This window comes from Sphingomonas sp. jy18 (genome assembly GCF_056931895.1).
Genome location: NZ_JBXPBT010000002.1, coordinates 447048 through 562390 on the forward strand (window position 1 = coordinate 447048; position 115343 = coordinate 562390).

Genomic DNA, 115343 nt, shown 5'->3' on the forward strand with positions numbered 1-115343 from the left:
ACTCACCTGAATTTGGGATCGAGCCGGGCCGAAGCCGGAAGGGTGGCAGCCCCGGGCCTTGGCCCGGGGCACGCCCGTCATGCCTCTGTCGCGGCCGAACCCTCGTCGTCCGTGCTGCCATCGTCCGCACCATCATCGCCGATCTTTGCGGCACTGACGACATGCTCGTCATCGGCAACATTGAACAGCCGCACGCCTGCCGTGCCTCGACCGATAACCCGCAGCGTGTCGAGGCCGAGCCGGATCAGCTTGGCCTGATCGGTGACCAGCATCAGCTGATCGGATTGAACAGCGGGGAAGCTCGCTACCACGGGGCCGTTGCGACCGATATTGTCGATGTTGGTGATGCCCTGGCCGCCACGCCCGGTGCGCCGATACTCATAGGCGGAGCTCAACTTGCCATAGCCATTGGCGCAGACCGTCAGGATGAACTGTTCACGCGCCGCGAGATCGGCGATGCGCTCGGCGGGCAGCGTCGGCTCGCCATCGCGTTCGCCTTTCCACGGCGCGTGGCGCAGATAGGCCTCGCGTTCCTCTGCAGTCGCGCCGCTGCGATGCAGGATCGACAGCGAGATCACGGCATCGCCCGGCTTGAGTGTCATGCCGCGCACGCCGGTCGAGTTCCTGCTCTGGAATTCGCGAACATCTTCGCTGGGGAAACGAATCGCCTTGCCGTCGCGGCTCGCCAGCAGCACATCGTCGCCTTCGGAGAGCAGGGCCACGCCGATCAATGCGTCATCGGCGTCTTCGCCTTCGAATTTCATGGCGATCTTGCCGGCGGTGGGGACGTTGGTGAAGGCGTCCATGCTGTTGCGACGCACCGATCCCTTTGCGGTGGCGAACATCACGTGGAGGGCACCCCACTCGGCCTCGTCCTCGGGCAGCGGCAGCACGGTCGAGATGGTCTCGCCATCGGCCAGCGGCAGCAGATTGATCATCGGGCGGCCGCGGGTGGCGGGGCCGCCTTCGGGCAGACGCCATACCTTGAGGCGATAGACGCGGCCGAGGGTGGAGAAAAACAGTACCGGGGTATGGGTCGAGGTGACGAAGAGGTTGGTGACGACATCCTCGTCCTTGGTCGCCATGCCGGCGCGGCCCTTGCCGCCACGACGCTGCGCACGGAAGGTGTCGAGGGGCGTGCGCTTGATGTAACCATCGAGCGTGACGGTGACGACCATCTCTTCGCGCTCGATCAGATCCTCATCGTCGATGCCATCGGCGGCGGCGACAACCTCGCTGCGGCGCGGGCTGGGATAAGCCGCCTTCACCGCCTCCAGCTCCTCGCGCATCAGCGCGTAGAGCACCGCGCGGTCGCCGAGGATGGCGAGCAGCTCTTCGATCACGGTGGCGAGCTTCCTGAGCTCGTCGCCGATCTCGTCCCGGCCGAGCGCGGTCAGACGATGCAGCCGCAAGTCGAGGATGGCGCGGACCTGCGCGTCGGACAAGTGATAGCCTTCGCCCGGTTCGCTGCTTTCGACAGCCTCAACCAGCGCGATGTAGGGCGCGATTTCCGCCACCGGCCATTCGCGGGCGAGCAGGGCGGCGCGCGCCTCGGCGGCATTGGCACTGCCGCGGATGATGCGCACCACCTCGTCGAGATTGGTCACCGCAACCACCAGGCCGAGCAAGATGTGCGCGCGGTCACGTGCCTTGGCCAGCTCGAACTTGGTACGGCGGGTGATCACCTGCTCGCGGAAGGCGATGAAGCTGGTGATGATGTCCCTGAGGCCGAGAATCTCCGGCCGGCCGCTGCGGATGGCAAGCATGTTGGCCGGGAAGCTCGACTGGGCCGGGGTGTAGCGCCACAGCTGGTTGAGCACGACTTCGGGGCTGGCATCGCGCTTCAGATCAATGACGATGCGCACGCCTTCGCGATTCGATTCATCGCGGATGTCGCTGATGCCTTCGATCCGCTTGTCCTTGGCGGCTTCGGCGATCTTTTCGACCAGCCCGGCCTTGCCGACCTGAAAGGGAATGGCGGTCAGCACGATCGATTGCCGGTCGCCGCGGCCGGTCTCGATCTTGTGCCGGCTGCGCATCATGATCGAGCCGCGGCCGGTGTGATAGGCCGCGCGCGCGCCGCCCTGACCGAGGATGAGCGGCCCGGTGGGAAAATCGGGGGCAGGGACGATCTCGATCAGCTCGTCGGTGGTGATCGCCGGATTGTCGATGGTAGCGATGCAGGCGTCGATCACCTCGCCCAGATTGTGCGGCGGAATGTTGGTCGCCATACCGACCGCGATACCGCCAGCGCCATTGACCAAAATGTTTGGGAAGCGGGCCGGAAGCACGGTCGGCTCTTCTTCCGAGCCGTCATAGTTGGGCTGGAAATCGACCGTGTCCTTGTCGATGTCGTCGAGCAGGTAGTTGGCGACCTTGGCCAGCCGCGCCTCGGTGTAACGCATTGCCGCCGGAGCGTCGGGGTCCATCGACCCGAAATTGCCTTGACCGTCGATCAGCGGAACGCTCATCGCCCAGTCCTGGGTCATGCGCGCCATGGCATCGTAAATCGAGCTGTCGCCATGGGGGTGATATTTACCCATGACGTCACCGACCAGACGCGCCGACTTGCGGTAGGGGCGGCCGGCGACGTAGCCGCCTTCCTGCGCGGCATAGAGGATACGGCGGTGCACGGGCTTCAGCCCGTCGCGCACATCCGGCAGCGCGCGCGAAACGATAACGGACATCGCATAGTCGAGGTAACTCGACTTCATTTCATCGACGATGTTGATGGGGGCGATGTGCGACGGCGGGGTCGCCGACGGGTCTTGGGGCGACTCGTTTTCGGTGGTCAATTTTCTGCTTTCGTTGGCCTAAGCGTCTTGGGGTTACGACCTAGCGCCGCTGTAACAAAAATGCCAGCAAAAGCAGGTCTGTCAGGCAGCGATTTCCTGCCCCTGCCAGTCGAAAATGCGCCCGCTCTCGGCAGGCGTGAGCCGATCGAGCACCGCCAGCAGCGCGGCGGCGGATTCGTCTGGACTGAGCAGCGGTTTTGTCCTGCCCGATCGCGCAAATGGCGCGCTCAGCGCCGTTGCCACCGTGCCGGGGTGGAGCGCCACCAGCACGCCCAACTTGTGGCTGCGCGCCCATTCGATGGCTGCAGTACGGACGATCTGGTGCAATGCGGCCTTGCTCGCGCGATAGCCGTACCAGCCCCCCAGCCGGTTGTCGGAGATACTGCCGACACGCGCCCCCAGTGCGGCCACCCGCACATGGCGGTCACGGGGCAGGCGGGGAAGAATTTGTGCCAGCAGCAGCGCCGGGCCGATGCTGTTGATGGCGAACTGTTGGGCGAGCCAGTCACTGTCGAGCTCCCGCAGCGCCTTTTCAGGCCCGCGCTGACCGTCATGCAGCAGGCCGGTGGCGATGATCGCGTTGGTCACCGGCGGGCCTGACAAGGCCGCCTCGGCGGCTGTGGCAATGCTTGCGGGACTGGTGAGATCGCAGGCAATCGGGCCGTGGCGGGCCAGCCGATGGACGGTCCCATAGCCCTGCGCGGTCAATCGGTCTGCCAAAGCAGCCCCGATGCCGCCGCTGGCGCCGACGACGAGCGCCGCTTCTCCCGAACGATCCTGCACGATGGCCATGCCCGCCGATGTCGGCGAGCGCAGTGGTGAAGGCAAGCCCCCCATGCTATCGCTGGCTTCATGACGCTGATTGCACTGGCTGCGGCCCAGACGCTGGCCGACGATGTCGATGCGTGGGGGATGCCGCGCCTGAGGGCATTGCTGCCGATGGCAGGGATGACCGTGATCGAGCAGCAGGCCGAGTCCGCGCGCCGGGCCGGGGCAGAGCGGTTGCTGCTGCTTGTCGACGGTGTGCCTTCTGCGCTCGCCGAGGTCTGCGACCGCATCCGGGCACGCGGCCTGCCGGTCGAGCTTGTCCGGGACGGCAGCGACGTGGTGCGGACGGCGGGGGAAGCCAGCCGGTTGCTGCTGGTGGGAGACGCCATCATCGCATCGGCCACGGCATGGCGCTCCATCGCGGCAGCACGGTCACCGATATTGCTGGTAACAGATGACAGCAGCAGCACCCAAGCGCTTGAACGCATTGACGCGGATACCCGGTGGGCAGGGCTGGCGTTGCTCGACAATCGCAGCCTTGGCGAACTCGCCAACTGCCCGAGCGACTGGGATCCGCAGCTGTTCATGTTCCGCGCCGCCGTGCAATCCGGGGTCGACCGGCTCGACTGGGACGAGAGCCAGTTCGTCAGCGGGGACATGGCGGTTGCCACCAGCGGCAGCGCGATCGCGGCGCTTGAGCAGCGCGCGATGGCGCAAGCCGATGTCCGCGAGCCGGGGCTCGGCCGCCGCTGGTTGATGGGGCCCTTGGTCCGTCTGTGCGCGGCGCCGCTGCTGGCGCGACAGGGGAGCGGCAAGGCGGCGCGGCTCGTCAGCCTGACATCGGCGTTCGGCGCCGGCGGACTGGTGATGGCAGGCCAGTTGCTGCCCGGTGTCGCGCTCGGCTCGGCGGCCATGCTGGCCCATGTTGCCGGAGATTTTATCGCGCGATTCCGTCCGGAGGCCGGCCTGTGGAAGTGGCTCGCCGGGTTTGGACTTGCCGTCCAGATCGTCGTGCTGGTCCTCGCGGAGCGCGGCTCGAGCTGGGGCAGCCTGCAGCAAGTGCTGGGGGACGGCGGGTTCACGCTGGCTATCCTGGCCATGGTGACGGAAGGCCAGCGGCTTCGTCGGGCGCGTCCGCTGCTCGATCTTGCCGCCATCTGGCCGCTGTTTATGCTGTGCGCTGCGCTGCTCGGCGCATCGCTCGCCGTTCCCGTGATTGTCCTCCCCGCCATGGCACTGTTCTGGCACGGCATCTGGCAGGACCGCCGGGCGGACACCGGCAACGCGGTTTAGCTGCCATTAACATCGTTCAGCTACCACGGCGGCAATGACACTGATTGTGCCTTGCCGCCTGACCGGGCCGGTGCACCGCCTCGTCCGTTGCTGGAGTGACGGGCGATGATCGCGGCTGTGCGCGCACGCGTCTCCGGCGAAGGGCTTCTGCTGTCGGCCGATGCCGAACTGTTGTCGCTGCAGGAATCGGCGGGTGGTCGGTTGGGCGGACCGCTGCTGCTGCCGGCGCTGGCGCGGCTTGCCGTACTCGCGCACCGGCTCGCGACCCCGATCGAGCGGCCGGTCGTGATGGGTGACGATCAGCGCGAGATCCGGGCGCATGGCCGGTTCCTGCCCGAAGGATCGACCGTGCGGATCGAACTGGTCGAATGGGATGTCACCGCCGCCCCGCGTAGTGTCGATCCGGACAGCGAGTCGCCACCGCAGCCGCTGCCGCGCCGTGTCGTGCCGCCGGGCGTCATCCGCTGGGCCTGCGACGTGCGGTTGCGGCTGGTGCAGGTGGATGCCGATTCGGCCTGGCAGCTTGGCGATGCCGACTGGCTCGGCCAGCCGATGTCGCGGCTGTTCCATCTGACCCCGGACAGCGACGGACAGTTTCCGATTCTGGGTGCGCTCGCGGCGCACGAGCGGGTCGCGGGGCAGGGCGCCCGGCTCGCGCATGGCGTCGCCGAGGGCACGATTCTGGCGCTGGCCGCCGAGCCGCTGATCGACGGCGAGCAATTCACCGGATTTTTCGGACGCGCCGAGCCGATCGGCTTCGGCCATCTTCCCGATGATGTCGCCATCGCTTCAGGGCGGACGGCGGATGAGGAGGGTATGGTGCTGGGGTCGGCCGACATGCGCAGCTTTGCCTTGCGCATCGACGGTGCGATGCGGCGGCCGCTCGGCCGTATCATCGCCAATGCCGAAACCATCGCAGGCCAGTTGCAGGGCCCGATTCGCGCCGACTATGCGCGTTACGCCTCGGACATCGCGCTGGCCGGACGGCATCTGCTCGATCTGGTCGACGATCTTGCCGACCTGCAGGCGGTCGACCGGGCCAATTTCTCTGTCGCGGCAGAAGCTGTCGATCTCGCCGACGTCGCGCGCCGCGCCGCCGGTCTGCTGGCGATGAAAGCCCAGGAACGCGACATGCGCATCGACGCGCCGCGGCTCGATGAGCAGGCACCGGCGACGGGCGAGTTCCGCCGCGTGCTGCAGATCCTGCTCAACCTGATCGGCAATGCCATTCGCTACGGCCCGGAAGGTGGCCATATCTGGGTGCGGGTCGAGGACGAGGATGGCGAATGGGTCAGCGTGACCGTTGCCGACCAGGGGCCCGGAATTTCATTGGAAGACCAGCTGCGGCTGTTCGGAAAGTTCGAGCGACTCGGGCGCACCGATGGCGGTGGCAGCGGCCTTGGCCTCTACATCTCGCAGAAGCTGGCGCTGGCGATGGGCGGCGACATACTCGTCGACAGCGCGCCGGGGCAGGGCGCTCGCTTCACCCTGCGGATGCCCCGACGCGGCTGACCCGATAAAGCAGAAGTCGGCGTTCAGCGATCGCCGACGCCGCGCCCCACTGGCCCGCGCCATTGCGCCATCTCCACCTCGTCGCGGACGCGGTAGAGCAGGCCACCGGCGCGGCTGCGGAACAGCGTTTCCATTTCGGACCGCGTGAAGGGACGCGAGCCGAGGCGCCCGAACACGGCGATCTGCCCGCCGGTCTCATCGACTGCGCGGTCACGATCGAGGCCCTTGGCCATGGCAATCGCAGGCGTCGGTGTACTGGCAAAGGCGATCAGCTCGGGCCTTGGCGCCGGGCTGAAGCCGTAGAAGTTGGGCTGGCTCGCCGGGCTGGTGAGCTGCAGCACCTTCATGCCGTTGCGGCCATCGGCGACATAAGCAAACAGGCTGGCGTTGGTCGACGCGACCGTGACGTCGCGCGCATCACTGAGCGCTCCGTTTGCGGTGTAGCGCATATATTCGCGCGGTGCCCGCGGGCGGGTGACATTGACGATGACGAGGCCCTGATCGCGTGCCGCAATGTAGAGATAGGTACGTGCGATATAGAGCCGCTCGGCCGAAGGCAGGGCGATCGTGCCCTCCGGGACCGCTACCGGCGCCGCCATGGTGGTGACGTCGAACAGCTTCACGCCTTCGCTGTCCGTCACCCACAGATAGCGGAACTGGATGGCACTGGCCTTGGCACCGGTCAGCGGCAGCACGGCACTGAGGCGGGGCTCGAGCGGATTGTCGAGGTCGACAACGACCAGCCCGCGATCTGCCGCGATATAGGCGAAATGGCCAGCGAGCGTGACGTGACGGGCTCCGGCCAGCACATTGTCCGGGTTCCAGGTCACGGCGCGATCGATATCGTTGTTGCGCAGCTCGCCATCGGCAAAGGTGTTGACGTTGACGAGGATCAGACCTTCCTCGCTGTCGGTCACCACCGCATAATTGTAGATCGGATGGAACGGCTGTTCCTGATTGATCTCGCGCATCACCTCGGTGTTGCGGGCGGGATTGATCGGCTGGTTGGTGGGCAGCGCCATGCAGGTGGCGTTGCGGCTGCGCACGCGCATGTCGTGGCCGAGCGGCGAGAAGGGCGCGGTGATGATCCGCTCCGAATAGCCTTTGTTCCCGATCTGGGCGATGTCATAGACGGCAAACCCGCCGCGTCCTTCCGCCACGAACATATATTCGCCGCGGTTCTGCAGGCAGCCGACCGCCCCGCGCGTGCCCTGCACGACATTGGCGAATTCTTCCTGCCCGCGTGCTTCGCCCGACAGATCGCCGTCGATGGCGGGGCCACGGCGCCAGTTGATCAGCTCGCGGCCGTTGCGCTCGACATGCAGGCGATAGAAGTCGGGATAGGCATAGCGGTGCAGGTAGCTGCCGATCACTGCCTGCGGTTCTTCCCATTCGGTGACACGGGTCGCCTGGAAGCCGCCTTCGAGGCCCGACCAGTTGTTGAGCCCCATGAAGTTCACATAGTTGGTACCGAGCAGCAGCAGCTGCGACATGATCGCGTTATTGTCTTCCTCGGCCGACAGGTGGCAGTCGGTGCAGGTCTTGGTCTCATTGGTGCGGACCGTGTGGGGGAAGTGTGGCGCGAAGGCCTGGCTGGAGAAGCCGATGGCACTGACCGGCGGCTGCTGCACGTAGATGCGTTCGCGGTTGATGTTGGTCGAAGACAGGATCAGCGCCGAGGATGAGCGCACTGGCGCGATGATGTTGCCCTTAGTGGTCTGGTGGCGGCCGAGCTGGAACATGTCATCGCGTGCCACCTGCGGATTGTACGTGGCAAAGTTGCGGGTCGTCTCCCCGTCGAAATGATGTTCCTGCGTCATCCAGTTGGCCTCGATGGGCAGGTGGCAGCCGCCGCAGCTCGTCGTCCAGCTGAGGTGGCAGGTGAAGCAGGTCATGGTGTCGTCACCATGCGCGCGGTCTTCGGGCGCGACGCCTTCGCCCCATGGCAGATTGCCGTCCTCATCGACCCGGCCCATCAGCTTGGCGCGGGCGGCGCGCGGGTTGAAGTGGATGTTGCCGCGCTGGACGCTGTCGCGCACCAGGCTGACTTCCCATTCCAGGTTGGGGTCGGAGATGGCGCGCTGGATAAGCACGCGCTGGCCGCCCCGCTCGACCCATTCGAAGCGGCGCTTGCCGTCCGGGTTGCGCAACAGCGCGAGATTGGTGCCGGTGGGCGGCGCGGCCGGGCCCGAGGTCAGCAGCGTCGGATAGGCGTCCGCCGTGCCATGGCAATCCTTGCAGCCGATTTCGATGGCGTTGGCGACTTCACCATAAATGAAGCCATTGCCGTGGCTGTCCTGCGCAAAATGGCAGTCGGCGCATTGCAGTCCGCGTTCGGCGTGAATGTCCATCATGTGGACGGTCCGGCCGGGGTTGGTGCCAGGCTGGACGAACTCGGGCTCGCCCTCACGCCGCCAGCGCTCGGGATCGTCGGGCGACACGATGTTGTCGGTCTCGGTGCCATAGGTTGCCATTCGGCCCTCGGCATCCAGCAGATTGCCTTCGCGGTCCCGCTTGAGGATGGCGCGGAAATTCCAGCCATGGCCGTGATAGTCGGCAAACTGCGTGTCGCGCAGCTGGCCGTTGAGGCTGTAGACGTCACGCAAGAATTCGACATCGCCCCACAGGCCGCGCGCCGCGGCCGCTTCAGGATTGCGATCGTTGATCGCGCGCACCTGCGATGCGGTCGGATAATGCTGGCTGCGGTAGATGCGCTGATAATCCTCGTCGCTCATCCCGGCGGGCCGTGGGGCGGTGTTCTCCGGCCCGGGCCACATGGCGGGCGCATCGGATTCATAGTCCCACATCGTGTAGCCGAGATAGCTGTTCAGGAAGATGTTGGGCTGGTGCATGTGGCAGTTCATGCACTGGGCGGTGGGAATGGCACGGGTGAAGGCGTGGCGGATGGGGTGGCCGCGCTCGCGCTCGGCCGGGGCACCCGCCGGGATCAAGGCGCCATGGTCCGAATCCGACGGCGCATGCGCCTGAACATCGGCAAGCGAGGGCGGCGCGGGGTAGCGGCTGGCGGCGTCATGCCCGTCGCCATGATCCTCGTCGTGCCCGCCCGGGCGATGCATCAGCCGGTTGATGGTGGGGTCGACGGTCTGAGTCTGGCCGTCCCGTCCGAAGGGCGCATAGACGCTCGAATGGCGCGGCTCACGGTCGTTGGCATAGATGACGTGGCAACCAGAGCAGCCTGAGGAGCGGTAATCGCCCGGCTGGTCGTTGGTGCCCATGAACCACATGAACGGGTCATTGAGCCGCGTCTTGTGGATGTTGAGCACCGGAATGGCGACGCGCAGACCGGTGCCGGGACCGCGGTTCGACTGGCGGATGTCCGGGCGGCCGGGCTCGTCGAGCCGCTGGATCTGGCCGGTCGAATTGGGCAGGCCGATTTCCGGGAACACCGGATTGATGACGCGGCCGCCGCGTTCGAACACCCGGAACACATCGCCCGGAGGAATCACGGTCCACGCCGGCAGCGGATACATGCGCGACAGAGCACCGCGTGCCTGTTCCTCGGGCGTCAATATCTCGTCGGCAGACATCGTTATGTCGGCGCAAGCGCGTGCCCAATCCTCGCGCGGCAGGATGCTCGACGGGCTGACGATACAAGCCGGCTCGCCCTCACGCGTGTAGGATTCGCCCATGATATAGTTTTTGAACGGAACGATGCCATTGTTGTAGGCAGCCCCGCCCCACAGCATCGCGCCGGTCGCCATGATCGAACGTTCGGCATTCTCGATGATGTTGAGGTGGCAGGCCCCGCAGGCTTCGCGCGCGACGCGATAGTCGGCGGGGTTGACGAAGCGGATGAACTCGGGCGCTTCCCGGTTGAGCAGCGTGTAACTGCGGCTGGGGTTGGCGGAAGATGGCCAGTTCCAGCTGCGCGGGTAGCGCGGCAGCACGTGCGCCCGCTCCATTGCCGCCATATTGTCGGTATGGCCGTAGCCGAGTGCGGGATTGCCGCGCACGGTCGCGTTGCCGCCGTGGCAATCGACGCAGCCGAGCTGCACCGCCGGACTGGCATGCATCGACGGTTCGTCGGTGCGGACGTGGCAGGAGAAGCAGCCTTCCGACTTTTCCATCACCGTGACCCGTTGCGCCTCGAACGTGTCGCCTGGCTGGACGCGGGGAGCGGCGGGGGCGGTGACATAGCGGCGCAGCACCGGCGTCTCGCCTTCCGCCGCGTTGACCGACGGGGCGGTCAGCGCCAGCGCACCCAGCAACGCCGCAACGGCGATGGTCATCACTCCGTTGCGCGGGGTGAGAAGGAGGCGGCACTGGGCGTACAATCGGCGCATGATGTCTACCGGCTCAGAAGGTGAAGGTCGCGTTGGCGAGGATGGAATAATAGGCGTCGTAGCGGGGCGAGTTGGTGAACAGCGCATCGAAGCCGTCGCCCGGGATCAGCGCGGCGGCGGACAGGCGGAAGACGATGTTCTGGTTGGTGTTCGGGCGATAGATTCCTGACAGCGACAGATCGTAGCCGATGTCGCGGCTGATGCTGCCCTGGTTGCGCAGCACCTCGATCACGCTGGTGTTTTCGAACCACAGGTGGTTGAGGTTCACGGTCAGTCGCGTTTCCGGCGTAAGGTCGAAATCGCCGCCCAGCCCGAGCAGCATGGTGCCGGGGTTGGTGAAGTTCGACTGGCCTTCTTCCTTCGACGAACGCAGCGAATTGAGGATGCCGTTGCGGCCGTTGACGCTGACCGCGCGTCCGCCGCCGGCGAACGGGATGACCTGACGGATCCAGTAGCTGGTGTCGGCACCGGCAAATTGGGGATTCTCGAAGATGGCATCGAAGCCGCTTTCGACATCGTCGTAGGGATCGCCGTCACCGGTGGCGTAGAGCCCGGACAGGCGGAAACGCATCCAGTTGTAATCGTAGCTCGCCTCGAAGGCGGCGAAATATCCCTCGATCCGTGCGACACGATCGGTGATCGGATTGAACCGGTCTTCACCGAATGCGCCATAGAGCGATGCGGTCAGGTTGATGCGGCCGATGCGCCCGTCGGCATTATAGCCGACATAGAAGACATCATATTCGCGCGTGCGCAGCGTGCCGAACAGGGCAGGGCGGACGGGAAAACCGTTGTCGTCGATGGCAATCTCTTCCGCCTCGCGGTTGAGGTTATAGGCCACGGTGACCTGGCTGGTCAGGCCGACGAAGGGGAAGTCCTGACGATAGAGGTTGCCGAAGAACACCCAGTCGCGGCGCGGGGTGGTGGTGATATCGTTCAGCCCAGAGTTGGTGTCCTTTTCCAGCCGCCAGATCGCTGCGACATTGTACTGGAACCGGTTGTTGTCACGGCTGCCGAACAGGCGGATGCCGAGCTGGTTGTCATTGAACAGGAAGCCGCGGAAATCGAGCTGGAACGGCTGGATGCCGAAGCGCAGCGAGTGGAAATCATAGCGGCTGCTGTCATTGCCGAGATGCTTGTCGACGAACAGCTCCTGCACGCCCAGAAAGCTGTCGAGCCGGTGACTGGGCCGAGACGGCTCGACGAACAGCACGCGCCGCTCGGGCACGTCGACATAGTTGATGTTGTATGCCAGCGCGACGCGATACTCGACATCCGGCGGCTTGAACGCGGTCATGCCCTTGGTCAGTGCAGCGCCGACGATGAAGGTCTGGCTGAGGACGAGGCTGGCCGACCGGCCGAACACATTGTTACTGTCCGGCCGCTCGGTGGTCTGCACGCCGACGGGAATGGGGAAGGTGCGCGGCTCCACCACCGTGTCGGATATGGCGTTAAGCGTCAGGAACCAGTCATGCCCGTTGATCGGCAGCCAGTCGGGCAGATCGTAAAGCGGGATCGGGCGATCGCCCTTCAGCAGATTCTGGTGATAGGGGTCGGTTTGCGGCCGGCAGACGTCGCGCACAGCCGTGAACACCGTCTGCACCGGGCAGAGGTTGGTGATCAGCCGCCAGCGGTCCGGCAGCGGCAGCGAGTCCGTCGGGAAGGCAGATGGTGGCAGGGCGCGGATGGCGCCCGGATTGTCCTGCGTCACCGCTTCGGGCAAGCCCGGCTGGTAGCCGGGGCGACGGCGGCCTTCCAATATCTCCTCGAGCAGGCTCGGGTCGATGCGCACGCGCCAGTCGGCGGGCGGTGGCGGCGGTGCGGGCGGCGGATTTTCCTCCGGCTCGTGCGCGCTGTCTTCCGCGTCGAGCGCCGCTGCGTCCGCCGTCGCGGTTTCGGCGCTGTCGACATCCATGACCGCCGGGTCCGACGACAAAGCGGTGGTGGCGAGCAGTGGAGCAATGAATGAGAGGGCGAGGCTCATCGCTCAGAGACCCTGACAGACATTCTGGGCATCCGTATCGAGGAACGGATTGAAGGGACAGTTGACGTAGCGCAGTCGGACCTGACGGCCGTCCGGCAAGCCCACCACAATGCGATCGGCCCGCTTCTCGAGCGGCGCATTGCCCACGCTGCCACCGAGCCGGGCGCTGGCATTGGCGAGGCCGAGGAAACTGATCATGTCGTCCTGATCGATGCCGTCGCCGGAAATGCCAATGCCGCCGACCAGTGTATTCCCACGATAGATGGGTACCGAACCGGGGAAGATCTGAATGCCGTTGGCGAGCCGGTTGAGATTGACCCCTGTCGACGGAATACGTGTGCACCCGCGTTTCACATCATTCGGCGTGATGTTGAACACGAAAAACAGGTGATCTTCGATGTCCTTGAAGGTCATCGCGGTCTGGATACCTGTCGAGAAGGGATTGAACCCGAATATGTCGCGTGACAGCGGCCCTGCCACCGGCGAAATCTCGCCATCGGGGAAGAATGGCCGATGCAGGTTGCCATTGGCACGATCGGTGAAGGCGTGGGTGCCAGTCAGTGCCGAAGGGTCGTTCAGGAAGTTGCGCAACGCCGGGACGTAGGCCCGTACCGCAGGACTGGGATCCGAGAGGAGATCGCTTGCCGCTACCGAGTTTGAGAAGAACATCGCTGTCCGCGCTTTCTGCAGCGAAACATCGATGCCGAACATTGGCGCGTCGGGCGCACGGACAATGCCCAAAACGTTGCCCAGTGTGTCGACGACGCTGATGGTTACCTGCGCCTGGCTCGACAACGGGCGGCGAATCTGACCGCGCGCACGGGCCATCACGGTGAAGGCTTCCTCGAGAATGGTTCTTGTTTCTGCGGCGGTGAGCGGAGTCGAAATCGCGCCACCATCAAGCCCGCCGCGAATCGGATAGCGATTGACGCCAGCACCGTTGCTCAGCACCATGGCGTCTGTCCGGCCAAATTCAGCGGCCGTTGCCAGCCGAAGCCCAGACGCCTCTGTGCCATACGCCGTGCCGGCCTGGATGACTGGTGAAGGAAAGCCGAAATAGCCACGCACCGGGATAAGCTGCCCACCCGGTCCGTTGATCGAGGCAAAGCTTGGCGAAGATGCTGCCGCGAGAAGTTCGTAGCGAGCATCCGAATAGCGCAAGGTCGTCCCATCGACAGGGATCCGATCGGCGCGAATCTCTTCCGGCGCTTCAAATCCGCGCGTGCCGGCCAGCGCGACATACTCCTCCTGATCGGTGTCGATATCGGTGACGTCGGGATCGAATCCGTAAATCCCATCGGACATCACGCCGATGCCGCCGACCAACACGCCGTTCTTGTAGAGCGGCAGGCCGCCGGGATCTGCCGATAGTCCGAGCGGCGAGCGCTTGGGCCCGATCAGCGGACCGGTGCCGATATTGCCCTCGACGAAGCGCGCGGAAAGGTCCGAGCATGGCAGTTGGCTAAACTGCACCCCGAACAGCGGACCGGATTCAAGCCCCGCCGCTACCGGTGCGGGTGGAAAATGAGGCTGGACGATCATGCTGGCCGTGCGGCTCGAAAAGGCATTGCCGTTGGATGACAGATAGGCCCCGGTTATCGCCTTTGCGATTGCACCAGCCGTGGTCGGTACAGTTTGGTTCTGTGCGTCGCGACTGTCGCCATTTGGCGCCGCAGGGATCAGCGCGGTCGGGGGCGAATTGGTCATGCGGAAGACCGCGAGGACATTGCCCGGGCGGTCGACCACAGCGATCACGGCGCGCTGGCCGCGTGCCTGCGCCTCGCCCACGGCCTGGGCGATGACGCGCTCGACATCGGCAACGGTCAGCGCTTCGGCAGCGGGCAGGGAATAGCGCGCGCCGGTGGGAGCAGGGGTGGGACTGGTGCCGCCCCCGGCAGGGCCGGCCGCAGGCGACGTACCGCCGCCGCCGCAGCTGGCCGTCGTCAGCGCGATGATGGCGAGCCATCCGGTGTGGTTGCGCAATCTCGCCCGCATCAGCGCAATGCTCCGATGCCGCGCACGGCGCTGGCCAACGCTGCCTGGAAATCGCGCGGGCGATAGGCGTTGGGATCGCGCACCGCCGCATAGGCGCGGTTGATGTCCTCGCGAATGGCGGCTGCCGACCCGACGGTTGCCTGACCCGACGAAACCATGGCGCTGAGGAGCGTATCGACGCCCATCACCGCCTGCACCGACCCTTCGTAATCGGTGAAGCGATCGCGGATCGCCTGGCTGGCGATTTCCTGCGCGAGCCGTCCTGCGCTGGCCTCGCCAAGCGCGCCGCGTTCGAAAGCCGCGGCCATTTCCGCGACGACGGCATTGAGCTCACGCGCCGCCGCCACCGCGCGCGGGCGGCTGCTGGCCATGCCGGCATGAAACGCCTGCACCCGCTCATCGAACCGCCGCGCCATGCCCGGATCGGCGATGCGAGCGGCTGCCGCCAGCATGATCATATTCTCGTCATTATAGGGCGGCATGCCTTCGGGGAGCGGCGTGCGACCAGGATTGTTGACCCCGGTGCGCACCGGCTCCGCCTGATCGTAAATGCGGCGGTGGCAGCTGTGGCAGTCGTAGAAGTAGAATTCCGGGAAGACGCCTTCGGTGCCACGATCGTCGCGCTGGAATAGTGCCAGCGACCGCTGCAGGGCCATGGCCTGGCCGACCGCCCACAGTTTCACATGGTCGGTGCGGCCCTTGCGCTCGGCATAGTCGGCGTCTTCATTGTGATGCGCCTGCAAGGTAGAGAACAGGTCGAGCTCGAACGAGATGCGCGGGTGACCGGCGGCCATGATGCGGTGGGTGACGAACTGGCCGTTGCGCTCCGAGCCGAAATGGCAATCGAGGCAGACTGCGGCGCGCACGCTGCTGTCTTCGAGTGGGCGCAGGCCGCGGCGCACATTGTCCGCATGCTGCGCGCGGCCATCGAGCAGGCCGGCATAGTGCGAGCTGATCCAGCCCTGCGCCGAGCCGTGGCAGCTTTCGCAATTGACGCCGTCGCTGGTCTGGTATCGGAACGCACCGCCGCCGGCCACCGCGACGCTCGAGTGGCAGCCGAGGCACATCGGCGCGCTGCTGGCGTCAGCGATGCCGAGATTGCGCGCGATGAACTGGCTGCGGCTGTTCGAGAGGACGGCAAATGCCCGGCTGTGCGCACCGCCTTGGGTGGAGGGCTCCTGCCACTTGGAAATTTCATCCTGCCGCACGACAGGGCCGTCTCCGGCCATGCGGCCGTGGCAGGTAGACCCGGCGCAAGAAGCGACACCCAGATGCACACCCTCCGCTGCAATCGCGTTGGATCGCGCTTCGGGGGCGGCAATCAGCACGGCGAGCAACAGGGCAAAGCCGGCACCGGTCAGCCCCAGCCATCGCCCGCCGCGCGGGGCAATCTGCCACTTCCGGTTGAACAGCCCTACAGTCATGTTCGTCAGCCCCCCAGCCGCCTCGCGGCCACTCTCTGCCGTCAAACCACGCCGAACGCCAGCATCGCGTCGGCGACTTTCTTGAAGCCCGCGATGTTGGCGCCTTTGACATAATCGACATGATCGTCCCTGATCCGCCCATAGGTCAGGCAGCGGTCATGAATGCCTTCCATGATGTCGAGCAGCATCTGCTGCAGCTCGGCTTCCTTCCACGAGCGCCGCTCGCTGTTCTGGCTCATTTCCAGACCAGAGACGGCAACGCCACCAGCGTTGGCAGCCTTGCCCGGCGCGTAGAGGATGCGGGCGTGCTTGAAGACATGCACCCCTTCCAGATCGGTCGGCATGTTGGCGCCTTCGCTCACCGCGATGCACCCGTTCTTCACCAGCGCGCGTGCATCGTCGCCGAGCAGTTCGTTCTGGGTAGCGCAGGGCAGGGCGACATCGCATGGCACGCCCCACGGCGTCTTGCCGGCGTGGAAGGTAGCGGCGGGATATTCCTGCACATAATCCTCGATCCGGCCGCGCCGGTGGGTCTTGTGCATCTTCACCCAGTTGATCTTGCCGAGGTCGATGCCGTCGGGATCGTGGATGAAGCCCCCCGAATCCGACAGGGTCAGCACCTTGCCGCCGAGCTGCGTCACCTTTTCCGCCGCATGGGTGGCCACATTGCCCGAGCCGGAGATGACCGCCGTCTTCCCGGTCAGGTCCTGCCCCTTGGTGCGCAGCATCGCTGCGAGGAAATAGACCGCGCCATAGCCGGTTGCCTCCGGGCGGATCAGCGAGCCGCCATATTCGAGGCCCTTCCCGGTCAGCACCCCGTTCCATGTGTTGGTCAGCCGCTTGTACTGGCCGAACATGTAGCCGACCTCGCGGGCGCCGACGCCGATGTCGCCGGCGGGAACGTCGGTGTCCGGTCCGATGTGGCGATAGAGCTCGTTCATGAAGCTCTGGCAGAAGCGCATGATCTCGCGCGTCGACTTGCCCTTGGGATTGAAATTGGCCCCGCCCTTGCCGCCGCCCATCGGCAGGCCGGTCAGACTGTTCTTGAAGGTCTGCTCGAACGCCAGAAACTTGAGGATCGATTCGGTGACGCTCGGGTGAAAACGGATGCCGCCCTTATAGGGGCCGATGGCATTGTTGTTCTGCACCCGCCAGCCGCGCTGGACGCGGATGTTGCCGGCATCGTCCTCCCAGCAGACGCGGAAGCTGACGACGCGGTCCGGCTCAGCGATTCGCCGCAGGATCTGTTCGCGATGATAATCTTCCTTGTCGGCGATGAAGTCGTAAATGTCTTCCGCGACCTCCTGCACCGCCTGGATGAACTCGGTCTGCCCCGGATTGCGCCGGGCGACTCCGTTCATGAACGTCGGCAGGTCTACGTGATCACTTATCGCCATGCGCCATATCCCCCACATCGGTTCTGGCGCGACCCGTGCTGGACGCTCTTTACGGCGTCCTCCACAGCCCTTGGCTACTAGATTTGGCTGTGCGATTAAACCCCTAAAGCGCCATGGGCGTGACAGATGTCGAGACAGCCGTGGCTACCGGCAACTTGGTCAGCGTGGTGCGGACCGGGTAACGGCCCGGGTAGCTGCAACAGGAGGGGATTGAACGATGAGCGCAACCAGCACGGACGATGCCGTGACCGGCGGGGCGGGCAACCGCAGCGGCTGGATCGTGCTCGGCGTGGCCGGCGCGGTCCTCGCCGGTGCGCTGATCTACACGGCGGTACGCAGCGACGATGGTGACGCCGGCCCTGCGGCAGCCGCCACGTCGGGCGCAGCCCCTGCGACAGCCGGGGCGAGCGAGCTGGAAGCGCGTGTTGCCGCCAATCCGGACGATGTCGATGCGTGGGTTCAGCTCGGCCAGTTGCGCTTCGATTCGAGCGATTTCGCCGGTGCGACAACCGCCTACCGCCGCGCCACCGAGCTGGCGCCGACCGTCGCCGGCTATTGGTCGGCATTGGGTGAGGCGCTGGTGATGGCCGCGCCCCGTACCGGGCCGGCGATGCCCGACGAATCGCTGACGGCGTTCCAGCGGGCGCTCGAGCTGGATAGCGACGATCCACGATCCCGCTATTTTCTGGCGGTCAAGAAGGACATCGACGGAAATCATGAAGGCGCCATCGCCGACTGGCTGGCGCTGCTGGCCGATACGCCGCAGGGCGCGCCGTGGGAGGCGGACCTGCGCCGGACCATCGAACAGGTCGGCGCGCGTGAGAGCATCGCGGTCGCCAGCCGCATCGCCGCTGTCCGCCAGCCGCAAGTCGCCCCTGACCAGTTACCGGTGGCGGCGCAGGCGATCCCCGGGCCGAACCGCCAGCAGATGCAGGATGCGGCGCAACTACCCAAGGGCCAGCAGGACATGATGATCCAGGGCATGGTCGACGGGCTGGAAGAAAAGCTGCGCGCCGACCCGGGCCAGGTCGACCGCTGGATCATGCTGATGCGCAGCCGGATGACGTTGGGTGAAAGCCAGAAGGCAGCGCAGGCGCTGCAAGCTGCCATTCGCGCCAACCCGGCACAGGAAGCCCGCCTGCGCGGCCAGGCACGGCTGCTGGGCGTGCCCGGCGCCTAAGGCGCGGCAAAGCAGACTTGGCCCTTGCCATTCGTGCGCCGACTGACTAGGTGCGCTCCACCCCGCAGCGCGCAGTTCGCGACGCTGTCCGGCGGGCGCGTAGCTCAGCGGTAGAGCACACCCTTCACACGGGTGGGGTCACAGGTTCAATCCCTGTCGCGCCCACCATCCTCTGTACGGGATGGTCCGACACAGCCCAACGTCGAAGCTGAATGATTGGCACAGCGCGGATCGCTCGCGGCCCACCCCTGCTGCGCCTGTCGCAGCCGGGTGGGCGGGGGCAACCAAGCGCCCAACCTGATGGAACGCTCAGTCTCCGCTGTCCGGGGTCCACAGATCGTCGTTGGGCGAACCGGTCACCGGATCGTCGATCAACGGCTCGTTGGGCAGGGGCTCGACATCCTTGATCTCAATCACCGTCGTTACCGACAGCGAATCTTCGCCCTCCGTCTGCTCGCTTTCCTCGTCCTCGTCATCGACGAGCGGGTTGTCCTGCGTCGGCGGGATCAGGTCGATCTCGAATGTGAAGCAGTTGGATGCCGAGGCGATCAGGCAGCCATTGAGCGTCGAGCCGGCGTCGATCCCGGGCACCTGCTGGCTTTCCCCTGTCAGGGCGACACCGTTGATCGTCACGCGTCCGAATGCATCGAGCCCGGTCAGCACCGTCACGCCATCGTCGATCACGCCATTGAGAACGAGACGCGTCGATCCACCGCTGGTGGGCGACTGGCTGCCTGGCGTGGTGATGCTGACCCCGCCCGCGCCGGCCGTGAAGCCTCGGCGGTCGTCGAAGTCGCTGCCGTCGCCGCTGTTCTGGACATAGATGCCATTGCTGGCCGTGAACGCGATCGCGTTGGCGGAAAGGGCGCCATCGTCGTTCAGCACGCCGTCGTTCTGGGACAGGCGTTCGTCGATGGCCGCGCTATCGGTCAATGCCGCGATAGCCGTGATGGCGTCTGCGGTTGCGACAACGATATCGTCGGCGTTGAGCGACAGCGTTCCGCCAAGCCCGCTCGGACCATTGAGCCGGATCGCTCCCTGACCCAGGATGACTTGGATGGCATCGTCTGCGACGATGGCAAAGCGGTTGTCCTGCGACATGTTGTTGAGCGTGGCCGTGCCGACGACGCGGACAAAGCCGGGGCTTTCGATCAGCAAGGTGCCGTTGGCGCCCAGATTGCCGGTGGAACCGCCGCCACCCGTCAAGGTGAACGTGTCGATCACGACATTGGGCTGCCCCGAGGGTGCAATCACCGCGGTAGCACCAGGAGCCGCCGCGACGAAGCCTTCGCGGTTGCTGCTGTTCGATCCGCGCAGGGTGATGTTGCCTGCGAACAGGCGCTGCATTTCTGCGGCGGACAGGCTGTAGCCGCTGCTGTTGTCCGCGCCGCCGATGAAGGTCTGCCGCCCGTTGTTGCCATTGGTGAGCGTCAGGCTGGAGGTCGTCCCGGCAGTTCCTATGCGGCCGTTGCTTCCGATGACGATGTCGCCGGAGACGATCTGCACGGTCGATCCCGTGGCCACGCCATTGATGGTGGCGGCATTGCGAATGGACGCGGTGAGCGCCCCGGTCGCCGTGACCGCCCCGTTGAGCGTTGCGGTGGTATCGGATTGCAGCGCGATGCTGCCGGCTTGCGCCGTACCGATCACCAAGGCGCCATTGCTGCTGCGTGCGCTCATTGCGCCGCTCGCCCGTGCATCGCTGAGGGTAAGCGTGCCGGCCGTGCCCTGCACGGTCAGATTGCCTGCGGTTGCCTCGGCCAAGGTGAACAATGTGGTCCCCGTGGCGACGACATCGGCGCTGCGGCCGCTGACGATCGCCGATCCGGCGCGCACGTCGCTGATGGTGATTGCGCCATTGACGGCGCGCACTTCCAGATTGGCAGGTGCCCTGATGGTGCCGATCGAGACGCCGTCGCGGCCCGTCAGCCGGATGGCGCTGTCGCTGGCCGTTGCAGTAACGCTGGAGCCATCGATCGTCCCGCCGGCATCGACCAGGATTTCGCTGCCCTCGGCGGTCAGCGAGCCGAACCGGGCATTGCCCGTGACATCGATGTCGATCGAGCCGACGGCAAAGGCAGAGCTGGTGTTGCCGATGAGGTTGGCGGCATCGATGACGATGTCCTCGGCCGACGATAGCTCACCCAGCGTCAGATCCCCGCCGGCGTCGATAATGATATCGCTGCCGGTCAGGACGATAGAGTCGCTGATGTTGACACCAGCCAAGCCATTTTTCACCGGTGGCGCGAGGTCGCATCGCGGCGACTGATTGCAGCCGCTGCCTTCAGCGCCATTGGTCCGCGCAAAGTCGATGGCGACATCGCCGGTAGCGCGCACGAAAATGGTTCCAGCCGACTCCAGATCTCCATAATCGACGCTCGCCGCATCGATCAGGATAGTGCCGAACTGAGATTCGGCGCTGTCACCGCTGATTTCCCCGGACAATGCGGTCAGCCGGATATCGTCTTGCGCGCCGAGGGCACCGATGGCGATATCGCCATTGCCCGAGCTGAAGAAGGCATTGTTGCCGGCATTGGCGACATCGACGGCAATGTCGCTGCCGCCAAAGACGGCGAGCGTGCCAAGCTGGCTTTCCAGCGTTCCGCCGGTCACGCTGCCGCTGCTGTCGATGAAGGTCGAGCCGAAGGTGGTGCTGCTGTCGAACCGCAGCGATCCGCCAGTCGTGATCGTTGCCGTGCCGGCCTCAATCGAGCCGAAGTCGGCATCGCCGCTGGTACGGATGCTGACATTGCCCAGCGCGAGCATCGCACTGGCAGGCGCCTCGCTACCCCCGCCGCTCTGCGTCAGGCTGGCCGCGTCTATCGCGATGTCGCCCGCGGAATCGAGCGCGCCGAGGTGGATCGCACCGCCCGACACAAGCAGGATATTGGCGGCAGGCGCGGTGCTGTTCTGGCCGCTGCCGATACCGGTCGTGGTCAGGCTGACAACGCTGATGTCGCCGCCCGCTGTCACGCTCGCCGGCCCGCCGGTGGTGACCGTCCCGATGCTGCTGTCGAGCCCGCTGTCGACGACGAGATCCTCGGCGATGGCGCCCGATCCGATGCTCGCCGACTGGCCGGCATCGAGCGTTGCGCCGCCGCGGCTGCTGGTCAGCGAGCCGAGGTCGATATCGCCGAGCGCAAGGAAAGTCGCACCGTTGTCCGCGCTGACCTCGTCGATGGCGATATTGCCTTCGGCGCTGCTCGCCGAGAGGAAACCGCCGGTGGAGATGCTGCCGCCGAGGATATCCTCGCCGGTACCGATATTGACTCCGTCGGCAGCGTCGATGCTGTCGAACGTGAAGGTCCCGTCGATCGAGCCCGAGACGAAGCCCGCCTCGATCGTACCGAGATCGGCGTTGCCGAACACCAGCAGCGAAGCATCGTCGACGGCGACGATGCTGCTATTCGCGGCGGACACCGACCCTGCGACGATGTCGACGAGGCCCCCGGCGGTAATGCTCGTGAAACTGGCGTCGCCGTCGATATCGAGCAGCACATCTTCGTCGGCCGCGATGATGCCCGAGGTCGGGATGCCGCTGGAAGGAACGGCGGCGGTCAGGCTGCTCGCGTCGATCTGGACCGAGCCCGCCGCATCGAGCGTGCCTAGCAGCACGTCGCCGCCGGCACTCAGGGTGATGGCAGCGTTGATCGGCGCGCTCGACTGGCCAGCACCGATACCGGTCGTGGTCAGGCTGACAACGCGGATGTCGCGCCCGGCGGTAACGCTCGCCGGACCGCCGGTGGTGACCGTTCCGATGCTGCTATCGAGCCCGCTCTCGACGGTGAGGGCACCGGCGATCGAGCCGGAGTCGATGCTGGCCGACTGGCCAGCGTCGAGGCTCGCACTACCGTTGCTGCTGGTGAGCGAGCCGAGATCGATGTCGCCGAGCGCCAGCAAGCTCGCGCCGCTGTCCGCGCTGACCTCGTCGATGGCGATATTGCCTTCGGCGCTGTTGGCCGTGACGAAGCCGCCGGTGGCGATGCTGCCGCCGCGGATATCCTGCCCTGCGCCGATATTCACGCCATCCGACGCGTCGATGCTGTTGAAGGTGAATGTGTCGTCGACCGAGGCAGAAACGAAGCCGGCCTCGATCGCGCCCAGATCGGCGTTGCCAAACACCAGCAGCGATGCGTCGCCGCCGGCGACGATGGCGCTGCTGGCGGCGGACACCGACCCCGCAACCACATCGACGAGACCACCAGCAGAGATGCGGGTGAAACTGGCGTTGCCGCCGATATCGAGCAGCACATCCTCGCCGGCTTCGATGATGCCGGAGGTTGGGATGCCGCTGGTGGCTGCTGCGGCGGTCAGGCTGTTTGCGTCGATCTGCACTGATCCGATGGAATCGAGCGTTCCCAGCAGCACATCGCCGCCGGCGGTTATGCGGATCGCCGCACTGGTCGGCGCGCTCGACTGGCTGCTGGTCTGGCCGGTGGTGGTCAGACTGGTGACGCGGACATTCGAGCCCGCATCGAGCGTCGCATCGCCGAAGGCCGTCGCCGTGCCGATGACGATATCCGCATCGCTGCCGATGACGAACTGGCCACCTGAATTCGCCAACTGGATATCGACAGTGCCGGTGGCATCGACAAATACACCGCCGAATCCGGTGGTCACCGAACTCAGGGTGACGCCACCGCCCGTCGCATTGATCGTGCTGTCGAAGCGCGAAGCAACGCTGCCTAGCGCAATCGTGCCGCCGCTGGTGGAGACCGTCACGCCGCCATTGTCGCTGACCAGCGCAGAGCCCGCTACGTCCGCGCCTGCCTGCAGGCTGGCGCCGAGATCGGCGCTGGCTTCAGTGAAGGTGATGGCGCTGCCTGCGGTGATCGACAGGCTGCCCGCGTCGAGCGAGCCGAACAGCGCCGTGTTATCGACCTGGATCAACACATCGCCGGCTGCGACGATCGAGCTCGTCGCGCCGCCCAGGCCGGCGGCGTTTATGGTGATATCTTCCGCCGAGGTCAGGCTGCCCAACGACACGTCGCCGACCGCGTCGATGACGATGTTGGCACTGCTGGTCGAGGATTGCGTACCGATGTCGGTGGTCGTCGCCGAGACGATGCTGACAGCGCCGTCGCTGGTCAGCAGCGTGTCATAGCCGCTGATGCTGGTCCCGAGTGTGATGCCACCAGCACCGGCGGTCAGCGCAAAAACATCGCCCACATCCGCGTTGTCGATGGCGATGCTGTCGCCGGCAGACAGGCGGGCGTCGCCGTCGATGGTGGTTACCGATCCACCGGTTATCGACCCCGCCGTGGCGGTCATCTGGGTGTCAGTGGCGCTGCTTGTCGAAACAAAGCTGATCGATCCGTCGGTCGAGACGATCGAGATCGAGCGTCCGTCGGCCGTGCCGAAGTCGATGTCGCCCGATGTGCCGATGCTGATCGAATCCGCGGCGACGATGCTGCTTTGGGTCTCGGCGCTCTCCGAACCGGGCTTGGCCTGTGCCAGGCTGGCGCCGGTGATGAACACGATGCCCGCGCTGTCGAGCGACCCCAGCGTCACCGACCCTCGGGCGTTGAGCAGGATGGCCGGGCCACGCCCCGGATCGCGCGTGTCGACCAGCGCATTGGTGGTGACAATGCTGCCCACCGAAATGTTGGCCAGCGAGTTGATTTCGGTCGATGCGCCACTGGTGACCGAGCCGATCACGGCATTGCCGTTCTGCGCCAGCACCTTGAGGGCGGTGCCGATGTTGGCCGTCCCCAGTGCCACGCCGTTGCCGGTCAGGTCGGCATAGCCGTTGGTGGTTGTCAGATCGGCGACCCGTACGGCGCCGCCGGCTGAGACGACCGCATTTTCGCCGGCCGTCAGGCTGGCGATATCGATGCTGCCGTCTGCGGCCACATCGACGGTCAGCGTCGCATCCGCCCCGTCGCCGAAGATGCTGCCGCCGGCTTCGAGGAAGATATTCTCGGAAGCGTCGAGCAGGCCGAAGTCGATGGAGGAGGAGGCTAGCAGGTCGATGCTGCCTGCGGTCGAGCGCAGCAGCGTCCCCTGCGCCAGCGCAATCCGGTTGCCGCTTAGGAAAATGCTGTCCGCAGACAGGGTCGCGGCAGTGCCTTCGCGATTCTGATGGGTCACGACAATGTCGTCGGCAACCGCAAGATCGAACGCGCCAGCGACATTCAGCCCGCCGGTGTCGAACGCGTCGAGCTGGAAGCCGCCGAGCAGGTTGAGGTCGGCACTTTGACCGATGGTGACTGCCCCGTCACGGCTACGGATGTAGAAGCCGCTGCCGCACAGCGCGACATTGCCGCACGACGAATAGCCATTGTCCCCATTGAAGATGTTGAGCGTGCCGATGGCGATGCCCGGCCCGCTGCTGTCATCGATGAACTCGACGCGGCCGGCGATGTCGCCGCCGACATCGATGGAGAGATCGGCGAGATCGACCAGACCGGCGAGTGTATCGCCCTGATTGGCCTCAAGCCGCACCGTTCCGCCGATGGTGAGCCCGCTGAAGCCGAAACTGCCGTTGCCACCGAAGAAGGTCGTTACGCCGGTGGTCGGATTGGTGGTCGATGTCACCACGCCATTGCCGCCAAAGCCGCCGTCGCCGCGCACGCCGGTCGACTGGAGGAATAGCGGGCTGCCATCTGCGGTGGTCAGCGTGGCGCCCTCGGCGCGCAGGAGGATGGTCCCGCCCTGGCCATTGCCGCCGTTGCCACCATCACCGCCGAACGTTGGCGTCGTGGCCGCACCGAAATCATTGTTGCTGCCGTCGCCGCCGAAGCCGCCATAGCCGCCGTTGTTGAAGACAAAGCCTTCGCCGCCGTTGATCGACAGCTCGACATCGCCGCCCGACGCCAGCACTTCGATCGTGCCGCCCAAGCCGTCACCGCCGTCGCCTCCGCGGAAGCCGCGCTCGACCGGGTCGTAGCCATCGAATTGCGATCCGTCGCGTCCGTCCCGCCCCGCGCCGCCTTCGCCGGCCGAGATCAGCGTGCTGGCGTCAGTGAGTTGCAATGTGGTGCCGCCCGCCGCCGTCAGCCGCGCGACGCCGCCGAACCCGTCGCCGCCGTCGCCGCCAATGCCATGCTCGGCACGGCCGCCGTCTCCGCCGAACCCGCTGGCGTCGATTTCCGCCGTGAGGGTGATGGAAAGGGCGTTGTCGACGACCAGCTCGGCGAGGCCGCCAGTGGCATCGCCGCCGCGGTAGCCGCGCAGGATGGTGCCGCCCTCGCCGCCCGAGGCAAAGGCATAGACGAACAGCGACGCGTTGCCGGTGGTGTCGCCAATGGTGACACGGGCCGTGCCGCCCTGTGCCGAGCCGCCGACCGGATCGGCATCACTCGGGCTGGTGATGGGGTTTATCACGCTCGAGTTGAAGGCAAGGATCCGCCCGGCGTCGCCGCCACGACCGTCTGCATCAGCAAACAGCGAGAGCGCGTTGAGGCTGCCGCCCGCGAGATCGACCGTGACTGTGCCGCCGACGCCGCTGCCACCCGAGCCAGGCGAATAGCCGTCAGAACCGGTGAAGGCCACGAAGTCACCACCATTTCCGCCATCACCGTCGGCCGTGAAGGACAGGAAATCCGAATTGATGGTCGCTTCGCCGTCGATCAGTACATCGATGCTGCCGCCGGTGCCGATGCCACCATCTCCGCTGAAGCTCAGCCCGTCGAACGTGCCACCTTCTCCGCCATTGGGGGGCGGTGTGGAGCCGGTGACGCCGTGACCGCCGACGCCCGAAGCGCTGACCGTAAAGGCACTGCTGTCGAGGCTGCCGCCGGTCAGCGAAACCGTGGCCGTCCCGCCGAAGCCGTTGCCGGAACGCGGACGTGCATCGCTGTTGTTAAGGTCGAGCGGGCTGGTGCCGCCGACACCGGTGACGTCCGTGTTGATCGAATCGACTGTGGCCGTGCCGCCGGTCATGCGGAAATCGAGCGTGCCACCGCGGCCGGTGCCGCCATTGGTGGCGAAGCCCGACGCCGAGCCGAACATGTTGCTGCCGGTTACGGTGCCGCCCTCTATCAGGATATTGAGCGTGCCGCCGGTCGCGTCTCCGGGATTGCCGCTCACCGACTGGCCACCTTTGCCGGGCAGGCCGCCACCGTCGAGCGCGTCCTGCGCGCTCGAACGATTGTCGGCGAAGCTGGCATCGGCTGCGAGGCGTAACTGGCCGAAGCTCAGCGCCGAGGCTTCGTCGCCGGTGATCGTCAGATTGATGGTGCCGCCGATGGCCTCCGGAGCGGCGCTGTCGAAATCGAAGCCGGACTGGCCGCCGGCATCGATGCTGGAGAAGCCGAGCAGTGACAGGCTGCCGCCATCGGCCAATATATCGATGGTGCCACCAATGCCCTGTCCGGCGGCAAAGCCATCCCCGCCGGATCCAGTCGAGCTGATCGAGCTACTGCTGCGCGCGAGCAGGGTGCCGCCAGACTGTGCGGTCAGTTGCGCGAGGCCACCTTGGCCGACACCGCCCTGAGTGGTCGAGCCAGCCGCGCGACCGCTTGCCGAAATTTCCAGAAATGCCGTGGTGACCGTGCCGCCGCCACTTGCCGTAACGGCAGCGAGCCCGCCCGTCGCATTGCCGCTCTGGCCCGAGGTGGAGCCCCTGAAGCCGGCATCGGCAAGCACGCTGAGGAAATTGTCGACGGTCAGTTGCGCCGTGTCGCTGACCAGCAGGCTGGCATTGCCGCCGGTCACGTCACCGCTGGGGCCGCCGCGGAACAGGCTGCTGAACCCGAGCGCCTCGAGCGTAAGATTGCCGAAGGACGCGGTGCCGCCGGTTTGCGTGACGATGGTGCTCCCCGCCGTGCCGCTGCCGCTCGTCCCCGCCGACGTGCCGCTGCCGCCCCCGGTCGCATTGGCGCGCGCTGTCAGGCCACCGGCTGTGATGGTGCCACCGGTCTGGGTCAGACGTACCTCGCCCCCGGTGGCGTTGCCGCCGCGCAGGCCGGTGGTCTGGCTGTTGAACGGGTTGGAATCGCCGCCAAAACCGTTCGCATCGGCCTCGACGCTCGACGCGGTGATCGCGCCCGCCGTCGTGAGGGTAACGAGGCCGCCACGGCCATTGCCGCCGATGTTTGTGCTGGGCGCGAAGCTCTGGAACGTGGTCGGCGTGCCGCCACCGAGCCCGCTGGCGGACAAGCGCAAGGTGCCTGTGTTGAGCACGGCCGAAGAGCCCAGTTGCAGATCTGCCGAGCCGCCTTGGCCGGCGCCCGAGACATTGTCGCCGACACCACCGTTGCCGTCCCCGCGAACGTTGACGCTTACTGCAGAAGACAGGGTTGTCGCGCCGCTGAGACTGAGCTGGCTGGTTCCGCCGGTACCGCTGCCGCCATTCGCCAGCGTACCGACGCCATTGCCGCCGACGGCGCTGGCGCTGATGCCAAGGCTGTCGATCTCAGCCGCGCTAGCCGTGCCGGACATGGAGAAGCGCGCTGTGCCTCCGGTCGCGTTCCCGGCCTGCGCTGGCAGTGGCGGGTTGGCGCTGTTCGATGCCGTGCCGCCGCGCGCCATGGCGGCGACGGTCAGCGAACCGACCACCACATCGCTGGTCGAGGTGTTTGACACCGAAAAGCTGGCCGTGCCGCCGAACGCGTCGCCGCCGTCGTTGGTTGGAAGGAAGGTGAAGGTAACCTGGTCGAAGCCCGAGCCGCCGCCGTTTCCCGAGGCGCTGACGCGCGCGAAGCCTGCGGAAAGGTCTGCCCGGTCGACGCTGACCGAGGCTGTGCCGCCCCGTCCGTCGCCCGACGTGGTCGATCCCCCCGCGCCGAAACCGTCGGCGGTGACGGTGAGGCCCTGCTGCGTGGTGAGCGCACCGCCGCTCTGCAGCACGACCTGCGCAGTGCCGCCGATGCCGTCGCCGCCATTGGGGACCAGCGCTGCATTCTGCTGCGGACCGAGCGTCGGGCCGCTGCCGCGACCGTCCGCCGCGACGGTGACGCCCCCATTGGCTGTCAGCGACCCGCCGTTGGAAATGCTGAGTGCGGCTGTACCGCCCTGGCCGTCCTCGCCATTGAGGCTCCCGCCAATCGCAGCCGCAGCGTTGGCGAGGATGCTGACGCTGCCTGCCGTGAGCGTGCCGCTGTTGATCGACAGGCGGCTGGTGCCGCCGATGGCCTGCGCGCTTTCGCTCGCTGCATTGCCGCGGGCGCTGCTGTCCAGCAGCAGGGAGCCGCCGACCGAAATGGTGCCGCCGCCGGCGGTGGAGGAGGTCGGGGGCAGGGCATTGTCGATGGTCAGTGCGACGCTGCCGCCCTGACCGGGGCGAGCCGAGAGCAGTTGCAGATCGCCGCCGACGATGATCCGCTGGCCCTGGCCGACCGAGAGGTTGACGCCGTCTTGGGCAGACAGGAAGGCGTTGCCGTCGAACAGCAACTGGCCGGTCGGGTTGGTGGCACCGCAATTGGGCTGGCAGGAGGCATCGGGCCGACCGGTGATGGTCCCGGTCGCGGTTGCCGTGACATCGTTGGCAAAGCGGCTGTCGGTAATCGAGATGTTTCCCGGTCCGGTGGCGCCCGCCGCGCGGCCGGCGGCAACACCGCCCTGGATGTTGTTGCCAGCCGACAGCACGATGCCGCCATTGGCGTTGACCGTGGCGCTGGTCGGCGTTTCGAAGCCGACCACGCCGGACAGCAGCATGGTGATGGCCTGGTTCTTGGGCACCGCAACCAGATAGGCGCGGCTTTCGAAGGTGCCCGATGCGTCGGCCGGGCCGGCCGTGGTGCCGGTATGGATGATGCCATGCGGATCGTTGGTGCCGACCGTGACGTTGATGTCGAACAGGCCGTTGTTGATGCGGATATCCGCCTGTTCGGCGGCAACCAGCGCGACGGAGCCATCGGCGCGCACCGTGCCGGACTGCACCACGCGCGGCGCGACCACGGCGATATAGGCGCTCCCGGTCGTGCCGTTGACGGCATTGATGCGCGCGCCCGGAGCGATCTCGACCGGGCCGAGTGCGCCGGCGATGGCAGGATCGCGGAAGCGGATTTCACCGTTCGAGCCGAACAGGCCGCCGGTGGTATCGATATCGCGGCTGCTGAGCACCAGGCTGCCGACATTGATGACGCTTGTTCCGCCGACCAGAATCCCGCCGGGCGAATAGAACCAGACGCTGCCGCCCTGGCTGGGGATGCCCGTGGCGCTGTTGATTTGCGAATCGACGATGCCGTTGAGCGCGATCATCCGGGCGATCGGTACATCGTTGCCGTCGAGCGGGATGATCCGGTTGAGCACGGTGAAATCTGCATCGCCGACGAACAGCGCGCGCAGCCCTTCGGGCAGGAAATCGATGGTGCCGGTGCCGGTGCGATCGTTGGGCGTCCAGTTGATGACCGCCTGCGGTGCGCGCACGGTGATGGTGTCCTGGGTCGCTGTCTGCACCACCGTTGCGCTGCCGGGCACCACGACCGTCGGCGTCCCCTGAAACGCCTGGCCACTCGGCACTGTGGTCTGCGCCACGGCACCCTGCGGCGCCAGCAGCAGCGCGCCGATGGCCATGCCCATCGCGCCGCTGGCCATCAGGCGATGGCGGACAGTGGCGCGCGATCTGGAGGCTTTGGCGGCGATCATCGGCGTTCCAGTCATGGTCAATCTCTTGGCTTAGCGGCCGAGGCCGAACTGCATCGTCAGGGAAACGAGGAAGCGGATCGGGCTGCGATCCGTTTCGAAGGTCGTGCGACGCAGCGGCTGGGCTGCAGTGAGGTCGAGGCGCAGGAAGTCGCCATAGGCAACGCGCACGCCGCCCCCGACCGAGTAGATTTCTTCGGGATCGATCCCGGCAAAGGCGGTGTCTTCGTTCCAGACCAGAGCCGCATCGAAGAAGGCAAAGGGTTGCAGCGCCAGCTCGCGATTGTTGGCGGGCACGAGCGAGCCGAGCCGCAGCTCCACGCCGGTGCCGACGCCGCTGTCCCCGGAAGCGATACCCGGATCATAGCCGCGGCCAACGGTGAAGTTGCCGACCGAATATTCCTCGAACGCCAGCAGCGCGTCGGGCGAATATTGCGCGCGCGGCAGCAGAGCGATTGTGAATGCAGGGACGGGCCGCCAGGTCAGTTCCGCCTCGGCGCGCACTACGGTTCCTGCGGGATCGCCTTCCGCACGGCTGGTCGGCGTGCGACCGGGGCCGAAGCAGGCGGTCGGGGTCTTGGCGCAATTGGGGCTGGCACCAAGCCCGGCGATGCCCTGTCGCGCTTCGAGCGCCAGCCGCACCGACCAGCGTGGCTCGGCAGGGCTGTAGTCGGTGTTGCCGCCGAAGGCATCCGGATCGATCCAGCTGCTTTCCAGCCGGGCGAACAGGACGCGCAGCCGGTCCCGGTTGAGCGGGATGCCGGACGTGTCGATATCCTGATCGACCCAGTCGAGTCCGCCGCTGAGCCACGCACTGCGCGCCTGGCGCAGCGCCAGCGGGTAGCGGGCGTACGTCGACCAGACCAGCGTTTCCGACTTGATGTCGAGATTGCCGGGCAGGGTGGGGCGCGTCCAGGCGTAGGTGGCGCTGGTGCCTAGCGTCAGCCCGTCTCCGCCGATGCGGAATTCGTGCGTGCCCTGCACGACCTTCTGCTCGTCGAAATCGGGCGTGGCGTAGAAGCCCAGCGTGGTCTCGTCACCGAGGCCGGTGAGGCCGTTGACGCGGACCCGGGCGATGCCACCCCACCGCCCGACCGACTGGCTGCCATAATTCTGCGCGTTGAAATCGATGAACACCGGTGTGCGCTCGACCGTCACTTCTCCGATCACTTCGCCCGGCGCGCCGGCGGGGCGCAGGGTCATCCGTGCGGAGAGGCCGGGGATCGAGCTGGCCAGCAGCAGATAGCGTTCGGCCTCGAAGCTGTTGAACAGTGGCTGTTCCTGCATCTGCTGCAGGTATCGGGCGAGCTGTGCCTCGCTCGCGCCGGCATCGCCACGCACCTGGAAGCCGACGAGGCGGGCCGCGAGGATGTCCAGCCTGACTTCGCCATTCTCGATGGTCTGCACCGGCACGCGCACCGCCGCGAGATAGCCGGCGCGGCGAAGCAGCGTCGCGGCACGATCGCGGATTTCGCAGATTTCGCTGACGCTGATTTCCTGGCCGACCCGTCCGCGCCACGATTCTTCGAGCAGGGCGGGGTCGATCGGACCGGCGTTGGCAAAGCTGACCGTGCGCAGCGTGAAGCGGACGTCGGCAAATTCGGGGCTGGCAAGCGGGCAGGGCGAGCGCTCGATGCCATCCTCCCCGTCGATGCGGGTCTGGATATTGGGCGCAACCGGCTGCAGCCCGCGCCGCAGGATTTCCTCACGGGTCGGTGCCGTTGTCTGGGCGGCAGCGGGGCTGGACAGCAGGATCAGCGATCCGGCGGCAGCGGCCAGGCCCAGATGGATCAGACGATGTGTGTTGCGGTTCATGACCGACTGTTATCCCCTCTTTACTGCTGCCGGCGTGCCGGAAGTCACAGTCCCCTGTACGTCGTGCCCTGAGGCGTCTCTGCCGCTGCGGTCCTGTCTGCCGGCGCAGCCGCGCCGGCCGCCATGTCGCGGTCAAGCAGGTGGCGCTCGCCGTCGCCGATGATGGCAAAACCAGCCCAGTAATAAGGGTGTGACGTCTGGGCATCGTCCATCAGCTGGTCCTGCGCGCTGCCCAGCGCTTCGGCCAGGCTGGCACCGCTCAGGCTGCTGAACAGGCCGTTGATCAGCCGTCCGGTGGCGTTGTAGTCGTCTGGCACCGGCCAGTGGCTGGCGAGCACCGAGCGCCCGCCTGCGCCGATGAAGGCGCGCACCAGGCCGTCGAGCGACGATCCGCCGCCGGTGGTGACGCCAGCGGCGCGCGTTGCCGCCACGCTGGCCTGACCGGCGGTGTCGCAGGCGGACAAGATCACCAGATCGGCATCGATGCGCAGATCGAATATCTCGTCGAAACTGAGCAGCCCGTCCGAGTCACCGTTGTCGAACGAGGTCAGCAGCGCCGGTCGGGTCGGGCAACCCGGACGGGGCGGGGTGACGAGGCCGTGCGTCGCAAAGTGCAGGATGCGGTAGTTGCCGAGGTCGCCGCGCTCGCGGATCTGCTTGTCGGTGAAGGCCGTGCCGGTGACGACATCGCCGGTCGATTCACCCAGCAGGCTGCGCGCGGCGATCAGTTCGGTCGCAGCGATCGGCCGGTTCCATTCGGAAAGCCTCCAGGCGCAGCCATCGGCGGCATCGGGCGAGGCGGCGCGAACCGCGGCGACACTGGTGACATCGCTGACCGGCGTGTTGTTGCCGAGCCCCAGATAGCGCCGGTTGGCGCGCGAGGCGGGGGCCTGGCGGGTGTTGCGGAACGCGAGCGGGGAGACCGAGGTGCTCACCCGGCTGGTGCGGCCCAGCCACTGCACGCCGCGCATGTCGAACGGATCGGCACCGGGCTGTGCCGCGCGCGCGGTATAGGCGGCCGCGCTGGCGGCATCGGGGATCAGCACGTTGAGCGGCAGGCGCAGCATCGCGCCGTCGGGCTCGAAGATGATGTGCCGCGCGGTCCTGAGTTCCGCTGCGGCGGGCGCGAAAAGGTTGGTGAACAGCGCGTTCGAGGCTTGGGCATCGAACGGATAGGTGTTGTACGCGCCGCCTTCAAAGACCGAGATGGTACTGCGCAGGTGATCGACGGCCGCATCGAGCCCGGCCCGGTCGAGCGTCGGCTGCCACACCCACGCGCCATTGCGCTTGACCATCATTGCATAGAGGGTGTCGCCGATGACCATCAGCTTGAGATAGGCTTCGCTGTCGCCGAGCACCGATTGCAGGTCGGCCAGCGCGATACTGTCCTGCGACACCGCGCGATATTGCGGGAAATCGGCAAGGCGCGCGATTGTCGCGGTCTGCAGCGCCGACAGCGCGTCGATCCGTTCGAGCAGCGCGGCGCGCTGCGGTGCCGCTTCCTCGCCGGTCAGCCCGGCGAGCGCGATGCGGGTGCGCTCGATTTCCCGCGCCAGCGTGTTGGCCTGGCGGAAGGCGCCGGCGGCCTCGTTATTGCCGCTGGACAGTTCGCGAGCGAGCACCGCCTGGGTATCGGCGACGCCGGGGCGGACAAGTAGCTGCGATGCGGTAAAGAATTCGGCGGCAGCGGCAGGATCGCTCGTCTGGCGTTCGGCCAGCAGATGGAAATAGGGAGCCATCTGGTTGAACAGCCCGGTCAGCTGCCGGCGCTGTGCGGTCAGGCCCGACACCACCTGCCGGTAGGTGTCAAGCGCCTCCGCTTCGCGCCCGTGCCGGCTGGCGAAGGCGGCGTAGCGCGCGCGTGCCGAGGCGAGCGCCATGGTCTCCGGATATTGCGTCTCGACCAGCGTCACCGCATCGCGCAGCAACTGGTCCGCACTGGTGAGGTTGCCGGCGGCTTCATCGACCATCGCCAGCTCGGCCATGGTCTGGGCGCGCAGGCGGATGATGCTGGTCACCCGGCCCTCGCGCACCGATAGCGACTTGATCAGCGCGGTTTCGAGCGCCGAGCGTGCCCCGGTCAGATCGCCACCCAAGCGGCGTACGGTTCCGGTCAACTGGTCGGCCTGGGCATCGAGCAGCACGGCGCGTTCCGACGGGGTCAGCCGCTGCTCGTCAGCGATCTGCGCGATCGAGCCAGCGCCGCTGTTGAGGCCGCTGGCGATCGATGGCGAGATGACGATGGTGCCGTTGCTGACGATCTCCGACAGCGGCGGCGCTTCGACCGGGGTCGCCAGATACACCAGCGCGCCTTCTAGATCGCGGCGGTTGAGCGCGTTCATCGCGCGGAAATTGCGCCGCAGCCGCGTCTGCACGATATCGGTGGTGCGGGTTTCCTCGACCTCGGCGAACAGCCGCTCGGCCTCGGCGAAGTCGCCCAAGTTGGAAAGCTGCAGCGCGCGGTTGAGGGTGAACTCGCTGGGCTCGATGCCATAGCTGCCGGTGGCATCGCCGCGCCGCTCGAGCGCCTCGAAATAGACGGCGGCATTGGCATAATCGCCGCTGTTGTTCTGCCGGTAGCCTTCCGCCAGCGCGCGGTCGGGCGGCAGGGTCGCGACCTGCACGCGCGCGAGGGCCTGCGCATCGCCGACAGAGGTGGTGGCGACGCGGATCGTGCCCTGCGCTGCACGCCCCTGCATGACGCTGGCGAGCGCGAGGTTCAGCGCATCGTCATAGGCAGCGATGCCCTCGGCGATATAGGTGGTGCCATCGGCCGTGCGGATGTGACGGCGGCCAGCCACACCGGGGAAGAGATCGGCACATTCTGCGACGCCCTGCACCGGCGCTGTGCAGGCGGGCGCGCCCGGCCGAGCCGCAACACGGCTCGCTGCTTCGGCACCACGCAGCGCATAGACGCGGCCGACGGCCTGGGCGGCATCGCGGCAGACGATCGTCCAGCCGCGATCGAACATGTCGGCGAACAGGGGATCGCGCAGGTCTGCCTGCACCTGGCAGACCGCGCCGTCGCCCGACCCGATCGAGAAGCTGTCCGCCACGCGCGTATCGGTCGGCGCCATGGCGGAGCGGGCGGCGAGACCCTGCGCGCTGAGCGGGCTGGCGAGTGCCGCGACCATGGCCGCCCCGGTGAGGTAGGTGGAAAGCTGTCGCGCCATAGCGGTGCGGGGCGTTGCAGCCGTCAGCGGCCCATCCGAATTGCGTGTTTCGACGCTGGAATCGTTCACTTCGCCGTCTCCTTGGCACCCTGTGGGTGGCCCGGCCATGCCGGGGTAGAGAGGCGACCCGCCGTTGCTTATTATTGCTTTCGACTGTCTTAGCCCCGGCGCTCGGGAATGGAAAGCCCCGAACTGTGCCAATCGCACCATCGGGGGACGGCGGGCGCCGCCAAGCTGAAGGCTTGCCGACAGCCACATTCATGCGCCATTAAATGGGGGGAGCGTAACTGCAGCACACCACAAAGCGGTTCAATCGGGAGCCCGGGGTAAAGGAATAGTTCGGGCCGACAATGACCGTAGCCGCACGCACATCGCAGAAGGGCCGTCTTGCCCCGTTGCTGGTCGCGGCGGCGATCGCGCTGTCTCTTGCGGGAACCGCGGTCGACGCCGACGCCCAGATTCGCGAGCGCCTGCCGCGGGTGGAGCGGCCCGACGTCCGTCCGCTGCCCAACCAGACCCGGCCCTTGCCCGAGATCGTCGCGCAGGTACAGGCGACCCCGCCCTACAACGGCATGGACTATATCGGCCTCGCCGGCTTTGAATCGCGATCGCTGGTCTATGTGCTGCGCTTCCTCGACGGACGGCAGGTGGTGGTGGTGCATGTCGATGCGCGTAGCGGCCGCATCCTCAGCCGGACGCCCTGACGGCGCAGCAGACAAGGTGGGGGCACTTGCCGCGCTGCGTCAGCGCTGCCAAGACACAACGATATCGTGGAGGACAAAGACATGCGTATCCTGATCGTCGAGGATGAGCCGACGCTGGGTCGCCAGCTGAAATCGACCCTTGAGGCGGCGGGCTATGCGATCGACCTCGCCACCGATGGCGAGGAAGGCCATTATCTGGGCTCGAACGAGGCCTATGACGCAGTCATTCTCGATCTCGGCCTGCCCGAAGTCGACGGCCTTACCGTGCTCGACCGCTGGCGGCGCGAGAAGCGCAACTTCCCGGTGCTGGTGCTGACCGCGCGGGATAGCTGGTCGGACAAGGTCGCCGGTCTCGATGCCGGCGCGGACGATTATCTGGCCAAGCCCTTCCAGACCGAGGAACTGATCGCTCGGCTGCGCGCGTTGATTCGCCGGTCGAGCGGCAATGCCTCTAGCGAGCTCACCGCCGGCGATGTCCGGCTCGACACGCGCTCGGGCAAGGTCACGCTGGCTGGAGACCCGATCAAGCTGACGGCGCAGGAATACAAGCTGCTGTCCTATCTGCTGCACCACAAAGGCAAGGTGGTCAGCCGCACCGAACTGATCGAGCATATCTACGATCAGGACTTCGATCGCGATTCGAATACCATCGAGGTGTTCGTGACCCGCATCCGCAAGAAACTGGGCGCCGACATCATCACCACTATCCGCGGCCTCGGCTACCAGCTCGACGAACCCGTCGGCTGAGCGGGCAGCGGGTGCGGCGGGCATGAACGCGCCGGAGACGGCCCCTGCCGAGGCTGTGAAACGGCCGCGCTCGCGGGTTACCGGGTCGCTCGGTCGCCGCATGATCGGCATTGCGGCGGCGTGGATTCTGCTGCTGCTGGTCGGTGGCGGCGTCGCGCTGGATCGCGTGCTGTCGCAGGCCATCACCCAGAGCTTCGACGACAGTCTGGAATATCAGCTGGTGGCGCTGATCCGCTCGGCACAGATCGACCCGCAAGGCACGGTCGAGCTGGTCGAGGAGCTGAGCGAGCAACGGTTTCTGGAGCCGTACAGCGGGCTATACTGGCAGATATCCGGGACCGGGGCCGAACCCTCCGCCTCGCGCTCACTGTGGGATCGCACGCTCGATACCGGGCCGCCGCACAGCGACGAGGATGTCGATTTTCGCGACAGCATGCAGTTCGAGAATGAGCCGCTGCGCATCGTCGAGCGCGATGTGCTGCTGCCTGGCTCTCCCGTCATCTGGCGGTTCCAGGTGGCGCAGGCGCGTGGCCCGCTGGATCAGCAGCTGGACGTCGTGCGGCGGACGCTGGTACGCAGCTTTGCCCTGCTGGCCCTGGGATTGATCGTGCTCGCCGCCTTGCAGACCATCTACGGCTTGTGGCCGCTGCGCCGCATTCGCAGCGGCATCGCCGCGCTGCGCGAGGGGGACCGGACCCTGCTCGACACGCCGATGCCGCTCGAAGTGCGGCCGATGGTCGACGAGCTGCGCGAGCTGATCGACCATAATGAGAGGCAGGCCGAAGAAGCACGGCGGCACGCCGGCAACCTCGCCCACGCGCTCAAGACCCCGTTGACCGTCATCACCAACGCCGCCGGTGAGTCTGCCGACGACCTCCCAGAACTGGTCCGGCGCGAGGCCGCGACCATGCGGCGGCAGGTCGATCACCATCTCGCCCGCGCCCGCGCGGTAGGGCGGCGCGGGCAGACGCAGTTGCGCGCCGACGGCTGGCAGAGCATCGAGGCGGTGCAGCGTGCGGTCGAGCGGCTCTACCCGTCGGTGCGGTTCGATGCCGATGGCCCGCGCCCGGCGATGGTTCGCATCGAACGGCAGGATCTTGATGAAATCCTCGGTAATCTCATGGAAAATGCCGCCAAATATGGTGGCGGCAGCGTCTTTGTGACCGTCGAAACCGGGGCGGACACCGTCGTCTTCCTCGTCGAGGACGATGGCACCGGCATCGCCGAGGCCGACCGGCAGCGCCTGTTCGATCGCGGCGCGCGGCTCGACACCGGCAAGCCCGGCACCGGGCTGGGCCTCGCCATCGTGCGCGATGTCGTGGAGATTTACGGCGGATCGGTGAGCCTGGACGAGAGCGAGGATCTGGGGGGCTTGCTGGTCAGGCTGACCCTGCCGCGCGCCTGAGGCACGCTACCGCCTCTCGACGGGGTTGAAGATCGGCGCCGGCTGGGACATCGGGGCGGCATGCCTGACAAAATGCCTCCTTTCGCGCGCTGGCTCGGATTTGCCGGCCTGTTCCCCCAAGCCGCGGCCCTGCTGGTCGCGCTGATGGATGAACCGCGCACGCTGTTCAGTGCGCTGGCGCTGGCCTTTGCCTATGCCGCGCTGATCCTCAGCTTTCTGGGCGGGCTGTGGTGGGGGCTTGCCGCCGCGGCCAAGGATGCGCCACGCTGGCTGTGGGTGGCTGCGGTGTCGCCAAGCCTGCTGGCACTGGCGAGCTGCATTCCCTGGGCGACGGCAGGGGCATGGCCCGGCCCCTCGCTGCTGCTGCTGGGGCTGGCGCTGATCGGTTCGCTGGGTGTCGACCGCAAGCTGATTGCGCTCGGCCTCGCTCCACGCTGGTGGATGCGTCTGCGCGGGCCGCTGTCTTTCGGGCTGGGCGGGCTGACTATCGCGCTGGGGGCGCTGGCATTCTGAGCGCCTGAAGCACGGCCTGGAGCGCATCCGGAGCGCACGACATCGCGAAATGTCCGCAGCGTATCGCCATCGCTGCATCGCGCTCGTCCGGCTGCCCTTCGGCAGCGGCGCGAGGGACGATCCCGTCATGCGGTGACCAGATGGCGGTTGTGTGTGCAGGCGGCTTCGCGGCATAGTTTGCGCCAATCGGTGGCCGGTCGACGGGGTGGTCGGCCAGAGCCTCGTACAGCCGCCACGCCCGGTTGCTGCGGGGATCGCCCGAGAAAGGGCTGCCAAGCGTGATGACGGCGGCAACCTTGTCGGGCGCATGGTGCGCATAGCCGCGGGCAATGACCCCGCCGAGGCTCCACCCGAGCAGGGTCACCGGGCCTTGTGTCTGGTCCAGAATTGCCGCGAGGCGCCGGTCCAGGCGATCGAACAGATCGGGCTTGACCGGACCGCCCGCCCCCAGGCCCCAGGGAAAGGAACGATAACCGGCCTTGTCCAGCGTTTCGCGCAGCAGGGCCGTGTGACTGTCGAGATTGCCGAAGCCGGGGATGACCAGCACGGCGCGTCCATCGCCCGGCCATTGCGCGGCAAGCTGCGGGGCTGCGGACCGTCCGCGCAGCCACTGGAAAGGAAGGGCAGCTTCCCTGAGCAGGAAGCGGAGCGGCGGCGGGGCCGTTTGCGCCATCAGGCGGCGATGGACTGCCGCATTTCCAATCGGCCCCAGATTTCGACCAGCGCGTCGGTCAGCTCACGCATCATCGTCTCGTCATGGCTCGGGCCGGGCGTGAAGCGCAGCCGCTCGGTACCGCGCGGCACGGTCGGAAAGTTGATCGGCTGCACATAGACGCCATATTCGGCGAGCAATATGTCGCTGATCTTCTTGGCTTTCACCGGATCGCCGACCATCAGCGGGACGATGTGGGTGGTCGACTCCATCACCGGCAGCCCGGCATCGCGGAACAGGCTCTTGAGCATCGCTGCCGCCGCCTGCTGGCCCTCGCGCTCGACGCTCGACGCCTTGAGGTGGCGGACGCTGGCGAGCGCGCCGGCGACCAGCACCGGCGACAGGCTGGTGGTGAAGATGAAGCCGGGGGCATAGCTGCGGATGACATCGACGATCACCTGGTCGGCAGCGATATAGCCGCCCATCACGCCGATCGCCTTAGCCAGCGTGCCTTCGATGATAGTGACGCGATTCGCGACCGCGTCGCGATCGGTGATGCCGCCACCGCGCGGGCCGTACATGCCGACGGCATGGACTTCGTCGCAATAGGTGAGCGCGCTGTATTTGTCGGCCAGATCGCAGATGGCGGCGATATCGGCGACATCGCCGTCCATCGAATAGACGCTTTCGAAAGCGATCAGCTTGGGCACGTCGGGGTCGGCGGCTGCGAGCAACTCCTCGAGATGCGCGAGATCATTGTGCCGCCACACCTGCTTCTCGCAACCCGAATTGCGGATGCCCGCGATCATCGATGCGTGGTTGAGCTCGTCCGAAAAGATGATGCAGCCCGGCAGGATCTTGCCGAGCGTCGCCAGCGTTGCCTCGTTGGAAATATAGCCGGAGGTGAACAGCAGCGCCGATTCCTTGCCGTGCAGGTCGGCAAGCTCGTGCTCGAGCTGGATATGATAATGGGTGTTGCCGCCGATATTGCGGGTGCCGCCAGAGCCGGCGCCGACGTCGTGCAGCGCCTCTTCCATGGCGGCGATGACATCGGGGTGCTGGCCCATCGCCAGATAATCGTTGGAGCACCACACGGTGATCGGCTTGGGGCCATTATGCCCGGCAAAGCAGCGCGCGTTGGGGAAGGCGCCCTTGTTGCGCAATATGTCGATGAACACGCGGTAGCGGCCTTCGGCGTGCAGCCGCTCGATCGCCTTTTCGAACACCTGATTGTAATTCATGCCCATTCCCGCACGGCTCTCGCCCTTTTCGGCGCAGGACGCCGCAATAACGGCCAGCGACCCGCTTTGCCAGCGCGAACGGCTCGCAAGAAGGTGGGGCGACTAATCGTCGCTTTGGCAGGACGCGTTTCTCGCAGAGGCGCAGAGGAAAGCATTGACGCAGAGTTGGTGCACAATGCCGCGAAGCGTCCCTCAATCAGCCAAAGCATTTTCGGCAGCCGTGCGATCGTAAAGCGGCCTTGCCGCAGCGATACTTCTCCGCGGGCTCCGCTTTCCTCTGCGTCTCTGCGCGAAACGCGGCTCAAACGACGTGCGCGTTCAGAGCTCTGCAACCCCAGCAAAGCCCAAGGTTGCAAAAGCAGCCCACGCCGCTTTGGCCTTGTCGATGCCGCCGTTGACGATGACGGTACGGCGAGGCGAACCCTCCGGCCATGCCTGTCCTGCAGTCAGATGCGCCACGCGCCGGGCGATTCCCTCACCGCCATCGAGCAGCGTCACGTGCGGCCCTGCTGCCGCCTGCAGTTCATCGGCCAGCAGAGGAAAATGGGTGCAGGCCAGCACTATGGTGTCGATCCGCTCGCCGCTCGGCTGGTCGGTCAGCCCGGCAATAGCGCGGGCATAGACCGCGGAGTCGACTGCTTCGCCGCGCAGCTTGGCTTCGGCCGCGTGCACCAGATCGGGTGCGCCATGGCGCAGGATGGTGCAGTCCGCGCCATGCTCGGCCGCCAGCCGGTCGACATAGGGCTGGCGCACGGTCGCGGCGGTGCCGAGCACGCCGATGACGCGCGTCTTGCTGGCCAGCGCCGCCGGCTTGATTGCCGGTACGGTGCCGACGAATGGCGTGTCGAGCGCGGCACGGACATGGGCGAGCGCGATAGTCGATGCGGTGTTGCAGGCGATGACCGCCAGCCGCGGCCGCACCCGCTCGACCAGCCGGCCGAGCAGGGCGGAAACCCGGGTCGCAACCTCGGCCTCGCTCTTTTCGCCATAGGGCAGACCCTTGTGGTCGGTGGCATAGACGATCGGCGCCTGCGGCAGCAGCGCCAGCGTGGGCCGCAGCACGGACAGTCCGCCGAGGCCGCTGTCGAAGAACAGGATCGGGGCGTCGGGGGCAGGGTGGTCGCTCACACCCGCCGCCCTATCGGAGGGCGCGTGGCGCTGCAATGCGGCTTGCGGATGGAGCGCGTGCGCGGCTAGACACGCTCAACCGAGATTAGACACTCCGTAGCCCTGAGCTTGTCGAAGGGCGTTTCGCTTTCTTGAGAGGCGCCCTTCGACAGGCTCAGGGCTACGGGTTTGGTTGGTCTTGGACCGGGATGCGGGGCAGAGAAGCCAATGGAACATTTTACCGGCACCACAGGCCTCGTCCTGCTGCTCGGCTATTTGCTAGGGTCAATCCCGTTCGGCCTGATCCTCGCGCGCTTCGGCGGGGCGGGGGACATCCGCAATATCGGATCGGGCAATATCGGCGCGACCAACGTGCTGCGCACCGGGCGCAAGGGCCTGGCGGCGGCGACGCTGCTGCTCGATTTGCTCAAGGGCCTGCTGGCGGTGTGGATAGCCGACTCCATCTCGCAGAGTGACGCCATACTGGCGGGAGCGGGCGCGATCCTCGGCCATCTCTATCCGGTCTGGCTGAAGTTCAAAGGTGGCAAAGGTGTCGCGACCTTCATGGGCGTGGCGTTGGGACTGGACATCACCACCGGCTTTGCCACCTGGATGGGCCCGATTTACGCCGGGCTGTGGATCGGCACGATCCTCGTCACGCGCATCAGTTCGCTCGGCGGGCTGGTCGCGGCGGTGAGCGTACCGGTTTCTGCCTGGGCGTTCGGGCGGCCGGAATGGGTGCCGTTGCTCGCGGCGCTGGCGCTGATCATCGTCTGGAAGCACAAGGACAATATCGGCCGATTGCTGCGCGGCGAGGAGCCGCGCGTCGGCCAGAGCAAGGCGGCCGCACCGGATGGCTGACCCGAGCATCGTCTCGGGCCCCACAGACATCGCCGATCGCCTCCAGCTCGCCCGCAGCCACCGGGTGGGGCCGGTCACTTACGCGCAGCTCATCGCGCGCTTCGGCACCGCGGCCCGCGCGCTCGAGGCGCTGCCCGATCTGGTGCGCAAGGTCGGCGGCCAGCCGTTCCGCCCGGCGCCGCTCGACAGCATAGCGCGGGAAATCGATACCGTGGCCACGCTGGGCGCGCGCCACATGTTCGTCGACAGCGCCGATTATCCGACGCTGCTCGCTGCGCTCGGCAACGCGCCGGTGGTGCTGATCGCGCGCGGGCAGGGGGCGATCTGGCAGCGCCCCGCCATCGCCATGGTCGGCGCACGCAACGCTTCCGCCGCCGCCTGCCGCTTCGCCAGGCAACTGGCCGGGGAGCTCGGCGAGCGCGGCTTTGTCGTGGTCAGCGGGCTGGCGCGCGGCATCGACACGGCGGCGCACGCAGGCGGGATGACGCATGGCACCGTCGGGGTCATCGCCAGCGGCATCGACCGCAATTTTCCGCCGGAGAACCGGGATCTGCAGGAAGCGATTGCGACGCAGCATCTGCTCGTCACCGAATATCCGCCCGGCACCGAGCCGCTGGCGCGGCATTTCCCGCACCGCAACCGCATCATCGCCGGGTCGACGCTGGGGACGGTGGTGGTGGAGGCCGCACCGCGCTCGGGCTCCCTCCTCACCGCCAGGATGGCGACGGATGCCGGGCGGGAAGTGATGGCCGTCCCCGGCTCTCCTCTAGATCCGCGCGCGCAGGGCTGCAACGGCCTGATCCGCGAAGGAGCGACGCTGGTGCAATCAGCGGCGGATATCGCCGAGGCGGTGGCCAGCATCGATACCCGAATGGTGCGGCAGGACCGTCGCGCCTTCAGCAGCGAGCCGATGCGCGAGCCAGAGGATGCCGAACGCGATGCACTCGTATCGCTGCTCGGTCCGGTCGCGGTGCCGGTCGATGAACTGATCCGGCAATCGGGCCTGTCATCGCAGGCAGTGCAGCTGATCCTGCTGGATTTGGAGCTCGCCGGGCGGCTGGAGCGGCATGCAGCGGGGCGGGTCAGTTTGATGTTCTGAGAGGTTGGACAGTGATTTTCAACGCATCGTTGGTGGCTTCCACAGTTCGGGCCGCGCAATTGGCGCTGCAAGCAAGCGGTTTCAGATTCGTTCCGGCACTGGCATTGGCTGTGGGCGCAGGCGTCATGACGGACGTCACCGCCAACGGAACGCCGAGCTATTTTCCGTTGGCGAGCCTTGCCTACGCCGTCGTCCAGCTCATTGTTCAAGCATGGGTCATCGCGATTTCGTTCGATCTGGCCGGCGTTCGGCTGACAGGCCGCAGCACTTGGCGGTTAGGTAGTCTATTCGTGCTAAGTTTGCTTGCTTCTCTGGGCATCGTTCTTGGTTTGGTGTTGCTCGTATTGCCCGGTCTATATCTTGCCGGACGCTGGTTCGTGGCGGCCCCCGCAATGCTGGCAGAAGGGCAATCCGCCAGTCAGGGTCTCAGCCGCAGCGGAGAGTTAATGCGCCAAGACTGGCTTGCAGGGTCGATTTTGGCCGTAACCTTCGCGATCCTGCGGTCCGCGCCGCTCCTGGCGCAGAGCCTGTCTCCTGATTTGTCGGACGCTGCGGGCTGGGCGCTCCTCCTTGTTAGCAACATGGTGTCCGAGGGTTTCGGGATCGCATCGTTCATTGCGTCGGTGTCGATGTACCTCGCGCTGCACAACCCCGTTGAAAAAATGGTCGAAATTTTCGATTGACGGTTGCTCCAGACCATCCCCACCCTCGCGCGTACGTGTAAGCACCATCGGGGCACCCCATTTTCATGCAACTTGTCATCGTAGAATCGCCTGCCAAAGCCAAAACGATCGAGGGGTATCTGGGCAGGGACTTCAAGGTCCTGGCCTCCTATGGCCATATTCGCGACCTGCCGCCCAAGGATGGATCGGTGAACCCCGACGCCGGCTTTGCCATGTCGTGGGAGAATTACCCGGACAAGGCCAAGCGGCTGAAGGAGATATCGGACGCGGCCAAGGGTGCCGACCGCCTGATCCTGGCCACCGACCCCGATCGCGAAGGCGAGGCGATCAGCTGGCATGTGCAGGAGGTGTTGCGCCAGAAAAAGGCGCTACCTGCCAAGGTCGACCGTGTCACCTTCAACGCCATCACCAAGGCTGCGGTAACCGAGGCGATGGCCGCGCCGCGTTCGCTCGACGAGGATCTGATCGATGCCTATCGTGCCCGCCGCGCGCTAGATTATCTGGTCGGCTTCACCCTTTCGCCGGTGCTGTGGCGCAAGCTGCCCGGAGCGAAGTCCGCCGGGCGCGTGCAGTCGGTGGCGCTGCGCATCATCGTCGACCGCGAGCGCGAAATCGAGGCCTTCCGCCCGCAGGAATATTGGTCGGTCATCGCCCGGTTGGAACATGCCGGGACACCCTTTGCAGCCCGGCTGACTCGGTTCGATGGCGAGAAGATCGACCGGCTGACCATCGGCGATGCCGGCACCGCCGATCGTGCCAAGGCGGCGGTTGAGGCGGGGCGCTTCACCGTCTCCTCGGTCGAGGTCAAGCCCGCCACGCGCAATCCGCCGCCGCCCTTCACCACCAGCTCGCTGCAGCAGGAGGCGGCACGCAAGCTGGGCTTTTCCGCCAGCCACACCATGCGCGTGGCCCAGGGGCTCTATGAAGACGGGCTGATCACCTACATGCGGACCGATGGCGTGCAGATGGACGGCGCCGCGATCGCCGCCGCGCGCGCCGCCATCGCCAAGCGGTTCGACGGCAGCTATCTGCCTGACAAGCCGCGCCACTATCAGTCGAAGGCGAAGAATGCGCAGGAAGCGCATGAAGCCATTCGCCCCACCGATTTTGCGCGCGACCGCGCCGGATCGGGCGATCATGCGCGCCTTTACGAGCTGATCTTCAAGCGAGCGACCGCCAGCCAGATGGCCTCCGCCCAGCTCGAGCGCACCGCCGTCGAGCTCAGCGATGCCACCGGACGTCACGGCCTGCGCGCCACTGGTCAGGTGGTGCGCTTTCCGGGCTTCCTTGCGCTCTACGAGGAAAGCCGCGACGAAAGCAGCGCCCCGGCCCGGTCGAGCGGCGAGGGCGGCGAAGAGGATGACAGCCGCCTGCTGCCCGTGATGCGCGAAGGCGATGTTCCGGCCAAACATGGTGTCGATGCCGAACAGCATTTCACCCAAGCCCCACCGCGCTTTTCCGAAGCCAGCCTGGTCAAGCGGCTGGAGGAACTGGGAATCGGCCGTCCGTCGACCTACGCCTCGACGCTGCAGCTACTCAAGGATCGCAGTTACGTCCGCCTGGAGAAGAACCGTTTCTACCCCGAGGAAAGCGGACGGCTGCTGACGGCGTTTCTGGAGCGCTATTTCGAACGCTATGTCAGCTATGATTTCACCGCGGGTATGGAAGAAGAGCTCGACGACGTGTCGGGCGGGCGGGCGCAGTGGCAGGCGGTGCTCGAAGCCTTCTGGCGCGATTTCAAACCGCGCACGGCAGAGGTGATGGAGCGCAAGCCCTCCGAGGTCACCGCCGCCCTCGACGAGTTCCTCGGGCCCTGGCTGTTCCCGGACAAGGGCGACGGATCCGACCCGCGGTTGTGCCCGAAGTGTGGCGAGGGGCGCCTGTCGCTGCGCGGCGGCAAGTTCGGCAGCTTTGTCGCCTGCTCCAACTACCCCGATTGCAGATTCACTCGCCAATTCGGGCAGGGTGGCGACGCGGCGGCAGGCGGAGAGGATGAGAGCCTGGGGGTCGACCCCGAAACCGGGCTTGAGGTGATGCGCAGGAATGGCCGGTACGGCCCCTATGTCCAGCTCGGCGCTGGCAAGGAGGCCAAGCGCAGCTCGATCCCCGCGGATGTCGCCGGGGAGCTCGATCTGGAGCTGGCGCTGCGTCTTCTGTCACTGCCACGCGACGTCGGCATGCACCCCGAAAGCGGCGAGCCTATCGTTGCCGGTCTGGGGAAGTGGGGTCCGTATCTGCTTCATGACAAGAAATATACCAAGCTGGCCACCACTCGTGATGCGCTCGACATCGGCATGAACGCGGCCGTGACAGCCATAGCCGAGGGCGGCGCGCGTGGCGGTCGCCCCGCCAAGGCCAGCGGCAAGGAGCTCGGGATTCACCCCGAAACCGAAAAGGCGATCAAGCTGCTCGATGGGCGCTTCGGCCCCTATGTCAGCGACGGCACCACCCACGCCACGCTGCCCAAGAGCGCCGACAAGGATGCGGTGACGCTGGAAGAAGCAATTGCGCTGATCGACGCGAAGATCGCCAAGGGCGGCGGGCTCAAGCCGAAGAAAAAGGCTACGGCCAAGAAGGCGACGGCGAAGGCTGCAGCGGTGAAAAAGCCGGCTACGAAGAAACCGGCAGCAAAGAAAGCGACGGCGAAGAAACCAGCGGCGAAGACGGCCACTGCCTGATTTTTACTCGTCATTGCGAGCGTAGCGAAGCAATCCAGTGCGGCTCTGCACATCACTGGATTGCTTCGCTACGCTCGCAATGACGGATGTTATGACAGCCCAGCCGCCACCGGCAATACGCCGGGCTCGATGCCTGCGATTCTCAGGAAATTGGCCAGCATCGCGTGCCCGTGCTCGGTGGCGATGCTTTCGGGGTGGAACTGCACGCCGTGGATCGGCAGCGTCGCATGCCGCACGCCCATCACCGCACCATCTTCGGACGTTGCGTTGACGATCAACCCTGCGGGCACATCCTCGACCACCAGACTGTGATAGCGTGTCGCGGTGAAAGGCGAGGGGATGCCGGCGAACAAGCCGCTGCCATCGTGGCGCACCGCCGCGGTCTTGCCATGCATCAGATGGCCGCGCACCACCTGCCCGCCGAAATGCTGGCCGATCGCCTGATGGCCCAAGCACACGCCGAGCAGCGGACGTTGGTGCTCGGCACAGGCCGCGATCAGATCGAGGCTGATTCCCGCATCGTCCGGCGTCCCCGGCCCGGGCGAGATCAGGAAGCCGGCGGCACCCGACGACATCGCCTGCCCGACGCTCATCGCGTCATTGCGCACCACCTCGACCTCGACGCCCAGCTCCAGCAGGTAATGGACGAGGTTGAAGGTGAAGCTGTCGTAATTGTCGATGACGAGAATCATGGTTCAGCGCTTCATGAAAGTCGATGTTGGGCATTGGGCTGCTTGAAGTTCGGCACGCAAACTGTCCTGTTGGTCATTCGACATCGACCGCTTGGGCAGTATCCGAAACTGAACATCATTCACATACAAAATGAAAAGCTCTTTATTTTCTAGCCATTTGTACACTTCATCAAGTCTTATGCGGTATACCCCATCAACTGTCGAAGCGTGCAACGCCAACGGCTCGATCGTCCAGGTCACCGCTTTCCTCAACTCGGGACTCTGATCCCAAATTTTTCTGCAACGGGATCGCAAGGTTATTAATCCCAAGATCAGACATAATAACAGGACAGCAAACGCAATTAAAAGTCCGGTCCCAATTACAGCAGATGCTGTGGTCCAAGGTTGCCCAGAAAATCGCTCCCAGCTGGCGGCGCCAGCTATCAGCGCGTAGACAACAGTCAACGCGCCAAGCATTTTGAACCTCTTGATGCCTGTCCAATAATCCCAAACATAGGCACGGTTCGCAGCGATGAAGTCTGCGAGCTGAAGTTGCACTACGAATGTAGTCACTGCCCATACCCCACATCGCCCGCAACCCGCACCGCCTCGCGGGCCGCCGCCAGCAGAGCGCCGGCCTTGGCCTCGCACTCCGCCTGCTCGTACGCCGGATTGCTGTCTGCGACGATCCCCGCGCCCGCCGTTACATGCAGCACCCCGTCCTTGACGATGCCGGTGCGCAGCACGATGCAGCTGTCCATGCTGCCGTCGGGCGCGAAATAGCCGATGCCGCCGGCATAGGCCCCGCGCGTTTCGGGCTCGAGCGCGGCGATGATCTCCGCCGCCCGCACCTTGGGCGCGCCCGATACCGTCCCTGCCGGAAAGCCCGCGAACAGCGCGTCGAGTGCGTCCTTGCCCTCCGCCAGCCGCCCGGTGACGTTGGAGACGATGTGCATGACGTGGCTGTAATATTCGACCGTGTAGCTGTCGGTCACGCGCACCGTGCCGGGGGCCGCAGCGCGACCGGTGTCGTTGCGGCCCAGATCGAGCAGCATCAGATGCTCGGCCCGCTCCTTGGGGTCGGCGAGCAAGGAATCGCGGTTGGCGATATCCTCTGCCGCATTGCTCCCCCGCGGGCGCGTCCCCGCAATCGGGCGGATGGTGATGTCTCCATCGCGCACGCGCACCAATATCTCAGGGCTCGACCCGACGATGGCAAAGCCGGGGAGGTCGAGGAAATAGAGAAAGGGCGACGGGTTGATCCGCCGAAGCGCCCGGTAAAGCTGGAACGGAGGCAACGCAAAGGGCGCGGTGAAGCGCTGCGCCAGCACCACCTGGAAGATATCGCCGGCGACGATATGCTCCTTGGCGGTCAGCACCATCTCGGCGTAGCGGCCGGGGGGCAGGGTTGGGGTGAGTTTTACCAGCTCGTCATCCCCGCGAAGGCAGGGATCCAGCAGATGATTTGCCGAAGCCGCACCGTCGCCATTTGTATTCCCGCCTTCGCGGAATTGACGAGAATTGGCAAAGGGACCCTCCAGCCGCGCTATCGCCGCCTCGATCCGGTCCGCCGCCGCCTCGACGGCGTGCCCTGGCGAGGCGGTGCCCGGCCAGACTGGCGCGACGAACCACAGTTCGTCCTTCAGCCGGTCGAACACGAGCACAAGCGTCGGCCGCACGAAGATCATGTCCGGCACGTCGATCGGATTGGCGGTGTGGCGCGGCAGCAGCTCGACCAGCCCGTAGCTCTCATAAGCGAAATAGCCGACGAGGCAGGCGAGCGCAGGCGGCAGGCCAGGGGGCAGGGGATCGATGCGGCATTCGCCCGCCAGTCGGCGCAGCGCGTCGAGCGGATTGCCCTCGGCCGGTTGGAATGCTGTGCGGTCGCTCGCCCAGTGGCGGTTGATTTCGGCCTCTGTGCCGTTGCCACGAATGACCAGATCCGGCGCGAGGCCGATCAGGCTGTAACGGCCGCGCGTCTGCCCGCCCTCGACCGATTCAAGCAGCCAGTCGCCGCGACCAGGCTCTATCAGCTTGAGCGCGGCAGAAACCGGTGTCTCGGTATCGGCAATGCGTTTCGACCACAGCAGCGCTGGCCGCCCCGCGCCGAGCGCGGCGACAGCGTCCTGTTGGCCAGAAACGGCGCCTGATGGCGACCCTAGGGTCATTGCCGGGCGCCGATGGTCAATTGGTGGCCGGGGTGGCCGCCCCGGTCAGTTCGGCGCGCAACCGGTCGATCACCGCCTGATTGCGCTCGACCGGGAATTCCCGACGTGCCGCTCGGGCCAGTATCTCGATATATTCGCCGGCCAGCGCCTGGCCGAACTGCTGTTCGACCGCAGCCAGCAACTGCTGGTTGCCGGTGGCATCGCCGCGCTGGGTGCTGGTGAGGCGGATGACCATCCAGCCGCTCCCGCCCGGCAATTCCAGCGTCTTGACCGACCCGCGGGCCATCGAGAACATTAGGGCGACTTCGGGCGGCAGGCGGCCCTGACCGTTGACCATGCCGATGCGGCGACCGGAGATGGTCTGGACCGATCCGGGGACGCCCTGAGCCGCTGTTGCCTCGGCGAGGCTGCTGCCTCGTTCGACGGCCTCCAGGATGCGGCGTGCACGATCCCTTGCCGCGCGCGCGCCCTCGGCCTGTCGCCAGTCGGCGATTACCCGTTCGCGGATTTCCGCGAGCGGCGGCGGTGCGACGGGGAGATATTCGGCGACATCGATCAGCGCGAACTGTTCGTCGCCCATCACGCGCGCCATCTGGCCCGGCTGGCCTTCGTCGATCTGGAAGGCGGTGCGGACGATGGGTTCGATGATCGGCGACGGCCGCCAGCTGGCGTTGCCCGGCGCAGTACCGTTTTCGAGCAAGGCCGGCGTGGTGACCACGGTCAGACCCATGTCGTTGGCCACTTCGGTAACACTGGCGCCGTTGGTCAGCGCATCCTGAGCGCGGTTGAAGGCGTTATCCAGCGCTTCGCGGCGCTTGCGCGTGATGAGGCTGGCGGTGATCTCCGGCGTCGCCTGAGCGAGCGAGCGGGCCGGGCGCCGGTTGACCTCGAGCACCTCGACAACCATGAAGCCCAGCGGCACCTGCATCGGACCGACAACCGCGCCCTGATTGGCAGCGAACACATCGCGGGCGATGGCCGCGCTCGATGCCGAAGCAAAGGCGGCCTGGTTGGCCGGTGTGACGACCGATGCCTGCAGCCCGGCGGCGCGGGCGGCATCAGCGAGCGAGCCCGACCGCGCAGCGGCTGCGACGCGATCGGCCGTCGCGCGATTGCCGATGATCACCTGCGACAGGCGGCGCGTCTCCTGCGCGGCGTAAGATGCCGCGTTCGCCCGATATTCCGCCTGAATCTCGGCCGGGGTGATCGCGGCCGGCGCCGGCAGCGACGACTGGTCGATCAGCGCATAACGGATCACCCGTCGCTCGGCGATCGCATAGCGTGCACGCTGACGGTTGAAGTACGTCTGCAACTCGGGCTCGGTCGGCGCGCGGGCTGGCGCAAAGCGCGATGCGGGTATGAAGCTCGCCTGGCCGGTGCGTTCTTCGAGGAGCAGCGACGCATAGGGCAGGGTCACACCCTGCGGGATGGCGCCGATCTGGCCCGACGGGGCCAGCAGTTGCCGCACGATCCCGCTGGCGGCGACCTGTTCGCGCACGTCCTGCGCGGTCATCCCCTGCGCGGCAATCACCTGATCGAAGGTGCGCTGGTCGAACGAGCCGGTCAGGCCGGCGAAGCTGGGATCGCGGGTAATTGCCAGCTCGACCGCTTCAGGGGACATGCCAATGCCGAGCTTGCGTCCATATTGTTCGAGCGCGGCGAGATCGGTCACCTGCTCGAGCGTGCGGTCAAGACCGCCGGCAGTGATATACTGCTGCATGGTCAGCCCCGGTTGCTGCTGGCGGGCCTGCGCCAGGCCGTTGTCGAGCCGCCGCCGCAGCTCGACAAGGGTAATCGTGCGATCACCCACTTTGGCGACATTGCCATTGCCCACCGACGGGCCGCCCAGGCCCAGATTGCTGACGTCGCTCACCGCGAACAGCAGCCCGATGAGGATCAGGAACAGCAGCGCGACGATCGCACCGACCCGGGAAGTTATCATTTTGCGAATGGCGGTAATCATCGGGAGGGGCTTTTCCTCTTGTAGCCGGGCAGGCCGGGTCCGCGCCGCTTTAGGCAAGCGTGTCCGCCGCTTCAAGTCCGCTGCCCCGGTTGAGCATGCCGAGGTTCGGCGCTACGGCGACCGCCTGTTCGGGTTCGGGAAGGGTATGAGGCATGCGCCGCAGCTATGTGGTCGGCAACTGGAAGATGAACGGCGGCAAGGCCGCCCTGGCGGAGATCGGGGCGATCGCGACCGTCGCGGCCGAGCATGCGCAGGTCGATGTCGCCATCTGCCCGCCCTTCACGCTGCTCGCCGCCGCCGCCACCGCCGCGCCGCAACTGGCGATCGGCGGGCAGGACTGCCACCAAGCGCAGAATGGCGCGTACACCGGCAGCATATCGCCAGCGATGCTGGTCGACGCCGGTGCCAAGCTCGTCATTCTGGGCCACAGCGAGCGGCGTGAAGGGCTGGGCGAAACGAGCGCGCTGATCAAGTCCAAGGTCGAGGCGGCGCTGGCCGTCGGCCTCGGGGTCATTCTGTGCGTCGGCGAATCGCTCGATGTGCGCGAGCAAGGCGCTGCCGAAACCTATGTGCTCGACCAGCTTGGTGCCTCGCTGCCTTATGCGATGCTCGCCGAACCCTCCCGTGTCGCCATTGCCTATGAGCCCATCTGGGCCATCGGTACCGGGCGCACGGCAAGCGTCGACGATATTGCGGCCATGCATGGCGCCATTCGCAATGCGCTGGGCGATGCCGGAGAGGACATGGCCTTGCTCTACGGCGGATCTGTCACCGCCGATAATGCCGGCGTGATTCTGGCACTGGAGGATGTCGATGGGGCGCTGGTCGGCGGCGCCAGCCTGACGGCGGCGAAATTTGCACCGATCATCGAAGCCGCGAGCCGGCTGGCACCGCCGACGCGCCCAGCTTGATTGATCGTCGGCCAGCGCCTATGTGCCCCGCCAGTCGCGGCTCCGCCGTCCTTGTCCCTTTGTTGCTAGGTTTCACCGTCGCATGAGCGCCCTCTATACCTTCATTCTCGTCCTCCAGGCATTGGTTGCCGCCGCGATGATCGGCGTCATCCTGATGCAGAAGTCGGAGGGCGGCGGGCTGGGTGTCGGCGGCAGCCCGGCAGGTTTCCTGTCGGCGCGCGGCGCGGCGGACTTCCTCAGCCGGGCGACAGCGATCCTCGCGACCATCTTCGTGGCGCTGAGCATCGCGCTGGCGGTGCTGGCAACCGTTGGCCACCGCGCCAGCCAGATCGACGTCGAAGCTGCCAACAAGGCGGCCGCGCCGAGCCCCACTGTGCCTGCCGGGCCGCCCTTGCAGACCGGTCCGATCCTGCCGGGGGCCCCCGCTCCGGGCACGCCACCATCGGGCGGCATTCTGCCCGCTGCGCCGGCCGCGCCGGCCGGTCAGGCACCGCAGGGCGGTGTTCCGATCCAGCAGTAAACCGGTCCGTATTGGGCCGCTTCCCACCGAAGCTGCAAAACCGGCATGCAGACTGTGCATAGCCGCTTGCACCGACTCGAACATTCCAGCTAGGCGCATCCTCCCATGGCGCGGTATATCTTCATCACCGGCGGCGTGGTCTCCTCGCTCGGCAAAGGTCTTATGGCAGCGAGCCTCGCGGCTCTGTTGCAGGCGCGCGGCTATCGCGTGCGCATTCGCAAGTTCGATCCCTATCTGAACGTCGATCCGGGGACGATGTCCCCCTATCAACATGGCGAAGTCTATGTGACCGATGATGGCGCCGAGACAGACCTCGATCTCGGCCATTATGAGCGGTTCACCGGCGTATCGGCCCGCCAGTCGGACAATGTGACCTCAGGCCGCATCTACAAGACGATCATCGAGCGGGAGCGCCGCGGCGATTATCTGGGCGCAACCGTGCAGGTCATTCCGCACGTCACCGATGCGATCAAGGCCTTCGCCCTGGCGGAGAGCGACGATCTCGACTTCGTGCTGTGCGAGATCGGCGGAACGGTCGGCGACATCGAATCGCTGCCGTTCATCGAGGCGATCCGCCAGCTTCGCAACGATCTGGGCCGCGAGAATACCGTGTCGGTGCATGTCACGCTGGTGCCCTATATCGCCGCGGCCGGCGAGCTGAAGACCAAGCCGACCCAGCACAGCGTGCGAGAGCTGGCGGCGCTGGGCGTACAGCCGGATATCCTACTGTGCCGTTGCGAAAAGCCGTTGCCTGAAGGTGAGCGCGCGAAAATCGCGCAATTCTGCAACGTCCGCAAGGAAGCCGTGATTCCCGCGCTCGACGCAAAGAGCATCTATGCGGTGCCGCTGCAATATCATGGCGAGGGCCTCGACGCCGAAGTGCTGCGCGCCTTCGGCATCCATGATGCCAGGGAGCCCGATCTGTCGCGCTGGCACGACATCATGGACCGGCACCTCAATCCGGAAGGCGAGGTGACTGTCGGCGTCGTCGGCAAATATGTGGCGTTGCCCGACGCCTATAAATCGCTGTCCGAAGCGCTGACCCACGGCGGCATGGCCAACCGGGTCAAGGTCAACGTCCGCTGGATCGACGCCGAGCTGTTCGAAAGCGGCGAAGACGATCTGGTCGCGCGGCTGGAGCCGTTGCACGCCATTCTGGTGCCCGGCGGCTTCGGCGAGCGCGGTAGCGAAGGGAAGATCGCCGCAGTGCGCTTTGCCCGTGAACGCAACGTGCCGTTTTTCGGCATCTGCTTGGGCATGCAGATGGCCTGCATCGAGGGCGCGCGCAACACGGCGGGCATCGCCGATGCGTCGAGCACCGAATTCGGCCCTACCGATGAGCCGATCGTCGGGATCATCGAGGAATGGATGAGCGCCGAAGGCCTGCAAAAGCGGGTTGAGGGCGGCGATTTGGGTGGCACCATGCGGCTGGGGGCTTATCCTGCCAGCCTGTCTCCCAACAGCCATGTCGCCAGCCTTTACGGCAGCGACAGCATCAGCGAGCGGCATCGGCACCGCTACGAGGTCAATGGCAAGTATAAGGACGTGCTCGAGAAGGGTGGTCTTGTCTTCTCCGGCATGTCGCCCGACGGGCTGCTGCCCGAAATCGTCGAGCGTCCGGACCATAGCTGGTTCATAGGTGTGCAGTTCCACCCCGAGCTCAAGTCGAAGCCGTTCGATCCGCACCCGCTGTTCGCAGGATTCATCGAAGCAGCGGTCAAGCAGAGCCGACTGGTCTGAGGTTCGCCGCAGCCGATGCGGCAGCGCAACGGTGCTGCTGAATTGAACAATTGAAACGCTCGCCCTTTTCCCACACTATGATGCGATTGGCATCACAGGGGGTGTGATGAAGGGTTCCGAACTCGTCGACCTGATAGCCGCAGGCAGCCTGTTTGCCGGTGCCAGCGCCGAGCAACTCGATGCAATCGCCGCCAGAGCCACGGCACGCACGTTCGCGCGCGGCGATGTATTGATGCATCAGGGCGATCCGGGCGATGCCTGCTATATTCTGACGGCAGGGGTGGCGCGTGTCTCTGTCATCGCCGCCAACGGACGGGAGATCACGCTCGATTTTCTCGAAAAAGGCGCCGTGGCGGGTGAAATTGCCCTGCTCGACGGGGCCGAGCGCACAGCATCGGTGACTGCGATCGAGCCTGTTTCGGCGCTGCGGCTGGATCGCAACGCCTTGCGTGACATCATTGCCAGCCGTCCGGACTTTGCCTGGCAATTGCTCGGCCAGATGGCGCGGCGATTGCGCACGGCAAATGCCACCATCGAAAGCGACCGCGCCTTTGCATCCGGGCCGCGGCTTGCCCGCAGCCTGATCCGGCTGATGGCAACCGGTCCGGATGGTGCGCGGTTACGTCACCAGCTCAACCAGACCGATCTTGCGCATTTCGCCGGCATGAGCCGTGAGCAGATCAATCGCCAACTCTCCATCTGGGCGGACAATGGCATCATCGAGCGGGTGCAGGGCCAGGTGCGCATTCTCGACCCTGAGACGCTGATGGATATTGCGGAGTCGGGCGAATAGGCCATGCGCCGAACGGACAGCCATCGTCAGCGCTGGCTTATCGGTGCCGGGCTCTCGCTGCCGTTGACGATGCTGTTGGCGGCTTGCGGCAGCAACATGGTGGTCGCCGACACGCAGCGTTTCGCAGCCGAAAGACACAGCGCGCAATTTCGACTGAAGGACGGCGTGTGGTTGGAGGAGGACCGCAATTGTGCGGTCGACACAGCCCAGGCGGTTCGACTTTGGCCGGAGTGTGCGTCTGGATTCTATACACGGGCGGGGGCGATCAGTCGGCTGACGCTGCTCCCCGGCGAAGGCGAGGCAGCGCCTTCGCCTGACCGGGGTGGCCTTTTCATCGTCGTAGATGGCGACCGGTTGCTCATGGAGCTCTCCGATTGCCCACAACCGGGAAATGTTCCAGCCGAAGGCAAGCATGACGTCGAACCTTCGACACCACGCAAAGTGGCTTTCTGTTATCAGGCACTCGCGGTTGCACAGACCGATGAGGATGGGGCGGTGACAGCCTATCAATCCTGGCCGGTTTTCTGCGGGCCCATCACCCGCAAAAATCAGGAAGTTACTGACCAGCCGTTTCCGGGGCTGAAAGTGCGGGACGTGAATTGCCTCGCGGAGAGCGAGCGCGCTTTGTTCAATGCAGCGCGCGCCAGTCGGTCAATGGCTCGGCATAGTGAATTTTCATCGGAGTGGCGCTGGGTGCGAGCGACCCGCAACTAGGTTTTGCTGACGCCGGTCGGGTCGCGCGGCACGCCTTTACCGCGGATCGGGGCCGATCTGCAGATAGAGCCGCTGCGCCCGCACGTCGATGATACCGCCGTCGCGCGTCAATATGTCCTGACCGATGACACCGTCGATGGTTACGCCTGTCGCGGCCTGGAGGGCGTTGACCACCGAGGACAGGTCGGTGACGGCAATTCTGGTCTGCGGCACTGCGACGTCGCCGAGCAGCAGTGTCTGGATCGGAACGTCGACCAGCGTGATCCGCCCGCCCGCGCCGGTTCCGCCAACGCTGTTTCCTTGCTCCGGCAGGCCGAACTTGTCGCGGCTAGCGAGATGCACAACCGATCCGCCTGCCCCGGAATCGAGGACGAACGTGCCAGTGACGCCGTTCAGCGTGACTTGCACGGTCTCGTGGCCGGTACGCAGTTTGGTCAGCACGATCGGGCGGTACCCGTTGGCCAGGAGATGCTGTTCAACCGATGGGGAGGGGTTGGGTGACTGTGCCGGCTGGGCAACGGCCGACCAGGCCGACGCGACCAGAGTTGTGACAGCCACCGCAATGGAAAGGTACCGCATGTCCGAACCTCAATGACTACAGATGTAGTCATTGATTATCGCCCAGATATATTCATTGCAAGACCGAATTGACCGTTGAGGCCGGCCACACCCGCCGATACAAGATGCCCCGGCGCGGTGGCCGGGGCATCCGATGCGCAACCTTTATGCCGCCTTCTTGTCGTCGTCGACGGCGACGTCGATCACCGTCGGCGCACCGCCAATGGCGATCTTCTGCGGCTTGAGCGCCTCGGGAATTTCCCGGACGAGATCGATGGTGAGCAAGCCGTCGGACAGATCGGCACCGGTGACGCGGACGAAATCGGCAAGGTCGAAGCGGCGCTCGAAGTTGCGCGTGGCAATGCCGAGGTGGACGAAGCGGCTGCGATCGCCGCTGTCGGCATCGGCTTTCTTGCCCTTGACCGTCAGCGCATTCTGCTGCGCGGTGATGTCGATCTCATCGGCCTTGAAACCGGCGACGGCGATGGTGATTCGATAGCTGTTGGTATCCAGCCGTTCGATGTTGAACGGGGGATAATTGTCGCTCTGTGCTTGCGTGGCATTTTCCAGCGCGTCGAACACGCGGTCGAACCCGACGAAGCTGCGGCGATAGGGCGAAAAGTCGAAACGGGTCATGTCATATCCTCCATTGAGCAATGCGACGATTGGGACCCCGACAGGGCATCCCGATACGATCCGGTCCCGAAGCAACCGGATGGGCAAGATTTAGGAAGGCAGAAGGCGGCTTCAAGAGGATGGTGGCGCGTTGCCGACAGGCCGAATTGCGAAGCCCCCGGACCAGTTGCCTGATCCGGGGGCTCGCGTGACGGAGCGCTCGTCCCCCGATGAGCGCATTGGAACGGTGTCGGCCGGGCCCGTCTGACGCGGGCGGCGCACCGTGGACTCCCTGAACCTGGCCGCTGGTTTGTGGCCGGAACAGGGCATTGCTTAGCGGCGGATTTGCGCGAGTCATCTATTCATCGCTCGCTGTTGCACGAATTGGCAGTGGCTGTGCCAATCTTGCAACATCGATGCGGCGCGGCGAACCCCCAAATCCGTGCCCGCTTGCGCCATTGCACTAAGGCAGCGCAGCGCCTAAGCCGCGCGCCATGATCCTCTCCGCCTACGAGCGTCTCGTCATCAAACGCTATCTGTTGCCGGTGAAGGGCGAGGGCTTCATCTTCATCGCAGCGATATTCAGCTTCGTCGCCGTGCTGCTCGGAGTCGCCGCGCTGGTGATCGTCATGAGCGTCATGAACGGCTTCCGGGCCGAGCTGTTCGACAAGATTGTCGGCCTGAATGGCCACGCGGTGGTGCAAGGCTATGGTGGCCGGCTCAACAACTGGCGGGCGGTGCTCGAGGCGGCGCAGCAAACCCCCGGAATTGTCAGCGCGCGGCCGTTGATCGAGCAGCCGCTGCTCGCCAATGCGGATGGGCGGGTCGAGGCGGTGCTGGTGCGCGGCATGGACGTTGCCGACATCCGCTCCAACGAGACACTGGGTGGCAAGGTGCTGGCAGGCGATCTCGACATGCTGTCGCCGGGCAACGGTCAGGTAGCGCTCGGCTCTCAGCTTGCCCAGAATCTGGGTGTGCAGATCGGCTCGCCGATCACCATCATCAATCCGGCAGGCCGCTCGACACCGTTCGGCACGGTCCCGCGCGAGATCGGCTATACCGTAGGTGCGATTTTCGAGATCGGCGTCTTCGAATTCGACAAATCCTATATCGTCATGCCAATGCAGGATGCGCAGATGCTGCTGCTTTCGGGCGACGCGGTGGGCCTTATAGAGGTCAAGACCACCGACCCCGACCGTGTCGCGCAGATCGTGCAGCCGCTGGCGCAGCAAGTCGCCGGCCGCGCTGTCGTGACCACCTGGCAGCAGATGAATGCAAGCCTGTTCGAAGCGCTGGCTGTCGAGCGGGTCGCGATGTTCGTCATCCTCTCGATCATCATTCTCGTCGCCGCCTTCAATATCGTCTCTTCCCTGATCATGCTGGTGCGCACCCGCACGCGCGACATTGCCATCCTGCGAACGATTGGGGCCGAACGATCGTCCATCCTGCGCATCTTCCTGACCATCGGCACGACCATCGGCGTGCTCGGGACGGCGGCCGGGCTGGCGGTCGGTTTCGTATTCCTGTTCTTCCGGCAGCAGCTGGTGGTCGGCATCCAGTGGCTGACCGGACAGAATCTGTGGGACCCGTCGATCCGTTTCCTTACCGAGCTGCCATCGAAGCCCGACCCGGTGGAGATTATCGTCATCTGTTTGATGGCCGTCTTGTTCAGCTTTCTCGCTGCGCTCTACCCGGCGCTCAAGGCGGCAAACACCGATCCGGTACAGGTGCTGCGCTATGAGTGAGCCGATCCTCGATGTCCGCGATCTGCGCCGCAGCTTCCGCCAGGGGGAGACGGTGATCGAGGTGCTGCGCGGTGTGTCGCTGGCGCTCGCGCCCGGCGAGATTGTTGCGCTGCTGGGGCCGTCAGGCTCGGGTAAATCGACGCTGTTGCAAGCCGTGGGGCTGCTCGAAGGCGGGTTCGAGGGGCATATCGCCATCGACGGGGTGGCTGCAGAGGCCCTCTCCAACGAGGGGCGTACGCAGATGCGGCGCGAGAAGCTTGGCTTCATTTACCAGTTCCACCATCTTTTGCCCGACTTCACCGCCCTTGAAAATGTCGTGTTGCCGCAGCTCGTGCACGGGAGTGACGGGGATGCGGCGCGGGCGCGCGCCGCCGCAATTCTGGGCGAACTCGGGCTTGCCGAGCGACTCGACCACAAGCCTGCCAAATTGTCCGGCGGGGAACAGCAGCGCGTCGCGGTAGCGCGCGCCATGGCCAACCAGCCGCGTCTGATCCTGGCCGACGAGCCGACCGGCAATCTCGATGAAAAGACCGCGGACATCGTGTTCGACCAGTTCGTGGCGCTTGTCAGGGCGCATGGCTCTGCGGCATTGGTCGCAACGCATAATGAACGGCTTGCCGAGCGGATGGACAAAACATTGAGACTGCATGACGGATGCTTCGCATGACTGAAACGATCGACTGGCAGGCACCGGCGACGATGCTCGAACGCGATGACAGCGGCTCGGACCGCGACATCGATTTTCGTACGATCGCGTCTGGCCCGCTCGCCACGCTGGTGGCGCATGTGCTGGCCATGCAGCCCGCCGAGCGGGCGCGGATCGTGATCGACCGGGGTATTGCCGGCACCATCGCCTTCAACGACATCATGGCGCTGGCGGCGCGCAACGATTTTCCGGGAGCCTGAACCATGACCAGCCTGGCCGATTTCGACGTCTCGCTGCCCGGCGGCGGCAAGGAAGCGATGGCAAACCATCTCGGCAAGGTACTGCTGATCGTGAACACCGCCTCCAAATGCGGTTTCACCCCGCAGTATAAGGACCTTGAGGCGCTGTACCGCGACTATAAGGATCGCGGTTTCGAGGTGCTGGCCTTCCCCTGCAACCAGTTCGGCGCGCAGGAGCCGGGCAATGCCGAGGAAATCGCCAAATTTTGTTCGCTGACCTATGATGTCAGCTTCCCGCTGTTCGCCAAGATCGACGTCAATGGCGCCAATGCCGACCCGTTGTGGACATGGCTGAAGAAACAACAGGGCGGCCTGCTCGGTTTCGATGGCATCAAGTGGAACTTCACCAAATTTCTGGTCGACCGGCAGGGCAATGTGGTCTCGCGCCACGCACCCACCACCGCCCCGTCGCAGCTGCGCAGCGAGATCGAGGCGCTGCTGGCGGCATAGGCCATCGGTGCGCGCATCGCGCGCCGTACCGATGTTGATGCTGGCCGAATCACATTGCCCTGCTAAGCTGGGTCACCCATGCCGCATGCACCCTTCGTCCCTTTGCGCGTCTTTTCCAGCTACACGATGCTGGAAGGCGCATTCGAGCCCAAGGCGATCGCCAAGGCCGCCAAAACCCTGAAATTTCCCGCTGTCGCCGTGTGCGACCGCAACGGGCTGTACGCGGCCATGCCATTTTCCGATGCCTGCATCGCGGCGGGCGTCCAGCCGGTCATCGGCGCACTGGTCAGCGTCGCGAGGCCCGGCGTCGAACGGCAGGCACCTGCGATCGACTGGCTGGCGCTCTACGCACAGGACGATCTGGGCTACACCAATCTCTGCCACATCGTCAGCGAGGCGCATCTCTCGCCCGGGCCGGGCGAGGAGCCGCATGTCCGGCTCGACCAGATTGCCGGATATACCGACGGCCTGCTGTGCCTCAGCGGCTGCGGCGAAGGCGCGCTGGCGCGGCTGCTGGCCGAAGGGCAAGTGCGCGAGGCGGAAAGCTATGCCGATGCGCTGGCCGGCCTGTTTCCCGATCGGCTGTATATCGAACTGACCCGGCGTAACGACCCGGTGGAGGAAGCAGCGGAAGCCGCGCTGGTCGAGATGGCCTACGCGCGCGATCTGCCGTTGGTTGCCACCAATCCCTGCTGCTTTGCCGATCGCGATTTCCATGCCGCGCATGACGCGCTGCTGTGCATTGCCCAGTCGGCCTATCTTGAAAGCGACGAGCGCCGCAAGAGTTGCCCGGAAGCTTGGCTGAAGCCCGCGGAGGCGATGGAGGATCTGTTCAGCGATCTGCCGGAGGCGCTGGCAAACAGCCTGGTCGTCGCGCAGCGCTGTGCCGTGCGCGCGCCGAAGCGCAAACCGATCCTGCCATCGCTGGCGGGCGATGTCGACGCCGAGGCGGAACAATTGCGCAAGGATGCGCGTGCCGGCCTGATCGCCAGGCTGCAAAAGGTGGCGGCCAAAACCCCGGCTGTCGCGGACGTGGCGGGTGCGCATGGCGACGTCGGGCAAGACCAGGAATTGATCGAGGTGCTTTCCGAAGAAGCGCTCGAAGCGCGCTTTCCGGAGTATTTTTCCCGGCTGACGTTCGAATGCGACGTCATCATCGGGATGAAATTCCCGGGCTATTTCTTGATCGTTGCCGACTTCATCAAATGGGCCAAGGCGCAGAATATCCCGGTCGGTCCCGGTCGTGGCTCGGGCGCGGGCTCGGTCGTCGCCTGGGCGTTGACCATCACCGACCTCGATCCGCTCAAGCTTGGCTTGCTGTTCGAACGCTTCCTCAACCCCGAACGCGTGTCGATGCCGGACTTCGATATCGACTTTTGCGAAACGCGGCGCGGCGAGGTGATCCGCTACGTGCAGGAGAAATATGGGCGCGACACGGTCGCCCAGATTATCACTTTCGGTACGATGAAGGCACGCGCCGTTCTGAAGGATACCGGCCGGGTGCTGCAGATGGGCTATAATCAGGTCGATCGGCTGGCCAAGCTGATCCCGAGCCATCCGACCGACCCCTGGGACCTCGATCGCGCGCTCAACGGCGTCTCCGAACTCGCTGCCATCTACAAGCAGGAAGACGGCGTGCGCCGCCTGTTCGACATGGCGCGCAAGCTCGAAGGCTTGCCGCGGCACAGCTCGACCCACGCTGCGGGCGTCGTGATCGGAGACCGGCCGCTGGCCCAGCTGGTGCCGCTGTACCGCGATCCGCGCTCGGATATGCCCGTCACCCAGTTCGACATGAAATATGTCGAAGGGGCGGGGCTGGTGAAGTTCGACTTCCTCGGCCTGAAGACGCTGTCCGTGCTGCAGGAGGCGCTGCGGCTGCTGGAGCGGCGCGGGGTCGTGGTCGATCTCGACGCGCTCGAATGGGACGATGCGGGCGTTTACGAGCTGCTGCAGCGCGGCGATACGGTCGGCGTCTTCCAGCTCGAATCGGAAGGGATGCGCCGCACGCTCTCGGCGGTGCGGCCCTCCAACTTCGGGGACATCATCGCGCTCGTCTCGCTGTATCGGCCGGGTCCGATGGACAATATTCCGAGCTTCGGCCGCCGCAAGAACGGGCAGGAGGAGATCAGCTACCCGCATCCGCTTCTGGAATCGATCCTTGCCGAAACCTACGGCATCTTCGTCTATCAGGAGCAGGTGATGCAGGCCGCGCAGATCCTCGCCGGCTACAGCCTGGGCGGCGCGGACCTGTTGCGCCGGGCGATGGGCAAGAAGATCAAGGCGGAGATGGACGCGCAGCGGGCCACCTTCGTCGAAGGCTGCGCCAAGCATAATGCGATCCCCAAGGCCAAGGCCAATGAGCTGTTCGACTTGATCGACAAGTTCGCCGGCTATGGCTTCAACAAGAGCCATGCGGCCGCTTACGCGCTGCTCGCCTATCAGACCGCCTGGCTGAAGGCGCATCACCCGCACGAATTCTTCGCGGCATCGATGAGTTTCGACATCCATCAGACCGACAAGCTTTCGGTGTTCGTCGACGACGCGCGGCGGCTCGATGTCGCCATCGCCGGTCCATGCATCAACCGCAGCGAAGCGAGCTTCTCGGTCGAGGAGGCCGGGGACGTGCTGCGGGTGCGCTTCGGCCTGGGCGGACTGAAAGGCGTCGGCGAGCGGGCAATGGAGGAGCTGGTTACCGAGCGCGATGCCAACGGCCCGTTCGCATCGCTCGACGCCTTTGCCGAGCGCATCGACCCGCGCCTCGTCAACCGGCGGCAAATCGAGGCTCTGGCGGCCGGAGGCGCGTTCGAGGCGATCCACCCGGACCGTGCCGCGGTGTTTGCTGGTGCGGAAGCACTGCTCGCGGCGGCATCGTCCGCCGCCGACGCCCGCAACAGCGGGCAAGGCGGGTTGTTCGGCGGCGATGTCGCAACCATGCCGTCGGTCCAGTTGCCCCGCTGCGAACCCTGGTCGATGGCCGAGGCGATGGCCAAGGAAAAGGAGGCATTTGGCTTCTATTTTTCCGCGCATCCGGTGTCGCGATACCGGGCGCTCACCGAAAATCTGCGGGCGCGTACCTTTGCCGAGTTGGCCGCCAGTGCTCCTGCGGCGCCAGGCGAGCGGCTGCCGGCGACCATGGCGGTGCTGGTCGAAAGCGCCAAACCGCGTACCTCGCAGCGCGGCAATCGCTATCTGATGCTCGGCCTGTCTGATCGCTCGGGCCAGTTTCCGGCGAGCTGTTTCGACGAGGCGGCGAGCGATGCGTTGGTGGCACTGGCGGAGTCCGGCGGCTGCGCCCTGCTGCAGGTCGAACTCGATTGGCGTGAAGGCGAGGAAACCCCGCGCGTCGCGGTGCGCAGCGTCCAGTCGCTCGACCGGCTGGTCGAAACTTCTCCGTTGCGGCTGACGGTGACCATTGACCGGGCCGCGCCGCTGCACGAGCTGGCCCGTCTGCTGCGGGGCGGCGGGCAGGGCAGGGGGGAGGCGATGCTGTTCATCACCCCCGACGAGGCAACCGAACCGCTCGCTATCCTGCGGCTGGGGCGCGGCTATGCCATCGATCAGGAGCTGGTGCACCGCATCGAGCGGCTGGGCGGCGTCACTGCGGTGGCCTTGACCTTGTCCGGGGGTATGGCACAGGCAGCGTAAGGCGCGGGCGCCAAAGCCCGGACCAGCAAGGGAGAGTAGAATGCCGCTCGGCGGAATGCAGGACCAACCGCTCGTCGTCACCAGCCTGATCGATCACGCCGCACGCGAACATGGCGCGCGGGAAATCGTGACCTACTGGGCGGACGGCACGCTGGAACGCAGCAGCTGGGGAGACATTCACCGCATCGCCCGGCAGATGGCACAGGCGCTGCAGCGGCTGGGCATGCGCAAGGGCGATCGTATTGCGACGCTGGCGATGAACCACATGCATCATCTGGCTGCCTGGTATGGCAGCGCCGGGATGGGTGGCATTCTCCACACCGTCAATCCGCGACTGTTCGATGAGCAGCTGGTCTACATCATGAACCATGCGGCAGACCGGGTGCTGCTGTTCGACCGGGCGTTCCTGCCCATCGTCGAGCGGCTGCGCCCGCAATTGAAGACGGTCGAGCATTTCATCCTGTTCGATTCCGGCCCGGAAGCCGGATATCTGGGCTTCCGCGAATGGATCGGGGCGGAAGACGGCAATTTCCAGTGGGTTCAGCTCGACGAGCGCGACCCCTGCGGCCTGTGTTACACCAGCGGCACCACCGGCAATCCCAAGGGTGTGCTGTATCTGCACCGCAGCAATGTCATCCACGCTTATGCGCTGCTGCAGCCCGATGTATTCGACCTGTCGGCGCGCGCGGTGGCATTGCCGGTGGTGCCGATGTTCCACGCCAACGCCTGGGGCCTGCCCTATGGCGCGGCCGCAGTGGGCGCGAAGATGGTGTTTTCCGCGACCAACGATGCCGGCGTGCTGTGGAGGCTGATCCGCGAGGAAAAGGTAACGCACAGCGCCGGTGTGCCGACGGTCTGGCTGCAGATGTTCGCGGACATGGACAGCAATGGTGGCGACTGGGGCCGGCTCAGGCATGTTGTGATCGGTGGTTCTGCCGCGCCGCGCGCGATGATCGAACGGTTGATGAAAGCAGGCATCAGCGTCGCTCACGCCTGGGGCATGACCGAAACCAGCCCGATCGGCACGATGGGTGCCAAACCCTGGAACTGGGACGACATGAGCTTCGACGAGCAGGTCGACATGGTCGCCAAACAGGGTCGCGTGCCGTTTGGCGTCGAGCTGCGTGTTGTCGACGACAATGACGAGGAACTGCCGCGCGACGGCAAGAGCAGTGGCCGCCTGCAGATCCGTGGCCTCTGGATCATCCAGCGCTATTTCGAGGCGGAGCATGACGCCGCCGATGCCGACGGGTGGTTCGATACCGGAGATGTCGCCATCATCCACCCCGACGGCATCATGCAGATCACCGATCGCGCCAAGGATGTCATCAAGTCGGGCGGCGAGTGGATTAGTTCGATCGAACTGGAAAATGCTGCGGTCGGTGCGCCGGGCGTTGCCGAGGCAGCGGCGGTGGGCGTACCGCACCCCAAGTGGGACGAGCGGCCGCTGCTGCTGGTCGTGCGCAAGCCGGGCAGCGAGGTCAGCGAGCAGGAGATCGTCGAGCATCTGACCCAGCATGTCGCCAAATGGTGGCTGCCGGACGAGATCAAGTTCGTCGACAGTCTGCCGCACACCGCGACCGGCAAGCTGCTGAAGCGCCAGCTGCGGGACGAGTACAAGACCTACAAGCTGGCATCATTGGGGTAAGGCAGGCGCCCGGCCGAACGGCCTGCCGAAGCGTTCAGATCAGACGCATCTGTCCATCGCGCTCGGGCGCAACGAACAGGTCGGAGCGCAGCGTGCTCGCGGCCCTGTCGAGACCGTAAATGCGGGCTGCGCGCTTGAAACGTGCCCGGATAAGGTCCGCCCACACCCCGGTGCCGCGCATGCGGGATCCGAACGCAGGGTCATTGTCCCGCCCGCCGCGCATGTCGCGGACGATGGCCATCACCTTGCCGGCACGATCCGGGAAATGGGCGTCCAGCCATTCGCGAAACAGCGGGGCCACCTCATGCGGCAGACGCAGCAGGATGTAACTCGCGCGATATGCGCCGGCGCTCGCTGCTGCGGCCAGTATCCGCTCGATTTCGTGGTCGGTGATAGCTGGGATGACGGGCGAGACGTTGACCTGCACTGGGATGCCGGCGGCAGCCAGCGCCTCGATTGCGGCAAGCCGTTTGGCAGGGCGCGGCGCGCGGGGTTCCAGGGTTCTGGCAATCGCCTCATCCAGAGTGGTGACGGATATCGCCACCGCGACCAGACCGCGCCGCGCCATGTCGGCCAGCAGGTCCAGATCACGCAACAGCCGGTCGGATTTGGTCGTAATGATCAGCGGGTGTCCGGTCGAGGCGAGCACCTCGACCACGTCGCGTGTGATGCCCCAGGTCCGTTCTACGGGCTGATAGGGATCAGTATTGGTGCCGATGGCGAGCGGGGCCGCGACATAGCCCGGCGCGGCCAGCTCCTTGCGCAGCAGCGCTGCAGCGTCCGGCTTTGCGAACAGCCGCGTTTCGAAGTCCAGCCCGGGCGAAAGGTCCAGCCACGCGTGGGTGGGGCGGGCATAGCAGTAGATGCAGCCATGCTCGCAGCCACGATAGGCGTTGATCGACCGGTCGAAGGCGATGTCCGGCGAGGTGTTGCGGGTGATTATGGTCCGTGCCCGCTCTACGGCCACCTCGGTCTTGGGGCGGGCAGGCGCGCCGTCGATATCGGCAATTGCGTCGAGCCAGTCGCCATCGGCTTCCCGTTCTGCCAGTCCGAACCGGACCGGTCTGCGGTTGGACGGCGCACGACGCCCTGGGGTCGGCGGAGAGGGGAAAGGTGCACCGTCCATCAGCGCACCGTAGGGCCAGTCAAAGGAACATTACAAGAACAAAATGTGTGTGACGATGCCGAGCCGGGGAGCGAGCAGTGGGATGGGTCGCAAATCCGGCTAGTCACACCGCGTGCTTTAGCGGAACGGCGGCTCGTTGAACGCGCGCAGTTTGCGGGAATGCAGCTTGCTCCCCTCTTCGCGCAGCAGGTCGCAGGTGGTGATGCCGATCTGGAGATGCGCGGCGATCGCTTCCTCATAGAAGCGGTTGGCCTGGCCCGGCAGCTTCAACTCGCCGTGCAGCGGCTTGTCCGAGACGCACAGCAGTGTCCCATAGGGGACGCGGAAGCGATAGCCCTGCGCGGCGATGGTCGCGGATTCCATATCGATGCCAATGGCGCGCGACTGCGAAAAGCGCAGCGCGCTCTCGGAATAGCGCAGCTCCCAGTTGCGGTCGTCGGTGGTCACCACCGTTCCGGTGCGCATCCGCCGCTTCAGATCGGCGCCGCTTTCCCCCGAGACCCGTTCGGCGGCTGCGGCAAGGCTGACCTGCACTTCCGCGATCGCGGGGATCGGGATTTCGCGGGGCAGCACGGTGTCGAGCACATGGTCGTCGCGCAGATAGGCGTGGGCCAGAACATAGTCGCCGATGCGCTGGGTGGGCCGCAGGCCACCGCAGTGACCGATCATCAGCCAGGCTTCAGGGCGAAGCACGGCGAGATGGTCGGTCACGGTCTTGGCGTTGGACGGGCCGACGCCGATATTCACCAGGCTGATGCCTTGGCCACCCGGCGCGATCAGGTGATAAGCCGGCATCTGGTGCCGCCGCCATGCGCTGTCAGCCACCAGTTGGGTGGGGTCGGCGCCAGGCGATTCGGTGTAGAGACCGCCGGCACCCGACAGCGCACTGTACCGTCCTTCCCCGACTTGGCCGGCTGCCCAGCTGACGAATTCATCGACATACCGATGATAGTTGGTGAAGAGGATGAACTTCTGGAAATGCTCGGGCGGGGTGCCAGTATAGTGCCGCAGCCGCGCCAGGCTGAAATCGGTGCGCAGCGCATCGAACAATGCCAGCGGTCGAGGCTCCCCCTGATCGTGGCGAAGCGTGCCGTCAGACAGCTCATCCCCGATAAAGGCCAGTTCGGTCGCCGGAAAATGCCGGGCAAGGTCCTGCGGCGATACTCCGTTGAGCGCACTGCCGGTCAACCCGTCGAGCACATAGGCAAAGGGGATTTCCTGTGTGCTCTGGGTTACCTCGAAGCGGACATCATATTGTTCGCAGATCAGACCCAGCTGCTCGCGCAGATAGGGTTCGAACAGGTCCGGCCGGGTGATGGTTGTCGCATAATCGCCGGTTTCGCTCAAACGACCGAAGGCGACCGACCGACCATTACCATGCTCGACGCCTTCGTAGCGGATGCGCAGTTCCGGATAGTTGAACGCGCCGCTGCTGCGCAGGTGCGGGTCGGGGACCTTGCCCTTGCCGACATAGTCCGACACCGCTTCCCTGAGCCGTCCGACCGACGCGTCATAGCGGCGCTTGATCTGGTCGATGGCGCTGTCGACAGCGGCGGCAGAGGATGTGGGCATGGTCGGTCCTGATCGAGTGAAGTTCTATCCCTAACCGCTTGAGCCGAGCTTGTCGAAGGCCCGCCTGTGCTGATGCGCAAAGCAAAAGAACAGGTCAGGAAATGAGAGCGTCGGCACAAAGGTCAGCCGGCGTAGCTGGCCTGCATCGGTACCGGGCGGTGTCAGAGCTGGCCGAGCATGTGCTCCGCTGAGCTGACCTTGTATTCGCCCGGTGCCTCGACGTTGAGCTGTTCGACCACGCCGTCGTTGACCACCAGTGAGAAGCGCTGGCCACGGGTGCCCATGCCGAACTTGCTGCCGTCCATGGTCAGGCCCAGCGCCTTGACGAAGTCGGCATTGCCGTCGGCCAGCATCGTCAGGCCATCGGCACCGGCCTGCTTCGCCCACGCGCCCATCACGAAGGCGTCGTTCACCGCGGTGGCCGCGATCTCGTCGATTCCCTTGGCCTTGAGCTCGGCCTGCTTCTCGATGAAGCTGGGCAGGTGGCGCGCCGAACAGGTGGGGGTGAAGGCACCCGGAACCGAGAACAGCGCGACTCGCCGACCCGCGAAATAATCGGCCGACGCAACCGGTTCGGGACCGGCTTCGGTCACCTTGATCAGCGTGGCGGCGGGAATGGTATCTCCAACGGCGATGGTCATCGACAGGCTCCTTACGGGGTTCAGGCAAATTGATTGCCGCGCCTATATAGGGAGAGCGCCGGTCCTGCCAGCAGGGGCAGAGCGGAAAATATCTGCAGCAGCGTCTACCATTTGAGGTTGCCCTGCTTGAGGCCGCTGCTCCGCATCAGGTCTATGCCCCGCCGCGTTTCGCCGTGCAGCGCCATCGTCACGCCGGTTTCGAACAAGGCGATCGCCTGCGCGGCATCGCGCTTGTCCGCTGCCAGCGCTGCCTCAGCGCGGCTGCCCAGCGCCGAAGCTGCCTTGTCCATTGCGCGGGCGGTGGCTGTCATAAGTGCCGCCCGGTCATCGCTGAGCGACCCGGCCCGCCGCCGATAGTCGACCAGAACTTCCGGAACGAGGCCGCCGACATGTCCCGCACCGAGCAGGCGCAGCCAAAGGTCGAGATCTTCAGCAGCGCGCAGCGAGGGATCATAGCCTCCCACGGCCAGCAAGGCGTCGCTGCGGATGGTGCAGAGGCCGAAGACACGGGTCTGGTCGGTCAGCACGCCCTGCAAGGTGACTGGCTCGGCCTGGCGGTAGCGGTGCGAGAATATCTGGCGGTGGTCGCTACCCTCGCAAAAAGATTCGGCATCACAGGTGACGAAGGCGACATGGGGCTCGCCTTCGATCCGGGCGAGCATGCGCTCCAGATAGGCCGGGCGATAGCGGTCGTCGCTGTCGAGCAGCGAGATATAGGGCGCGCGGGCTGCCGCGATGCCGGCGTTGCGCGCCGCCGCAAGGCCCCCATTGCTTTGCTGGATCAGGCGAAAGCGCGGGTCTGACAGATATGGCGTTATCGCGGCCACGGTTTCGTCGGTCGAGCCGTCGTCGACCACAATCGCCTCGAAATCCTGCATCGTTTGCGCGCACAGCGACTGAAGGGCCTCACCGACATAGGGCGCGACATTGTAGGCCGGGACGACCACAGAAACGCGGGGGGTGGCGGCAGCGCTGGGCATGGCTTCAAGGTTTGGCTGGACGGCGATGAACGGCGGCATAATATAGCCGCCATGCCCCCGCCAGCCGATTTACCCTATTTCACCGGAAAATTGCTGCTCGCGCTGCCGGCCATCGGCGACCCGCGTTTCGACCATGCGATCATCGCCATGGTCAGCCACGACGCTGACGGCGCGATGGGCATTGCCATCGGTCAGGCCGGTGACTTTACCGTGTCCGAGGTGCTCGATCAGGCGCAACTGCCCGGCAGCATCACGCCCGATCCGCCGGTGATGATAGGTGGACCGGTGGAACCGCAGCGCGGGTTCGTAGTCCACAGCAGCGATTGGGGCGGGCAGGGGACGATCGACGTCGCCGGGCGGTTCGCAGTGACCGCTTCCCTCGACGTGCTGCGCGCCATTGCAGAGGGCCGCGGGCCGGGTCGCTGGATGCTGGCCATGGGATATGCCGGTTGGGGCGCGCAGCAACTGGAGGGCGAGATCGCCGCCGATGCGTGGCACGTAACCGATATCGACGAGGCAGTGCTGTTCGATTTGGCACCAGAGTCCCGTTGGGCAGCAACGATGGCCCGCGATGGCATCGATCCCGCGCGGATAGCGGTGCGAGGTGGGCGGGCGTAATCAGCCGTAGGCCGGGACTGATATAAACAAATCTTTATATCACCTTGCCCTCGGCCCGTTGCGCGGCTAAAGGCGCGGGCAATTCCAAACTTTCCCGGAGAATTTCCAGTGGCCACCACCGCCCGCGCCAATGACTATGTCGTTGCCGACCTCAGCCTTGCCGATTTCGGCCGTGCGGAGATCAACATCGCCGAAACCGAAATGCCCGGCCTGATGGCGCTGCGGCAGGAATTCGGCGCGTCGCAGCCGCTGAAGGGCGCGCGCATCACCGGGTCGCTGCACATGACCATCCAGACCGCAGTGCTGATCGAGACGCTGACAGCTCTCGGTGCCGAGGTGCGCTGGGCGACCTGCAACATCTTCTCGACGCAGGACCATGCCGCCGCCGCCATCGCCGCGACCGGCGTGCCAGTGTTCGCCGTGAAGGGTGAGAGCCTGGCCGATTATTGGGATTATGTCGGCGACATTTTCAATTGGGGCGCGGACACCGATGGCACCACCGCCAACATCATCCTCGACGATGGCGGAGACGCCACCATGTTCGCGCTGTGGGGTGCGAAGCTGGAAGCTGGTGCCGAGATGGGCGAGCCGGAGAATGAGGAAGAAGTCGAATTCCAGCGCGCGCTCAAGGCGTTCGTCGCGAAATATCCCGGCTATCTGACCGAGACGGTCAAGAACCTGAAGGGCGTTTCGGAAGAAACCACCACTGGCGTCCACCGCCTTTACGAAATCGCCAAGAAGGGTGAGCTGCCGTTCCCGGCGATCAACGTCAACGACAGCGTCACCAAGTCGAAATTCGACAATCTCTATGGCTGCAAGGAATCGCTGGTCGACGCCATCCGCCGCGCCACCGACGTGATGCTGGCTGGCAAGGTCGCCTGCGTTGCCGGCTTTGGTGACGTCGGCAAGGGTTCGGCCCAGTCGCTCCGCAACGGCGGCGCGCGCGTGATGGTCACCGAAATCGACCCGATCTGCGCACTGCAGGCGGCAATGGAAGGCTTCGAGGTCGTGACCATGGATGAGGCGGTCAAGCGCGCCGACATCTTTGTCACCGCCACCGGCAATGCCGATGTCATCACCGCCGACCATATGGCGGCGATGAAGCCGATGAGCATTGTCTGCAACATCGGTCACTTCGACAGCGAGATCCAGATTTCCGCTCTGTCCAACTACAAGTGGACCGAGGTGAAGCCGGGCACCGACCTCGTCGAATTCCCCGACGGCAAGCAGATCATCGTCCTCGCAAAGGGCCGGCTGGTCAATCTTGGCTGTGCTACCGGGCACCCGTCGTTCGTCATGTCGGCCAGCTTTACCAACCAGACGCTGGCGCAGATCGAGCTGTGGACGCGCGGCGACCAGTATAAGAACGAAGTCTACGTGCTGCCAAAGCACCTCGATGAGAAGGTCGCGGCGCTGCATCTGGAAAAGCTCGGGGTCAGCCTCTCCAAACTGACGCCCAAGCAGGCCAATTACATCGGCGTGCCGGTCGAAGGCCCGTTCAAGCCGGATCATTACCGCTACTGATCCCCCGGCCTGCGCGGAAATTCGCCGCAGTTATGCTGTCGAAGGGTTGACGCATCGCCGCTCGCTTCGGGCGGAGAGCCGATCTTTCGACAGCCGCGGCGTGGATCAGCATAGACGAAGCGTTGGCGCGGCGAGTCAAACCGTTGCATGGCCGCCCTTTGCCAGCACCCCGCTTTGCGCTAGGCGAATGGCCATGCCAGAAATCGCCCGCGCAGGGGAAGCCCGCTCCCATCCATGACCATGCCGGATTCGACCACGCTTGCCCTCGTCGGCATAATCGCCGCGCTCTGGCTCGCAGCGGCGGTCTGGGCAGTGGTGCGCGGGCTGACCATGCAGCGCCGCGCGGCTTATTCCGAACGTCGCGCCCATCAGCTTGCAGCGATGATCGAAGTCGGTCCGTCGCGTCCCTTGATCGTCCGCTCTGACGGACGGATCGAAGGCGGCGGCGACTGTGCCGCCCTGTTCGGTTTCGACATCCTGCCGTCGACGCTCGACGCGCTGCTAGGCCAGGATGGCGATGCGCTCACCCACGGCGACGGGCAGGCGCTGGCGGAAGAAGTCCGGGCCGCGCAACGGACGGGCAAGGCGTTCACGCTTACCGTGCAGGATCGCCAGGCGCTGCGCACGCTCAAAATCCGCGGCGGCCCTTTGCCGCCGTCCTTCGGACAGCAGGGCGCGGCACTACTGTGGGTGACCGACGCGTCGGCCGACGAAGCGCGCGTCCGCAAGCTGCAGCGCCAGCGCAGCGATGCCGTTGCGGCGTTCGACGCCATTTCGGCCCTGATCGAGGCCGCGCCCTTTCCGATGTGGTTCCGCGACACGGACCTGTCGCTGGCGCTGGTCAACCGCGCCTACGTCGAGGCGGCAGAAGCCGGCGATGCACAGGAGGTGGTCGCACGGCAGACCGAATTGATCGAGCCTGTCGCCGGTGTAAGCGCCCGCGACGCGGCGAAGCGCGCAGGCGACGCTGGCGAACCCGTCACGCGCATCGTGCCGGTCACCGTGAGCGGCGAGCGGCGCATCATGGAAGCGGTCGACGTGCCGATCGCCGAAATCGGCGTCGCGGGCTATGCCGTCGATCGGCAGGAGCTGGAGGATGTGCGCGCGGAATATCGGCGTTTTGCCGATGCGCGCCGCTCGATGCTCGACCAGATGTCGGCGGCGGTCGCCGAATTCGGTCCGGACCGCCAGCTTCGCTTCGTCAATCGGCCCTTCTTGCGACTGTTTCTGGTGGATGAGGAATGGGCGGCTTCGGCCCCCCCGTTCGAGCGACTGCTCGACCGGTTGCGCGACAATGGCCGAACACCCGAAGTGCGCGATTTCCCGAGCTGGCGGGCCGAACGCCGCGGCTGGTTTGCCGCGGCGGACCTGATCGAGGAGAGCTGGATGCTGCGCGATGGCACGCACTTGCGCACCGTCGCCCAGCCCACCCCCGACGGCGGCTTGCTGCTGGTGTTTGAAGACCGCACGGAACAGCTTCGACTTGCCTCGGCGCGCGACACGCTGCTGCGGGTGCGCACTGCAACCTTCGATAATTTGTACGAGGCGGTCGCCGTGTTCGCGCCAGACGGCAAATTGCACCTGTGGAACCAGCGCTTCCGTCGGCTGTGGGATGTGCCGGAGGAGTATCTCACTGCTCATCCCCGCGTTGATGCATTGATGGAGCGGATCGCTCCCCGGCTGCGCGATCCGCGTCAGCAGGGTGTCGTGCGCCAGATGATTGTCGGGGCCGCCGGCGAGCGCCAGCAACGCAGCGGCCGCATCGAATTCCGCGAAGGCCAGCAGTTCGATTTCTCCGCCATTCCGCTGCCGGATGGCAACGCCCTGTTCACGCTGATCGACGTGACCGACAGCCGTCGCATCGAGCGTGCTCTGCGGGAGCGGGCAGAAGCGCTCGAAGCGGCCGACAAGGTCAAGACCGATTTCCTCAGTCGCATCAGTTATGAATTGCGCACGCCGCTGACATCGATCGGCGGTTTCGCGGAGATGCTGCAGGGTGGTTACGCGGGTGAACTGAGCACCAGCGGCAAAAGCTATGTCCAGGCCATTCTCGATTCCACAGCAGCACTCGGCGCGCAGATCGATACCGTTCTCGATCTGGCGCAGAGCGAGGCAGGCACCTTGCCGCTTGAGCGTCGGCCGATCGCGCTCGACGCACTGGTGCGTGCTGCTGCGGCGGCCTTTGCAGAGCAGGCGAAGGCCAACGGCATAGACATCACGCTGGAACTGAAGATCGGGCTCGGCACGATCTCCGGCGATGCCAAGCGGTTGCGGCAAGCCATCGATCAGGTGCTTGCCAATGCCCTTACTGCCTTTGCCGATGGGAACAGCGATCGCCGGATACTGATCCATGGGGACGGGGACGCAACCTCTGCGCAGATCATCGTTTCGGACAACGGGTCCGGCATTGAGCCAAGCGGTTCGCGGGCCGTCGGCATCGCACTGGCGCGTCAGCTTGTCCAAGCGCACGACGGGCGTTTCGAGCAGGTCGCGCGCAAGGGCGAGGGCGCGATGATTGCGATGTTCCTGCCGCGATGAGGCAATGTGGCGGCCGACGATCACCCGCCCTTGCGACAGTAAGGGCACATAGCCGATGATTTTCGGTCTAGACGATATCGACTGCATTGGTGCTGCGATTGCTGCAGCGGCGCGCCCGGGCGACGCGATCGGTCTGATCGGCGATCTTGGCGCAGGCAAGACGACACTGGCGCGCGCCATACTCTCCGCACTTGGACTTGCGGGTGAAGCGCCCAGCCCGAGTTTTGCAATCGTGCAGCCTTACGCGCCGCCGGAAACAGCCCTACCGGTGCTGCATATCGATCTGTACCGGATCGAAGACCCTGCAGACATCGCGGAACTCGGCCTCGACGAGCAGCGCGCGGACCATCTGCTGCTGGTCGAATGGCCCGAACGTCTGGGTCCGACGCAGTGGCGCGACATGCTGCTGCTGACCATCGAGGCGGCCGGCGACAATGCGCGCCGCTTGACAGCACAGGTGCCCAAGGCTTGGGGGAGCCGATGGCCCTTTCCGACATGATTCCGCCCGCCGCGACCGACGCTTTCCTTGCTGCTGCGGGCTGGGGCGGTGCACGAGTAGATCCACTTGCCGGCGATGCGTCCTTTCGCCGTTATTTTCGTGTTACCGACGGGGCGCGTGTTGCGGTGCTGATGGACGCGCCGCCGCCGCATGAAGACCCCCGTCCATTCATCGATGTCGCAGACTATCTGCGCGGACTGGGGCTGGCGGCGCCGGCCATTTTTGCACGAGACCTCGACAACGGGCTGCTGCTGATCGAGGATTTCGGATCGGATCGGATGCGCGAGGCGCTCGACGTCGCGCCGGCCCGCGAGGCGGAACTCTATGCCGGCACTGTCGCAGTGCTGACCACCTTGCACGGTCACGCCCCTGCGCCCGGCCTGCCGGAGCATGGGCTCGACAGCTGGCTTTCCGAACTGAGTCTGTTCACGGATTGGTACGGACCGGCGACGGGGCTGGACCTCGATCCTTTCCCCTTTCTTGCCGCGTGGCGCGACGTGCTGGAGCCGGTCGAAAACGACGGCCTGGCTCGGGTGACGATGCTGCGCGACTTTCATGCCGAGAATGTCATGCTGTTGCCCGGCCGCAGCGGCGTGGCCGCTTTCGGGTTGCTCGATTTCCAGGACGCCTGTCGCGGCCATCCGGCTTACGACCTTGCGTCGATCCTGGAAGATGCCAGGCGGGACGTCACCCCGGCAATCGAACGATCGATGATCGACGCTTATGTGGCGTCGACCGCGCGTGATGGCCGGTTCGAGGCCGCCTATTGGGCGTTGGCCGCACAGCGCAACACGCGCATTCTGGGCGTGTTCTGCCGCTTGTGGAAGCGCGACGGCAAGCCGCACTACAGGACCTTTCAATCGCGCATGTGGGGGCTGCTCGAACGCGATCTGGAGCAGCCGCACCTCGCCCCGGTGCGCGCCTGGTTCGATGACCATGTCCCCGCTGACAAGCGTGGCGCTTTCTGGGCCGAATTCGCGGCATGAGCGCGCATATCGAAAGCGCGATGGTGATGGCTGCGGGGCTTGGCAAGCGCATGCGCCCGCTGACAGCCACCCGGCCCAAGCCGTTGGTGCGCGTGGCTGGCAAGCCGCTGATCGATCATGCCTTTGAGCGCATAGCCGATGCCGGGATCGGCCATGTCGTGGTCAATGTCCACTATCTAGCCGACGCGCTCGAAGCGCATTTGGGCGCCAGCGACTGGCCTTTTGACATCGATGTGTCGGACGAGCGCGCTGCCTTGCTTGAAACCGGCGGTGGCCTGGTCAAGGCGGCACCGATGCTGCGGGGTGAGCCCATATTGTGCGCCAACAGCGACAATATCTGGACCGACGGCCCGCGTAACGCCATCGAAATGCTCGCCGAGCGCTGGGACGATGCAACGATGGATGCGCTGCTTCTCGTAGTCCCGCAGGCGCGCGCCAACGGGCATGCCGGCCGCGGCGATTTTCATATGGACCCGGTGGGTCGCTTGACCCGTCGGCAACCGGGCAAGATCGCGCCGTTCGTGTTCACCGGCGTGCAGCTTTTCTCCCGCCGCCTGCTTGTCGATCCGCCAGCCGGGGCTTTTTCGACCATGGTCTTCTGGGAGCGCGCCATCGCCAAGGGCCGCTTGTTCGGCATGTCGCACGGCGGCAGTTGGTTCGACGTCGGCAGCCCCGCCTCTATACCGCTGGTCGAAGCGGCGCTGAACGACGGTTAGACCGCCGCGCCGGCTGGCACCTGCGGGGCGCCTCAGGCAACAGGGGCTGTTCTTTTTCTGTTCGGCAAGGCAATAGGCTTGCAGCAGCCTCCGGCAGGCGGAGGGTGAACGGGAAGCGGGATGTCCGAAACGCAATCGATCCGTCCGTCCCTTTTCACTGTCCCGGTCAATCGGGCGTTCGCTGACGCGCTGGTCGCGGGCGTGATGGCCCGGCATGGCGCGGATCGGCTGGGGCTGGCGGCGGGCATGATCCTGCTGCCCAACAACCGTGCCGTCACCGCCGTGCGGGACGCCTTCATTCGCCATGCCGGGGGCGCGCTGCTGCTGCCGCGGCTGGTCGTGCTGGGCGACGATGACCTCGACGACGGTGTCGGCGCCGCGCTGGACCGGATCGATGCTGAGGAAGAGCCGCTGCCTCCGGCCATCGGGCCGATGCGCCGCCGGTTCCTGCTCGCGCAGTTGATTGTCGCAGAGCGGGACGGGACGCCGGCGGGCGAAGCCATTCGCCTCGCCGACAGCCTTGCCCGCGTCATCGATGTGCTGACGATCGAAGAGGTCGCGCTCGATCGGCTGGCCGCGCTCGACGACGCGGCGATGGCCAGCCACTGGCAGGAGGCATTCGCGCTCCTGCAGCGGCTGTGCCGCCGCTGGCCCGAAATTCTTGCGGCGGAGGGCGCCATAGATCGGGCGGCACGGCGCAATGCCACCTATGACCGGGTTGCGCGGCGCTGGCGGACGCGGGGATTGCCGGCGCCGTTCGTTGTGGCAGCGGGTGTCACGTCCACCGCGCCGGCCATTGCCCGGCTGCTGCGCACCATAGCGTTCGCGCCGGGTGGCACGGTGCTGTTGCCTCATCTCGATGTCGCCATGCCAACGGAGTGGTGGGATGCGCTGGGAGACGATCCTGCAGCGCTCGAAGATGGCGGACAACCGCCGCTCGACGGCCATCCCCATTTCCACCTCAAGCTGCTGCTGGAGCGGATGGGCATGGCCAGCGGCGAGGTACAATCGTGGCCGCATGCGTGCGACGCCGATGGCCCGGCGACGCGTCCTGCGCTGGTTCGCCAGCTGTTCGCGCCGGCGCAGTTTACCGCGGCGTGGCAACATGTCAGGCGCAGCGAGCGGGACGCCGCCGGCATATCGCTGATCGAGTGTGCGACGCCGGCGGAAGAGGCGCTGGCTATTGCCTTGGCGATGCGTGAGGTGCTGGAGGTGCCTGGACGGACAGCCGCATTGGTGACGCCCGACCGGGCGATCGCGACGCGGGTGGCGGGGCATCTGGCACGCTGGGGCGTCGCTGCGGATGATTCGGCCGGACAGCCGCTGACAACGACTGCTGCTGGTGAATTGCTGCTCAATTTGGCTGGCGCCGCGTCGAGCGGCTTTGCGCCGGTGCAGCTCATATCGCTGCTCAGCCATCCGTTCGTTGCCACCGATGACCGCATGCCGTGGCTCGACCGCGTCCGCGACCTCGATCTGCTGCTGCGCGGCCCCCGCCCCGCGGCTGGCCTCGCGTGCATCGATGCGTTGCTGCGTGAGTCCGCACGCAAGGCAGACGGCAGCATGGACGGCGCGGGTGCGGCGCTGCGCCAATGGTGGTCGCAGAGCGTGATGCCGCTGTTGCTCCCGGTCGAAGGCCGGTTCGCAGCCGACGCGTCGGTCGACTTGGCGACGATGGTGGGGACGTTGCGGCAGGCGCTGACCACCCTGTCGGCCGAGACGATCTGGACCGGTACCGCCGGCCGGGCGCTCGCGCGTCTGTTCGAGACCATCGAAGCCGAAGCGGACGTCCTGGCGACAGAGGTACGTCCGCAGGAAGTCGTGCCGCTGCTCGCGCAACTGATGCGCGATGTCGCAGTGCGCCCCCCACAGGGCGGTCATCCCCGCCTGTTCATCTGGGGCTTGATCGAAGGGCGATTGCAGCGGGCAGACCGGATGATCCTGGCCGGGCTCAACGAAGGGCAATGGCCGCAGCCGCCGTCGCCCGACCCTTGGCTTGCGCCGATGATGCGCAAGAAGCTGGGGCTGCCTGGACTGGACCGGCCGGCGGGCCTGGCTGCGCATGATTTCGCGTCGGCATTGGGTGCAGCAGAGGTGATAATCACCCGATCGCAGCGGCAGGGAAGCGCGCCGACTGTTGCCTCGCGGCTGGTGTTGCGGCTTGAGGCGCTGGTCGGTGATCGCGCGCTGATGGCCGGGCAGGACGGGCTGGCGTCGCTCGCAGCAGCCATCGATGCCTGCGCGACGCCGCAGCCGATCGCGCGCCCGGCGCCCGCGCCGCCGCGCAGCCGCAGGCCGACGCAGATCAGCATTACCGAGGTCGACCGGCTGCTGGCCGATCCCTTTGCCTTCTACGCCCGCAATGCACTCGGCCTGTTCCGGCTGGACCCGCTCGATGCGGAACCGACGCCCGCATGGCGCGGGACCATGGTGCATGCCGTGCTCGAACGCTGGCTGAAACAGGGCGATGGAAGCATCGACCGGCTCGAACCCATCGTCGAGGAACTGCTGGACGGCCCCGGTGTCAGCCCGGTGCTGCGCACCTTGTGGGCGCCGCGGCTGCGTCCGGCGATGCGCTGGGCAGTCGGGGAAATAGTGCGCATGCAGCGGGAAGAGCGGCGCATGCCCATCCTTTCGGCTTCGGAGCAACGCGGGGAAATCCGCATCGACGGAATCCGTCTGTCGGGTCGGCCGGACCGGATCGACCGTTTGGCCGATGGCAGCCTCGCCATCGTCGACTACAAGACCGGAAGCGGCCCGGCAAAGCGATCGGTGGAGGCCCTGTTCGCGCTGCAACTGGGTCTGATCGGCCTGATGGCGCAGCAGGGGGCCTTTGCCGGCGAACCGGGGCCGGTGTCGACATACGAATATTGGCGAACCAACCGGCGCCCCAAGGGCGAGGGTTTCGGCTGGGTGGACACGCCGTTCCTCAAGCAAGAGGCAACGGTGGATGCCGGCAATTTTGCCGAACGCGCAGAACAGCGGCTGCGCGAGGGCATATCGCGCTGGCTCAAAGGCGACGAGCCGTTCAAGGCCAAGCTGGCACCCGAGCACGCACCCTATGCCGATTATGACCAGCTCATGCGTCTGGAAGAATGGTATGGCCGGGAGCGAGCGCAGTGACATCCAACAGCAAGCCCCTGACCAGGCTCACCGATCCGCAAAAGCAAGGCGCCGACCCGTCCGCCAATGCCTGGATGTCGGCGAGCGCAGGCACCGGCAAAACGCAGGTGTTGACGGCGCGGATCAAGCGTCTGCTGCTCTCGGGTGTGCCGCCGCATGCCATATTGGCGATCACCTTCACCAAAGCTGGCGCGGCGGAGATGGCGCGGCGCGTGCGCAAGGATCTGGCCGACTGGGTCCGGCTGGACGATGCCGCACTGGGGCATGAACTGTTCGCCATCGGCGACCCTTTCCACGACCGTGCCGAGCGCCGGGCGCTCGCCCGCACGCTGTTTGCCAAGGTGATTGATGCGACGGGCGGCGGGCTCGCCATTCAGACCATCCACAGCTTCTGCCAGTCGCTGCTCGGCGGCTTTCCGGAAGAAGCGGGCCTTGCGCCCGGCTTTCGCGCCCTCGACGAAGCCGAAATTGCCGATCTGCGCACCAGCACATTGTCCGATATGGTCGCGCATGCCGAACGGCATGATCCGGCCTTGGCCAAGCGCGTCGCCGATCTGGCGTTGGCGTTCGATGAAGGGACGTTGCGGAACTATCTGAACCGTTGCGCTGGCGCGGCGGACGCGCTCGACACTTTGCCAGCCGGGCTCGGGCCATGGGTGCGCAGCATCTTCGGCCTGCCAACCGAACCGACCCCCGCCGCATGGCTGGCCAGCCATTGCGGCGATGACGCGGTTGGCGCAGCCGATCTGCGTGCCATCGCCGAATGCTGCGCCGCATGGACCAGCGCCAAGGCCAGGGCCGAACGCGCCGCTGCCATCCGCGCCTGGCTGACGCTGGCACCCGGCGATCGCGGCGCCGCCATCGATGATTTGTTTGCCGTGTTCGCCACCGCCAAGGGCGAACTGCGCAAGGATTGGTCCAACAGCAAGGCGCTGGTTGCCGTCACCGATTTGGCTGTGCGATGTCACCAACGTCTCGCAGACATCACGGCCACACATCGGCACATGACCACCGCTGACCGCCTCGCCGACGGTCTGGAGGTGGGACGGGCCTTCGCCCGGGCGGTTCAGGACCGCAAGCGGCGTGAAGGCGTGGTCGATTTCGACGATCTGATCCGCCTGACTGCGCGACTGCTCGCCGAGCCGGGGCGGGCCGACTGGATTCGCTACAAGCTCGATACACGCATCGATCATATCCTCGTGGACGAAGCGCAGGATACCAACGAGGCGCAATGGCAGATCGTCTGGGCCCTGGCCGAGGAATTTTTTGCCGGCAAGGGCGCCAAGGACGGGCTGGTGCGCACGCTCTTTGTGGTGGGGGACTACAAGCAGGCGATCTACGGCTTCCAGGGTACTTCGCCAGAGAATTTCATGGGCGCCCGCGCCAGATTCTTCGAACGCGGCGACGCCGCGTCGCATCCGTTCGCCGACGTTCCGATCAACGAGAATTTCCGGTCCTCGCCACCGGTGCTGCGGGTGGTCGATGCAGTGATGGCGCATCTCGGGCCGGACCGACTCGGTCAGGGCGTGCAGCAGATAGCCCATGTCTCGTCGGTGCCTGCCGCGCCGGGGCGCGTCGTGCTGTGGCCGACCGAATTGCCAACGGCCAAGGATGCAGAGGATGATCGCGCCGACGATGCGGCCGAGGAAGGCTGGATCGATAGCGCCACGCGCCGTGTCGCCGACAAGATCGCCCTCAGCGTGCGGCAATGGATCGACCGGGGCATCGACGGTGAGGAGGTGCGGCCGGGCGATGTGATGATCCTGGTGCGCAAGCGCACCGATCTCGCCGGATTGCTGGTCTCCCGGTTGCAGTCACAGGGTGTGCCGGTGGCGGGTGTCGACCGCTTGCAGCTCAAGGTGCCGATCGCGGTGCAGGATCTGCTCGCCGCTGCGCGCTTTGCGCTGCAGCCGCTCGACAGCCTCAGTCTGGCCAGCCTGCTGGTGTCACCGCTGATCGGCTGGAGCCATGACGACCTGATCGCGCATGGCTGGCGACCTAATCCACGCGAGCCGCTGTGGCCGCACCTGCGCGAGCGCGCGGCGCAAGGGGAGCTTGACCGGGCCGCGATCCAGCCCTTGTTCGACCTGCTCAACATGGCGGGCAATGTCACCCCGCACCGCTTTTTCGAGACGATCCTGTCCGGCCCGATGCAGGGCAGGGCAAGGCTGCTCGCCCGGCTGGGCAATGCGGCGCGCGACCCGATCGAGGAGCTGGTGTCCAAGGCGCTCGATTACCAGACCCGTGAGAGTGCCTCCCTGCTTGGCTTTGTCTCGGCCTTCGATCGCGGCGAGGTCGAGATCAAGCGTGAGCTCGACAATGATGTCGATGAAGTGCGGGTGATGACCGTACATGGCTCGAAGGGTCTGCAGGCGCGGATCGTGATCCTCGCGGATGCGACCAGCGACCCGGCCGCGCGCAAGGAGCGCGGCCTCGACTGGCCGCTTGATGGCGGCAAGGTGCCGCTGCTGCCGGTCAGGAAGGACGACCGGCCGATTGTGCTTGCCGCGATTGCCGACAAGCTCGCCGAGGCCGACATGCAGGAGCATTGGCGCCTGCTCTACGTCGCCATGACGCGCGCAGAGCGGATGTTGTTCGTCGCCGGTGCGCTCGGCAGGCGGGCGCAGGACGAGCAGCCCCCTGAGGACAGCTGGTACGCCGCTATCCGCCCGGTGGTCGAGGCGATGGGGGAGGGGTGGCAGCCCACTGCCGGCGGCCCCTGGCAGAGCGAGTGCGTTTATGCCGTCGGCGGGCGCGAGCCGCGCGGCTCGCGAACGGTTGCCGCCTCGGCGCCGGTCATGGTGCCCGAGTGGGCCCGCCTCGCCGCGCCCGCGGAACCGCGCCCGCTCCGCCCGCTCGCGCCGTCGTCGCTGGGTGAACGCGATTCGCTGGACGTGCCGCAGCCGCCCGTCGCCCCGCATCTGCCGGGTATGGCGGCAGAACGCGGCGTGCTGATGCACGCGCTGTTCGAGCGCTTGCCGCCAGTGGTGCCGGAGTTGCGGCGCGATGTCGCAGCGCGGTGGCTCGGACGGATGGGCCATGCACTCGATGCACCGACGCAAGCCGCCATGATCGACGCCGTCCTCGCGGTGCTAGACGACCCTGCCTATGCTGCGCAGTTCGGCCCTGGCAGTCTGGCGGAGGTGCCTTTCTCCGCTCTGGTGGGTGGACAGGTGGTTGCCGGGAGCATGGACCGGCTTTTGGTCACCGACACCGCGGTGCGCGTGATCGACTACAAGACCGGCGCGCTCGTGCCGGAGAGCGCCGAGGCGGTACCGGAGGGCTATCTGCGGCAGATGGCGGCCTACGCCGCTGCCTTGGCGGTGATTTTTCCGGACAAGCGAGTGGAGGCGGCGCTGCTGTTCACCGGGGGGGCGCGGCTGATCGACCTGCCGGCAGGGCTGCTCGAGCGACACAAGCCCGGCTTGGGCGGTGACAAGGCGAACTCGCCCGTTGTGGCTTGAGAGGGGCGTAACGCCCCCCTATGTTGCATCGAACAGGACAGGCGCGGCCATCCCCGGCCAAGCGCACAGGAGAAATTTCATGGCTACCAAGGCGATCAGCGACGCAAGCTTTCAGGCGGACGTGCTCGACAGCGACACGCCGGTGCTGGTCGATTTCTGGGCCGAATGGTGCGGCCCGTGCAAGCAGATCGGCCCGGCGCTCGAGGAAATCAGCGATGAGCTGGCTGGCAAGGTGGTGATCGCCAAGCTCAACATCGACGATCACCCGGACGCCCCCGGCCGCCTCGGCGTGCGCGGCATCCCGACCATGATGCTGTTCAAGAACGGCCAGAAGGTCGCCGAAAAGGTCGGCGCGGCGCCGAAGAGCGCGCTGAAGGGCTGGTTGGAAAGCGAACTTTAATCGATGGGCCGGACCGGCACCTATATCGCTTTGGCGGTACTGGTGCTGGTCGGGACATTGGGAGGGTTGGCGTCGTGGGCGAGCTCAGGCAATGCGGCACGCCCTGTTGAAGTGATCTATGATCGCTTCGTCCTGACCGCGTCCGGACGTGACCCGTTCACGCGATGCTATACATCGCACCGGTTACGGAATTCACTTTACACGCATCAACTTCACTTCGACCAGGATAATATCTCGTGTTATCAAAAGCCTAGACGAGTTCGTGGCGTCTACATCGACGAATTCGAAGGCGGCGCATTTGTCGAGGGAATGCAAGGCAATTCCGGCATCGTCATTCCTTGTGAAAATCCCGTGGAATTGCGCTTTCGTGACCAACGAACACGGGGCGTGATTGGTTTGGGCGGCGGACCTACGCGATTTTGGCTCCTGGACTTTGAGGGACGCGAAACCCCCGAATGGCCGCACGAACGGGCGTTTGTCCCGTTGACGTGGGGCGGCTCCAACAAAGTCATTATAGTGGAGCGCATAAATTCTAGGCAACTGTTGACGGAAGCTCCTCAGGTCAGGGTCAGCTGCGATAGTCCGCATTGATGCTGATATAGCCATGCGTCAGATCGCAGGTCCACACCGTCGCCTGTCCCTGGCCCAGCCCGATATCGACGGCGATGCGCACCTCATTCCCCTTGAGATGCGCTGCCACCGGGGTCTCGTCATAGCCATCGACCGGTAAACCATCTTTCGCCACCACCGTGTCACCGAACGCGATGGTCAGCCGGTCGCGGTCGGCGGGTTCGCCAGCCTTGCCGACCGCCATCACCACGCGGCCCCAGTTGGCATCCTCGCCGGCGATCGCCGTCTTGACCAGCGGCGAGTTGCCGATGGCGAGGCTGATGCGGCGGGCACTCGCGTCATCGACGGCGCCATTGACGCGGATTTCGACGAACTTCTGCGCACCCTCTCCATCGCGCACGATCTGCTGCGCCAAGTCCCGGCAAACGGCCTGGATGGCCGCTGCGAGCGCATCGGCACCGGCATCGTCCATGCTGGCAAGCGGCGGGTTGCCCGCAGCGCCAGTCGCGAAAACCAGCAGCGTGTCGCTGGTCGATGTATCGCCGTCGACGGTTATGCAGTTGAAGCTCGCCTCATTGGCCGCGGTGACCATCGCCTGCAGCAGCGCCGGTTCGACCGCTGCGTCAGTGAAGACATAGGCCAGCATCGTGGCCATGTCCGGCGCGATCATGCCGGAGCCCTTGGCGATGCCGCTGACCTCGACCCGCCGCCCGCCGACGATCGCACTGGCGTGCGCGCCCTTGGCGAAGGTATCGGTGGTGCAGATAGTCTTTGCCGCATCCTCCCACGAGCAGGGCGCGGCGTCGAACACCGCATCCAGTCCCGCCTCGGCCCGGTCCTGCGGCAGCGGCACTCCGATCACGCCGGTCGAGCAGACGAACACGTCGGCGGCTGCACAGCCCAGATGCGCCGCGACCCGGCCCGTGATGAGCTCGACCGCCTGACGCCCGCGATAGCCGGTAAAGGCGTTGCTATTGCCTGCATTGACCACCAGCGCCCGAGCCGAACCGCGGGCGATGCCTTCACGGCACATCTCCACTTCGGTCGAACAGCAGATGTTGCGGGTGGTCACCCCGGCGACGCTCGTGGCTTCGGCCAGTTCGACATAGGTCAGGTCGCAGCGATCCCATTCCTTGTAACGGGCGCGCGCGACCCGCAGCGTTACTCCGCCGATCGATGGCAGGTCGGGGAAATGCGCCGGGGCGAGCGGGGATGGGGTCACGGCAATGGCACTTTCAAGACGGCAAGGCTTGCGATAGGCTTTGGGCGATAGCGCCGCGACCAGAGGATGCAATGCCGCTGCTGACCCTGACACTGCTGATGCTGGCGCCGCCGCCCACGCAGACCGGTACCAAACGGCCACCGCCGCCGCCGTTGCTGATCCCTACACCGGTACCGGTGCTCGCTCCGCCCAGATCGCCGCCACCGGCGCCGGCTCCCGCGCCTGTCGTCGTCCCCGGCACCCCGGCGCGTCCGCTCAACCAGATGATGTGGGTGACCCCCGACGACTATCCGACCACCGCTTTGCGCCGCGAGGCGGAGGGGTTGGTCAGGGTCCGGCTGGGCGTTGATCGGGCAGGCCTTCCCAACGACTGTTTTCTGGTGACCAGCAGCGGCCATGAAGACCTCGACGCGGCAACCTGCACGCTTCTGCGTCAGCGGGCACGGTTTTCTCCCGCGCTCGACGATGATGGCAGACCGACGACTGGAACCGTGATCGTGCCTGTGCGATGGGATATTCCCGACGACCTGCCGGTGCCGGCGCCGCCAGTTTCGAAGTAATGTGGTGACGGCATGGTCTTGACCTTGCCCCTGTTGGAGCGGGATAGTTCATCTGTGCTCCATTTTCGGAAGGCCCGACCATGATGATGCTCTCACTCGCCTTGATGCTGTCTCCGGTGCAAGCCGGCGCCGCAGTTGCTACGCCGATCAATGGCGATCGCTGGATATTGTTCAGCGATTATCCCGCCGCAGCGCTGCGCGAACGCCGTGGCGGTATTGCAACTGTCCGCCTGCTTGTATCGCGCCGCGGTACAGTCGACAGCTGCGACGTTGTGCAGAGCAGCGGTCATGCCGATCTCGATGCGACAAGTTGCCGCCTGATGGGCGAGCGCGGCCATTATGAACCGGCCAGGGACAGCGGCGGCCGCCGCATCGCCAGTCAGGTGATGCGGCAAATCGTTTGGGATCCTGACGCATTGCGGCCGCGCGGGTAGTAGTTCGGTCATTGGTCGCTGCGCCAACGTGAACGGAACGCAGCCTTAGCGGCCTGCTAGGTACGGTTGATGCGGCGCGCTTCCAGTCAATCGACTTGCATCGCGCCTTTTGCCTTTCGATTGGACGAACGCTTCGTCAATCCCTATGTGGCAAGACGACGCCCCCGTGCATGATGCGCGACTGACGGACTGAGCCTGATTTGGAACTGCTGACCATCCTCTACGCCTTGCTGGCCGCTGTCACCGGAATCGGTGGCGGGGAGCGGGTGGCGCTGGTCGAGCGGGCGGCGATGGCGGCTCCGGCATCGACAGGCTGTGCCAGCAGCATCGGCGTGGTCCGGGCGGTTCGGGCCCAGCGTCAGGCGCACAGGCCGCAAGGGCCGTCGCGCATTCTGTCGCAGATGCGCGAAGCGCGGCCGCTGCTGCGCGTTTCTATTCCCGCAGTGTTCGATCTGGCGAGCTTCGCCAACCGGCGCGAATAGACCGCGCTGAACCGCGCGGCGGGCTGAGTCTGCGCCGTGCCCTTTCTTTTTCATCCAGGACTTGTCGCGCGCAACGCTGCGCGCGCTCCGCTCAATCGATCAGGATATCACCATGCTCGGCAAATTCGCCAAATCCATCTTCGGTTCGTCCAACGACCGTTATGTGAAGTCGCTTGGCAAGATCGTTGCCCAGATCAATGCCTTCGAACCCTCGCTCACGCCCCTGTCCGATGACGAACTGCGCGGCAAAACCGCCGAGTTCCGCGCCCGGCTGGAGGCCGGCGCCACGCTCGACGATCTGTTGCCGGAAGCCTTTGCCACCGTCCGCGAAGCCGCCAAGCGCACGCTGGGGCAGCGGCATTATGACGTGCAGATGATCGGCGGCATCGTGCTCCACAAGGGCAAGATCGCCGAAATGCGCACGGGCGAGGGCAAGACGCTGGTGGCAACGCTCGCCACCTATCTCAACGCGCTCGAAGGCAAGGGCGTGCATGTCGTTACCGTCAATGACTATCTCGCCCGCCGCGACTGTGAATGGATGGGCCAGGTCTACCGCTTTCTGGGCCTGACCACCGGCGTCATCGTCCCCAACCTTACCGAGCATGACCGTCGCGCGGCCTATGCTGCCGATATCACCTATGCGACCAACAACGAGCTCGGCTTCGACTATCTGCGCGACAACATGAAATATTCGCGTGACCAGATGGTCCACCGTCCATTCAACTTCGCGATCGTCGACGAGGTCGACTCGATCCTGATCGACGAAGCGCGCACCCCACTGATCATTTCCGGCCCGACCGACGACAAGTCCGACATGTATGTCACCGTCGACGCGCTGGTGAAGCAGCTCGGCGAGGGCGATTATGAGAAGGACGAGAAGCAGCGCAACATCGTCCTGACCGAAGAGGGCACCGAGAAGATCGAGCGCCTGCTCGAGGAAGCCGGCGTGCTGCACGGCGACAACCTCTACGACATCGAGAACACCCAGCTGGTGCAGCATGTCAACCAGTCGCTGCGCGCCAATGTCATGTTCCGCCGCGATACCGACTATATCGTCAAGGACGGCAAGGTCGTCATCATCGACGAATTCACCGGGCGCATGATGGATGGCCGCCGTTGGTCGGACGGCCTGCACCAGGCGGTCGAGGCCAAGGAAGGCGTGCGAATCGAGCCGGAGAACCAGACGCTTGCCAGCATCACCTTCCAGAATTATTTCCGCATGTATCCCAAGCTTGGCGGGATGACCGGAACCGCGGCGACCGAAGCGCCCGAATTCTTCGACATCTACAAGCTGGATGTCGTGGAGATCCCGACCAACCGGCCGGTCCAGCGCATCGACGAGGAAGATACCTTCTACAAGTCTACGCTCGACAAGTTCCAGGGCATCGCACGGACGATCAAGGAGCATAGCGAGCGCGGCCAGCCCGTGCTGGTCGGCACGGTGTCGATCGAAAAGTCGGAGCTGCTGTCTGGCTTCCTAAAGGAGCAGGGCGTTGCCCACAGCGTGCTCAACGCGCGCATGCACGAGCAGGAAGCGCATATCGTGGCGCAGGCCGGTCGTTGGGGCGCGGTCACCATCGCCACCAACATGGCCGGTCGCGGCACCGACATTCAGCTGGGCGGCAACGTCGAATATCGCGTGGGCGATGAACTGGTCGACATGCCCGAAGGGCCGGAGCGCGAGGAGGCCATCGCCCGCATCGTCCGCGAGGTCGAGGAGGAGCGCGAGCGGGTGAAGGCCGCGGGTGGCCTGTTCGTGCTCGGCACCGAACGGCATGAAAGCCGCCGCATCGACAACCAGCTGCGTGGCCGCTCGGGCCGTCAGGGCGACCCTGGCCTCAGCCGTTTCTATCTGTGCCTCGACGACGATCTGCTGCGCGTGTTCGGTCCGGACACGATGTTCTCCAAGATGATGCGCAGCCAGCTTGAGGACGGTGAGGCGCTGCCGCCGTCGCGTTGGCTGACCAAGGCCATCGAGACCGCGCAGAAGAAGGTCGAGGCGCGCAACTACGACATCCGCAAGCAGGTCGTCGAATATGACAACGTCATGAACGACCAGCGCAAGGTGATCTACGAGCAGCGCAGCGACATCATGGACGCAGAAGCGGTCGACGATGTGCTGTACGACATGCGTCAGGAAACCGTGAACGCCATCGTGTCGGACGCCTGTCCGCCCGAGAGCTATCCCGAGCAGTGGGATCTGGAGGGCCTGCGTCAGCGCTCGCTGGATATTTTGGGTGTCGACCTGCCGATTGCCGATTGGGCGGACGAAGATGGCCTTGAGCCGGAGATCATCGAGGAGCGCGTCGCAGCGCTGGCCAACGCGCATATCGATGCCAAGACCGCGGACGTCGACCCGACCGTCTGGAGGGGCATCGAGAAGAGCATCCTGCTGCAGAACCTCGACCATCATTGGAAGGAACATCTCGCGACGCTCGATTCGCTGCGTACGGTCATCTTCCTGCGCGCTTATGCGCAGAAGACCCCGATCAACGAATATAAGCGCGAGGCCTTCCTGCTGTTCGAGCGCATGCTCGCGACCATTCGCGAGGATGTCACCCGCACCGTGGCGCTGGCACAACTGCGCTTCGACGAGCCGGAACTGCCTGAGCTTCCCGATTTCCTGACCACTCATTTCGATCCGTTCACCGGAGAGGACAACAGCTTCGACATCGACGGCGGCACCACCGGCGCCGTGACCACGATGCTGCCGCCGCTGCAGAGCGTTCGGCCCGAACTGCCGACGCACGATGGCGAGGTGATCGCACCGGAAAGCCGCAACGCGCCGTGCCCGTGCGGATCGGGTCGCAAGTACAAGCATTGCCACGGCGCCGCCTGAAGCGGCGCATGATGCCGGTGCGGGCCGGGCGGCGCATGAGGATGGCCGGGCGTGGCGCTCCACTGGGCGTTGCGTCCGCAGGGTACCCGCCGATTGGGGCCGGGGCACGCTGAATGCTGTCGTGGCTCGCCCCCCTCTTCGCCCTGACCGCGCTGATTTATGCGTCGGTCGGTTTCGCTGGGGGGTCGACCTACACGGCGTTGCTGGTGCTGGCGGGTGTATCGCTCGCTCTGGTTCCGGTAATCAGTCTCGGCTGCAACATTGTGGTCGCCACTGGCGGTGTGATCCGGTTTGCGACCGCGGGGCATATCCCGTGGCGCCGGGCATCGCCGTTGCTCGCGCTATCCGTGCCGCTGGCCTGGGTCGGCGGACGATTGCCCGTAGATTCGGCGCTGTTTGTAGTGCTGCTCGGCGCCAGCCTCGCTTTGGCCGGAGCCTTGCTGCTGTTCGGGCGCGACCGCACCTCTACCCGCGCGCCAGTCGACCCCCGTTCAGGGCCTGGGCTGGGAGCATTGCTTGCAGCCGCACCGCTGGGCCTGCTGTCCGGGCTAGTTGGCATTGGTGGCGGCATATTCCTTGCGCCGGTGCTGCATCTGATGGGGTGGGACAGTGCCCGGCGCATCGCTGGAACGGCGGCGCTGTTCATTCTCGTCAACTCGCTCGCCGGGATCGCCGGTCAGATCAGCAAGCTCGGCGATGCGGCGCTGATTTCCGATACTCTGGACTGGTATCCGCTGGTCATTGCCGTGCTGATCGGCGGCCAGATCGGCAGCCTGCTCGGGGTGCGACACTTCCCGCAAGGCATCATCCGCCGCGTCACCGGTGCGGTCGTGCTGTTTGCGGCGGCAAGACTGTTGCTGGCATGAGGCGCCCGTGATTGGTGGCGCTCACGCTGCGGTATGCATGGTTGGAGCAAGATGGATGGGTGGCTCCCCGAGTAGGATTCGAACCTACGGCCATTCGATTAACAGTCGAATGCTCTACCGCTGAGCTATCGGGGAACAGGCTACCCTGCCACTGCGCGGCCGCAGCGGAGCGCCCCTTTGCATCGGCATTGTCATGATTGCAACCCCCGCACAGCAGGAAATTTCTGCCACGGATCAGCCGATGAACTGTTCGCGGGCGATGCGCTCGTCGAGCGCATGCTCGGGGTCGAACAGCAAGGTAAGATGGCGATTGTGGTCGATGGCGACATCGACCCGTTTGACGTCGCGTACCTCGCGCTGGTCGGCAACGGCGCTGACCGGGCGCTTGGTTGCTTCGCGGATGACGAAGGAGACACGGGTTCGATCGGGCAGGATGGCGCCGCTCCAGCGGCGTGGCCGGAAGGGGCTGATCGCGGTCAGCGCCAGCATCGCCGAATCGAGTGGCAGGATGGGACCGCTGGCGGACAGATTGTAGGCGGTCGACCCTGCCGGGGTTGCCACCAGCACGCCATCGCAGACCAGCTCGGGCATCATGCAGCGACCGTCGACCAGCACTTCGATCTTGGCGGTCTGCCGGGTCTCGCGCAGCAGCGAAACTTCGTTGATCGCCGGCAGAATATGCCGTTCTCCGGTGGTGGTCACTGCTTCCATGACCAGCGGCGGAACCGAAAAGGCGCGTGCCCGCTCGATGCGCGAATGCAGGGCATCGATTCGCCATTCGTTGAGAAGGAAGCCGACCGTGCCGCGGTTCATGCCGAAAACGGGGAGGATGCGGCCGCTGTCGAGCATGGCATGCAGCGTCTGCAGCATGAAACCGTCGCCGCCGAGCGCGACGATCAGATCCGCATCGCCAGGCTCGACCCAGTCATAACGGCTGCGCAGTTCGGCGGCGCCGGCGCGGGCCAGTGGCGTGCCTGAGTCGACCAGTGCCAATTTGCTGTAATGGCTTACCGCCATGCCCCGCGCTCTCCCGATGTCTCGCCGGATTAGCCGCCGGTGGCGTGCATATGCCGTGCCGGGCCGCGCTCCGCCAGCCCCTTGCCGATTGCGAAGACATGGCGCTCCGCCTTGGTCCGCATCAGCGTGTCGAGCAGCGGGGCCAGCGCTTCGGCCTGGCCGACGCGCCACGCGGCGGCGAGGTCGATCGCGGCATCATGTCCGAGGCAGCCATGGACCTTGCCATCGGCGCTCATCCGTATCCGGTTGCACTGGGCACAGAAATTATCGCTGATCGGGGTGATCAGGCCGATGCGCAGGGTTCGCCCCGGCAGCGTGACATAGCGGGCCGGCCCGGCGCTACGATGCTGGAGCGGAATCGCCTCGGCTGTCCCGAGCAAGGGTGCGATGTACCTGGCGAGGCTGACATGATGCGACCCGCGGTCGCTGTCGATCTGCCCCATCGGCATCGATTCGATAAGCGCGAGATCGAAACCGCGCTGTTCGCACCAGTCGGCCATCGCGGGCAGATCGACATCGTTGATGCCGGCCATCGCCACCATATTGATGCGGATGGCCATGCCTGCGGCATCGGCGGCATCGATGCCGCGCAGCACATCGTCGATCGACCCGCGGCGGGTAATCGCTTGGAAACGCGCCGCGTCGAGCGTGTCGAGGCTGATGTTGATGCGCCTTATGCCGGCCCGCCGCAGTGCTTCGGCATGGCGATCGAGCAAGGTGCCGTTGCTGGTCATGGTCAGCTCATCCAGCCCGTCACCGAGCCGCGCGCCAATCTCGGCTGCTATCCGGTCGATATCGCGGCGGACCAGCGGTTCGCCACCGGTCAGCCGGATCCGGCGGATGCCGCGGTCGATGAAGGCGTGGGCGATGCCGACCAGCTCGTCGGTCAAGAGCAGGTCCGGTCGTGGCAGGAAAACCGGGTTCTCCGCCATGCAGTAGGTGCAGCGCAGATCGCAACGGTCGGTCACCGAAAGGCGCAGATAGTCGATGCGGCGGCCGAAGCTGTCGATCAGCGCGGTTGCGACATTCGGGGCGGCAGGTGCGACCATGGCGGCGTGCATAGCGCAGGCGTGAGCATCGCTCAAACGGCAAGCTTTTGGTTAGCCTCGGCTGCTACAGAGGCGGGATGTCCAGCGATCCTGTCGACCTGCCTATCGATTCCCCGGCGCGGCCTGCGGCCATGCCGGGCGTCGATCCGCTGACGGGCTTGCCCGATGCAGCGGCGTTTCAGGCCGTGGTTGCCCAACGCATGGGACAAGGAGACGCGCCGACGGGTATCGGGCTGATCGAGGTCCACGGCCTTTCCCGGTTCAATGATTTCGAGGGGCAGGGGGCTGGGGATCGGCTGCTGTGCGACCTGTCGCGCAAGTTCGCGCGACTGGCGCGCGACGAGTTCGGCCCGTCCGCCGTCGTCGCGCGGGTTTCGGGCGCACGTTTCGGGCTGGTGCCGCCCACGCGGACCGCGGTCGAGCGGCTGCGAGTGGAGATGCGTGGCCTCGCCGGGGCGATTGGCGATTCGCTCTCGGGCACGGCAGCGGACCTGCTCGGTCTGCGCATTGCGGTCGGCACGCTGCCGGCAACTGGCAATGCTGCAGAAGCGGTCAGTCTCATCGCCCGCCGCCTCGCGGCCCCGCCAGCGCTGGTCCGCGCCATCGACGTGGAATCGGCGGTGGCCGGTATCGGCATCAAGGTGTTGTTCCAGCCCCAGTTCGCGATGGCCGACGATCGGCTGATCGGCGCGGAGGCGCTGGTCAGGTGGCATCACCCACGTCTCGGGGAGATAGGCGGCGCGCTGTTGTTCACGGCCGCCGCCGCCGCCGGGCTCGAACGCAAGCTTAGCCGGACGGTCTGGGAGCAGGCGCTGGCCAGCATCGCGGCGTGGCCCGCGCCTATGGCCGGGCTCAGGATCGCGCTCAATCTGACCGCTGCCGACCTCGCCGATCCCGGACTGGCCGAGGAACTGCTGGCAATGGCAGCCCGGGCCAATGTCGCACCCGAGCGGCTGACCGTCGAAGTCACCGAATCCGCGGTGATCGAACGGCTGGACGTTGCCGCTGCCTCGCTCGCCCGTCTGCGTGCTGGCGGGATGCACAGCGCGCTCGACGATTTCGGCACCGGCTATTCCAGTCTGGCATGGCTCAGGCAGTTGCCGGTCGATTACATCAAGATCGACAGCGGCTTTGCCCGCGACGCGGCTGGCGGCGTGCGTGAGCAGACAGTGCTGCGCGGCGTCATCGACATCGCCCGCGCGCTCGGCCTTGGTGTGCTCGCGGAAGGCGTCGAAACCGAAGGGCAGCGGGCCGCATTTAGCGCCATGGGCTGCCGCTGGTATCAGGGCTATCTGCGCTCGCCCGCGCTTCCCGACGAGGCTTTCGTCGCCTTCGCCCAGGGTTGAACCACCGATCAGCCGGCCACCTTGGCCAAGCCCTTCGACAATTGCAGCGCGCCGTTGAGCCGCGCCTGCGGCGTCGGCCATGCCCGGGTAATGGCGACTTTACTGTCCGGTCGCAATTTGGCGGTGCCCTGTAGCTTCTCGACATAGGCGAGCAATGCCGGGACATTGGGCGGCGCATCGCCATGGAAGGCGACCAGCGCGCCCTTTGGCCCGACGTCGAGCTTGGCAATGCGGGCGACCGTGGCGTTGAGCTTGATCTCCATCAGCACCAGCAGATTCTTGGTCGCCTCCGGCAGCGGGCCGAAGCGGTCGATCATCTCTGCCGCAAACGCCTCGATCTCGTCGCGACTGTCGAGCTCGTTGAGGCGGCGATAGAGGCCCATGCGGACGGGCAGGTCGGGGATATAGTCCTCTGGCAGCAGGATCGGCGCGTCGATTGTGATAACAGGCGAGAATTTTTCCTTCGGTGCCGCCAGCCCGGAGCCTTCGGCCCGCGCGACCAGAATCGCCTCTTCCAGCATCGACTGGTACAGTTCAAATCCGACCTCGCGGATATGCCCCGACTGTTCGTCACCGACGAGATTGCCGGCGCCGCGAATGTCGAGATCATGGCTGGCGAGCTGGAAGCCCGCACCCAACGAGTCGAGATCGAGCAGGATCTTCAGCCGTTTCTCCGCCGTCTCGGTCATGATCCGGTCGGCCGGCGTGGTCAGATAGGCATAGGCCCGCGCTTTGCCGCGCCCGACGCGGCCGCGCAGCTGATAGAGCTGGGCAAGGCCGAAACGATCGGCACGGTGGATGATCAGCGTGTTCGCATTGGGGATGTCGAGGCCGCTCTCGACGATTGTGGTCGAGACCAGCACGTCGTAGCGCCGGTCATAGAAAGCGCTCATCCGCTCCTCGACCTCGCCCGCCGCCATCTGGCCGTGCGCGACGACATATTTGACCTCGGGCACCGATTTCCTGAGGAATTCCTCGATGTCCGGCAGATCGGCGATGCGCGGCGTGACGAAAAAGCTCTGCCCGCCGCGATGATGCTCGCGCAGCAAGGCCTCGCGCAGCACCACCGGATCCCACGGCATGACATAGGAGCGGACGGCAAGGCGGTCGACCGGCGGCGTCTTGATCACGCTCAGTTCGCGCAGGCCAGACATCGCCATCTGCAGCGTGCGCGGGATCGGGGTGGCGGTAAGGGTGAGCACATGGACGTCGGTCTTGAGTCCCTTCAGCCGTTCCTTGTGCACGACGCCGAAGCGCTGTTCCTCATCGACGATGACGAGGCCGAGGCGCTTGAACTCGATTCCCTTGGCCAGGATCGCGTGCGTACCGATGACGATGTCGATGCTGCCGTCGGCCAAGCCCTCCTTGGTCGCCTTGGCTTCTGCAGCCGGCACCAGGCGGGAGAGGCGGCCGACGTTGAGGCCGAACCCCTTGAAGCGCTCGGCAAAGTTGCTGAAATGCTGGCGTGCGAGCAGTGTCGTGGGGCAGACCACGGCGACTTGCATGCCGGCCATTGCCGCGACGAAGGCACCGCGCAGGGCCACTTCGGTCTTGCCGAAACCGACATCGCCGCAGACCAGCCGGTCCATCGGCTTGCCGGCTGCCAGATCCGCCAGCACATCGCCGATGGCGCGATCCTGATCGTCGGTTTCGGCATAGGGAAAGCGGTCGACGAATTCAGGATAGGTTGCGTCGACATTGGCGATGTCCGCCGGACGCAGGGCGCGCAGTGCAGCGGTCGCCAGCAGTTCTCCGGCAATTTCGCGGATGCGGTCCTTCATCCGCGCCTTGCGGCGCTGCCACGCCTCGCCGCCCAGCTTGTCGAGGCTTACGCCCTCGCTGTCGCCGCCGTAGCGTGACAGCACGTCCAGATTTTCGACCGGCACGAACAGCTTGTCGCCGCCCGCATAGGTCAGCCACACGCAGTCATGCGGGCTTGCGCCGACCGGTATCGACGTCAGCCCTTCGTACCGGCCGATACCGTGGTCACGGTGGACGACATGATCGCCGACGGAGAGCGTCGCCATTTCGGCAAGAAAAGCGTCGGCGCTCTTCTTGCGCCGTTGGCGGCGGACCAACCGGTCGCCGAGTACGTCCTGCTCCGCGATCAGCGACAGGGCGTCGCTGGCAAAGCCGTGCTCGACGGGAACGATGACGGCGACGGCGGTCTCCCGGTCCGCGCGGCCCAGTGCCTCCTGCCAACTGTCGGCGAGCACGATGGACAGTGCGCCATGTTCCCGCGCAAGCCCGACCAGACGGTCGCGCGAGCCTTCCGAATAGCTGGCGAGGATGGTCTTGCGGCCCGCCGCGCGCTCCTTCGCCAGATGTTCGACCAGCGCGTCGTAGACATTGGCATTGGCGGCGCGTTCCGGTGCGAAATCGCGGGCGTTGACCGTGCCGAAATCGAGCACCGCATCGCTCGCGGGTTCGTCGAACGGGGTGGCGAGGTGGATCGGCTGATGCCTGATCGCGCGATCCCACTCGGCGGCGGTCAGGTAGAGCGCGTTCGGCTCGAGCGGGCGGTAGCTGCCGGGGCTGGTCCTGGCCGCTTCGATGCGATTGGCGTGATAATCGGCAATAGCCTCGAACCGCTCGGCCACGGCGGCGACGCTGCCATTATCGCGCACCAGCAGCGGCGCGTCCCCCAGATGCTCGAACAGGGTGCTGAGCTTTTCTTCGAACAGCGGCAGCCAGTGGTCCATGCCGGCCTGCCGCCGCCCCTCGGAAATTGCCTGATACAGCGGATCGCCGGTCGCGGTCTGGCCGAACAGATCGCGATAGCCGGTGCGGAAACGCTTGATGCTGCCCTCGTCGAGCAGAGCTTCGGCTGCGGGCAGCAGCAGCAGCTCGGCGGCGTTGACGCTGGAGCGCTGGTCATTGGGATCGAACCGGCGCAGCGTTTCGATCTCGTCGCCGAAGAAGTCGAGCCGGTACCCCAGCTCCTCGCCGGCCGGGAACAGATCGACAATGCTGCCGCGCACCGCGAACTCGCCATGATCGCGGACCGTATCGACGCGCGAATAGCCGTTGGACGACAGCAGCTCGGCCAGGCGATCGCGGTCCATGCGCCCACCGGGGGTAAGGCGGGCAGAAAGCTGGCGGACGCGGAATGGTGTCAGCGTCCGCTGGGTGATGGCGTTGGCGGTGGTGACGATCAGTTGCGGCTTGCCGCCGCGTGGTGCCTGCAGCCTGGCAAGCGCCGCCATCCGCTCGGACGAGGCGCGCAGCGATGGCCCGGCCCGGTCATAGGGCAGGCAGTCCCACGCCGGAAAAGCGATCACTTCCAGCTCGGGTGCGAACCAGGCGGCGCTTTCCACCATCGACTGCATCGCGGCGCCATCGGCAGCGATCCACAGCACCCGGCCCTGCGCGCCATGCGCGGCGGCGCGCGCCAGATCGGCAGCGAGCAAGGGCGCAAAGCCGCTGGCGACGCGGGCGAGCGTCAGGGGGACCGTGGATGAGAGCAGGCGAGAGAGGGGAGGCAATTCGATTTCCTTGGTCATTCCCGCGCAGGCGGGGAGTCGTAAACGGCCTTCGCCAATCCAGCCGATGACGTTTCGGTCCGCTAGTGCGGGTGTCGGATCCCCGCCTTCGCGAGAATTACGAATGCGGGACTCACCCCGGCATCTCGATATAATCCAGCCGCCGCAGCGCCTCGACCATAGGTCCGGCCAGATGCTGGGGCGGCTCGGTGCGTCCGAAGGCCCAGCTCATGATGTCGACGTCCTGCTCCGCCATGAGCATTTCGAACCAGCCGATCGCCGCATCGTCCCACCCCGCATGATGCGCATCGAAAAAGCCGCCGACCATATAGTCCGCCTCCCGCGTGCCACGATGCCACGCCCGATAACGCAGGGCCTTCAGTCTCGTTTCCCGATCCACAAATCACCCTCTCACAAAATCCGACTTTTCTGAGCTTGTCGAAGTGCCGTTCATGTTTGCTGCAGCCAAAAAATAAGGGCGCGATTGTCCAAGTTCAGCGTGGTCGGAAAAGGGAAACGGAAGCCGAGTTCCAAAACACCGACAGGCGAGCTGGCTTTCCGCCACTCGCCGTGCTGGCGCACCCGCGCCGCTTTTCCTATGCTGCGGGCCAGATAGCCATGCGTCCGATTATTCTCAACTCCCTGTTCGCCGAAATCGGTTCGCGCAAAGGCGTCGGGCCACAGATGGTGCGCTGCCTGGAGCGGCTTGGCATCAGCCGCGTCAAGGACGCCCTGTTTCATCTGCCGACCGGGCGGATCGACCGGTTGCGGGTTACCAATCTGGACGATGCAGTGGTTGGGCAAGGGGTCATCGTCCCGCTGACTGCGCAGGGGTACAAATCCGGCAGCAGTCCCAAGGCTCCTTTTCGGGTCGATGCCTTCGATCCCGCAGGCAATCACGTCGCCATCGTCTATTTCGGCCGCGCGCAGGGCATGGCGCGCAAGGCCTTTCCGCTGGGTGAGCCCCGGATCGTCGCCGGCCGGCTGGACCGCTACGGCGACATGCTGCAGATCGTCCGTCCCGACGCGGTGGTGGAACCGGCGCAGGCGGACAATATCCGCGTGCGAGAAGCGGTCTATCCGCTGACCGAGGGACTGTCCAACGGCCGGATGGCCGCGCTCGCGGCCGATGCACAGGCGGCTGCAGCCGATCTTGGCGAATGGATCGACACCGGTTTGCTGGCGCGCGAGATGTGGCCTGACTGGCGCGCCGCGCTCGCCCGCGCCCACGCCGACCCGCAGGACCGTATTGCCCGCGATCGCCTTGCCTATGACGAACTTCTCGCCAACCAGCTCGCGCTGCTGCTGGTGCGCGCTTCCACCCGCGCGCGACGAGGCAGGGCGATCACCGGCGACGGGCGTTTGCGCGCAATGCTCAACCTGCCGTTCGCGCCGACCGCGGCGCAACGCCGCGCCATTGCCGAAATCGATGGCGACCTGGCGCAAGCGGCGCCAATGCTGCGTCTGCTGCAGGGCGATGTCGGCTCAGGCAAGACGCTGGTGGCGCTGATGGCGCTGCTCGCGGCGGTCGAAGCCGGCGCGCAAGGGGCATTCCTCGCGCCTACCGAGATTCTCGCCCGCCAGCATTTCGAGACGCTGCGGCGCATGCTGACGGGGCTGCCGGTGGAGATCGGCCTGTTGACCGGGCGCGACAAGGGCAGGGCGCGTGAGGCGACATTGATGGGGCTTGCCGACGGCAGCATCCACATATTGGTGGGCACCCATGCCATTTTTCAGGAGGCGGTCGGCTACCGCGATCTCGGGCTGATCGTTGTCGATGAACAGCACAAGTTCGGCGTCGCTCAGCGGCTGATGCTGGCGCAGAAGGGCCGCACGCCGCCGCATGTGCTGGCGATGACCGCGACGCCCATCCCGCGCACGCTGACGCTGGCGGCCTATGGCGAGATGGATGAAAGTCGGCTCGATGAGCTGCCGCCGGGCCGCACCCCGATCGACACGCGCGTGGTCGCGGCCGAACGCCTGCCGCAGGTCATCGACGGCCTCGCCCGCCACCTCGCGAGCGGTCAGCGGGCCTATTGGGTCTGCCCGCTGGTCGAGGAGAATGAGGCAGTCGACAGCGCGGCGGCAGAGGAGCGCGCGCAATTGCTGCGGCTGCGCTTCGGTGACGATGCGGTCGGTCTGGTCCATGGCCGGATGAAGGGGCCGGAGCGGGATGCGGTGATGGAGGATTTCAAGGCCGGCCGCAAAAGCCTGCTCGTCGCGACCACGGTCATCGAAGTCGGCGTCGACGTGCCCGAAGCCAGCCTGATGATTATCGAGAGCGCCGAGCGATTCGGGTTGGCCCAGCTCCACCAGCTGCGCGGCCGGGTCGGGCGCGGCACGGCTGCCTCCACCTGCCTGCTGATTCGCGCCAACATGGTCGGAGAGACTGCACGGGCGCGGCTGGCGCTGATGCGCGAGACTAACGACGGGTTCCGCATCGCCGAGGAGGATCTGCGCCTGCGCGGCGGGGGCGAGGTGCTCGGCACACGCCAGTCCGGAGACGCTGCTTTTTCGATTGCCTCGCCCGAACAGGCCGAGCGGCTGCTGCCGGTTGCCCGTGACGATGCCCGGCTGCTGCTGGAGCGCGATGGCGGGCTCGATGGTGCGCGCGGCAGCGCCGCCCGCAATCTCCTCTACCTGTTCGAAAGGGACGCCGGCGTGGCCCTGCTGCGCGGCGGTTAGGCGACGTGCGCGCCGAGCGCGCGCAGCAGCGGAATATAGTCCCGCATCTCGATCTGCTCGACGAAATTGACGCCGCTGCGACCGCCGAGGGACCAGACGGTGCGCGCCTTGACCTTGCCGATCACCGGCATTGAAATGGTGACCATGCTGCCTTCCTCGAGCCGGTGCTCGTGCCGCATCAGCAACCCGTCGGCAGAGATATTGACCGCGGTGACCATCGCCGTGCGGCCGTCGGGCAGCGTCACCGGCAACCGCGCATACACATCGGTGCGCGGCGACTGACGCTGATCGACTCCGGCATAGGTTGCAGTTGTAAGCGGTGGCATAGTGGCAGCGATCCTCTGCCAAGCACCCTGCGCCACAGCCGGTAACAAACAGTTAACGCTGCGGCGAACTGCGCTCAGGCCACGGCCAACCCGTGTCGCTTGGCGCCAAGCTGCACCGGCACGGCTTCGCCTGAAACCAGGACGCGAAATGCCGGGTCGGAGACGGCGACGCCGCCCACCTTGACCGCGCCCTCGGCGATCTTGCGTTTCGCCTCATTGTTGGATGCGGTGAAGCCCAATTCCTTGAGCACCGCCAATATGCCCATCCCGTCCGGACCGACACTGACGGTTGGCAGGTCGCCACCGGCCTTGCCCTGCTCGAAAGTCTGCCGCGCTGTATCGGCAGCGGCGACTGCGGCCTGCTCGCCCCGGCACAGCCGCGTCACCTCGTCGGCGAGCCGCTTCTTCGCCTCGTTGATCTCCGCGCCTTGCAACGCCTCCAGCCGCGCGATTTCATCGAGCGGCAGATCGGTGAACAGGCGCAGGAACTTGCCGACATCGCGGTCATCGGTGTTGCGCCAATATTGCCAGAAATCGAAGGCCGGCAGCGCATCCTCGTTGAGCCACACCGCGCCCGCCGCCGTCTTGCCCATCTTCGCGCCCGCTGCCGTGGTCAGCAGCGGGGTGGTGACACCGAACAGCTCCGCCCCGTCCATGCGTCGTCCCAGCTCGATACCGTTGACGATATTGCCCCATTGGTCGCTTCCGCCCATCTGCAGCTTCACGCCCATTTCGCGCGACAGGTGGCGGAAATCATAGCCCTGCAGGATCATGTAGTTGAACTCGAGGAAGGTCATCGGCTGCTCGCGCTCGAGCCTGAGCTTCACCGAATCGAAGGTCAGCATGCGGTTGACGGTGAAATGCGTGCCCACTTCCTGCAGCAGCTCGATATAGCCCAGCTTGCCAAGCCAATCCTGGTTGTTGACCATCACCGCATCGGTCGGACCTTCACCGAAGGTCAGCAACCGCGCGAAAATCGTACGGATCGACGCGACATTGGCCTCGATCACTGCGTCGGTCAGCATCTTGCGGCTCTCGTCGCGCCCGGTGGGATCGCCGATCCGCGTCGTCCCGCCGCCCATCAGCACCACCGGCTTGTGCCCCGCCTGCTGCAAGCGCCGCAGCAGCATGATCTGCACAAGGCTCCCCACGTGCAGCGATGGCGCCGTGGCATCGAAGCCGATATAGCCTGGGATGATCTCTTTCGCCGCAAGCGCGTCGAGCCCGGCGGCGTCGGTCTGCTGGTGGATATAGCCGCGCTCGGAGAGGAGGCGGAGGAGATCGGATTGGAAGCTGGTCATGGCGCGGCGCGCCTAGCATGGAGAGCGGGCGTTGGGGAGGGTTATCGCAAAGCGGGGCTTGCAAAGGCATCCGGACTGCCGGTCCGCCCAAATCGACATCGCCACGAAATTGATGTGGATCGGTTCCGACGTCATGCGGGTCGATTTCGTTCTCATCGGCGATCTGGCAAAGCTGGTTATGCCCGCGCCCGCTTTGGAGCAGCGGTCCGACCGGCTGTGGGAGCATAGCTGTTTCGAGATATTTCTGGCCGATCATTCAGGCGCATACACCGAGATCAATCTGTCGCCATCCAGCGAATGGGCGACATACCGGTTCGACGGTTACCGCGAAGGCATGCAGCAGTCGTGGCTCGCCCCCTATCCGCATGTCGAACGGACGCCGGAGCGGCTGAGCCTGATTGCCTATCTGGAGATGCAAAAGCTGGATGATTGGCCTGTCAGCGTTGCCCTGTCCGCCGTAATCGAGGAAACCGGTGGCACCAAATCATACTGGGCCCTGCGCCACCCCCCCGGCGCGCCCGATTTCCACCACCCCGATTGCTTTGCGCTAACGCTTGAGGCACCGCCGCCCGCATGACGACGCATTTCGGTATCGACCGCCTCCTCGCAGACCCCGCCCTGCGCGCACCGCTCGCGGGCAAGCGCGTTGCCCTCCTCGCGCACCCTGCCTCGGTCACTGCCGATCTGACGCACAGTCTCGACGCGCTGGTCGCGGCGGGGGTCAACATCACCGCGATGTTCGGCCCGCAGCATGGTGTGCGCGGCGATCTGCAGGACAACATGATGGAGTCACCCGACTTCACCGATGCGATCTACAATATCCCCGTTTTCAGCCTGTACGGAGAGGTGCGCCGCCCGACCGGCCAGTCGATGTCGACCTTCGATATCATGCTCGTCGATCTGCAGGATGTCGGCTGCCGCATCTACACGTTCGTCACCACGCTGCTCTACGTCCTCGAAGCGGCGGCAGAGCATGGCAAGAGCGTCTGGGTGCTCGACCGGCCCAACCCCGCCGGTCGCCCCATAGAGGGTACGATCCTGCGCTCCGGCTGGGAAAGCTTCGTTGGCGCTGGCCCCATGCCGATGCGCCACGGCATGACGCTGGGCGAGATGGGCCACTGGTTCATCGTTCATTTCAAGCTCGACGTCGATTATCGCGTCATTGCAATGGAAGACTGGCGGCCGGACGAAGCCCCCGGCCACGGCTGGCCCGCCGACCGCGTCTGGATCAACCCCAGCCCCAACGCCGCCAACGTCAACATGGCCCGCGCCTATGCCGGCACGGTGATGCTGGAGGGTGCGACGTTGAGCGAGGGCAGGGGCACCACCCGCCCGCTCGAACTGTTCGGCGCGCCGGATATCGATGCGCGTGCGGTCATTGCCGAAATGCATCGCATTGCGCCGCACTGGCTGGATGGCTGTACGCTCCGCGATTTCTGGTTCCAGCCGACCTTCCACAAGCATGTCGGCCAGCTCTGCTCCGGCGTCTTCATCCATGCCGAGGGCCCCGCATACGACCATGCGATCTTCCGCCCGTGGCGCGTGCAGGCCAGTGGTTTCAAGGCGATCCGTTTGCTCTATCCCGACTATCCGCTGTGGCGCGGCACCGATTTCAAATATGAATATACCGAGGACGTCCTCGCCATCGACGTCATCAACGGCTCGCCGCTGCTGCGCGAGTGGGTGGATGATGCGGGAGCGACGCCGGACGATCTCGATGCGCTTGCCCAGCCTGATGAAGCAGCGTGGCTCGATACCCGCGCACCGCACCTGCTCTATTGAACGATGACCTTCGCAATCCAACCCGTAGCCCTGAGCCTGTCGAAGGGCGCTTTACCGATAAGCGCCCTTCGACAGGCTCAGGGCTACGGCAGTTAGGCGAGCGTATGCCCGAACTCGGGATCATTGAAGGATATTTTGGGCGCGCCTGGGACTGGAAGGCCCGCGCCGAAGTCGTCGCGCGCCTCACCCCCGCCGGATACCGCTTCTTCCATTTTGCCCCCAAGGCCGAAGCGCTGTTGCGCAAGCGCTGGCAGGAGCCGTTCGGCACGGACGGGCTAACCCCGCTCGCGCGCTTCGCAGGCCAGTGCCGTGACACGGGCATGCGCTTCGGCGTTGGCCTTACCCCCTTCGGCGTCCAATTCGGCTTCGGCTCAGACGAGCGCGCCGCGCTCAAGGCCAAGCTCGCCGAGCTGGATGCCGCAGGCATCGACGACTGCGCCATCCTGTTCGACGACATGGACGGCGCCATCCCAGACCTCGCCGCACGGCAGGCCGAGGTGATGGCCTTTGTCCTTGATCACAGCCGCGCCACCCGCTTCTTCCTCTGCCCCAGTTATTATAGCGACGATCCCGTCCTCGACCGCGTCTTCGGCCAGCGCCCGGACAATTATCTCGCCGATCTCGGACGGCTGATCGATCCGGCGGTGGCGATCTACTGGACCGGGGAAGAGGTGTGCGCGCGCGAAATATCCTGCGGTCATCTCGCAGACATCGCCGAACTGCTCGGCCGCAAACCTGCGCTGTGGGACAATTACCCGGTCAATGATGGCCCGCGCATGTCGCAATATCTGCACCTGCGCGCTTTCACCGGGCGCTCGGTGGAGGCTGGCGCGATGCTCAACCACCACGCCATCAACCCCATGTCGCAACCGCTGCTCGGCTGCATCCCCGCCCTGACGTTGCCGATGCTCTATGCGCAGGGTCAGGCATATCGCTATGGCGCAGCGTTCATGGAGGCGGCGGTTGCGGCGGTGGGGGAAAAACTCGCTGTCATGCTGCAGGCCGACCTTCTCACCCTCAACGACAGCGGCCTCGACCGGCTCAGCGATGAACGCAAGGCCAAGCTGACCACGCGCTATGCGGCCATCGACCATCCGGCAGCGCGCGAGGTTATCGATTGGCTGAACGGCGGCTATGCGATTACGGGGGAAATGCTGCAGACGCAGTGACGGGGGATAAATGACGCAGCACAAGGGCAACGCCCGCATCCTAGGCGCGAGCCTCGCCGGCACCGCAATCGAATTCTACGATTTCTACATCTACGCCACCGCTGCCGCTCTGGTGTTCCCGGCGCTGTTCTTTCCGTCCGAATCCCCCTCGGCACAGTTGCTTGCGTCCTACGCCACAATGGGCATCGCCTTCCTCGCCCGCCCCGTTGGCGGGATCATCTTCGGCCATTTCGGCGACAAGGTCGGGCGCAAATCAACCCTCGTCGCCTCGCTGATGATCATGGGGCTATCGACGCTGCTGATCGCTTTCCTGCCCACCTACGCACAGGCCGGATGGATCGCGCCCGCGCTGCTTTGCGTGCTGCGGCTGGGGCAGGGCATCGGTCTGGGCGGCGAATGGGGCGGGGCCAGCCTGCTGGCGGTGGAGAATGCGCCCGACGGCTGGCGCTACCGCTATGGCATCGCGCCGCCATTGGGCGCACCCGTCGGCTTCATCATGGCCAACGGCCTGTTCCTGTTGCTGGGCACGATGATGAGCGAGGCGCAGTTCTTCGCATGGGGGTGGCGCATCCCCTTCCTGTTCAGCGCCGCGCTGGTCATTACCGGCCTGTGGGTGCGGCTCAAGGTCAGCGAGACGCCGGAGTTCCAGGCCATGCTCGCCAAGGGCCCGCCGCCTGTGGCGCCGGTGCGGGAAACGGTGCGCGATCATGGTCGTGCGCTGCTCGCCGGTACCTTCGCCAGCGTTGCCTTTTTCGTGCTCTTCTACGTCTCGACCGCCTTCGCGCTGGGGCACGCGACCACGGTGCAGGGACTGGGGCGCAGCGAGGTGTTGCAGATGCAATTGCTGGCTATCCTCGCGCTCGCTGCCGGCATTTTCGTCGCAGGTTGGCTGGCCGACAAGCGCGGGCCGATGACGGCGATGATGGCAGGCGGCATCCTCGGCGTCCCAGCCGCACTGGCCTTCGTCCCCCTGTTCGGGTCGGGGGTGCCTGTGCAACTGGTCGCGGCGATGGCGCTGCTGCTGTTCGTCATGGGACTGAGCTATGGCACCGCCGGTGGCTGGTTGCCCAGCCTGTTCCCGGCACGCGTGCGCTATACCGGCACCTCGATCGCCTTCAACGCAGCTGGTGTATTCGGCGGAGCGGTTGCCCCCTATGGCGCGCAATGGCTGGCGAACGAGGGCGGACTCGGCTGGGTCGGCTGGTATCTGGTCGGCTCCTGCCTGCTCAGCCTGCTGGCGCTGCTGCTGGTGCGACGGCAACCGCTGGATAGCTGAGCCTGCGCTTATCGCAGATTGACTGTTGACGTTTACGTTTACGGAAACCACAGTCGGCGCAACGATACAGGCGTGGGAGAGGCGCTGTGCGCAATCGCATTACCGACATGCTCGGGGTCCAATACCCGATCGTGCAGGCCCCAATGGGCTGGATCGCCCGCTCGCAGCTGGCCTCGGCGGTGTCCAATGCCGGCGGCATGGGCATCATCGAAACCAGCTCGGGCCAGTTGCATGAGGTGCGCGACGAGATCGCGAAGATGCGCACCCTCACCGACAAGCCCTTCGGCGTGAACATCGCCCAGGCCTTTGTGCGCGATCCCGATATCGTCCAATTCGTCGTCGATCAGGGCGTCAAATTCGTCACCACCAGCGCGGGCGATCCCAACAAATATTGCGGCCCGCTGAAGGCCGCCGGTCTCACCGTCTTCCACGTCGTGCCGACGCTGGCGGGCGCGCTCAAGGCTATCGATGCCGGCGTCGACGGGCTGGTGGTCGAGGGTGGCGAGGGCGGCGGCTTCAAGAATCCGCGCGACGTCGCGCTGATGGTGCTGCTGCCGCTGGTCCGCTCGAAAGTCGATGTGCCGATCATCGCTGCGGGCGGCATCACCTGCGGGCGGACCATGGCGGCGGCGTTCATGCTGGGGGCAGAGGGCGTGCAACTCGGCACGCGCATGGTCAGCGCCGCCGAATCGCCGGTGCACCACAACTGGAAGCAGGCGATCATCGACGCCAAGGAGACCGATACCGTCTTTCTCAACCGCCACGGCCCCGGGCCTGCGCTGCGCGCGCTGCGCACCGAGCGCACCACACGGCTCGATGTCGAGGGCAGCGAGAATATCATGGGCGAGATGCGCGGGGTGCTCGATCTCTACTTCGGTGGCGACATGGAGGCCGCGATTGCGCTGTCGGGGCAGGTCGCCGGGCGGATCGATGCGGTCAAACCCGCCAGCCAGATCATCGAAGACATCATCGCAGAGTTCCACGACATCATGGCAGAGATGGCGCGCGATTACGCATCCGTCCCGGCCTGAGGGGAGAGACAAAATGGCAATCAAGACCCGCATTACCGAGCTGTTCGGCATCGAACATCCGATCATTCAGGGCGGCATGCATTATGTCGGCTTTGCAGAGATGGCGGCGGCGGTTTCCAATGCCGGGGGCCTCGGCATCATCACCGGCCTGACCCAGCGCACGCCCGACGATCTTGCGAAGGAAATCGCCCGCTGCCGGGAAATGACCGACAAGCCGTTCGGCGTAAACCTGACCTTCCTGCCGACCGTCAACGCGCCCGACTATCCCGGCTATGTCCGCGCCATCATCGAAGGCGGGGTCAAGGCGGTGGAGACGGCCGGCAACAATCCGGTCGCCGTGCTGCCCGCGTTCAAGGAAGCGGGCATCAAGGTCATCCACAAATGCACCTCGGTGCGCCATAGCCTCAAGGCGCAGGCCATCGGCTGCGATGCCGTCTCGGTCGACGGGTTCGAATGCGGCGGGCACCCGGGCGAGGACGATGTGCCCAATTTCATCCTGCTGCCGCGTGCGGCGGAGGAGCTGGACATCCCCTTCGTCGCATCGGGCGGTATGGCTGACGGCCGCAGCCTGGTTGCGGCGCTCGCGCTCGGTGCGGAGGGCATGAACATGGGCACGCGTTTCATCGCCACCAAGGAAGCGCCGGTGCATGACAATGTGAAGGCGGCGCTGGTTGCGGCCAGCGAACTCGACACGCGGCTTGTCATGCGCCCCCTGCGCAACACCGAACGCGTGCTGACCAATGCCGCGGTCGAACGGCTGCTCGAAAAGGAAAAGGCGCTCGGATCCGATATCAGGTTCGAGGACATCATCGAGGAAGTGGCCGGCGTTTACCCGCGGATCATGCAGGAAGGCACAATGGATGCCGGCGCGTGGAGCTGCGGGATGGTCGCCGGGCTGATCAGGGATATCCCGACCTGCCAGGAGCTGATCGACCGGATCATGGCCGAGGCCGAGGCGATTATCGACAAGCGCCTGCCGGGCTTTCGCGGCTGATGGCGCTGCGGCCGGCGACGATCGATGACAGCGCGGCACTGCTTGCGCTGATCGAGAGCGCCTACCGCGGCGATGCCAGCCGCGCGGGCTGGACCAGCGAAGCCGATCTGCTCGGCGGCCAGCGGATCGATGCGGCCATGCTCGCTGCCATGCTGGCCGACGACAACCAACGCCTGCTGCTGATCGAGGATGCGGATGGCATCGCGGCATGCGTCAACGTCGAGCGGCGGGATGGCTGCGGCTATGTCGGCCTCGTCACTGTACGACCGACCGGTCAGGGCAGGGGACTGGGGCGCCAGCTGCTCGTCGCGGCGGAAGAGGTGATCGCCAGCGAATGGCAACTCGCCACCGCAGAGATGACCGTCATCCGCCAGCGCACCGAGTTGATCGCCTGGTATGGCCGCCATGGCTATCTGCCGACCGGCGAGACCCGGCCCTTTCCTTATGGTGACGCCCGCTTCGGCGAGCCGCGGCGCGACGATCTCGAGTTCGTCGTGCTCGCCAAGGGGCTTGTGGAACAGACATTCGAGTTTGCATCGTCATCTCCGCCTTCGCGGCAATGACGACGTTGGAAAAAGGACTAGCCTGAATGCCCGGCCCATTACACGGTATCCGCATCGTCGAATTCGCCGGCATCGGCCCTGGCCCCTATGCCGGCATGATGCTGGCGGACCATGGCGCGGAAGTGATCCGCATCGATCGGCCCGGCGGCATGGTGCTGCCCGCCGATCCGCTGACCCGCAGCCGCAAGTCGATCAGCCTCGACATGAAGAATCCTGAGGCAGTCGCCATCGCGCGGGAGCTTTGCAAGACGGCCGACGGCATCATCGAAGGGCTGCGCCCCGGCGTGATGGAACGGCTGGGCCTCGGCCCCGATGTGCTGATCGGCGACAATCCCCGTCTCGTCTACGGCCGCATGACCGGCTGGGGGCAATATGGCCCCTATGCGCAGGCGGCCGGGCACGACATCAATTACATCAGCCTGTCGGGCGTGCTTCACACCGTTGGCCGCGCCGGTGAAAAGCCGGTGCCGCCGGTCAATTACATCGGCGATTTCGGCGGCGGGGGCATGATGCTGGCGTTCGGCATGGTCAGCGCGATCCTGTCGGCCAAGGCAACCGGCAAGGGTCAGGTGATCGACTGCGCAATGACCGACGGCTCGGCGGTGCTTTCTGCGATGACCTGGGGCTTCAAGGCGATGGGCGTGTGGGAGGATGAGGCCGGGGTCAACCGGCTCGACGGCGGCGCCCCTTATTACGACACTTATGTCTGCGCCGACGGCAAATTCATCTCGATCGGCTCGATCGAGCCGCAATTCTACGCCCTGCTGAGGAAGCACACCGGCCTCGATGCCGATCCCGCCTTCGACGCCCAGGACGACCAGTCGCAATGGGGCGCGCTCAAGGACAAGCTCACGAGCCTTTTCAAGACCAAGACCCGCGACGAATGGTGTGCGTTGATGGAGATGACCGACGTCTGCTTCGCCCCCGTGCTCAGCCTCGAGGAAGCGCCCAAGCACCCGCACAATGTTGCGCGCGGCACCTTCATTGACGTCGGCGGGGTCATTCAGCCTGCCCCTGCCCCTCGCTATTCGGAGACGGTGGTGGACACACCAACGCCGTCGCCCAAGGTCGGCGCGCACAGCGATGATATCCTCGCCGGTATCGGGTTCGATGCGGAGAAGATCTCGGCGGCGCGAGCGAGTGGGGCTGTGCGATAGGATGCCCCTTTGGTCATTGCGAGCGTAGCGAAGCAATGACGGGGAATTGAGCTACATTAAACACGGACACGACCCGGCAACAGGGCGGTCCAGGGCAAGAGGGAAGAGAGCGATGAAGGGCAAATTGCTGCTGTTGGTGTCGTCCGCCATGCTGGCTCTGGCCGGATGCGGAGGAGCGGTGGGCGATGGTGCGCCGGTGGTGGACGAAGCGCGTCTGCTGGCTGCGGCCGACAATCCCGACGATTGGGTGACGCATGGCGGCACCTATGAAGAGCAGCGCTTCTCCCGTCTCAACCAGATCACCGCGGACAATGTCGGCCAATTGGGTCTCGCCTGGTCCCACGAATTCGATACCAATCGCGGGCAGGAAGCGACGCCGATCGTCGTCGATGGGGTACTCTACACCACGACGGCGTGGAGCAAGGTTTTCGCCTTCAACGCCACCACCGGTGAGCAGTTGTGGAGCTATGACCCCGAAGTGCCCGGGCAAGCCGGGTTCAATGCCTGCTGCGACGTCGTCAATCGCGGTGTCGCGGTCTATGACGGCAAGGTCTTCTTCGGCACCATCGATGGCCGCCTGATCGCGCTCGACGCCGCGAATGGCCGCCCGGTCTGGTCCAAGGTGACGGTCGACCAGTCCAAGCCCTATACCATCACCGGCGCACCGCGCATCGTGAAGGGGCGGGTGCTGATCGGTAACGGCGGCGCGGAATATGGCGTGCGCGGCTACGTCTCCGCCTATGATGCCGATACCGGCGATCTCGACTGGCGTTTCTACACCGTCCCGCCCGCGCCCGGCGCACCGGCGGATGGTGCTGCATCGGACAGCGTCATTGAGCGCGCACGCGCGACGTGGCACGGCGACTGGGGCGAGTTCGGCGGTGGCGGGACCGTCTGGGACGCGATTGTCTATGACCGCGAATTCAACCAGATCCTGATAGGCGTCGGCAATGGCTCGCCCTGGAACCACAAGATCCGCAGTCAGGGGCAGGGCGACAATCTGTTCATTTCCTCGGTGGTCGCGCTCGACGCCGATACCGGCGAGTATAAGTGGCATTATCAGGGTACGCCGGGCGAAACCTGGGATTTCACCCAGACCCAGCCGATCATTCTTGCCGACCTGACCATCGACGGACGCCCTCGCAAGGTGATGATGCAGGCGCCGAAGAACGGCTTCTTCTACGTCATCGACCGAAGCAACGGTCGGCTGATCTCGGCCGAGAATTTCGTGCCGACGACCTGGGCGACCGGCATCGACATGGCGACAGGGCGGCCGATCGAGGCACCCAATGCGCGCTACACCGATGGCCCGTTCCTGGCATTGCCCTCGGCGCTCGGTGCGCACAACTGGCACCCGATGGCCTACAGCCCGGACACCAGCCTGGTCTATTTGCCGGCGCAGGAAGTGCCCTTTGCCTATGCCAACGATCCCAATTTCCGCGGTCGCCCCGGCGGCTGGAACCCGGGCATCGATTTCCTGGCCAATGGCGTGCCCGACGACCCGGCCCAGTTCCGCGCCATCCGCGCGCTGCTCAAAGGCCAGCTGAGCGCCTGGGACCCGATCCGCCAGCGCGAAGTGTGGCGTGTGCAATATGATGGCCCGTGGAACGGCGGTGTCCTGGCCACCCACGGAAATCTGGTCTTCCAGGGCAATGCCCACGGCCAGTTCCAGGCCTTTGCCGCCGATGACGGCCGCAAATTGTGGAGCTTCGAAGCCGGCACCGGCATCATCGCGCCGCCGATCAGCTATTCGGTGGATGGGGTCCAATATGTCGCGGTCATGGCCGGCTATGGCGGTGCCTATCCGCTGTCCTCGTCCTTCGTCGACAACCCGCGGCCGATGCCCAACGGCCGGCTGCTGGTGTTCAAACTCGGCGGCAACGCCCCTTATCGGGTCGAACAGATACCCAACCCGCCGGCGACCGAGGTGACCGACACCTTCTCCGCAGCACAGGTGGCGCGCGGGCGGCAGTTGTATGAATCGACGTGCGGGGTCTGCCATGGCCCGGCCGCGATCTCCTCCGGCGTGCTGCCGGATCTTCGCCGCCGCGCGACCGTTGCCAACGCCGATGCCTGGAAGAATGTGCTGATCGACGGCGCCCTGCAGGATCGCGGCATGCGCAGCTTCGCCCGCTATCTCACGCCCGCCGATGCCGAGGCGATTCGCGCTTATGTCGCGGATCGGGCGCGGGTGCTGCGCCAGCGGGAAGGTAACGCGCCCGGCCGCTGATCGCGACGGTCGAAGCCACTTTACCCGGTCCGTCCGCCGCATGCCTTGCCATGCCGCGGGTGACGTCATGGCGGTACCGTCTTGACGCCGGATTGTCATATGCCGAAACTAGACGATAGCCAGTTGCACGGTCGGGGGGCCTGCACGAATCGTTCCCCTATCGTTTTGTTTTCGACGGCTTCCACCATTTGTGGTTGCCGATGAGTGGAGTGTTGACGATGCCCGGTCCCGGTTCGATTGCAATCGTAGAAGTTAATGCTGATGATCAGGACGCGAGCACAACGAACATAGTGAAGACAGTATCGTTTGTTTTGCTGGACACGGCCCTGCGCGGACAGACGATCAACTTTACTGATCAGGGATGGCTTGCCACTGGTGGTTTCCGATCATCAAGCGAAGGGACAGTTACATTTACTATTCCCAGTGATGCTGCACTTGGCACGGTGTTCACGGTTACGGTGACTGGCGGTAATCCAGCATTCAACCCCTCTGCGTCGGGGGATTCAGTAATTGCCTACACCGGCACTTCAACCAGTCCCACCTTGCTGTTTGCTGTCCAGTTTGCTGGCCCCACTGCGGCGTGGGCAGCCAATGCCGATGACGCAAACACGTCGGCGGTGCCGACTGGATTGGTCGATGGCGATACCGCTCTCGCCTTTGCATTCGACAATGCCGCTTATGCTGGGCCATTGACCGGGTCTGCGAGCGAAATTTTGGCGAATATTGCAAACGAGGCCAACTGGACGACAAGCAACACTGCACGCGTCTCACCTCCCGGCAACTTTACAGTCGGTGGAGGCGGTGGTGGCGGCCAACCGACGCTGTCGATTAACGATGTGACAGCGGTCGAAAGCAGCAGCGGCACGACTGTATTCACCTTCACGGTAACGCGCTCCGACAACAGCACGGACGTCACATTCGACATCGCGACAGCGGATGGCACCGCCACGGCAGGCAGCGATTATCTTGCCAATGCATTGACCGGGGTCACGATGGCGTCGGGTGGCGCACTCACTCAGACCTTCACCGTGACAGTCAATGGCGACACGGCGACCGAGGCCAATGAAACCTTTTTCGTCAACCTGACCAATGTCACTGGCGCGACAGTGTCCGACGGCCAGGGTCAGGGCGTGATCACCAACGACGATGTCTCGATCGTCCGCATCTACGACATCCAGGGGGCAGGCCACCGCTCTCCATTCGAAGGGCAGAGCGTCGTCACGCGCGGCATCGTCACGGCCGTCGACTCCAACGGCTTTTACATTCAGGACGCGATCGGCGATGGCAACAGCGCCACTTCCGATGGTGTGTTCGTGTTCACCTCGACTGCACCGACGGTCTCGGTCGGTCAGGATGTGCAGGTCACCGGCACGGTCACTGAGTTCCTGCAGAGCAACAATGTCCAGCGCCTGACGCTGACCGAAATCACCGCGCCGACCATTGCGGTGCTCAGCAGCGGCAATGCGCTGCCCACGGCGGTGTTGATCGGCCCCGATGGCGTGTCTCCGCCGTCGGCGAATATCGAAGACGACAATTTCACCAGCTTCCAGCCGGCGACCGATGGTCTCGATTTCTGGGAAAGCCTGGAAGGCATGCGCGTGACCGTGCAGGACCCGATTTCGATCAGCGGCACCAACACCTTCAACGAATTCTACGCCATCTCCACGCGCGACTGGGTGGATACCAACGCCACGGGCTTCAACGCCAACCTCGGCGTGCTGGTGATCGATGGTGCGGTGGGCGGCGGCATAAACGTCAACAACACGATCGGCGGCGATTTCAACCCGGAACGCATCCAGCTGCAGGTCGACGCGACGGTCACCCCCGGCGGCCTCCCCACCGGCATCTCTCCCGGCGCACGGCTCAACGATGTCACGGGCATCGTCAATTACAATGCCGGCCAATATGAAGTGATTGCGACCACCGCGCTGACCGTCGCGCAAGCCTCGACCAACACGGTCGACAACACGACGCTGCTGGGCAGTTCGACCCATCTGACCATCGGCAGTTACAATGCCGAAAATCTAGATCCGGGCGACGGCGCGGCGCGCTTCACCGCGCTGGCCAACGATATCGCCTTTGCGCTGGGCGCGCCTGGCATCGTTGTGCTCGACGAAATCCAGGACAATAACGGCGCGACCAACGACAGCGTCGTTTCCGCCAGCATGACGCTGCAGATGCTGGTCGATGCAATCTTTGCCGTCTCCGGCGTCCAGTACAGCTGGATCGACAATCCGTTCATAACCGATGACCGCAACGGCGGGGAGCCCGGCGGCAACATCCGCGTGGCGATGCTCTATCGCACGGATACCGTCAGCTTTGTCGCCGGCAGCCTGCGCACCGCGACCGATCCTACAGATCAGGCGACCAACAGCGCCAACCCCTTCTTCGGGTCGCGCCTGCCGCTGGCCGCCGACTTCATCTTCAACGGCCAGACGGTCACCGTCATCGGCAACCATTTCACCTCCAAGGGCGGATCGAGTCCGCTGCTGGGCTCGATCCAGCCTTCGACCAACGAAGGCGAAGATCGGCGCGGGGGGCAGGCATCGCTGGTCAACGCGCTGGTCGATTCCATCCTGACCGGCAATGCCAACGCCAACATCGTCGTCGCAGGGGACTTCAACGATTTCCAGAACGAGGAGCCGCTGCGCATCCTGACCGGCCAGAATGACTGGAACGGCACCGCAGCGATCGCGCCTGCCGGTCCGCAGGTGCTCAGCAATCTGTCCTTCCTGCTGCCGCCGGAAGAACGGTTCAGCTACCTGTTCGAAGGCAACGCCCAGCAGATCGACCACATCCTGGTGTCGAACGCGCTGTCGGCGGGCGCTCA

General features: G+C 65.6%; 79 protein-coding genes and 2 tRNA genes (1 of these 81 only partly in view). 50 read left to right on the forward strand and 31 right to left on the reverse strand.

The window, feature by feature from the left end; all coding sequences use genetic code 11:
- Window positions 1-77: 77 nt before the first annotated feature.
- On the reverse strand, window positions 78-2795 hold the full coding sequence (gyrA, locus tag AC0QC4_RS07335) for a DNA gyrase subunit A (RefSeq protein ID WP_483659079.1): 2718 nt from the start codon (window positions 2793-2795) through the stop codon (window positions 78-80).
- 81 nt (window positions 2796-2876) lie between these two features.
- Window positions 2877-3587: an SDR family NAD(P)-dependent oxidoreductase gene (locus tag AC0QC4_RS07340; protein WP_483659080.1), complete on the reverse strand. Its 711-nt coding sequence runs from the start codon at window positions 3585-3587 to the stop codon at window positions 2877-2879.
- A gap of 60 nt (window positions 3588-3647) precedes the next feature.
- Here AC0QC4_RS07340 and AC0QC4_RS07345 point away from each other — a divergent pair, with 60 nt between their 5' ends.
- Together AC0QC4_RS07345 and AC0QC4_RS07350 are read left to right on the forward strand one after the other, a co-directional pair.
- Window positions 3648-4856: a hypothetical protein gene (locus AC0QC4_RS07345; protein ID WP_483659081.1), complete on the forward strand. Its 1209-nt coding sequence runs from the start codon at window positions 3648-3650 to the stop codon at window positions 4854-4856.
- A gap of 105 nt (window positions 4857-4961) precedes the next feature.
- Window positions 4962-6368 (forward strand): sensor histidine kinase, encoded by a 1407-nt coding sequence (locus AC0QC4_RS07350; protein WP_483659082.1) that lies wholly within the window; start codon window positions 4962-4964, stop codon window positions 6366-6368.
- Window positions 6369-6391: 23 nt separating this feature from the next.
- On the opposite strand, the gene AC0QC4_RS07355 is transcribed toward AC0QC4_RS07350, so the two are convergent.
- The 5 genes from AC0QC4_RS07355 to gdhA all read right to left on the reverse strand — a co-directional run bounded on the left by AC0QC4_RS07355 (window position 6392) and on the right by gdhA (window position 17472).
- The gene (locus tag AC0QC4_RS07355; RefSeq protein ID WP_483659083.1) at window positions 6392-10618 is read right to left on the reverse strand and encodes an LVIVD repeat-containing protein; all 4227 of its coding nucleotides are present in this window, start codon (window positions 10616-10618) and stop codon (window positions 6392-6394) included.
- A 67-nt stretch (window positions 10619-10685) separates the two neighbouring features.
- Window positions 10686-12656, reverse strand: a complete 1971-nt coding sequence (locus AC0QC4_RS07360; RefSeq protein WP_483659084.1) for a hypothetical protein — start codon at window positions 12654-12656, stop codon at window positions 10686-10688.
- Window positions 12657-12659: 3 nt separating this feature from the next.
- Entirely contained in the window at window positions 12660-14651 is a 1992-nt protein-coding gene (locus AC0QC4_RS07365; RefSeq protein ID WP_483659085.1) for a GlcG/HbpS family heme-binding protein, read from the reverse strand.
- Window positions 14651-16075, reverse strand: a complete 1425-nt coding sequence (locus AC0QC4_RS07370) for a multiheme c-type cytochrome (protein WP_483659086.1) — start codon at window positions 16073-16075, stop codon at window positions 14651-14653. The genes AC0QC4_RS07365 and AC0QC4_RS07370 overlap by 1 nt, the downstream gene beginning before the upstream one ends.
- A gap of 41 nt (window positions 16076-16116) precedes the next feature.
- A complete protein-coding gene (gene gdhA, locus AC0QC4_RS07375; RefSeq protein ID WP_483659087.1) occupies window positions 16117-17472 on the reverse strand; it encodes an NADP-specific glutamate dehydrogenase in 1356 nt (451 codons plus the stop codon).
- A gap of 217 nt (window positions 17473-17689) precedes the next feature.
- Between gdhA and AC0QC4_RS07380 the strand changes: the two genes are divergently transcribed.
- Complete coding sequence (locus AC0QC4_RS07380) at window positions 17690-18652, forward strand: tetratricopeptide repeat protein (protein WP_483659088.1); 963 nt, start codon at window positions 17690-17692, stop codon at window positions 18650-18652.
- A 93-nt stretch (window positions 18653-18745) separates the two neighbouring features.
- Window positions 18746-18820: transfer RNA gene (locus AC0QC4_RS07385), tRNA-Val, on the forward strand.
- Between the two features lie 141 nt (window positions 18821-18961).
- Here AC0QC4_RS07385 and AC0QC4_RS07390 read toward each other — a convergent pair.
- The 3 genes from AC0QC4_RS07390 to AC0QC4_RS07400 are packed head-to-tail and all read right to left on the reverse strand — an operon-like array spanning window position 18962 to window position 35238.
- Window positions 18962-30199, reverse strand: coding sequence for a hypothetical protein (locus AC0QC4_RS07390; protein WP_483659089.1), 11238 nt, complete (start codon window positions 30197-30199; stop codon window positions 18962-18964).
- A gap of 15 nt (window positions 30200-30214) precedes the next feature.
- Entirely contained in the window at window positions 30215-31996 is a 1782-nt protein-coding gene (locus AC0QC4_RS07395; protein ID WP_483659090.1) for a ShlB/FhaC/HecB family hemolysin secretion/activation protein, read from the reverse strand.
- A 44-nt stretch (window positions 31997-32040) separates the two neighbouring features.
- Window positions 32041-35238: a CHAT domain-containing protein gene (locus AC0QC4_RS07400; RefSeq protein WP_483659091.1), complete on the reverse strand. Its 3198-nt coding sequence runs from the start codon at window positions 35236-35238 to the stop codon at window positions 32041-32043.
- Window positions 35239-35519: 281 nt separating this feature from the next.
- Between AC0QC4_RS07400 and AC0QC4_RS07405 the strand changes: the two genes are divergently transcribed.
- The 4 genes from AC0QC4_RS07405 to AC0QC4_RS07420 all read left to right on the forward strand — a co-directional run bounded on the left by AC0QC4_RS07405 (window position 35520) and on the right by AC0QC4_RS07420 (window position 38538).
- Window positions 35520-35873, forward strand: a complete 354-nt coding sequence (locus AC0QC4_RS07405; protein ID WP_483659092.1) for a PepSY domain-containing protein — start codon at window positions 35520-35522, stop codon at window positions 35871-35873.
- Between the two features lie 81 nt (window positions 35874-35954).
- Entirely contained in the window at window positions 35955-36620 is a 666-nt protein-coding gene (locus AC0QC4_RS07410; RefSeq protein WP_483659093.1) for a response regulator transcription factor, read from the forward strand.
- A 22-nt stretch (window positions 36621-36642) separates the two neighbouring features.
- Window positions 36643-38025 (forward strand): sensor histidine kinase, encoded by a 1383-nt coding sequence (locus AC0QC4_RS07415; protein WP_483659095.1) that lies wholly within the window; start codon window positions 36643-36645, stop codon window positions 38023-38025.
- Window positions 38026-38085: 60 nt separating this feature from the next.
- The gene (locus tag AC0QC4_RS07420) at window positions 38086-38538 is read left to right on the forward strand and encodes a DUF3429 domain-containing protein (protein ID WP_483659097.1); all 453 of its coding nucleotides are present in this window, start codon (window positions 38086-38088) and stop codon (window positions 38536-38538) included.
- Here AC0QC4_RS07420 and AC0QC4_RS07425 read toward each other — a convergent pair.
- The 3 genes from AC0QC4_RS07425 to murI form a co-directional block, all read right to left on the reverse strand.
- Entirely contained in the window at window positions 38510-39211 is a 702-nt protein-coding gene (locus AC0QC4_RS07425; protein WP_483659098.1) for an alpha/beta hydrolase family protein, read from the reverse strand. The two genes, AC0QC4_RS07420 and AC0QC4_RS07425, sit on opposite strands and share 29 nt — an antisense overlap.
- Window positions 39211-40431, reverse strand: a complete 1221-nt coding sequence (gene hemA / locus AC0QC4_RS07430; protein WP_483659099.1) for a 5-aminolevulinate synthase — start codon at window positions 40429-40431, stop codon at window positions 39211-39213. The genes AC0QC4_RS07425 and hemA overlap by 1 nt, the downstream gene beginning before the upstream one ends.
- A 318-nt stretch (window positions 40432-40749) precedes the next feature.
- A complete protein-coding gene (gene murI, locus AC0QC4_RS07435; RefSeq protein ID WP_483659100.1) occupies window positions 40750-41559 on the reverse strand; it encodes a glutamate racemase in 810 nt (269 codons plus the stop codon).
- A gap of 207 nt (window positions 41560-41766) precedes the next feature.
- On the opposite strand from murI, the gene plsY reads away from it, so the two are divergent.
- The 4 genes from plsY to topA all read left to right on the forward strand — a co-directional run bounded on the left by plsY (window position 41767) and on the right by topA (window position 46859).
- Complete coding sequence (gene plsY / locus AC0QC4_RS07440; protein WP_483659101.1) at window positions 41767-42399, forward strand: glycerol-3-phosphate 1-O-acyltransferase PlsY; 633 nt, start codon at window positions 41767-41769, stop codon at window positions 42397-42399.
- Complete coding sequence (dprA, locus tag AC0QC4_RS07445) at window positions 42392-43498, forward strand: DNA-processing protein DprA (RefSeq protein ID WP_483659102.1); 1107 nt, start codon at window positions 42392-42394, stop codon at window positions 43496-43498. Before plsY ends, dprA begins: the two co-directional genes overlap by 8 nt.
- Before the next feature lie 11 nt (window positions 43499-43509).
- Window positions 43510-44181 carry a hypothetical protein gene (locus tag AC0QC4_RS07450; RefSeq protein WP_483659103.1) on the forward strand — a complete coding sequence of 224 codons (672 nt, stop codon included), beginning with the start codon at window positions 43510-43512 and terminating at the stop codon, window positions 44179-44181.
- Window positions 44182-44246: 65 nt separating this feature from the next.
- Window positions 44247-46859, forward strand: a complete 2613-nt coding sequence (topA, locus tag AC0QC4_RS07455; RefSeq protein WP_483659104.1) for a type I DNA topoisomerase — start codon at window positions 44247-44249, stop codon at window positions 46857-46859.
- 89 nt (window positions 46860-46948) lie between these two features.
- On the opposite strand, the gene AC0QC4_RS07460 is transcribed toward topA, so the two are convergent.
- Genes AC0QC4_RS07460 through AC0QC4_RS07475 form a run of 4 tightly spaced genes read right to left on the reverse strand, consistent with a single transcriptional unit; the run spans window position 46949 to window position 51661 of the window.
- Window positions 46949-47551 (reverse strand): anthranilate synthase component II, encoded by a 603-nt coding sequence (locus AC0QC4_RS07460; protein WP_483659106.1) that lies wholly within the window; start codon window positions 47549-47551, stop codon window positions 46949-46951.
- A gap of 3 nt (window positions 47552-47554) precedes the next feature.
- Window positions 47555-48103: a YcxB family protein gene (locus AC0QC4_RS07465; protein WP_483659108.1), complete on the reverse strand. Its 549-nt coding sequence runs from the start codon at window positions 48101-48103 to the stop codon at window positions 47555-47557.
- Window positions 48100-49698 (reverse strand): anthranilate synthase component I family protein, encoded by a 1599-nt coding sequence (locus tag AC0QC4_RS07470; protein WP_483659109.1) that lies wholly within the window; start codon window positions 49696-49698, stop codon window positions 48100-48102. The genes AC0QC4_RS07465 and AC0QC4_RS07470 overlap by 4 nt, the downstream gene beginning before the upstream one ends.
- A gap of 16 nt (window positions 49699-49714) precedes the next feature.
- Window positions 49715-51661 carry a peptidylprolyl isomerase gene (locus tag AC0QC4_RS07475; RefSeq protein ID WP_483659111.1) on the reverse strand — a complete coding sequence of 649 codons (1947 nt, stop codon included), beginning with the start codon at window positions 51659-51661 and terminating at the stop codon, window positions 49715-49717.
- Between the two features lie 152 nt (window positions 51662-51813).
- Here AC0QC4_RS07475 and tpiA point away from each other — a divergent pair, with 152 nt between their 5' ends.
- The 5 genes from tpiA (at window position 51814) to AC0QC4_RS07500 (ending at window position 56339) form a co-directional block, all read left to right on the forward strand.
- Window positions 51814-52572 (forward strand): triose-phosphate isomerase, encoded by a 759-nt coding sequence (gene tpiA / locus AC0QC4_RS07480; protein WP_483659113.1) that lies wholly within the window; start codon window positions 51814-51816, stop codon window positions 52570-52572.
- 82 nt (window positions 52573-52654) lie between these two features.
- A complete protein-coding gene (secG, locus tag AC0QC4_RS07485) occupies window positions 52655-53092 on the forward strand; it encodes a preprotein translocase subunit SecG (RefSeq protein WP_483659114.1) in 438 nt (145 codons plus the stop codon).
- A 105-nt stretch (window positions 53093-53197) separates the two neighbouring features.
- The gene (locus AC0QC4_RS07490) at window positions 53198-54832 is read left to right on the forward strand and encodes a CTP synthase (protein WP_483659115.1); all 1635 of its coding nucleotides are present in this window, start codon (window positions 53198-53200) and stop codon (window positions 54830-54832) included.
- A 106-nt stretch (window positions 54833-54938) separates the two neighbouring features.
- Window positions 54939-55625 (forward strand): Crp/Fnr family transcriptional regulator, encoded by a 687-nt coding sequence (locus AC0QC4_RS07495; protein ID WP_483659116.1) that lies wholly within the window; start codon window positions 54939-54941, stop codon window positions 55623-55625.
- A gap of 3 nt (window positions 55626-55628) precedes the next feature.
- On the forward strand, window positions 55629-56339 hold the full coding sequence (locus AC0QC4_RS07500) for a hypothetical protein (protein WP_483659117.1): 711 nt from the start codon (window positions 55629-55631) through the stop codon (window positions 56337-56339).
- A 36-nt stretch (window positions 56340-56375) separates the two neighbouring features.
- Here the strand turns inward: AC0QC4_RS07500 and AC0QC4_RS07505 are convergent, their stop codons facing one another.
- Both AC0QC4_RS07505 and AC0QC4_RS07510 read right to left on the reverse strand, forming a co-directional pair.
- A complete protein-coding gene (locus AC0QC4_RS07505) occupies window positions 56376-56897 on the reverse strand; it encodes a retropepsin-like aspartic protease (RefSeq protein WP_483659119.1) in 522 nt (173 codons plus the stop codon).
- A gap of 165 nt (window positions 56898-57062) precedes the next feature.
- Window positions 57063-57533, reverse strand: a complete 471-nt coding sequence (locus AC0QC4_RS07510; protein WP_483659120.1) for an Hsp20 family protein — start codon at window positions 57531-57533, stop codon at window positions 57063-57065.
- A 473-nt stretch (window positions 57534-58006) separates the two neighbouring features.
- Here AC0QC4_RS07510 and AC0QC4_RS07515 point away from each other — a divergent pair, with 473 nt between their 5' ends.
- The 6 genes from AC0QC4_RS07515 to AC0QC4_RS07540 all read left to right on the forward strand — a co-directional run bounded on the left by AC0QC4_RS07515 (window position 58007) and on the right by AC0QC4_RS07540 (window position 65945).
- Window positions 58007-59257 (forward strand): lipoprotein-releasing ABC transporter permease subunit, encoded by a 1251-nt coding sequence (locus tag AC0QC4_RS07515; protein WP_483659121.1) that lies wholly within the window; start codon window positions 58007-58009, stop codon window positions 59255-59257.
- Window positions 59250-59924: an ABC transporter ATP-binding protein gene (locus AC0QC4_RS07520; protein ID WP_483659122.1), complete on the forward strand. Its 675-nt coding sequence runs from the start codon at window positions 59250-59252 to the stop codon at window positions 59922-59924. The genes AC0QC4_RS07515 and AC0QC4_RS07520 overlap by 8 nt, the downstream gene beginning before the upstream one ends.
- The gene (locus tag AC0QC4_RS07525) at window positions 59921-60163 is read left to right on the forward strand and encodes a hypothetical protein (RefSeq protein WP_483659123.1); all 243 of its coding nucleotides are present in this window, start codon (window positions 59921-59923) and stop codon (window positions 60161-60163) included. The genes AC0QC4_RS07520 and AC0QC4_RS07525 overlap by 4 nt, the downstream gene beginning before the upstream one ends.
- A gap of 3 nt (window positions 60164-60166) precedes the next feature.
- The gene (locus AC0QC4_RS07530) at window positions 60167-60652 is read left to right on the forward strand and encodes a glutathione peroxidase (RefSeq protein ID WP_483659124.1); all 486 of its coding nucleotides are present in this window, start codon (window positions 60167-60169) and stop codon (window positions 60650-60652) included.
- Between the two features lie 78 nt (window positions 60653-60730).
- On the forward strand, window positions 60731-64297 hold the full coding sequence (gene dnaE, locus AC0QC4_RS07535) for a DNA polymerase III subunit alpha (protein WP_483659125.1): 3567 nt from the start codon (window positions 60731-60733) through the stop codon (window positions 64295-64297).
- Between the two features lie 40 nt (window positions 64298-64337).
- Window positions 64338-65945: a long-chain fatty acid--CoA ligase gene (locus AC0QC4_RS07540; RefSeq protein ID WP_483659126.1), complete on the forward strand. Its 1608-nt coding sequence runs from the start codon at window positions 64338-64340 to the stop codon at window positions 65943-65945.
- Between the two features lie 34 nt (window positions 65946-65979).
- On the opposite strand, the gene AC0QC4_RS07545 is transcribed toward AC0QC4_RS07540, so the two are convergent.
- The 4 genes from AC0QC4_RS07545 to AC0QC4_RS07560 form a co-directional block, all read right to left on the reverse strand.
- Entirely contained in the window at window positions 65980-67071 is a 1092-nt protein-coding gene (locus tag AC0QC4_RS07545) for a PA0069 family radical SAM protein (protein ID WP_483659127.1), read from the reverse strand.
- 117 nt (window positions 67072-67188) lie between these two features.
- Entirely contained in the window at window positions 67189-68643 is a 1455-nt protein-coding gene (locus AC0QC4_RS07550; protein ID WP_483659128.1) for an AMP nucleosidase, read from the reverse strand.
- A gap of 161 nt (window positions 68644-68804) precedes the next feature.
- Window positions 68805-69284, reverse strand: a complete 480-nt coding sequence (locus AC0QC4_RS07555) for a redoxin family protein (protein ID WP_483659129.1) — start codon at window positions 69282-69284, stop codon at window positions 68805-68807.
- A gap of 104 nt (window positions 69285-69388) precedes the next feature.
- Window positions 69389-70264, reverse strand: a complete 876-nt coding sequence (locus AC0QC4_RS07560; protein WP_483659130.1) for a glycosyltransferase family 2 protein — start codon at window positions 70262-70264, stop codon at window positions 69389-69391.
- Window positions 70265-70315: 51 nt separating this feature from the next.
- On the opposite strand from AC0QC4_RS07560, the gene AC0QC4_RS07565 reads away from it, so the two are divergent.
- The 10 genes from AC0QC4_RS07565 to AC0QC4_RS07610 all read left to right on the forward strand — a co-directional run bounded on the left by AC0QC4_RS07565 (window position 70316) and on the right by AC0QC4_RS07610 (window position 84723).
- Window positions 70316-70882 carry a YqgE/AlgH family protein gene (locus tag AC0QC4_RS07565; protein ID WP_483659131.1) on the forward strand — a complete coding sequence of 189 codons (567 nt, stop codon included), beginning with the start codon at window positions 70316-70318 and terminating at the stop codon, window positions 70880-70882.
- 108 nt (window positions 70883-70990) lie between these two features.
- Complete coding sequence (gene ahcY, locus AC0QC4_RS07570) at window positions 70991-72406, forward strand: adenosylhomocysteinase (protein ID WP_483659132.1); 1416 nt, start codon at window positions 70991-70993, stop codon at window positions 72404-72406.
- Window positions 72407-72640: 234 nt separating this feature from the next.
- Complete coding sequence (locus AC0QC4_RS07575) at window positions 72641-74944, forward strand: sensor histidine kinase (RefSeq protein WP_483659133.1); 2304 nt, start codon at window positions 72641-72643, stop codon at window positions 74942-74944.
- A gap of 55 nt (window positions 74945-74999) precedes the next feature.
- Window positions 75000-75443 carry a tRNA (adenosine(37)-N6)-threonylcarbamoyltransferase complex ATPase subunit type 1 TsaE gene (gene tsaE, locus AC0QC4_RS07580; RefSeq protein ID WP_483659134.1) on the forward strand — a complete coding sequence of 148 codons (444 nt, stop codon included), beginning with the start codon at window positions 75000-75002 and terminating at the stop codon, window positions 75441-75443.
- On the forward strand, window positions 75440-76429 hold the full coding sequence (locus AC0QC4_RS07585; protein WP_483659356.1) for an aminoglycoside phosphotransferase family protein: 990 nt from the start codon (window positions 75440-75442) through the stop codon (window positions 76427-76429). Before tsaE ends, AC0QC4_RS07585 begins: the two co-directional genes overlap by 4 nt.
- A complete protein-coding gene (locus AC0QC4_RS07590) occupies window positions 76426-77145 on the forward strand; it encodes a nucleotidyltransferase family protein (protein ID WP_483659135.1) in 720 nt (239 codons plus the stop codon). Before AC0QC4_RS07585 ends, AC0QC4_RS07590 begins: the two co-directional genes overlap by 4 nt.
- A 120-nt stretch (window positions 77146-77265) precedes the next feature.
- The gene (gene addB / locus AC0QC4_RS07595) at window positions 77266-80268 is read left to right on the forward strand and encodes a double-strand break repair protein AddB (protein ID WP_483659136.1); all 3003 of its coding nucleotides are present in this window, start codon (window positions 77266-77268) and stop codon (window positions 80266-80268) included.
- A complete protein-coding gene (addA, locus tag AC0QC4_RS07600) occupies window positions 80265-83732 on the forward strand; it encodes a double-strand break repair helicase AddA (protein WP_483659137.1) in 3468 nt (1155 codons plus the stop codon). The genes addB and addA overlap by 4 nt, the downstream gene beginning before the upstream one ends.
- Before the next feature lie 79 nt (window positions 83733-83811).
- The gene (trxA, locus tag AC0QC4_RS07605; protein WP_483659138.1) at window positions 83812-84132 is read left to right on the forward strand and encodes a thioredoxin; all 321 of its coding nucleotides are present in this window, start codon (window positions 83812-83814) and stop codon (window positions 84130-84132) included.
- A 3-nt stretch (window positions 84133-84135) separates the two neighbouring features.
- Window positions 84136-84723: a hypothetical protein gene (locus AC0QC4_RS07610; RefSeq protein WP_483659139.1), complete on the forward strand. Its 588-nt coding sequence runs from the start codon at window positions 84136-84138 to the stop codon at window positions 84721-84723.
- Here AC0QC4_RS07610 and argJ read toward each other — a convergent pair.
- Window positions 84701-85924 (reverse strand): bifunctional glutamate N-acetyltransferase/amino-acid acetyltransferase ArgJ, encoded by a 1224-nt coding sequence (gene argJ / locus AC0QC4_RS07615; protein ID WP_483659141.1) that lies wholly within the window; start codon window positions 85922-85924, stop codon window positions 84701-84703. The two genes, AC0QC4_RS07610 and argJ, sit on opposite strands and share 23 nt — an antisense overlap.
- A 71-nt stretch (window positions 85925-85995) precedes the next feature.
- Here argJ and AC0QC4_RS07620 point away from each other — a divergent pair, with 71 nt between their 5' ends.
- From AC0QC4_RS07620 to AC0QC4_RS07640, 5 genes are all read left to right on the forward strand, one after another.
- Entirely contained in the window at window positions 85996-86484 is a 489-nt protein-coding gene (locus AC0QC4_RS07620) for an energy transducer TonB (RefSeq protein WP_483659143.1), read from the forward strand.
- Between the two features lie 80 nt (window positions 86485-86564).
- Window positions 86565-86918: an energy transducer TonB gene (locus AC0QC4_RS07625; RefSeq protein WP_483659144.1), complete on the forward strand. Its 354-nt coding sequence runs from the start codon at window positions 86565-86567 to the stop codon at window positions 86916-86918.
- A 200-nt stretch (window positions 86919-87118) separates the two neighbouring features.
- The gene (locus AC0QC4_RS07630; RefSeq protein ID WP_483659146.1) at window positions 87119-87400 is read left to right on the forward strand and encodes a hypothetical protein; all 282 of its coding nucleotides are present in this window, start codon (window positions 87119-87121) and stop codon (window positions 87398-87400) included.
- Between the two features lie 112 nt (window positions 87401-87512).
- Window positions 87513-90239 carry a preprotein translocase subunit SecA gene (gene secA, locus AC0QC4_RS07635; protein WP_483659147.1) on the forward strand — a complete coding sequence of 909 codons (2727 nt, stop codon included), beginning with the start codon at window positions 87513-87515 and terminating at the stop codon, window positions 90237-90239.
- A gap of 113 nt (window positions 90240-90352) precedes the next feature.
- Complete coding sequence (locus AC0QC4_RS07640) at window positions 90353-91105, forward strand: sulfite exporter TauE/SafE family protein (protein WP_483659149.1); 753 nt, start codon at window positions 90353-90355, stop codon at window positions 91103-91105.
- Between the two features lie 60 nt (window positions 91106-91165).
- On the opposite strand, the gene AC0QC4_RS07645 is transcribed toward AC0QC4_RS07640, so the two are convergent.
- The 3 genes from AC0QC4_RS07645 to moaA all read right to left on the reverse strand — a co-directional run bounded on the left by AC0QC4_RS07645 (window position 91166) and on the right by moaA (window position 93171).
- Window positions 91166-91240 (reverse strand) — tRNA-Asn (locus AC0QC4_RS07645).
- 99 nt (window positions 91241-91339) lie between these two features.
- Complete coding sequence (locus tag AC0QC4_RS07650; protein WP_483659150.1) at window positions 91340-92122, reverse strand: NAD kinase; 783 nt, start codon at window positions 92120-92122, stop codon at window positions 91340-91342.
- A gap of 29 nt (window positions 92123-92151) precedes the next feature.
- Window positions 92152-93171: a GTP 3',8-cyclase MoaA gene (gene moaA, locus AC0QC4_RS07655; protein ID WP_483659151.1), complete on the reverse strand. Its 1020-nt coding sequence runs from the start codon at window positions 93169-93171 to the stop codon at window positions 92152-92154.
- Between the two features lie 77 nt (window positions 93172-93248).
- On the opposite strand from moaA, the gene AC0QC4_RS07660 reads away from it, so the two are divergent.
- Window positions 93249-94517, forward strand: a complete 1269-nt coding sequence (locus tag AC0QC4_RS07660; protein WP_483659152.1) for a GGDEF domain-containing phosphodiesterase — start codon at window positions 93249-93251, stop codon at window positions 94515-94517.
- An 8-nt stretch (window positions 94518-94525) separates the two neighbouring features.
- Here AC0QC4_RS07660 and mfd read toward each other — a convergent pair whose 3' ends face one another.
- Complete coding sequence (mfd, locus tag AC0QC4_RS07665) at window positions 94526-98020, reverse strand: transcription-repair coupling factor (RefSeq protein ID WP_483659153.1); 3495 nt, start codon at window positions 98018-98020, stop codon at window positions 94526-94528.
- A gap of 112 nt (window positions 98021-98132) precedes the next feature.
- The gene (locus AC0QC4_RS07670; protein WP_483659154.1) at window positions 98133-98399 is read right to left on the reverse strand and encodes an FAD assembly factor SdhE; all 267 of its coding nucleotides are present in this window, start codon (window positions 98397-98399) and stop codon (window positions 98133-98135) included.
- A gap of 218 nt (window positions 98400-98617) precedes the next feature.
- On the opposite strand from AC0QC4_RS07670, the gene recG reads away from it, so the two are divergent.
- The gene (gene recG, locus AC0QC4_RS07675) at window positions 98618-100684 is read left to right on the forward strand and encodes an ATP-dependent DNA helicase RecG (protein ID WP_483659156.1); all 2067 of its coding nucleotides are present in this window, start codon (window positions 98618-98620) and stop codon (window positions 100682-100684) included.
- Here recG and AC0QC4_RS07680 read toward each other — a convergent pair.
- Together AC0QC4_RS07680 and tyrS are read right to left on the reverse strand one after the other, a co-directional pair.
- On the reverse strand, window positions 100681-101010 hold the full coding sequence (locus tag AC0QC4_RS07680; RefSeq protein ID WP_483659158.1) for a PilZ domain-containing protein: 330 nt from the start codon (window positions 101008-101010) through the stop codon (window positions 100681-100683). The genes recG and AC0QC4_RS07680 overlap by 4 nt on opposite strands.
- A gap of 74 nt (window positions 101011-101084) precedes the next feature.
- Window positions 101085-102311 carry a tyrosine--tRNA ligase gene (gene tyrS / locus AC0QC4_RS07685; RefSeq protein ID WP_483659160.1) on the reverse strand — a complete coding sequence of 409 codons (1227 nt, stop codon included), beginning with the start codon at window positions 102309-102311 and terminating at the stop codon, window positions 101085-101087.
- 112 nt (window positions 102312-102423) lie between these two features.
- On the opposite strand from tyrS, the gene AC0QC4_RS07690 reads away from it, so the two are divergent.
- From AC0QC4_RS07690 to AC0QC4_RS07735, 10 genes are all read left to right on the forward strand, one after another.
- Entirely contained in the window at window positions 102424-102888 is a 465-nt protein-coding gene (locus AC0QC4_RS07690) for a DOMON-like domain-containing protein (protein ID WP_483659162.1), read from the forward strand.
- Window positions 102885-104093 (forward strand): exo-beta-N-acetylmuramidase NamZ family protein, encoded by a 1209-nt coding sequence (locus AC0QC4_RS07695; protein ID WP_483659164.1) that lies wholly within the window; start codon window positions 102885-102887, stop codon window positions 104091-104093. The genes AC0QC4_RS07690 and AC0QC4_RS07695 overlap by 4 nt, the downstream gene beginning before the upstream one ends.
- Before the next feature lie 104 nt (window positions 104094-104197).
- Window positions 104198-105262, forward strand: coding sequence for a beta-N-acetylglucosaminidase domain-containing protein (locus AC0QC4_RS07700; protein WP_483659166.1), 1065 nt, complete (start codon window positions 104198-104200; stop codon window positions 105260-105262).
- 10 nt (window positions 105263-105272) lie between these two features.
- Entirely contained in the window at window positions 105273-106538 is a 1266-nt protein-coding gene (locus tag AC0QC4_RS07705) for an MFS transporter (protein ID WP_483659168.1), read from the forward strand.
- Window positions 106539-106624: 86 nt separating this feature from the next.
- Window positions 106625-107569, forward strand: a complete 945-nt coding sequence (locus AC0QC4_RS07710) for an NAD(P)H-dependent flavin oxidoreductase (RefSeq protein WP_483659170.1) — start codon at window positions 106625-106627, stop codon at window positions 107567-107569.
- A 19-nt stretch (window positions 107570-107588) separates the two neighbouring features.
- Window positions 107589-108563 (forward strand): NAD(P)H-dependent flavin oxidoreductase, encoded by a 975-nt coding sequence (locus AC0QC4_RS07715; RefSeq protein ID WP_483659358.1) that lies wholly within the window; start codon window positions 107589-107591, stop codon window positions 108561-108563.
- The gene (locus AC0QC4_RS07720; protein WP_483659172.1) at window positions 108563-109126 is read left to right on the forward strand and encodes a GNAT family N-acetyltransferase; all 564 of its coding nucleotides are present in this window, start codon (window positions 108563-108565) and stop codon (window positions 109124-109126) included. The genes AC0QC4_RS07715 and AC0QC4_RS07720 overlap by 1 nt, the downstream gene beginning before the upstream one ends.
- Before the next feature lie 26 nt (window positions 109127-109152).
- Window positions 109153-110283, forward strand: coding sequence for a CaiB/BaiF CoA transferase family protein (locus AC0QC4_RS07725; protein ID WP_483659174.1), 1131 nt, complete (start codon window positions 109153-109155; stop codon window positions 110281-110283).
- Window positions 110284-110395: 112 nt separating this feature from the next.
- On the forward strand, window positions 110396-112513 hold the full coding sequence (locus AC0QC4_RS07730; protein ID WP_483659176.1) for a PQQ-dependent dehydrogenase, methanol/ethanol family: 2118 nt from the start codon (window positions 110396-110398) through the stop codon (window positions 112511-112513).
- Window positions 112514-113055: 542 nt separating this feature from the next.
- Window positions 113056-115343: the 5' portion of a Calx-beta domain-containing protein gene (locus tag AC0QC4_RS07735; protein WP_483659178.1), read on the forward strand. It continues 1276 nt past the right edge of the window; only the first 2288 of its 3564 coding nucleotides appear in the window; the start codon lies at window positions 113056-113058; the stop codon falls past the right edge of the window.

Bases quoted from the DNA above. Each gene is read 5' to 3' on its own strand.
- AC0QC4_RS07410 (WP_483659093.1), top strand. From the start codon at position 35,955: ATGCGTATCCTGATCGTCGAGGATGAGCCGACGCTGGGTCGCCAGCTG.
- AC0QC4_RS07585 (WP_483659356.1), top strand. From the start codon at position 75,440: ATGATTCCGCCCGCCGCGACCGACGCTTTCCTTGCTGCTGCGGGCTGG.
- AC0QC4_RS07680 (WP_483659158.1), bottom strand. From the start codon at position 101,010: ATGCCACCGCTTACAACTGCAACCTATGCCGGAGTCGATCAGCGTCAG.
- plsY (WP_483659101.1), top strand. From the start codon at position 41,767: ATGGAACATTTTACCGGCACCACAGGCCTCGTCCTGCTGCTCGGCTAT.
- AC0QC4_RS07365 (WP_483659085.1), bottom strand. From the start codon at position 14,651: ATGCGGGCGAGATTGCGCAACCACACCGGATGGCTCGCCATCATCGCG.
- AC0QC4_RS07640 (WP_483659149.1), top strand. From the start codon at position 90,353: ATGCTGTCGTGGCTCGCCCCCCTCTTCGCCCTGACCGCGCTGATTTAT.
- AC0QC4_RS07620 (WP_483659143.1), top strand. From the start codon at position 85,996: ATGCCGCTGCTGACCCTGACACTGCTGATGCTGGCGCCGCCGCCCACG.
- AC0QC4_RS07470 (WP_483659109.1), bottom strand. From the start codon at position 49,698: ATGACCCTAGGGTCGCCATCAGGCGCCGTTTCTGGCCAACAGGACGCT.
- AC0QC4_RS07555 (WP_483659129.1), bottom strand. From the start codon at position 69,284: ATGACCATCGCCGTTGGAGATACCATTCCCGCCGCCACGCTGATCAAG.
- dprA (WP_483659102.1), top strand. From the start codon at position 42,392: ATGGCTGACCCGAGCATCGTCTCGGGCCCCACAGACATCGCCGATCGC.
- AC0QC4_RS07500 (WP_483659117.1), top strand. From the start codon at position 55,629: ATGCGCCGAACGGACAGCCATCGTCAGCGCTGGCTTATCGGTGCCGGG.
- AC0QC4_RS07690 (WP_483659162.1), top strand. From the start codon at position 102,424: ATGTGGATCGGTTCCGACGTCATGCGGGTCGATTTCGTTCTCATCGGC.
- AC0QC4_RS07625 (WP_483659144.1), top strand. From the start codon at position 86,565: ATGATGATGCTCTCACTCGCCTTGATGCTGTCTCCGGTGCAAGCCGGC.
- AC0QC4_RS07510 (WP_483659120.1), bottom strand. From the start codon at position 57,533: ATGACCCGTTTCGACTTTTCGCCCTATCGCCGCAGCTTCGTCGGGTTC.
- AC0QC4_RS07340 (WP_483659080.1), bottom strand. From the start codon at position 3,587: ATGGCCATCGTGCAGGATCGTTCGGGAGAAGCGGCGCTCGTCGTCGGC.
- AC0QC4_RS07660 (WP_483659152.1), top strand. From the start codon at position 93,249: ATGTCCAGCGATCCTGTCGACCTGCCTATCGATTCCCCGGCGCGGCCT.
- AC0QC4_RS07380 (WP_483659088.1), top strand. From the start codon at position 17,690: ATGAGCGCAACCAGCACGGACGATGCCGTGACCGGCGGGGCGGGCAAC.
- AC0QC4_RS07575 (WP_483659133.1), top strand. From the start codon at position 72,641: ATGACCATGCCGGATTCGACCACGCTTGCCCTCGTCGGCATAATCGCC.
- dnaE (WP_483659125.1), top strand. From the start codon at position 60,731: ATGCCGCATGCACCCTTCGTCCCTTTGCGCGTCTTTTCCAGCTACACG.
- AC0QC4_RS07545 (WP_483659127.1), bottom strand. From the start codon at position 67,071: ATGGACGGTGCACCTTTCCCCTCTCCGCCGACCCCAGGGCGTCGTGCG.
- AC0QC4_RS07420 (WP_483659097.1), top strand. From the start codon at position 38,086: ATGCCTGACAAAATGCCTCCTTTCGCGCGCTGGCTCGGATTTGCCGGC.
- addB (WP_483659136.1), top strand. From the start codon at position 77,266: ATGTCCGAAACGCAATCGATCCGTCCGTCCCTTTTCACTGTCCCGGTC.
- AC0QC4_RS07560 (WP_483659130.1), bottom strand. From the start codon at position 70,264: ATGCCCAGCGCTGCCGCCACCCCCCGCGTTTCTGTGGTCGTCCCGGCC.
- AC0QC4_RS07565 (WP_483659131.1), top strand. From the start codon at position 70,316: ATGCCCCCGCCAGCCGATTTACCCTATTTCACCGGAAAATTGCTGCTC.
- AC0QC4_RS07530 (WP_483659124.1), top strand. From the start codon at position 60,167: ATGACCAGCCTGGCCGATTTCGACGTCTCGCTGCCCGGCGGCGGCAAG.
- AC0QC4_RS07395 (WP_483659090.1), bottom strand. From the start codon at position 31,996: ATGAACCGCAACACACATCGTCTGATCCATCTGGGCCTGGCCGCTGCC.
- AC0QC4_RS07515 (WP_483659121.1), top strand. From the start codon at position 58,007: ATGATCCTCTCCGCCTACGAGCGTCTCGTCATCAAACGCTATCTGTTG.
- AC0QC4_RS07355 (WP_483659083.1), bottom strand. From the start codon at position 10,618: ATGACCATCGCCGTTGCGGCGTTGCTGGGTGCGCTGGCGCTGACCGCC.
- secG (WP_483659114.1), top strand. From the start codon at position 52,655: ATGAGCGCCCTCTATACCTTCATTCTCGTCCTCCAGGCATTGGTTGCC.
- mfd (WP_483659153.1), bottom strand. From the start codon at position 98,020: ATGACCAAGGAAATCGAATTGCCTCCCCTCTCTCGCCTGCTCTCATCC.
- recG (WP_483659156.1), top strand. From the start codon at position 98,618: ATGCGTCCGATTATTCTCAACTCCCTGTTCGCCGAAATCGGTTCGCGC.
- AC0QC4_RS07705 (WP_483659168.1), top strand. From the start codon at position 105,273: ATGACGCAGCACAAGGGCAACGCCCGCATCCTAGGCGCGAGCCTCGCC.
- AC0QC4_RS07425 (WP_483659098.1), bottom strand. From the start codon at position 39,211: ATGGCGCAAACGGCCCCGCCGCCGCTCCGCTTCCTGCTCAGGGAAGCT.
- AC0QC4_RS07415 (WP_483659095.1), top strand. From the start codon at position 36,643: ATGAACGCGCCGGAGACGGCCCCTGCCGAGGCTGTGAAACGGCCGCGC.
- secA (WP_483659147.1), top strand. From the start codon at position 87,513: ATGCTCGGCAAATTCGCCAAATCCATCTTCGGTTCGTCCAACGACCGT.
- AC0QC4_RS07720 (WP_483659172.1), top strand. From the start codon at position 108,563: ATGGCGCTGCGGCCGGCGACGATCGATGACAGCGCGGCACTGCTTGCG.
- AC0QC4_RS07360 (WP_483659084.1), bottom strand. From the start codon at position 12,656: ATGAGCCTCGCCCTCTCATTCATTGCTCCACTGCTCGCCACCACCGCT.
- AC0QC4_RS07460 (WP_483659106.1), bottom strand. From the start codon at position 47,551: ATGATTCTCGTCATCGACAATTACGACAGCTTCACCTTCAACCTCGTC.
- hemA (WP_483659099.1), bottom strand. From the start codon at position 40,431: ATGAATTACAATCAGGTGTTCGAAAAGGCGATCGAGCGGCTGCACGCC.
- AC0QC4_RS07345 (WP_483659081.1), top strand. From the start codon at position 3,648: ATGACGCTGATTGCACTGGCTGCGGCCCAGACGCTGGCCGACGATGTC.
- AC0QC4_RS07525 (WP_483659123.1), top strand. From the start codon at position 59,921: ATGACTGAAACGATCGACTGGCAGGCACCGGCGACGATGCTCGAACGC.
- topA (WP_483659104.1), top strand. From the start codon at position 44,247: ATGCAACTTGTCATCGTAGAATCGCCTGCCAAAGCCAAAACGATCGAG.
- AC0QC4_RS07490 (WP_483659115.1), top strand. From the start codon at position 53,198: ATGGCGCGGTATATCTTCATCACCGGCGGCGTGGTCTCCTCGCTCGGC.
- AC0QC4_RS07390 (WP_483659089.1), bottom strand. From the start codon at position 30,199: ATGACTGGAACGCCGATGATCGCCGCCAAAGCCTCCAGATCGCGCGCC.
- AC0QC4_RS07495 (WP_483659116.1), top strand. From the start codon at position 54,939: ATGAAGGGTTCCGAACTCGTCGACCTGATAGCCGCAGGCAGCCTGTTT.
- AC0QC4_RS07405 (WP_483659092.1), top strand. From the start codon at position 35,520: ATGACCGTAGCCGCACGCACATCGCAGAAGGGCCGTCTTGCCCCGTTG.
- AC0QC4_RS07475 (WP_483659111.1), bottom strand. From the start codon at position 51,661: ATGATTACCGCCATTCGCAAAATGATAACTTCCCGGGTCGGTGCGATC.
- AC0QC4_RS07700 (WP_483659166.1), top strand. From the start codon at position 104,198: ATGCCCGAACTCGGGATCATTGAAGGATATTTTGGGCGCGCCTGGGAC.
- AC0QC4_RS07695 (WP_483659164.1), top strand. From the start codon at position 102,885: ATGACGACGCATTTCGGTATCGACCGCCTCCTCGCAGACCCCGCCCTG.
- AC0QC4_RS07370 (WP_483659086.1), bottom strand. From the start codon at position 16,075: ATGACTGTAGGGCTGTTCAACCGGAAGTGGCAGATTGCCCCGCGCGGC.
- moaA (WP_483659151.1), bottom strand. From the start codon at position 93,171: ATGGTCGCACCTGCCGCCCCGAATGTCGCAACCGCGCTGATCGACAGC.
- AC0QC4_RS07550 (WP_483659128.1), bottom strand. From the start codon at position 68,643: ATGCCCACATCCTCTGCCGCCGCTGTCGACAGCGCCATCGACCAGATC.
- trxA (WP_483659138.1), top strand. From the start codon at position 83,812: ATGGCTACCAAGGCGATCAGCGACGCAAGCTTTCAGGCGGACGTGCTC.
- AC0QC4_RS07590 (WP_483659135.1), top strand. From the start codon at position 76,426: ATGAGCGCGCATATCGAAAGCGCGATGGTGATGGCTGCGGGGCTTGGC.
- AC0QC4_RS07540 (WP_483659126.1), top strand. From the start codon at position 64,338: ATGCCGCTCGGCGGAATGCAGGACCAACCGCTCGTCGTCACCAGCCTG.
- tyrS (WP_483659160.1), bottom strand. From the start codon at position 102,311: ATGACCAGCTTCCAATCCGATCTCCTCCGCCTCCTCTCCGAGCGCGGC.
- AC0QC4_RS07650 (WP_483659150.1), bottom strand. From the start codon at position 92,122: ATGGCGGTAAGCCATTACAGCAAATTGGCACTGGTCGACTCAGGCACG.
- AC0QC4_RS07730 (WP_483659176.1), top strand. From the start codon at position 110,396: ATGAAGGGCAAATTGCTGCTGTTGGTGTCGTCCGCCATGCTGGCTCTG.
- AC0QC4_RS07520 (WP_483659122.1), top strand. From the start codon at position 59,250: ATGAGTGAGCCGATCCTCGATGTCCGCGATCTGCGCCGCAGCTTCCGC.
- AC0QC4_RS07725 (WP_483659174.1), top strand. From the start codon at position 109,153: ATGCCCGGCCCATTACACGGTATCCGCATCGTCGAATTCGCCGGCATC.
- AC0QC4_RS07610 (WP_483659139.1), top strand. From the start codon at position 84,136: ATGGGCCGGACCGGCACCTATATCGCTTTGGCGGTACTGGTGCTGGTC.
- tsaE (WP_483659134.1), top strand. From the start codon at position 75,000: ATGATTTTCGGTCTAGACGATATCGACTGCATTGGTGCTGCGATTGCT.
- gdhA (WP_483659087.1), bottom strand. From the start codon at position 17,472: ATGGCGATAAGTGATCACGTAGACCTGCCGACGTTCATGAACGGAGTC.
- AC0QC4_RS07350 (WP_483659082.1), top strand. From the start codon at position 4,962: ATGATCGCGGCTGTGCGCGCACGCGTCTCCGGCGAAGGGCTTCTGCTG.
- tpiA (WP_483659113.1), top strand. From the start codon at position 51,814: ATGCGCCGCAGCTATGTGGTCGGCAACTGGAAGATGAACGGCGGCAAG.